The sequence below is a fragment of the Symbiopectobacterium purcellii genome (genome assembly GCF_052050035.1).
Classification (GTDB): domain Bacteria; phylum Pseudomonadota; class Gammaproteobacteria; order Enterobacterales; family Enterobacteriaceae; genus Symbiopectobacterium; species Symbiopectobacterium purcellii_A.
The window spans coordinates 2,987,216-3,098,705 of sequence record NZ_CP189882.1 but is presented as its reverse complement, the minus strand read 5'-3'; the positions used below and the strand labels follow the sequence as shown (position 1 = coordinate 3,098,705).

119 protein-coding genes and 28 pseudogenes (2 of these 147 cut by a window edge) are annotated in these 111,490 nt (G+C 49.0%); 68 read left to right on the top strand and 79 right to left on the bottom strand.

From position 1 onward, the window contains the following. Positions 1-254, bottom strand: partial view of a BRO-N domain-containing protein gene (locus ACQGXV_RS21455; RefSeq protein WP_440863052.1) — the 5' end (the start) only. It extends 367 nt beyond the left edge of the window; only the first 254 of its 621 coding nucleotides appear in the window; the start codon lies at positions 252-254; its stop codon lies off the left edge, out of view. 331 nt (positions 255-585) lie between these two features. Between ACQGXV_RS21455 and ACQGXV_RS21450 the strand changes: the two genes are divergently transcribed. Beyond that, on the top strand, positions 586-960 hold the full coding sequence (locus ACQGXV_RS21450; protein ID WP_440863051.1) for a hypothetical protein: 375 nt from the start codon (positions 586-588) through the stop codon (positions 958-960). A 2-nt stretch (positions 961-962) separates the two neighbouring features. Here the strand turns inward: ACQGXV_RS21450 and ACQGXV_RS21445 are convergent, their stop codons facing one another. From ACQGXV_RS21445 to ACQGXV_RS21435, 3 genes are read right to left on the bottom strand one after another with little or no spacing between them, the layout of a single operon-like run. Next, complete coding sequence (locus tag ACQGXV_RS21445) at positions 963-1,346, bottom strand: antiterminator Q family protein (RefSeq protein ID WP_440863050.1); 384 nt, start codon at positions 1,344-1,346, stop codon at positions 963-965. A gap of 51 nt (positions 1,347-1,397) precedes the next feature. After that, a complete protein-coding gene (locus ACQGXV_RS21440) occupies positions 1,398-1,556 on the bottom strand; it encodes a helix-turn-helix domain-containing protein (protein WP_440863049.1) in 159 nt (52 codons plus the stop codon). Next, positions 1,553-1,810, bottom strand: coding sequence for a hypothetical protein (locus ACQGXV_RS21435; protein ID WP_440863048.1), 258 nt, complete (start codon positions 1,808-1,810; stop codon positions 1,553-1,555). Before ACQGXV_RS21435 ends, ACQGXV_RS21440 begins: the two co-directional genes overlap by 4 nt. 83 nt (positions 1,811-1,893) lie before the next feature. Between ACQGXV_RS21435 and ACQGXV_RS21430 the strand changes: the two genes are divergently transcribed. Both ACQGXV_RS21430 and ACQGXV_RS21425 read left to right on the top strand, forming a co-directional pair. Continuing rightward, positions 1,894-2,259 (top strand): IS630 transposase-related protein, encoded by a 366-nt coding sequence (locus ACQGXV_RS21430; protein WP_440862584.1) that lies wholly within the window; start codon positions 1,894-1,896, stop codon positions 2,257-2,259. Continuing rightward, positions 2,183-2,716, top strand: a complete 534-nt coding sequence (locus ACQGXV_RS21425; protein WP_440862665.1) for an IS630 family transposase — start codon at positions 2,183-2,185, stop codon at positions 2,714-2,716. Before ACQGXV_RS21430 ends, ACQGXV_RS21425 begins: the two co-directional genes overlap by 77 nt. Before the next feature lie 181 nt (positions 2,717-2,897). Here ACQGXV_RS21425 and ACQGXV_RS21420 read toward each other — a convergent pair whose 3' ends face one another. From ACQGXV_RS21420 to ACQGXV_RS21385, 8 genes are all read right to left on the bottom strand, one after another. Continuing rightward, complete coding sequence (locus ACQGXV_RS21420) at positions 2,898-3,413, bottom strand: phage N-6-adenine-methyltransferase (protein ID WP_440863047.1); 516 nt, start codon at positions 3,411-3,413, stop codon at positions 2,898-2,900. Beyond that, a complete protein-coding gene (locus ACQGXV_RS21415; RefSeq protein ID WP_440867544.1) occupies positions 3,410-3,847 on the bottom strand; it encodes a recombination protein NinB in 438 nt (145 codons plus the stop codon). Before ACQGXV_RS21415 ends, ACQGXV_RS21420 begins: the two co-directional genes overlap by 4 nt. 109 nt (positions 3,848-3,956) lie before the next feature. Further along, positions 3,957-5,831, bottom strand: coding sequence for a toprim domain-containing protein (locus ACQGXV_RS21410; protein ID WP_440863046.1), 1,875 nt, complete (start codon positions 5,829-5,831; stop codon positions 3,957-3,959). Positions 5,832-5,931: 100 nt separating this feature from the next. Then, positions 5,932-6,114: a hypothetical protein gene (locus tag ACQGXV_RS21405; protein ID WP_440863045.1), complete on the bottom strand. Its 183-nt coding sequence runs from the start codon at positions 6,112-6,114 to the stop codon at positions 5,932-5,934. Between the two features lie 115 nt (positions 6,115-6,229). Next, entirely contained in the window at positions 6,230-6,748 is a 519-nt protein-coding gene (locus ACQGXV_RS21400) for a hypothetical protein (RefSeq protein WP_440863044.1), read from the bottom strand. Further along, positions 6,745-6,909 carry a hypothetical protein gene (locus tag ACQGXV_RS21395; protein ID WP_440863043.1) on the bottom strand — a complete coding sequence of 55 codons (165 nt, stop codon included), beginning with the start codon at positions 6,907-6,909 and terminating at the stop codon, positions 6,745-6,747. Before ACQGXV_RS21395 ends, ACQGXV_RS21400 begins: the two co-directional genes overlap by 4 nt. Positions 6,910-7,007: 98 nt before the next feature. Beyond that, positions 7,008-7,340, bottom strand: coding sequence for a hypothetical protein (locus tag ACQGXV_RS21390; protein WP_440863042.1), 333 nt, complete (start codon positions 7,338-7,340; stop codon positions 7,008-7,010). Between the two features lie 198 nt (positions 7,341-7,538). Next, positions 7,539-7,769: a transcriptional regulator gene (locus tag ACQGXV_RS21385; protein WP_440863041.1), complete on the bottom strand. Its 231-nt coding sequence runs from the start codon at positions 7,767-7,769 to the stop codon at positions 7,539-7,541. 106 nt (positions 7,770-7,875) lie between these two features. On the opposite strand from ACQGXV_RS21385, the gene ACQGXV_RS21380 reads away from it, so the two are divergent. Then, on the top strand, positions 7,876-8,616 hold the full coding sequence (locus ACQGXV_RS21380) for a S24 family peptidase (protein WP_440863040.1): 741 nt from the start codon (positions 7,876-7,878) through the stop codon (positions 8,614-8,616). A 641-nt stretch (positions 8,617-9,257) separates the two neighbouring features. Here the strand turns inward: ACQGXV_RS21380 and ACQGXV_RS21375 are convergent. Further along, positions 9,258-9,536: a hypothetical protein gene (locus ACQGXV_RS21375; RefSeq protein ID WP_440863039.1), complete on the bottom strand. Its 279-nt coding sequence runs from the start codon at positions 9,534-9,536 to the stop codon at positions 9,258-9,260. Positions 9,537-9,844: 308 nt separating this feature from the next. Between ACQGXV_RS21375 and ACQGXV_RS21370 the strand changes: the two genes are divergently transcribed. Next, positions 9,845-10,207, top strand: a complete 363-nt coding sequence (locus ACQGXV_RS21370) for an antitermination protein (RefSeq protein ID WP_440863038.1) — start codon at positions 9,845-9,847, stop codon at positions 10,205-10,207. A 14-nt stretch (positions 10,208-10,221) separates the two neighbouring features. Here ACQGXV_RS21370 and ACQGXV_RS21365 read toward each other — a convergent pair whose 3' ends face one another. Further along, the gene (locus tag ACQGXV_RS21365) at positions 10,222-10,668 is read right to left on the bottom strand and encodes a hypothetical protein (RefSeq protein WP_440863037.1); all 447 of its coding nucleotides are present in this window, start codon (positions 10,666-10,668) and stop codon (positions 10,222-10,224) included. 268 nt (positions 10,669-10,936) lie between these two features. On the opposite strand from ACQGXV_RS21365, the gene ACQGXV_RS21360 reads away from it, so the two are divergent. The 7 genes from ACQGXV_RS21360 (at position 10,937) to ACQGXV_RS21330 (ending at position 15,567) form a co-directional block, all read left to right on the top strand. Next, a complete protein-coding gene (locus ACQGXV_RS21360) occupies positions 10,937-11,212 on the top strand; it encodes a hypothetical protein (protein WP_440863036.1) in 276 nt (91 codons plus the stop codon). 96 nt (positions 11,213-11,308) lie between these two features. Then, positions 11,309-11,614 carry a hypothetical protein gene (locus tag ACQGXV_RS21355; protein ID WP_440863035.1) on the top strand — a complete coding sequence of 102 codons (306 nt, stop codon included), beginning with the start codon at positions 11,309-11,311 and terminating at the stop codon, positions 11,612-11,614. Between the two features lie 356 nt (positions 11,615-11,970). After that, a complete protein-coding gene (locus tag ACQGXV_RS21350) occupies positions 11,971-12,156 on the top strand; it encodes a hypothetical protein (RefSeq protein WP_440863034.1) in 186 nt (61 codons plus the stop codon). Further along, positions 12,153-12,458, top strand: a complete 306-nt coding sequence (locus ACQGXV_RS21345) for a hypothetical protein (protein ID WP_440863033.1) — start codon at positions 12,153-12,155, stop codon at positions 12,456-12,458. Before ACQGXV_RS21350 ends, ACQGXV_RS21345 begins: the two co-directional genes overlap by 4 nt. After that, on the top strand, positions 12,455-12,970 hold the full coding sequence (locus tag ACQGXV_RS21340; protein ID WP_440863032.1) for a hypothetical protein: 516 nt from the start codon (positions 12,455-12,457) through the stop codon (positions 12,968-12,970). The genes ACQGXV_RS21345 and ACQGXV_RS21340 overlap by 4 nt, the downstream gene beginning before the upstream one ends. After that, entirely contained in the window at positions 12,967-13,596 is a 630-nt protein-coding gene (locus ACQGXV_RS21335) for a lambda exonuclease family protein (protein ID WP_440863031.1), read from the top strand. Before ACQGXV_RS21340 ends, ACQGXV_RS21335 begins: the two co-directional genes overlap by 4 nt. A gap of 255 nt (positions 13,597-13,851) precedes the next feature. Further along, positions 13,852-15,567, top strand: coding sequence for a hypothetical protein (locus ACQGXV_RS21330; RefSeq protein ID WP_440863030.1), 1,716 nt, complete (start codon positions 13,852-13,854; stop codon positions 15,565-15,567). A gap of 459 nt (positions 15,568-16,026) precedes the next feature. Here ACQGXV_RS21330 and ACQGXV_RS21325 read toward each other — a convergent pair. Next, positions 16,027-16,187: pseudogene (locus ACQGXV_RS21325) on the bottom strand (IS5/IS1182 family transposase); the annotation flags it as partial. 279 nt (positions 16,188-16,466) lie between these two features. Between ACQGXV_RS21325 and ACQGXV_RS21320 the strand changes: the two are divergent. The 4 genes from ACQGXV_RS21320 (at position 16,467) to ACQGXV_RS21305 (ending at position 20,133) form a co-directional block, all read left to right on the top strand. Continuing rightward, positions 16,467-17,255, top strand: a complete 789-nt coding sequence (locus ACQGXV_RS21320; RefSeq protein ID WP_440863029.1) for a BRO-N domain-containing protein — start codon at positions 16,467-16,469, stop codon at positions 17,253-17,255. Positions 17,256-17,605: 350 nt separating this feature from the next. After that, positions 17,606-18,373, top strand: coding sequence for an antA/AntB antirepressor family protein (locus ACQGXV_RS21315; protein WP_440863028.1), 768 nt, complete (start codon positions 17,606-17,608; stop codon positions 18,371-18,373). A gap of 122 nt (positions 18,374-18,495) precedes the next feature. Continuing rightward, a complete protein-coding gene (locus tag ACQGXV_RS21310; protein ID WP_440863027.1) occupies positions 18,496-18,849 on the top strand; it encodes a tyrosine-type recombinase/integrase in 354 nt (117 codons plus the stop codon). Positions 18,850-19,164: 315 nt separating this feature from the next. After that, positions 19,165-20,133, top strand: coding sequence for an Rpn family recombination-promoting nuclease/putative transposase (locus tag ACQGXV_RS21305; protein ID WP_440863026.1), 969 nt, complete (start codon positions 19,165-19,167; stop codon positions 20,131-20,133). Here the strand turns inward: ACQGXV_RS21305 and ACQGXV_RS21300 are convergent. The 7 genes and pseudogenes from ACQGXV_RS21300 to ACQGXV_RS21270 all read right to left on the bottom strand — a co-directional run bounded on the left by ACQGXV_RS21300 (position 20,117) and on the right by ACQGXV_RS21270 (position 25,911). Continuing rightward, positions 20,117-20,776, bottom strand: coding sequence for a tail fiber assembly protein (locus ACQGXV_RS21300; protein ID WP_440863025.1), 660 nt, complete (start codon positions 20,774-20,776; stop codon positions 20,117-20,119). The two genes, ACQGXV_RS21305 and ACQGXV_RS21300, sit on opposite strands and share 17 nt — an antisense overlap. Further along, positions 20,776-21,210: pseudogene (locus ACQGXV_RS21295) on the bottom strand (phage tail protein); the annotation flags it as partial. The pseudogene ACQGXV_RS21295 and the gene ACQGXV_RS21300, both read right to left, overlap by 1 nt. A gap of 878 nt (positions 21,211-22,088) precedes the next feature. Then, on the bottom strand, positions 22,089-22,733 hold the full coding sequence (locus tag ACQGXV_RS21290) for a DUF2612 domain-containing protein (protein ID WP_440863024.1): 645 nt from the start codon (positions 22,731-22,733) through the stop codon (positions 22,089-22,091). Continuing rightward, positions 22,730-23,962 (bottom strand): baseplate J/gp47 family protein, encoded by a 1,233-nt coding sequence (locus ACQGXV_RS21285; protein ID WP_440863023.1) that lies wholly within the window; start codon positions 23,960-23,962, stop codon positions 22,730-22,732. Before ACQGXV_RS21285 ends, ACQGXV_RS21290 begins: the two co-directional genes overlap by 4 nt. Then, positions 23,959-24,318, bottom strand: coding sequence for a hypothetical protein (locus ACQGXV_RS21280; protein ID WP_440863022.1), 360 nt, complete (start codon positions 24,316-24,318; stop codon positions 23,959-23,961). The genes ACQGXV_RS21285 and ACQGXV_RS21280 overlap by 4 nt, the downstream gene beginning before the upstream one ends. Then, entirely contained in the window at positions 24,315-25,079 is a 765-nt protein-coding gene (locus ACQGXV_RS21275; RefSeq protein WP_440863021.1) for a phage baseplate protein, read from the bottom strand. The genes ACQGXV_RS21280 and ACQGXV_RS21275 overlap by 4 nt, the downstream gene beginning before the upstream one ends. Positions 25,080-25,638: 559 nt before the next feature. After that, the gene (locus tag ACQGXV_RS21270; RefSeq protein ID WP_440863020.1) at positions 25,639-25,911 is read right to left on the bottom strand and encodes a hypothetical protein; all 273 of its coding nucleotides are present in this window, start codon (positions 25,909-25,911) and stop codon (positions 25,639-25,641) included. A 280-nt stretch (positions 25,912-26,191) separates the two neighbouring features. Here ACQGXV_RS21270 and ACQGXV_RS21265 point away from each other — a divergent pair, with 280 nt between their 5' ends. The 5 genes from ACQGXV_RS21265 to ACQGXV_RS21245 all read left to right on the top strand — a co-directional run bounded on the left by ACQGXV_RS21265 (position 26,192) and on the right by ACQGXV_RS21245 (position 28,110). Next, on the top strand, positions 26,192-26,341 hold the full coding sequence (locus ACQGXV_RS21265) for a hypothetical protein (protein ID WP_440863019.1): 150 nt from the start codon (positions 26,192-26,194) through the stop codon (positions 26,339-26,341). Then, positions 26,302-26,529 carry a hypothetical protein gene (locus ACQGXV_RS21260; protein ID WP_440863018.1) on the top strand — a complete coding sequence of 76 codons (228 nt, stop codon included), beginning with the start codon at positions 26,302-26,304 and terminating at the stop codon, positions 26,527-26,529. The genes ACQGXV_RS21265 and ACQGXV_RS21260 overlap by 40 nt, the downstream gene beginning before the upstream one ends. A gap of 8 nt (positions 26,530-26,537) precedes the next feature. Then, the gene (locus tag ACQGXV_RS21255; protein WP_440863017.1) at positions 26,538-27,248 is read left to right on the top strand and encodes a Rad52/Rad22 family DNA repair protein; all 711 of its coding nucleotides are present in this window, start codon (positions 26,538-26,540) and stop codon (positions 27,246-27,248) included. Then, positions 27,249-27,713 carry a single-stranded DNA-binding protein gene (ssb, locus tag ACQGXV_RS21250; RefSeq protein WP_440863016.1) on the top strand — a complete coding sequence of 155 codons (465 nt, stop codon included), beginning with the start codon at positions 27,249-27,251 and terminating at the stop codon, positions 27,711-27,713. 178 nt (positions 27,714-27,891) lie between these two features. Next, positions 27,892-28,110 carry a hypothetical protein gene (locus ACQGXV_RS21245; protein WP_440863015.1) on the top strand — a complete coding sequence of 73 codons (219 nt, stop codon included), beginning with the start codon at positions 27,892-27,894 and terminating at the stop codon, positions 28,108-28,110. A gap of 101 nt (positions 28,111-28,211) precedes the next feature. Here ACQGXV_RS21245 and ACQGXV_RS21240 read toward each other — a convergent pair whose 3' ends face one another. Next, entirely contained in the window at positions 28,212-28,631 is a 420-nt protein-coding gene (locus ACQGXV_RS21240; RefSeq protein ID WP_440863014.1) for a coiled-coil domain-containing protein, read from the bottom strand. A gap of 115 nt (positions 28,632-28,746) precedes the next feature. Here ACQGXV_RS21240 and ACQGXV_RS21235 point away from each other — a divergent pair, with 115 nt between their 5' ends. The 6 genes and pseudogenes from ACQGXV_RS21235 (at position 28,747) to ACQGXV_RS21210 (ending at position 34,932) form a co-directional block, all read left to right on the top strand. Further along, on the top strand, positions 28,747-29,532 hold the full coding sequence (locus ACQGXV_RS21235; RefSeq protein ID WP_440863013.1) for a KilA-N domain-containing protein: 786 nt from the start codon (positions 28,747-28,749) through the stop codon (positions 29,530-29,532). 288 nt (positions 29,533-29,820) lie between these two features. Next, positions 29,821-30,591 (top strand): BRO-N domain-containing protein, encoded by a 771-nt coding sequence (locus ACQGXV_RS21230; protein ID WP_440863012.1) that lies wholly within the window; start codon positions 29,821-29,823, stop codon positions 30,589-30,591. Between the two features lie 273 nt (positions 30,592-30,864). Beyond that, positions 30,865-31,812, top strand: coding sequence for a P63C domain-containing protein (locus tag ACQGXV_RS21225; RefSeq protein ID WP_440863011.1), 948 nt, complete (start codon positions 30,865-30,867; stop codon positions 31,810-31,812). A gap of 107 nt (positions 31,813-31,919) precedes the next feature. Further along, positions 31,920-32,672: an antA/AntB antirepressor family protein gene (locus ACQGXV_RS21220; RefSeq protein WP_440863010.1), complete on the top strand. Its 753-nt coding sequence runs from the start codon at positions 31,920-31,922 to the stop codon at positions 32,670-32,672. A gap of 195 nt (positions 32,673-32,867) precedes the next feature. Next, positions 32,868-33,635: pseudogene (locus tag ACQGXV_RS21215) on the top strand (IS5 family transposase); the annotation flags it as partial. 85 nt (positions 33,636-33,720) lie between these two features. Further along, positions 33,721-34,932 (top strand): IS256 family transposase, encoded by a 1,212-nt coding sequence (locus ACQGXV_RS21210; RefSeq protein ID WP_440862551.1) that lies wholly within the window; start codon positions 33,721-33,723, stop codon positions 34,930-34,932. 104 nt (positions 34,933-35,036) lie between these two features. Here the strand turns inward: ACQGXV_RS21210 and ACQGXV_RS21205 are convergent, their stop codons facing one another. Then, positions 35,037-35,975, bottom strand: a complete 939-nt coding sequence (locus ACQGXV_RS21205) for a hypothetical protein (RefSeq protein WP_440863009.1) — start codon at positions 35,973-35,975, stop codon at positions 35,037-35,039. A 440-nt stretch (positions 35,976-36,415) separates the two neighbouring features. On the opposite strand from ACQGXV_RS21205, the gene ACQGXV_RS21200 reads away from it, so the two are divergent. The 9 genes and pseudogenes from ACQGXV_RS21200 to ACQGXV_RS21160 all read left to right on the top strand — a co-directional run bounded on the left by ACQGXV_RS21200 (position 36,416) and on the right by ACQGXV_RS21160 (position 41,370). After that, entirely contained in the window at positions 36,416-36,943 is a 528-nt protein-coding gene (locus ACQGXV_RS21200) for a Rha family transcriptional regulator (RefSeq protein ID WP_440863008.1), read from the top strand. Positions 36,944-37,111: 168 nt separating this feature from the next. Beyond that, positions 37,112-37,321, top strand: coding sequence for a ParE family toxin-like protein (locus ACQGXV_RS21195; protein ID WP_440863007.1), 210 nt, complete (start codon positions 37,112-37,114; stop codon positions 37,319-37,321). A gap of 14 nt (positions 37,322-37,335) precedes the next feature. Then, positions 37,336-37,497: a protease FtsH-inhibitory lysogeny factor CIII gene (locus tag ACQGXV_RS21190; protein WP_440863006.1), complete on the top strand. Its 162-nt coding sequence runs from the start codon at positions 37,336-37,338 to the stop codon at positions 37,495-37,497. Positions 37,498-37,612: 115 nt separating this feature from the next. Then, positions 37,613-37,855 carry an excisionase gene (locus ACQGXV_RS21185; RefSeq protein WP_440863005.1) on the top strand — a complete coding sequence of 81 codons (243 nt, stop codon included), beginning with the start codon at positions 37,613-37,615 and terminating at the stop codon, positions 37,853-37,855. Continuing rightward, positions 37,833-38,060: pseudogene (locus tag ACQGXV_RS21180) on the top strand (phage integrase Arm DNA-binding domain-containing protein); the annotation flags it as partial. The gene ACQGXV_RS21185 and the pseudogene ACQGXV_RS21180, both read left to right, overlap by 23 nt. A gap of 36 nt (positions 38,061-38,096) precedes the next feature. Then, positions 38,097-38,462, top strand: coding sequence for an IS630 transposase-related protein (locus tag ACQGXV_RS21175; protein WP_440862584.1), 366 nt, complete (start codon positions 38,097-38,099; stop codon positions 38,460-38,462). Next, positions 38,386-38,919 carry an IS630 family transposase gene (locus ACQGXV_RS21170; protein ID WP_440867543.1) on the top strand — a complete coding sequence of 178 codons (534 nt, stop codon included), beginning with the start codon at positions 38,386-38,388 and terminating at the stop codon, positions 38,917-38,919. The genes ACQGXV_RS21175 and ACQGXV_RS21170 overlap by 77 nt, the downstream gene beginning before the upstream one ends. After that, on the top strand, positions 38,844-39,782 hold the full coding sequence (locus tag ACQGXV_RS21165; protein WP_440863004.1) for a tyrosine-type recombinase/integrase: 939 nt from the start codon (positions 38,844-38,846) through the stop codon (positions 39,780-39,782). The genes ACQGXV_RS21170 and ACQGXV_RS21165 overlap by 76 nt, the downstream gene beginning before the upstream one ends. Positions 39,783-40,064: 282 nt before the next feature. Further along, a pseudogene (locus ACQGXV_RS21160) lies at positions 40,065-41,370 on the top strand (IS256 family transposase). A gap of 36 nt (positions 41,371-41,406) precedes the next feature. Here ACQGXV_RS21160 and ACQGXV_RS21155 read toward each other — a convergent pair. From ACQGXV_RS21155 to ACQGXV_RS21120, 8 genes and pseudogenes are all read right to left on the bottom strand, one after another. Further along, positions 41,407-41,925: pseudogene (locus ACQGXV_RS21155) on the bottom strand (hypothetical protein); the annotation flags it as partial. Positions 41,926-41,958: 33 nt separating this feature from the next. Continuing rightward, positions 41,959-42,699, bottom strand: a complete 741-nt coding sequence (locus ACQGXV_RS21150) for an IS30 family transposase (RefSeq protein ID WP_440863003.1) — start codon at positions 42,697-42,699, stop codon at positions 41,959-41,961. Further along, on the bottom strand, positions 42,660-43,193 hold the full coding sequence (locus ACQGXV_RS21145; RefSeq protein WP_440862665.1) for an IS630 family transposase: 534 nt from the start codon (positions 43,191-43,193) through the stop codon (positions 42,660-42,662). The genes ACQGXV_RS21150 and ACQGXV_RS21145 overlap by 40 nt, the downstream gene beginning before the upstream one ends. Next, the gene (locus ACQGXV_RS21140) at positions 43,117-43,482 is read right to left on the bottom strand and encodes an IS630 transposase-related protein (RefSeq protein WP_440862584.1); all 366 of its coding nucleotides are present in this window, start codon (positions 43,480-43,482) and stop codon (positions 43,117-43,119) included. The genes ACQGXV_RS21145 and ACQGXV_RS21140 overlap by 77 nt, the downstream gene beginning before the upstream one ends. Next, complete coding sequence (locus ACQGXV_RS21135; protein WP_440863002.1) at positions 43,483-43,710, bottom strand: hypothetical protein; 228 nt, start codon at positions 43,708-43,710, stop codon at positions 43,483-43,485. After that, positions 43,649-44,548: a transposase family protein gene (locus ACQGXV_RS21130; RefSeq protein WP_440863001.1), complete on the bottom strand. Its 900-nt coding sequence runs from the start codon at positions 44,546-44,548 to the stop codon at positions 43,649-43,651. The genes ACQGXV_RS21135 and ACQGXV_RS21130 overlap by 62 nt, the downstream gene beginning before the upstream one ends. A 67-nt stretch (positions 44,549-44,615) precedes the next feature. Next, positions 44,616-44,855, bottom strand: coding sequence for a helix-turn-helix domain-containing protein (locus ACQGXV_RS21125; RefSeq protein WP_440863000.1), 240 nt, complete (start codon positions 44,853-44,855; stop codon positions 44,616-44,618). Positions 44,856-44,944: 89 nt separating this feature from the next. Further along, a pseudogene (locus ACQGXV_RS21120) lies at positions 44,945-45,217 on the bottom strand (IS5 family transposase); the annotation flags it as partial. Between the two features lie 260 nt (positions 45,218-45,477). On the opposite strand from ACQGXV_RS21120, the gene bssS reads away from it, so the two are divergent. Continuing rightward, on the top strand, positions 45,478-45,732 hold the full coding sequence (gene bssS / locus ACQGXV_RS21115) for a biofilm formation regulator BssS (RefSeq protein ID WP_264624042.1): 255 nt from the start codon (positions 45,478-45,480) through the stop codon (positions 45,730-45,732). 109 nt (positions 45,733-45,841) lie between these two features. Here the strand turns inward: bssS and trhO are convergent, their stop codons facing one another. Next, positions 45,842-46,912: an oxygen-dependent tRNA uridine(34) hydroxylase TrhO gene (trhO, locus tag ACQGXV_RS21110; protein ID WP_440862999.1), complete on the bottom strand. Its 1,071-nt coding sequence runs from the start codon at positions 46,910-46,912 to the stop codon at positions 45,842-45,844. A 130-nt stretch (positions 46,913-47,042) separates the two neighbouring features. Between trhO and ACQGXV_RS21105 the strand changes: the two genes are divergently transcribed. The 4 genes and pseudogenes from ACQGXV_RS21105 (at position 47,043) to ACQGXV_RS21090 (ending at position 50,696) form a co-directional block, all read left to right on the top strand. Beyond that, positions 47,043-47,408 (top strand): IS630 transposase-related protein, encoded by a 366-nt coding sequence (locus ACQGXV_RS21105; protein ID WP_440862584.1) that lies wholly within the window; start codon positions 47,043-47,045, stop codon positions 47,406-47,408. After that, on the top strand, positions 47,332-47,865 hold the full coding sequence (locus ACQGXV_RS21100) for an IS630 family transposase (protein WP_440862665.1): 534 nt from the start codon (positions 47,332-47,334) through the stop codon (positions 47,863-47,865). Before ACQGXV_RS21105 ends, ACQGXV_RS21100 begins: the two co-directional genes overlap by 77 nt. Before the next feature lie 532 nt (positions 47,866-48,397). Further along, positions 48,398-49,485 (top strand): annotated as a pseudogene (locus tag ACQGXV_RS21095) (NADH:flavin oxidoreductase/NADH oxidase). Between the two features lie 290 nt (positions 49,486-49,775). Beyond that, on the top strand, positions 49,776-50,696 hold the full coding sequence (locus ACQGXV_RS21090) for a Kdo(2)-lipid IV(A) acyltransferase (RefSeq protein ID WP_440862998.1): 921 nt from the start codon (positions 49,776-49,778) through the stop codon (positions 50,694-50,696). Positions 50,697-50,785: 89 nt separating this feature from the next. On the opposite strand, the gene mdoH is transcribed toward ACQGXV_RS21090, so the two are convergent. Both mdoH and ACQGXV_RS21080 read right to left on the bottom strand, forming a co-directional pair. Then, positions 50,786-53,326, bottom strand: coding sequence for a glucans biosynthesis glucosyltransferase MdoH (gene mdoH, locus ACQGXV_RS21085; protein WP_440862997.1), 2,541 nt, complete (start codon positions 53,324-53,326; stop codon positions 50,786-50,788). Continuing rightward, a complete protein-coding gene (locus ACQGXV_RS21080) occupies positions 53,319-54,887 on the bottom strand; it encodes a glucan biosynthesis protein G (RefSeq protein WP_440862996.1) in 1,569 nt (522 codons plus the stop codon). The genes mdoH and ACQGXV_RS21080 overlap by 8 nt, the downstream gene beginning before the upstream one ends. Positions 54,888-55,389: 502 nt before the next feature. On the opposite strand from ACQGXV_RS21080, the gene ACQGXV_RS21075 reads away from it, so the two are divergent. The 3 genes from ACQGXV_RS21075 to ACQGXV_RS21065 all read left to right on the top strand — a co-directional run bounded on the left by ACQGXV_RS21075 (position 55,390) and on the right by ACQGXV_RS21065 (position 57,386). Continuing rightward, positions 55,390-55,764, top strand: a complete 375-nt coding sequence (locus ACQGXV_RS21075; protein ID WP_440862995.1) for a DUF2946 domain-containing protein — start codon at positions 55,390-55,392, stop codon at positions 55,762-55,764. A 238-nt stretch (positions 55,765-56,002) separates the two neighbouring features. Then, on the top strand, positions 56,003-56,668 hold the full coding sequence (locus ACQGXV_RS21070; RefSeq protein WP_440862994.1) for a PepSY-associated TM helix domain-containing protein: 666 nt from the start codon (positions 56,003-56,005) through the stop codon (positions 56,666-56,668). After that, positions 56,652-57,386 carry a PepSY domain-containing protein gene (locus tag ACQGXV_RS21065; RefSeq protein ID WP_440862993.1) on the top strand — a complete coding sequence of 245 codons (735 nt, stop codon included), beginning with the start codon at positions 56,652-56,654 and terminating at the stop codon, positions 57,384-57,386. Before ACQGXV_RS21070 ends, ACQGXV_RS21065 begins: the two co-directional genes overlap by 17 nt. A gap of 253 nt (positions 57,387-57,639) precedes the next feature. Here ACQGXV_RS21065 and ACQGXV_RS21060 read toward each other — a convergent pair. Continuing rightward, positions 57,640-57,891, bottom strand: a pseudogene (locus ACQGXV_RS21060) (methyl-accepting chemotaxis protein); the annotation flags it as partial. 85 nt (positions 57,892-57,976) lie between these two features. Here ACQGXV_RS21060 and ACQGXV_RS21055 point away from each other — a divergent pair. The 3 genes from ACQGXV_RS21055 to ACQGXV_RS21045 are packed head-to-tail and all read left to right on the top strand — an operon-like array spanning position 57,977 to position 60,193. Further along, positions 57,977-58,792 (top strand): transposase family protein, encoded by an 816-nt coding sequence (locus ACQGXV_RS21055; RefSeq protein WP_440862992.1) that lies wholly within the window; start codon positions 57,977-57,979, stop codon positions 58,790-58,792. A 4-nt stretch (positions 58,793-58,796) separates the two neighbouring features. Then, positions 58,797-60,008: an IS256 family transposase gene (locus ACQGXV_RS21050; protein WP_440862991.1), complete on the top strand. Its 1,212-nt coding sequence runs from the start codon at positions 58,797-58,799 to the stop codon at positions 60,006-60,008. Next, on the top strand, positions 59,930-60,193 hold the full coding sequence (locus ACQGXV_RS21045) for a hypothetical protein (protein ID WP_440862990.1): 264 nt from the start codon (positions 59,930-59,932) through the stop codon (positions 60,191-60,193). Before ACQGXV_RS21050 ends, ACQGXV_RS21045 begins: the two co-directional genes overlap by 79 nt. 52 nt (positions 60,194-60,245) lie before the next feature. Here the strand turns inward: ACQGXV_RS21045 and ACQGXV_RS21040 are convergent. From ACQGXV_RS21040 to ACQGXV_RS21015, 6 genes and pseudogenes are all read right to left on the bottom strand, one after another. Further along, a pseudogene (locus tag ACQGXV_RS21040) lies at positions 60,246-60,980 on the bottom strand (methyl-accepting chemotaxis protein); the annotation flags it as partial. Between the two features lie 86 nt (positions 60,981-61,066). Beyond that, positions 61,067-61,600 (bottom strand): IS630 family transposase, encoded by a 534-nt coding sequence (locus ACQGXV_RS21035; RefSeq protein ID WP_440862665.1) that lies wholly within the window; start codon positions 61,598-61,600, stop codon positions 61,067-61,069. Beyond that, positions 61,524-61,889: an IS630 transposase-related protein gene (locus ACQGXV_RS21030; protein ID WP_440862584.1), complete on the bottom strand. Its 366-nt coding sequence runs from the start codon at positions 61,887-61,889 to the stop codon at positions 61,524-61,526. The genes ACQGXV_RS21035 and ACQGXV_RS21030 overlap by 77 nt, the downstream gene beginning before the upstream one ends. Continuing rightward, positions 61,890-62,219: an MCP four helix bundle domain-containing protein gene (locus ACQGXV_RS21025; protein ID WP_440862989.1), complete on the bottom strand. Its 330-nt coding sequence runs from the start codon at positions 62,217-62,219 to the stop codon at positions 61,890-61,892. A gap of 66 nt (positions 62,220-62,285) precedes the next feature. Further along, positions 62,286-63,091 (bottom strand): IS5 family transposase gene (locus tag ACQGXV_RS21020; RefSeq protein WP_440862988.1). Its coding sequence is split into 2 segments (ribosomal slippage): positions 62,286-62,738 and positions 62,741-63,091, totalling 804 coding nucleotides; the frame shifts between segments, so codons are not numbered across the junction. 209 nt (positions 63,092-63,300) lie between these two features. After that, positions 63,301-63,495: pseudogene (locus ACQGXV_RS21015) on the bottom strand (transposase); the annotation flags it as partial. Between the two features lie 50 nt (positions 63,496-63,545). Here ACQGXV_RS21015 and ACQGXV_RS21010 point away from each other — a divergent pair. Beyond that, positions 63,546-63,701 carry a hypothetical protein gene (locus tag ACQGXV_RS21010; RefSeq protein ID WP_440862987.1) on the top strand — a complete coding sequence of 52 codons (156 nt, stop codon included), beginning with the start codon at positions 63,546-63,548 and terminating at the stop codon, positions 63,699-63,701. Here ACQGXV_RS21010 and ACQGXV_RS21005 read toward each other — a convergent pair. The 4 genes and pseudogenes from ACQGXV_RS21005 to ACQGXV_RS20990 all read right to left on the bottom strand — a co-directional run. Beyond that, a pseudogene (locus ACQGXV_RS21005) lies at positions 63,664-64,176 on the bottom strand (IS3 family transposase); the annotation flags it as partial. The gene ACQGXV_RS21010 and the pseudogene ACQGXV_RS21005 sit on opposite strands and share 38 nt — an antisense overlap. Positions 64,177-64,197: 21 nt before the next feature. Then, positions 64,198-64,731: an IS630 family transposase gene (locus ACQGXV_RS21000; RefSeq protein ID WP_440862665.1), complete on the bottom strand. Its 534-nt coding sequence runs from the start codon at positions 64,729-64,731 to the stop codon at positions 64,198-64,200. Further along, positions 64,655-65,020 carry an IS630 transposase-related protein gene (locus ACQGXV_RS20995; RefSeq protein ID WP_440862584.1) on the bottom strand — a complete coding sequence of 122 codons (366 nt, stop codon included), beginning with the start codon at positions 65,018-65,020 and terminating at the stop codon, positions 64,655-64,657. Before ACQGXV_RS20995 ends, ACQGXV_RS21000 begins: the two co-directional genes overlap by 77 nt. Before the next feature lie 34 nt (positions 65,021-65,054). Further along, positions 65,055-65,374 (bottom strand): annotated as a pseudogene (locus tag ACQGXV_RS20990) (transposase); the annotation flags it as partial. 53 nt (positions 65,375-65,427) lie between these two features. Here ACQGXV_RS20990 and ACQGXV_RS20985 point away from each other — a divergent pair. Continuing rightward, positions 65,428-65,637, top strand: a pseudogene (locus tag ACQGXV_RS20985) (transposase); the annotation flags it as partial. A 51-nt stretch (positions 65,638-65,688) separates the two neighbouring features. On the opposite strand, the gene ACQGXV_RS20980 reads toward ACQGXV_RS20985, so the two are convergent. From ACQGXV_RS20980 to ACQGXV_RS20930, 11 genes and pseudogenes are all read right to left on the bottom strand, one after another. Next, positions 65,689-66,153, bottom strand: coding sequence for a transposase family protein (locus ACQGXV_RS20980; RefSeq protein WP_440867542.1), 465 nt, complete (start codon positions 66,151-66,153; stop codon positions 65,689-65,691). A gap of 23 nt (positions 66,154-66,176) precedes the next feature. Next, positions 66,177-66,521: pseudogene (locus ACQGXV_RS20975) on the bottom strand (transposase); the annotation flags it as partial. A gap of 198 nt (positions 66,522-66,719) precedes the next feature. Next, positions 66,720-67,121, bottom strand: a pseudogene (locus ACQGXV_RS20970) (IS5 family transposase); the annotation flags it as partial. A gap of 15 nt (positions 67,122-67,136) precedes the next feature. Beyond that, positions 67,137-67,670 carry an IS630 family transposase gene (locus tag ACQGXV_RS20965; protein ID WP_440867179.1) on the bottom strand — a complete coding sequence of 178 codons (534 nt, stop codon included), beginning with the start codon at positions 67,668-67,670 and terminating at the stop codon, positions 67,137-67,139. Then, positions 67,594-67,959 (bottom strand): IS630 transposase-related protein, encoded by a 366-nt coding sequence (locus ACQGXV_RS20960; protein WP_440862584.1) that lies wholly within the window; start codon positions 67,957-67,959, stop codon positions 67,594-67,596. Before ACQGXV_RS20960 ends, ACQGXV_RS20965 begins: the two co-directional genes overlap by 77 nt. Continuing rightward, positions 67,960-68,136: pseudogene (locus ACQGXV_RS20955) on the bottom strand (Tn3 family transposase); the annotation flags it as partial. Positions 68,137-68,230: 94 nt separating this feature from the next. Further along, positions 68,231-68,398: pseudogene (locus ACQGXV_RS20950) on the bottom strand (transposase); the annotation flags it as partial. Positions 68,399-68,459: 61 nt separating this feature from the next. Next, positions 68,460-68,849 carry a helix-turn-helix domain-containing protein gene (locus tag ACQGXV_RS20945; protein WP_440862986.1) on the bottom strand — a complete coding sequence of 130 codons (390 nt, stop codon included), beginning with the start codon at positions 68,847-68,849 and terminating at the stop codon, positions 68,460-68,462. After that, on the bottom strand, positions 68,827-68,961 hold the full coding sequence (locus ACQGXV_RS20940; RefSeq protein ID WP_440862985.1) for a hypothetical protein: 135 nt from the start codon (positions 68,959-68,961) through the stop codon (positions 68,827-68,829). Before ACQGXV_RS20940 ends, ACQGXV_RS20945 begins: the two co-directional genes overlap by 23 nt. Positions 68,962-69,081: 120 nt before the next feature. After that, positions 69,082-70,330: pseudogene (locus ACQGXV_RS20935) on the bottom strand (IS256 family transposase). A 49-nt stretch (positions 70,331-70,379) separates the two neighbouring features. Beyond that, positions 70,380-70,559: a hypothetical protein gene (locus tag ACQGXV_RS20930; protein ID WP_440862984.1), complete on the bottom strand. Its 180-nt coding sequence runs from the start codon at positions 70,557-70,559 to the stop codon at positions 70,380-70,382. A gap of 284 nt (positions 70,560-70,843) precedes the next feature. Here ACQGXV_RS20930 and ACQGXV_RS20925 point away from each other — a divergent pair. Beyond that, positions 70,844-71,773: pseudogene (locus ACQGXV_RS20925) on the top strand (IS256 family transposase); the annotation flags it as partial. A gap of 36 nt (positions 71,774-71,809) precedes the next feature. On the opposite strand, the pseudogene ACQGXV_RS20920 reads toward ACQGXV_RS20925, so the two are convergent. Then, positions 71,810-72,400, bottom strand: a pseudogene (locus tag ACQGXV_RS20920) (IS5 family transposase); the annotation flags it as partial. Positions 72,401-72,489: 89 nt separating this feature from the next. On the opposite strand from ACQGXV_RS20920, the gene ACQGXV_RS20915 reads away from it, so the two are divergent. The 11 genes and pseudogenes from ACQGXV_RS20915 to ACQGXV_RS20865 all read left to right on the top strand — a co-directional run bounded on the left by ACQGXV_RS20915 (position 72,490) and on the right by ACQGXV_RS20865 (position 83,313). Further along, the gene (locus ACQGXV_RS20915) at positions 72,490-72,822 is read left to right on the top strand and encodes a helix-turn-helix domain-containing protein (protein WP_440862983.1); all 333 of its coding nucleotides are present in this window, start codon (positions 72,490-72,492) and stop codon (positions 72,820-72,822) included. 82 nt (positions 72,823-72,904) lie between these two features. Further along, positions 72,905-73,558 carry an IS30 family transposase gene (locus ACQGXV_RS20910; protein WP_440862982.1) on the top strand — a complete coding sequence of 218 codons (654 nt, stop codon included), beginning with the start codon at positions 72,905-72,907 and terminating at the stop codon, positions 73,556-73,558. 201 nt (positions 73,559-73,759) lie between these two features. Then, the gene (gene mgtS, locus ACQGXV_RS20905; protein ID WP_195312406.1) at positions 73,760-73,855 is read left to right on the top strand and encodes a protein MgtS; all 96 of its coding nucleotides are present in this window, start codon (positions 73,760-73,762) and stop codon (positions 73,853-73,855) included. Positions 73,856-74,391: 536 nt separating this feature from the next. After that, complete coding sequence (locus ACQGXV_RS20900; RefSeq protein WP_440862981.1) at positions 74,392-75,360, top strand: IS110 family transposase; 969 nt, start codon at positions 74,392-74,394, stop codon at positions 75,358-75,360. Between the two features lie 316 nt (positions 75,361-75,676). Beyond that, positions 75,677-76,673, top strand: a pseudogene (locus ACQGXV_RS20895) (IS5 family transposase). 413 nt (positions 76,674-77,086) lie between these two features. Then, positions 77,087-77,931 (top strand): IS5 family transposase gene (locus tag ACQGXV_RS20890; protein WP_440862980.1). Its coding sequence is split into 2 segments (ribosomal slippage): positions 77,087-77,432 and positions 77,432-77,931, totalling 846 coding nucleotides; the frame shifts between segments, so codons are not numbered across the junction. Positions 77,932-78,201: 270 nt separating this feature from the next. Then, complete coding sequence (locus tag ACQGXV_RS20885) at positions 78,202-78,978, top strand: transposase family protein (protein WP_440862979.1); 777 nt, start codon at positions 78,202-78,204, stop codon at positions 78,976-78,978. 45 nt (positions 78,979-79,023) lie between these two features. Further along, positions 79,024-80,235, top strand: coding sequence for an IS256 family transposase (locus tag ACQGXV_RS20880; protein ID WP_440862551.1), 1,212 nt, complete (start codon positions 79,024-79,026; stop codon positions 80,233-80,235). Then, complete coding sequence (locus ACQGXV_RS20875) at positions 80,157-80,417, top strand: hypothetical protein (protein WP_440867830.1); 261 nt, start codon at positions 80,157-80,159, stop codon at positions 80,415-80,417. The genes ACQGXV_RS20880 and ACQGXV_RS20875 overlap by 79 nt, the downstream gene beginning before the upstream one ends. 59 nt (positions 80,418-80,476) lie before the next feature. After that, positions 80,477-81,592 (top strand): annotated as a pseudogene (gene treB, locus ACQGXV_RS20870) (PTS trehalose transporter subunit IIBC); the annotation flags it as partial. 47 nt (positions 81,593-81,639) lie between these two features. After that, a pseudogene (locus ACQGXV_RS20865) lies at positions 81,640-83,313 on the top strand (alpha,alpha-phosphotrehalase). Positions 83,314-83,329: 16 nt separating this feature from the next. Here the strand turns inward: ACQGXV_RS20865 and tssK are convergent. After that, a complete protein-coding gene (gene tssK, locus ACQGXV_RS20860) occupies positions 83,330-84,658 on the bottom strand; it encodes a type VI secretion system baseplate subunit TssK (protein ID WP_440862978.1) in 1,329 nt (442 codons plus the stop codon). Positions 84,659-85,135: 477 nt separating this feature from the next. Next, positions 85,136-85,375 carry a DUF883 family protein gene (locus ACQGXV_RS20855; protein WP_440867541.1) on the bottom strand — a complete coding sequence of 80 codons (240 nt, stop codon included), beginning with the start codon at positions 85,373-85,375 and terminating at the stop codon, positions 85,136-85,138. A gap of 76 nt (positions 85,376-85,451) precedes the next feature. On the opposite strand from ACQGXV_RS20855, the gene ACQGXV_RS20850 reads away from it, so the two are divergent. Continuing rightward, on the top strand, positions 85,452-86,333 hold the full coding sequence (locus tag ACQGXV_RS20850; RefSeq protein WP_440862977.1) for an IS30 family transposase: 882 nt from the start codon (positions 85,452-85,454) through the stop codon (positions 86,331-86,333). Between the two features lie 452 nt (positions 86,334-86,785). On the opposite strand, the gene nuoN is transcribed toward ACQGXV_RS20850, so the two are convergent. The 13 genes from nuoN to ACQGXV_RS20785 form a co-directional block, all read right to left on the bottom strand. Then, positions 86,786-88,243 carry an NADH-quinone oxidoreductase subunit NuoN gene (nuoN, locus tag ACQGXV_RS20845; RefSeq protein WP_440862976.1) on the bottom strand — a complete coding sequence of 486 codons (1,458 nt, stop codon included), beginning with the start codon at positions 88,241-88,243 and terminating at the stop codon, positions 86,786-86,788. 6 nt (positions 88,244-88,249) lie between these two features. Further along, positions 88,250-89,785, bottom strand: coding sequence for an NADH-quinone oxidoreductase subunit M (gene nuoM, locus ACQGXV_RS20840; protein WP_440862975.1), 1,536 nt, complete (start codon positions 89,783-89,785; stop codon positions 88,250-88,252). A gap of 159 nt (positions 89,786-89,944) precedes the next feature. After that, complete coding sequence (gene nuoL, locus ACQGXV_RS20835; protein WP_440862974.1) at positions 89,945-91,795, bottom strand: NADH-quinone oxidoreductase subunit L; 1,851 nt, start codon at positions 91,793-91,795, stop codon at positions 89,945-89,947. After that, on the bottom strand, positions 91,792-92,094 hold the full coding sequence (gene nuoK / locus ACQGXV_RS20830) for an NADH-quinone oxidoreductase subunit NuoK (protein ID WP_440862973.1): 303 nt from the start codon (positions 92,092-92,094) through the stop codon (positions 91,792-91,794). The genes nuoL and nuoK overlap by 4 nt, the downstream gene beginning before the upstream one ends. Then, positions 92,091-92,636 carry an NADH-quinone oxidoreductase subunit J gene (nuoJ, locus tag ACQGXV_RS20825; RefSeq protein ID WP_440862972.1) on the bottom strand — a complete coding sequence of 182 codons (546 nt, stop codon included), beginning with the start codon at positions 92,634-92,636 and terminating at the stop codon, positions 92,091-92,093. Before nuoJ ends, nuoK begins: the two co-directional genes overlap by 4 nt. A 10-nt stretch (positions 92,637-92,646) precedes the next feature. After that, on the bottom strand, positions 92,647-93,189 hold the full coding sequence (gene nuoI, locus ACQGXV_RS20820) for an NADH-quinone oxidoreductase subunit NuoI (RefSeq protein WP_222157554.1): 543 nt from the start codon (positions 93,187-93,189) through the stop codon (positions 92,647-92,649). Positions 93,190-93,202: 13 nt separating this feature from the next. Then, entirely contained in the window at positions 93,203-94,180 is a 978-nt protein-coding gene (gene nuoH, locus ACQGXV_RS20815) for an NADH-quinone oxidoreductase subunit NuoH (protein ID WP_440862971.1), read from the bottom strand. Then, the gene (nuoG, locus tag ACQGXV_RS20810) at positions 94,177-96,912 is read right to left on the bottom strand and encodes an NADH-quinone oxidoreductase subunit NuoG (RefSeq protein ID WP_440862970.1); all 2,736 of its coding nucleotides are present in this window, start codon (positions 96,910-96,912) and stop codon (positions 94,177-94,179) included. Before nuoG ends, nuoH begins: the two co-directional genes overlap by 4 nt. 108 nt (positions 96,913-97,020) lie before the next feature. After that, positions 97,021-98,370: an NADH-quinone oxidoreductase subunit NuoF gene (gene nuoF, locus ACQGXV_RS20805; RefSeq protein WP_440862969.1), complete on the bottom strand. Its 1,350-nt coding sequence runs from the start codon at positions 98,368-98,370 to the stop codon at positions 97,021-97,023. Continuing rightward, positions 98,367-98,900: an NADH-quinone oxidoreductase subunit NuoE gene (gene nuoE / locus ACQGXV_RS20800; RefSeq protein WP_222157558.1), complete on the bottom strand. Its 534-nt coding sequence runs from the start codon at positions 98,898-98,900 to the stop codon at positions 98,367-98,369. The genes nuoF and nuoE overlap by 4 nt, the downstream gene beginning before the upstream one ends. A gap of 2 nt (positions 98,901-98,902) precedes the next feature. Further along, positions 98,903-100,702 (bottom strand): NADH-quinone oxidoreductase subunit C/D, encoded by a 1,800-nt coding sequence (gene nuoC / locus ACQGXV_RS20795; RefSeq protein WP_440862968.1) that lies wholly within the window; start codon positions 100,700-100,702, stop codon positions 98,903-98,905. 112 nt (positions 100,703-100,814) lie between these two features. Beyond that, positions 100,815-101,489 carry a NuoB/complex I 20 kDa subunit family protein gene (locus ACQGXV_RS20790; protein WP_440862967.1) on the bottom strand — a complete coding sequence of 225 codons (675 nt, stop codon included), beginning with the start codon at positions 101,487-101,489 and terminating at the stop codon, positions 100,815-100,817. 17 nt (positions 101,490-101,506) lie between these two features. Further along, positions 101,507-101,950, bottom strand: coding sequence for an NADH-quinone oxidoreductase subunit A (locus ACQGXV_RS20785; protein ID WP_440862966.1), 444 nt, complete (start codon positions 101,948-101,950; stop codon positions 101,507-101,509). An 869-nt stretch (positions 101,951-102,819) separates the two neighbouring features. Here ACQGXV_RS20785 and ACQGXV_RS20780 point away from each other — a divergent pair. Both ACQGXV_RS20780 and ACQGXV_RS20775 read left to right on the top strand, forming a co-directional pair. Continuing rightward, positions 102,820-103,185 (top strand): IS630 transposase-related protein, encoded by a 366-nt coding sequence (locus tag ACQGXV_RS20780; RefSeq protein WP_440862584.1) that lies wholly within the window; start codon positions 102,820-102,822, stop codon positions 103,183-103,185. Then, complete coding sequence (locus ACQGXV_RS20775; RefSeq protein ID WP_440867540.1) at positions 103,109-103,696, top strand: IS630 family transposase; 588 nt, start codon at positions 103,109-103,111, stop codon at positions 103,694-103,696. The genes ACQGXV_RS20780 and ACQGXV_RS20775 overlap by 77 nt, the downstream gene beginning before the upstream one ends. Positions 103,697-103,729: 33 nt before the next feature. Here ACQGXV_RS20775 and ACQGXV_RS20770 read toward each other — a convergent pair whose 3' ends face one another. The 3 genes and pseudogenes from ACQGXV_RS20770 to ACQGXV_RS20760 all read right to left on the bottom strand — a co-directional run bounded on the left by ACQGXV_RS20770 (position 103,730) and on the right by ACQGXV_RS20760 (position 105,643). Beyond that, on the bottom strand, positions 103,730-104,215 hold the full coding sequence (locus tag ACQGXV_RS20770; RefSeq protein ID WP_440867539.1) for an IS630 family transposase: 486 nt from the start codon (positions 104,213-104,215) through the stop codon (positions 103,730-103,732). Further along, complete coding sequence (locus tag ACQGXV_RS20765) at positions 104,139-104,504, bottom strand: IS630 transposase-related protein (protein WP_440862584.1); 366 nt, start codon at positions 104,502-104,504, stop codon at positions 104,139-104,141. Before ACQGXV_RS20765 ends, ACQGXV_RS20770 begins: the two co-directional genes overlap by 77 nt. 72 nt (positions 104,505-104,576) lie before the next feature. Next, a pseudogene (locus ACQGXV_RS20760) lies at positions 104,577-105,643 on the bottom strand (LysR family transcriptional regulator). Between the two features lie 116 nt (positions 105,644-105,759). On the opposite strand from ACQGXV_RS20760, the pseudogene ACQGXV_RS20755 reads away from it, so the two are divergent. The 3 genes and pseudogenes from ACQGXV_RS20755 to ACQGXV_RS20745 form a co-directional block, all read left to right on the top strand. Beyond that, positions 105,760-105,897 (top strand): annotated as a pseudogene (locus ACQGXV_RS20755) (IS66-like element accessory protein TnpA); the annotation flags it as partial. A 167-nt stretch (positions 105,898-106,064) separates the two neighbouring features. After that, positions 106,065-107,203, top strand: a protein-coding gene (locus ACQGXV_RS20750) for an IS3 family transposase (RefSeq protein ID WP_440862965.1) whose coding sequence is annotated in 2 segments (ribosomal slippage) — positions 106,065-106,302 and positions 106,302-107,203 — 1,140 coding nt in all. Because the reading frame shifts where the segments join, the coding sequence is not laid out codon by codon here. Positions 107,204-107,225: 22 nt separating this feature from the next. Further along, positions 107,226-107,369: pseudogene (locus ACQGXV_RS20745) on the top strand (IS5/IS1182 family transposase); the annotation flags it as partial. A 664-nt stretch (positions 107,370-108,033) separates the two neighbouring features. On the opposite strand, the gene ACQGXV_RS20740 reads toward ACQGXV_RS20745, so the two are convergent. From ACQGXV_RS20740 to ACQGXV_RS20730, 3 genes and pseudogenes are all read right to left on the bottom strand, one after another. Next, the gene (locus ACQGXV_RS20740) at positions 108,034-109,245 is read right to left on the bottom strand and encodes an IS256 family transposase (RefSeq protein ID WP_440862964.1); all 1,212 of its coding nucleotides are present in this window, start codon (positions 109,243-109,245) and stop codon (positions 108,034-108,036) included. 180 nt (positions 109,246-109,425) lie between these two features. Continuing rightward, positions 109,426-109,614, bottom strand: a complete 189-nt coding sequence (locus ACQGXV_RS20735; RefSeq protein WP_440867538.1) for a transposase — start codon at positions 109,612-109,614, stop codon at positions 109,426-109,428. A 204-nt stretch (positions 109,615-109,818) separates the two neighbouring features. Further along, positions 109,819-110,261, bottom strand: a pseudogene (locus ACQGXV_RS20730) (IS5 family transposase); the annotation flags it as partial. Positions 110,262-110,360: 99 nt separating this feature from the next. On the opposite strand from ACQGXV_RS20730, the gene istA reads away from it, so the two are divergent. Continuing rightward, positions 110,361-111,490, top strand: partial view of an IS21 family transposase gene (gene istA, locus ACQGXV_RS20725; RefSeq protein WP_440862963.1) — the 5' portion only. It continues 43 nt past the right edge of the window; 1,130 of the gene's 1,173 nt are visible here — the first part of the coding sequence; the start codon lies at positions 110,361-110,363; its stop codon lies off the right edge, out of view.

Here is a 111,490-nt window from a genome sequence, read left to right as displayed (position 1 = left end):
ATCGCTATCAAATGAGCGCCGCGCAGGGAGAAGATGCGAATTTTGCTGCGCAGATTGTCGTAATTGTTTGATTTTCTCGAGACGCCCAAATTGACCGTCTCGGTCATGTCAGCTGAGCATTCATCTTTGTTGCGATTGTATATTTTCGTTACAGCGTCTGTTTCAGAGTACTGCAAAGCTTTTGCAAGCTCAGCAGATGTGAACCAGATCTGCCCGTTGTGGGATATGGTTTCAAGAATGGTATTGCGAAACATTAGGCGGTTCATAGTGATTTCCTTCTTAGTTAAGAATAATCACCACCGTAAGACGCTAATCTAAAGGGTGGTGAGCTGGATAGAGTTAGCGTAACCGGCTAAGAAGGACCCGGCGAGCCTTTCGGCTCCCCCATCCAGCCCACCATTATTCTGATATGGTAGACTGACGCATAAAAAAACACGCTCTTGGCGTGTTATGCGCCTTCTTAGTTAAACCGGAACGCTAATTCCGACACCTGGATTTACAGGTGCGGATTGACTATAGCGCATGGGTTATTCTTCCGTCAACAGGATTACTGAGTTACACTTGGCCTAAACAGGAGGATTTCCCATGGGCCAAGTCGCATTTGATACATTGCAGGCGTCAGAAGAGCTTCAGACAGCCGGGCTTACCAGTCAGCAAGCCAAGGCGATTTCGCTCGTCGTACGCAAGTCTCATGAAGTCGCGGATGTAGCTACTAAGGCCGATATCGTTGAAGTTAAGCATGAAATTGCCGAAGTAAACCGAAATGTCGCCGATGTCCGTAAAGATTTAACATTTCAGATAACTGACGTCCGCAAAGATATGGAAATAGTCCGCAAAGACTTGCAACTTGAGATGGCAGGTATTCGCTCTGAGCAAAAACTCATCCGCTGGATGCTTAGCGCACTTATTGCCGGCATGATTTCGCTAATCATCAAGGCGTTTTTTGTAGCCTCAGTGTAACATCAGGCAGCCCCCAAAATTTCAGCCACGCGACCCGCGATGTAGGCTTCGGCCCTTTCGAGCACCTTGCTCACATAGGTGCGGTGACGGTGTGGTTGCATAGCGTCACCTATCCTCTGGCACGACACCTTGCCCTTGTAATACGCCACCACGATATCGTATCCCAGTGGGTCAAAGACCTTCAGCCGCCCTACCGCACGGTCAACTATCTCCCCGTCCTCATCGGACAACATGGGCCGGATATCGCTGCTGGCCGTGACAATAGGCCATGCTGCCTTGTATAGCCAAGCGACATTATTTTGATAACAGCCAGCTATGCTTCTTTGCCGCATATCAGGGCATAGGATGTAATCATTTTTAAGTCGGTTGGCTATACTCGGTGCCAATGCGTGAGCCGCTCCAATTTCCCCATGCCGTCAACAGGTATCGAATATCTCTCATTTCACCGCCCCCCAGTTTTTGCCGTTCCTGATGCTGTAGATATGCTGCTTGCTGGTCTCGAATTTCCTCGCCACCTCAGCCACCGGCATACCGGAGTCCAGTAGCGCCCGGATAAGCGGGATATCTTGCGCCGTGAGTTGCACACGCTGTCTCATGCCGCTGCCCCCATGCGATAGGTAATGCCCTCCTGATACCAATCCGGTAGGGTGAACTCGATTCGCCAGATGTTGCCGCCAGCCCGTAATTCCCGCAGTCGCTTGAGCTCAGTTTTCATGTGCTGATAAATCTCATTCATCTGCCACGGCTTTAACCGCACCGGCACTGCTGCCAGATGCGCCACGCGGTCAATGACCATCTCCCCATAAGTGATGTTGGCGTGCATCGTGAACTCATACGGGTCTTCACCCAATTTACGGTGGCAGCCAGCGCAGTGTGCGAAGGCATTGAAGGGATGGTATAGCTAAACGACTTAATTTTGATTACATTATTTAAATGAGCTATTCAATTGATTTTAGACGTAAAGTGATATCTACACGGAAAAACGAAGGGTTGAGTATCCGAGAAACAGCGAAGCAATTTCGGATTGGCCCTGCCTCTGTATCGCGTTGGATTAATCAAATAGAGTCAAAAGCATCGACCACGCGTCAGCGAAAGATCGATAAATCCGAGTTGATAAAAGATGTTGAACAATATCCAGATGCTTACCAAAAAGAACGTGCAGAGCGTTTTGGCGTTTGTCAGAAGGCCATTTGGCAAGCGCTTAAAAAGCTGGGATTGACCTATAAAAAAAACTCTACGTCATCCGAAAGCCGACGAAAACGCCCGGCAGGGATTTCAACAAAAAAAACAACAGTATGAAAAAGAAGGTAAACCTATTGTTTTTATTGATGAAAGTGGTTTTTCACACGATGCCCCACGGACTCACGGCTATTCCCCAAAAGGTCAACGGTGTTTTGGCCTGAAGAACTGGGGAGCTAGGGGAAGAACAAATGTTATCGGCGCTTTATTAGGCACAACGCTGTTTGCTATCGGATTATTTGATATCAATATTAACAGCGATGTTTTCTATGCCTGGGTCACACAAGTCCTTATCCCAGTACTCCCTAAAAACAGTGTAATCATGATGGACAATGCCACTTTTCACAAAAAACATAATATTCAACAAGTCATCATCGATGCAGGGTATATGGTGGAGTATTTGCCTACATATTCGCCAGATCTTAACCCAATTGAGCATAAATGGGCACAAGCAAAAAGCAAAAAAAGAGAGATGGGTTGCGATACAGAGAGTTTGTTCTCAGTCCATATGGTGTAATCAAAATTAAGTCGCTTGGCTATAGCGTGTCGCCTTGTGTCGGCGGGACTTGAAGTGGGAGCAATGGAGATTACCGTGGTCATGATGAAAATAGTTACCGCAGTAATCGCAACACCAGTTGGTTCTCTCACGTACAAGCTCAGAAAATACCGCATCATGCTTATCGCGTTTTAGTGCCATATCACCCCCACATCCTGTTAATCAGCGCGTGTTTGCTTACCGTGGTCATCCCTTTTGGGGTTGCACGCCACGGTCGCCAGATGAACAACACGCTGCCCTTGCTGTTACCCGCCTTGCCTTTTTTGCCCGTTTCGGCGCTAATAAACGACAATCGTCCTTCGGTGATGAAACGCACCTCATCAACCGTTTTCCGTGCCTGTGCGAACCATCCCGTCGAGGTATCAGCAGGCAGCAGCATAACGACCGTTTTATTCTGCTTGCGGCTCTGCTCAGCAGCTTTATCAACCCAGGGGAGGATAGTGCTGTACGGGGGATTGCAGAAGATGGCTCCGTTGCTACTCCAATCACAGGAAAGGGCATCATCCTCTTGCGTCAGATACAGACGGCACAGGGTATTGTCGTGGTCAGCGGCGGCATCGAGGTAGAAGCCAAACTCCGCATCCAGCGCCTGGAAGACCTCGGGCGGGGTTCGCCATGTGTCCTTGTGCTCTGGTCTGGTGTGTGATTTTAGTGTCATCGGACTCTCCCAAAATAATCCCCTGAATAACGCACCTTGCGCAGCCTGACGCCGTTGCCGACCGCCCACGACTGGGTATATTCGATTAAACTGTTCATGCGCTTTACGCCCATCTGAGCTGTGCTCTCGCGGAGGCTGCAAAACTCCCCCTCCAGTCCTGTGACTACCTCCGCCGGCCTGCCGGTAGCGATGGCATGTCCCGAGACAAACAGCGCCTTCCAGTCCAGCAGCGGGCGCGGTTTATCGGCCCACACCACCTGACGCGAAACATCGGTGCATAACGCATGGAACAGGTCGTTCTGCGGTAATGTCCGTTTAGCATCGTTGATGGTAATTTCGAGGGGGCGTTGTGAGTCGGTGGGCAGGGAATCAATAAACGCTTTCAGGTTTTTTCGTATTCGTTCATCACGCAGCAGGAAGCATGTTTTTTCCATCACCCACCTCTGAATTTACCCACCCAAACAAAAAGGGCTGCCATTGCCAGCAGCCCCACGATGCATTCTGTTAGATATGCCGTCATTCGTATTTCCCTCGCTGTTTGCGTTAAACCGCCATACGGCGCATTTCAGATATCACCGCACTTTGTGACTCCCCACGGGCGTAGTTGAAAGGAATACTCTTTCTGTCGGCCAGAAACTGATTACTCAGCAAGTTGAACACCAGGGGGATTTTCCCCTGCCAGCCTTCGCCGTTACGCTGCTTGTCGAGCAATAACAGCGTTCCAGGCGCTTCCAGTAGCTTTTGCTCTTTTTCCGATAAAACCTCGTTGCCAAACTTCCTCGCTTTCTCTACCACGGCTTCACGCGCCTTGTTGCGCCAGACGGTGATCAGGTTATCGGTCAAATCCGTGATAGCGCCGCTTCCCTTGACATCCATCTTGCCGACCGGCTTTTCTTCGTTTTCGCCTTTTCGGGGATGAGTTACCAACAGCACATGCACCGGGTAAGTCAGCTTGAACTCGCATAAGGCTTCCATAAACGCCTTCTGGCCGTTGTAATCATCCTCATTGAGTCCGCACATCATCAGCGAGTCCACGACAAACAGTTTCACGCCATAGCGCTTGTGCGCATATTTGAACACGGACAAAATCCGTTCTCCCTTGGCTTTACCCGTCACGTTGAACAACCACATCCGCGCATCGAGCAGGTCCATCATCCGGTCTACATCCTCCGGTGAGGTATCCCCCGTAGATACGGCTTGTCGAATCATCCGTTTCAGCAGGATAGCAGGCCGTAGCTCCATCGAGGCGATGCAGGCAGACACCCCCTGGTACGTCGCCTCAAGCGACAGATGCCCCACAAACTGCGATTTGCCGTGACCGTTAACGCCGTTGACCAAGGTCAGTTCGTGCGTCCTGAATCTGAAATTCTGCTCCAGCGTGGGCCACGGACTGGTGAACAGACCGGGAGCGGGTGAAAAAAAAGCCGCATGGACTTCCTGACGGAATTCGCCCGCCCGTTTGAGTTCTGTGGGGTCGAACGTCTCAGCGTTCATGAAGAGGCGTTGAAACTGCTCCACGGAAATATTATTGACCAGGCATTCGTTAGCGTCCTTGTGGGGTAACTTCACGAAGCTGCAACGATGAATACCCAGCCGGGTAGCAATTTCCTTGGCGGCGGATTGCCCGGCGGCGTCCATGTCCATGCACAGGAATATCTCTCCGAAACGTGATAGATTTTCGTACTCATGCTCAATCCACTGCTGCTTGGCCCCCGTCCCGCCACCGAAGGGAACCGACAGTGCCGGGAGGCCGTACTGGTGGAGGCTCATCGCGTCAATTTCGCCTTCACAAATCACCACCAGATTGCGCTCTTTGGGGTTGATGGCCTGCCAGCCAAACAGACAGGGTTCACAATCAGACTCCACCATGATGATTTTTTTACCGTCATGACGCTCAATCCCCAACCGCTTGATTTGTTTCAACTCACCGTCGCGCAGGTAGGGGAAGGCGATGGCAGGGACTTCCTGCTTGGTCTCGTGGTTGAATATCACCGCGTCGGTCACTTTGAACGCTTGTGCCGTCTCGTGGGAGATCCCCCTTGAGGCCAGATACGCGAAACAGTCGCGGGAGCCTTTGACGCCCTTGCGCTCAGGCTTCTTGAAGATTTTTGGCTGTTTCGGCAGGAACTCATTGCTCTCGTCCTTGACACCCAGAAACACTTTGGCCTCCTGCATGGCCTGATGGAGTTGGATACCGCACACCGCTACCCACAAGTCCAGCAAGTCGCCACCCTGTCCGCCGTTGAACTCACACCAGACCTGCTTGCCGGTGAGATTGACCTTGAGCGATTGCCCCTTGTTGCCGTCCAAATCACCGACAACCCATTCCCCATTGACGCGCCGACCGTTGGGGAGTAAGTGAGCCACCACCTGCTCCACCCGCTGCCACAACAGGCCGGATAATTCCTGGATAGTCATACTGCCTCCAATCGAAAAATCTTAAAGCCCAGCGTCACTGCCGATATCGGCATAACCCCGTGGCAGTAACCGGCAATCAAAACCGGTTTCAGCCATGATTTCATCGCCCCTCCAGAAGTTCATACAGTGCCAGTTCACGCCGCTGCTCTTCGGTCAACCGGGAGGCATCGAACGCGGGCGTGGTATTGGCTGGCTCGGTGATTTTTTCGGGGAACAAGCCCTGCCAACCGCGCTCGATGGACAAACCAATCACCGCATCGGGGTTGACATGGTTCTCCAGCATCGACCTGATGCGCTTGCAGGTGGTCGGGGTGAGTGGGTGACGAATTTCTTTCCGGTGCTCCACCCAATCGGCCCAAACCTCTGCCGACACGTTCGACGGTTTTTCGGTTAGCGGGTCAAATTTGTTTTTCTTGTCGGTAAGGGGTAAGGGGTAAGGGGGTTTTGTTTTTAATCTCTGTAGTAATCTCTGTAGTAGTCTCTGTATCCTTATCTATACATTGGGTCAAACTTACCATTTGCATTTGGTCAATTTGACCTGATGCATTTGGGTCAATTTGACCTGATGCATCGTCCACATTTTTAACCTCCAGAGATTTCAGCGCGTCATAGTTGATGCTGTACCATTTGCTCCGATCGCGCTGGTCTTTGTTATAATTCGCCGTAAGCAGTAGCCCTTGCTTTTCCAGGCTGGTAAGCGCACGTTTAACGGTAGTTTCACTCCAAAATGGAAATTGAGTTTGCCATTCAGCAACGCTGTTATAGACCCACTTACGGCCGTTATGAACGTGACGAGAGTTGCCCAGCCAGTAATGGATTTGTTGCAGTACCATCGCTTCATTCAGGCCAATGGTGCAGGCCAGAGACGGGAGTACCTGCAACGGATTTTCGTGGATAAGTAAACGGCTTGTGCTCATTTGCGTTTCTCCTCGGACTCATGCTGAGCCAGGTAAAGTTGTTGTTGCAGGCGGAAGAGTTCGGCGAATTTCTTCGCCGCATCCTCCGGCATCAGTGTTTGGGGTTCAGGATGAGGTCGACAGGCGCCCTTTTGCTTGAAATTCCGGCGGTTTAGTGCCATAATTTCTCCTGAAATTAATGAGTTATTGCAGTTTTAAGCCGGAAAAGTGTTCGCGCACTGACCGGCTTTTTCTTTTGTGCTTGCATCATATTCTCCTCCTATGCAGCAAGGCATTCGTCGCCTGATACAGATTCAGCCGCTTCCAGTTGATACTTCGCGAACTCCATCGCTGAACGAAGCAGATAGCGGTATTCATCCAGCGGCATCTTCTTCTCGCCCTCGAAGACAAAATCCTGCACACCACTGGCGGCTAAGATATCCATCGTCTCGGTGAGCTTCTCTGAGCGGCGCAGGACGGTTGAATCGGCGACACCCAGCATTTTTGCGATGTTGGTCTGGCGTACCCGGGCAATCGCCTGATATGCTGTTGTAACGAGGTGACGGCTAATGAACTCAACCGCAGAATTTTTGCGTGTTTTTGCACGTTCCATTTGTGATACTTTCCTTGTTGAAAGAATAGGTTATCGGATGCACATGTAGATACACGGCACCTGTGGTGTAATTAGGTAATCAACAGACGTGACGAAGCCGTGAGGCAGTCACAGTGAGTGTGTTACTGTGGGATGTTGAGTTCGCCACGTTGTCGGTGGCTTCCGTAGGACGAGTGTACGTTGTGAAGGTGCTACTGGCTAGGCTGCCTGTTCCGGATGTGGAAACAGCTCAGGGAGGTCAGGGCGAATTTGATAAGCCAAGACCCTGCCTTTTGTTACCTTTTCTATCCGTTTTGCATTAGTTGGAGAAGTTTTTTTCTTACCATGTAACCAAGCCCAAACTGAGGGCTGCTTAACATTACAAGCAGCGGCAAGCTTTAACTGACTCCCTACGATCTTAATAGCTTCATCAATAGCTTCATTGTACATAGTTATACCTTTTTTTGCTTAACGCAATAATAATAGCCAAAGATATCCACCTTGTAAATAGCTTTTGGCTTTTGAGGTTATATATCTGAAGTTATATGCTAATGGTATGAAAGAGATGACATTTTCAGACAGATTAAATCTTGCAATGAAGGAAAGTGGCCATACACAAGCGTCATTAGGTGATGCTGTGGGGATGTCCCAGCCCAGCGTTTGGAAGCTTACTTCAGGAAAATCAAATAGTACACGTAAGTTACTTGAGATTTCTCATGCACTTAAGGTCCGCCCAGAATGGCTTTCTACTGGCCGTGGACCAATGCGCCAAGATGGGATTAATAGTTATGTAGCACCTCTTGAGGAGCTTCCTGATGGCTTTAAATGGGAAAGAGTGGCTGTATGGGACGAACATACACCATTAAAAACTGACGAAGTTGAAGTCCCTCTTCTGAAAGATATTGAATTTGTTCGTGGAGATGCCCAAATTTGTGATGAAGGGCATGACGGTTCTAAATTACGCTTCGCAAAAGAGACCCTACGGAGAGTAGGTGCAAATAATGACGGATCCGGTGTGATTTGTTTTCCCGTATCGGGTAACAGCATGGAGCCAATACTCCCCGATGGCAGCACGGTAGCAATAGATACAAATAATAAACGCATTATTGATGGAAAGATTTACGCCATAGCCCAGGATGGCGGAGGGGATAGTAAACTTAATAGAGTCAGACAGTTGTATAGAAAACCCGGTGGAAAGCTAATTATTCATAGTTTTAATCCCGAGGAACATGAGGAAGATACAGAGTCTGATGTAGAAGTGATCGGACGTGTTTTTTGGTATTCAGCCATACTCTAATACCCAATAAATTTACTGAGAAATCACTTTCATATTCTTACTGAGCCTGCGTTCTGTGGGCTTTTTACCTCTCAGTCATACCCCCCTTCTCATTGATCAGCCAGCCTAGAACGATCTTTTACTAAAAATAAATTCCTTTCCATATCAATAAAATAACCTAGTGACAACCAAAATAAATCCAAAAGCTATTTACAGCTATTATATCTTTGGATATATTTATTGCACCAACCCACCAGACAGCCTCCGGCCAGACGGTGGAACACCAACCCGCAACGGCAATACCCCGGCAGGCAAGACCTCGAGTTACCCGCCGATTGCCTGAGCGTAAGTAGCCAGCCCGAGGCACAGGAACATGACGGCGGTTGGGATAGCTAACGAGAGAGGATGAGAGATGAAAATCATGCAGATTCGAGGGAATAACCAAGATTACTTGAATTGGAAGAACAATGTGATGCGTGATGCTAACAGCTTTACGCCAGGATGCCACCTTATCATGGCAGCCTGTGAGCAAGCAGATGAAACAGGGCACATGATAGAAAAAGCGTTTTTCTCCACATGCCCCAAAACTAAGAAAATAACGCTATACGTATCAGGTGATCCGGACGTGTTTCTTAAAACGATACGAATTATTGAAATGAAATCTACATTTTTACTTCAGTCTGAAACCCCGTTTTTCGCGGAAGAGAAATATTTTTTTTAATCAATGAGATAATTTCTGAGCGTGTATCTTCGATATCGACAGAGGTGAATTTTGTATCTGGAACATGATTACGCACAGAATCGATCATCGCTAAAGCGGGCTGTGTAATGTTATTACTACCATCAATATATGATATTGCAATTAATGGGATATTAATTTGAGCTGCTGCTTTTACCGCAGTTTCCAAAAAATCAACATAAGTATCTTTGTTGGATGCCATAACAATAATTGCTCTTGATTGCCTGTGGAGTCACTAAATTATCAGATTCTCTAGCCTGTGGAAAGGAGGGAACCACTGCCGCCTGAGGTGGAGAAGTAAACCAGGCATTAAACCACAGCAGATTAATGAGTCTGCTCTGTTTTAACCGCTCTTTCAAAACGAGCCTCGTGCTCTACGGAAGCCACCGACAACGTGGCGAACCTTTACCCAGATGTTTTTGGGGTGTGGTGGGCTGAATAAAAATTATAGCCAACACCAGGGCCACCACTGGCTCACCACACCACCAAAACCATCTATTGGAGGGGAGCATGGCTACCATCATTTACCGTAAATCTATTAATCCTGTTAATTGTGTTAGCAAAACAAACGCCGCTATTCGCCTTCATGCCAGACGCAAGGCAGAGGCCATCCGGCGTGAACTGGTGTCATCCCGTATCGATAAAGCTTTAGGTCAGAAGCCAGAAAGACGCAAAGCGCTTAATCGAATTGAATTAGCCTTCAAGCGCAAACGTGCGCCAAGGATTAATTTCAATTTACTGGCTAAGTTCAGAGAGAAAATTAATCGTTTCGCCGAAATGTACGACAGGGTTAAGCGTCTTAACCATCGCATCTGGTACAGCAAGCCGAAAACCGAGTATGGCATTACCGCCAAAGCAAGGCAGACGTATTAACTTGGCAGCACTGATTACCCACAAAGTAACCGTAACAACATTGATAGCCTGGAAAGCTTTTCTTGATTTTCAACAGGCAGATCAATTTTTATTTGCGTTTTCCGCAATGCTATAGGCTTCAGACAGGACCAGATGTTGTTATCGGCACTATCAAGTTCAATAAGTTTTGCTTTCAGGTCTGCATCACTGAACCGGGCTTCATTTGTGAATAATCGAAGATACTCAAAGGATTGTTTCGCGGCTCCTGCGGACTGCTTGCCAAATTGGTAAGTCGATTGCACCGCTGAAATGATCACGATCATCACCCCGAAGAGAAATGGGTTCGCTTTTAGCACTATCGCTGAGCCGAAAATCAACGTTAACACCGAAAAGAGTCGGTCAATCCGTCCCGTCGCGGTGGAGTACAACTGTTCTAGATAATATCCATAAAGGATGTGGTCTTTAATTTCATCTCGGCTCATAGCGATTCCTTATGGTTGTCAGCCTCCGGTTTTCTTCGGTGGCGGTGGCGGCGGAGCCTTAGGTTGTGGCTCGGGTCTTACATTCTTTTCGGGTAAATGGTCATAGGCCAGCCTTTCGGTAGGTGTGACCGTTTGCTTTTTAGACATCTGCTTGTCCTTCTATTGCATTGGGGTAAGCATATTTTAACCGATTCCTTTGCATTGGGGAATGCAGGAACCCTCGCCGCCTGAGAGGGTCACCAAAGCAGGCCTTAACACAGAGGCCACCATGCAAAAGCTCATTGACGAATTCGACCACCTGATAGAGCCAGGGACGATTGTGACTCAAATCATCCTGTCGGGCGTTGTAGACGACTGTGGTTATCTCATACAAGAGAATGATAATCCTGATTTCTTTAGTGTTTACATCCGTGGCGGCGACGGCTTGCTACAGACCATTGGCGACTTCTCCGACCGTGAGCACGCACTCGCTTATGCCGCGAGGATGGTTGAAAAATATCAAACACCGCTGACGGACAATACCCGGAAGTTATTAAATGATTGAGGCGCATTAAATAGATTTATCGCTGCAATCTCCCCCCTATACTCAATAACGCCACCGGACAGTGGTTTTTTTACGCCTGAATCCAAGGAATTTTAAATGAAAAAATTTGAACTCACCGCCGAAGTGAAGAAGTTTTTCGGCATCAAATTATTCCGCATTAAAGCGCTTGTCGCCTTCGGTAATGTTGATGAGGGCGAACTTGGCGGATGGGTAGAGAAAGAATCGAATCTGGCTCAGGACGGCAATGCGTGGGTGTACGGCAATGCGCTGGTGTCCGGCAATGCGGACTGGATCACCATATCCCCCATAGGCTCAGAAAACGGAGTTCTAACCGCATTCAAGCAGAAGGACGAAACGGTAATGGTACGTAGGGGGTGTTTCTCAGGAACGGGGCTTTGTTGAATAATAGGGAATCATGCTGTTTTGACATGCCTGTTTTGGTGGAAGATGCTTGTAACTCTTGCGTGCTCCTTCCAATTCTGACTTTAACCTACTGATTTTACGTTAGGGGAGCCCGACGTCTTTGTAGGTTCGCAGCATAATATCTATTTATTCAACAACGCCCAGGAACGATTGAGAAATTTGAAGCAGCAGTAAATAACCGCCACGGTGATAACAGGCATGGTGAAATTTATCGTCATGTCATTTCGTTGCTGAAATTACGCTTTAACCTGTCATAAAGAAATGAATAGTTAACCCTCGCCGATATTCCTCGGCATCATTAATACATCAATCCCAATAGTTAAACGGAGAACGCCATGCAATATGCCTTTGCAGGGTGGCCTATTGCTGGCCGCTCGGAAACACAATTTGACCCTATTCGGTCAATCGAACATCACCGCTCAAATATCGTCACGGGCCAGAGCTTCAAAAACAAAAGCTGGCTGCAACGGTTATTCGAGCAGCTTATTGCAACGGTTAATCAGAAGGGGAACCCGATATGAAAATCAGTGAATCAGGACAACGTGAAATTAAGGGTATTATCTCGACATTTTCAGATGCGGATTTGGATGTGGTTAACACCTATTACGCGTTTGCTGATAAACGAGTAAAGCAAGATGAAATTTTTACTGCCATTCGCAGAATGACCGGCGTTGACGAAAGCGTGGTTGACATTCTGGCGAATGACCCTGACCAGCAAATAGCCCTTGAAACATTCACGGATAGATTTATTCAGCTGCTTGCAAAATACGAATACGCCACGGAGTTGTGGTTGAGAATGGGAAATGGGGAGGATGCAGCATGAGTGAGCAGGCCAAGACGCACTACAGAAAGGCGTTCGATTCGCCTTATCTCAGCAGTGCTGACATTGTGGAACCAACGGTTTTAACGATAGCAAAAGTAACGCTCGAAACGGACAAAACCAAGAAGACAAAGGACGTCTTCAACACAGCATATTTTGCAGAGAAAGAACTGCGCCCGGGCGAGAAATTGAAGCCGATGATCCTCAATGCGACGAACAGCAAGACCATGAAGGCCTTGACTGGCTCTCCTTACATTGAAGACTGGGCCGGAACACGAGTTACTGTCTATGTCGATACAAAGGTGCGCTTCGGCAATAGCTCAGTGGAAGGGCTACGCATAAGCCCTACCCGCGTCACCAAGCCAGTTTTGACACCGGCATCTATTCAGGCATGGAACAACGCCAAAGCAGCCTATAAACGCGATGGTGACTTGCGCAAGGTGCTAGAACGCATGGATATGTCAGAAGAGCACCGGCAACAGCTTATTAGCGAGTGCGTGGAGGCTGCGGCATGATTTGGCATGACATCCAGCAGAATACTGAGGAATGGGAAGCGCTGCGCGTAGGAAAGGCCACGGCGTCTAATTTCGGGTTAATCATGGCTAACGCCGGGAAAGCGTTTGGCGACCCTGCAAAGCGTTATGCACTACAGATAGCACTGGAACAAATCAAAGGCTCCAAGTCAGAGTTCAGCTTTTCTAACGAGCACATGGAGCGAGGCCATGAACAGGAGCCGATAGCCAGGATGCTGTATGAGGACATGAACTTCATTAGCGTAGATAACGGCGGATTTTTTGACCACGATACGTACGGTGACAGCCCTGACGGATTAGTCGGCAGTGATGGGGTGATAGAGATTAAATCCGTTATCGCCCCGACCCACTACGCCACATTGCAGCGCGGTCATTTCGATCCGTCATATCGCTGGCAATTAGTAGGACACCTTGATTGCACCGAACGCGATTGGGTGGATTTCGTCAGCTATTGCTCAGACTTTCCAGAAGGAAACCAGTTAATTGTATGCCGCCTCAATCGCGATGATTGCAAGGATGAAATAAATGCGCTTAGGGAAAGGAGGCAACAATTTCTAACTCTGGTTATGGAGGTTAAGCAAAATATATTAAATCAGGTTGCAGCATGAGTGCATGCATATCGTCAGGCGGCTACACAATCAGGTTCAGCCTGACGCAAGGGGTATATACTTAACGTACTTCAAGATGCATCCATCTACCCAGCAGAAGGCACGAGTAGTAAGCCCCTCGAGCGCTATTTCCGTGCATTTTGAAGTTTATTGAGTATATGTATACTCAACGTACTTCAAGATGCATCAGCACATTCAGCAAAAGGCAGGTGCAGTAAGCCTATCTGGTTAATTCACAATAGAGGTATAAATATTATGAACGGATTATCAACATGCGATTTCTTTTCAACAAAAAAAGAGAGAATCCCTAAAATAAAAACCGCAAGACTGAAAGAAGAAGATGTTTTTGATGATGACGACGTTGCATATGGACAGTGCACAGGGAAAAATGGTGGAAAAAATTGCTTTAATTTAATACACGTCGAATTAACCAACCCAAGACCATTAAAAGATAATCATATATGTATAGAAGATAATGTTAACTATGAGGAAAATGATGTAGTTAAAATCACTTTCAATAAATTTAACCCTACTGTAATTCTATGTGAAAATGGCTTAATTGAGGGGGGTGAACATTTAGAAAAAAATAAAAAAATGGCAGTCTTAGATAAAGTTAGACCTATTGTTTTTTTGTTATTAAGTTGCATAGGTGCTGAGGCGGCCATAAAAATAGGCAGCGTTATGAGTGTAGATGAGCTGCTTAAGTTTGCAAGATTGGCTTATAAGATAAAAAGCTATAAATTTAATGACAGAGGGGATTATAAAAAAAATTGCAAAGAAGTATTCGACATGTTAGGGTTGAGTGCTAGCCATTATGGTATAGTTCTTGATTTAATAGAGCGAGATACGTTTAACCCAATTCCTAGTGAGTTTTTTTTCTCAAGTGATTACAGAACTTCAGATAATGGGGCGGGGGCTGTTAGTCGTTCTAACTCTGAGCTAATCACACAAGGTGAAAACACTTTTCTAGAAACAAAAATGTTAACTGAAGTGTTAGATGAAATAATTGGAGAAGGAAGCTATATTTATTCTGAGATGAAATCAATAAACCAAAATTCTCTAGAATACATCTTAGATTGCAAGAACGAAATAACCAAACACTTTTCTATAGTCGCTGAAGACATAAATAAGCTTCACATTGCACTTTCCAAAGGGGATGTTGCTTTTCAATCTTATGTAAATAATTATTTCTCTAACGTTTTTTCTCCTGCCAATCTAGGTGATTATGTTTCTTCTTTCAAGGATCTTGTTTGTAAAATGAATAAAGATATTAAAGAAAAAATGGAAAATGAGCTCAGTGGTATTTATATTGCATCTACAAAGCAAATAATAAAAGAAACAAGCGATGGATATTTTTTTTATTCTAAGTTATTAGAGCACATGCAATCATTTGAACATGTTAGTGATATAGAAAAATTCATAGAATTACCCTTTTCCTTTACCAGCAGAATGAGTTATGAAACCAAAAAGGTAATGGTTTTTTTAGCTGATCGTATATTTGACTCAAATCCTTTTTCTGAAAGTTCAAAAGACAAAAAAGCAGCAACTAATATTTATGATACTATAATTCATGAATTCACGCATTATTCTAAGAATGCTATGGATTTTTTTTATCATTCCACACCAAATGGCATTCTTCCTGATTTGGAAATGGCCATGAAGGAATTGTCAGAATTTTCGTCATTCGGAGAAATAGAAAGCGGTAATGAGGGAAGCATTTTTAATTTATCACTCATTGAAAACCACGAATGTCAAACATTGCTTAATTATATAAAATTCTTATGCGAACAAAAGGGCATGGTCCCTAACGCTATTAACTTTAAGTGTATTTCTGAATCTGATGAGTTTAAAGATAAGTTGAGAATGCTTAATGCAGACAGTCTGGCTCTCTACATTAGAGATCTTTCTAAATATGTTGTTGAGAATTTCTCTTCCGATTTTTTCGTGGAGGGATTAATAGTGGCACGCTGATTTTTATCTCCATCAGGCTTTGTTGAATAAATCAGAATGAGTCGACAGGATAGCTCCTGCGGTAAACGGCTTTGTTGAATAATTTAACCGTTTGATTTACATCTTCTTTAGTTAGAATGCATTTACAGAGAATGTATTTTGTTAGAACGACAAATCAAATAGTTAGCACAATAAAAAGCATTCCGAGAGGAAAAATTAGTCGTTGAAATTTTATAATGCTTATATAAATCAGTATCTTAAATTATTCAACAAAGCCGCGGTAAACCTGCTATCCGATCCGGACTTTGGCCGGCATACGGCGTTGTTGAATAAATAGATATTATGCTGCGAACCTACAAAGACGTCGGGCTCCCCTAACGTAAAATCAGTAGGTTAAAGTCAGAATTGGAAGGAGCACGCAAGAGTTACAAGCATCTTCCACCAAAACAGGCATGTCAAAACAGCATGATTCCCTATTATTCAAGAAAGCCCCGGCATACCCAACAGCGTCATCTGGTTCAGCGCTTTAACCATCTCCATCCCTTCACCCACCTGCGCCTCATAGTCCCGCAGGCTCAGGTGGCCACCCACAGCAGAGTTTTGATGCGGAACATCGCTTTTTCTGCCACTGAACGCCGGTTATTGACGCAAGGAGAACCCATGCGCTATAGTCAAGCTGCATCTGCAAATTCAGGTGCCGGGTGTAGGAACCCGCTGGAGTGACCGCGACAAAATGACACGCCGCGAGCGTGTTTTTTTGTGTCGCACATCTAGCCGCATCAAATCAATGGTGGGCTGGGTGGGGCAGCTGAAAAGCTGGCCGGTCGGTTACTCCGGTATTCCTACCCCCATTCAGCTCACCACCCACGAGTGTAGGAACTCTAGGTGGTGATTTACTCAAGTAACCATCGGAGGTCGTTATGACTCATCCAATATCAGCTATTACTCCTTTCTCTTTTGAAGAACATGAAGTACGCGCAGTAATTATTAATGGTGAGCCTTGGTTTGTTGCTGTTGACGTTTGTAAAGCACTGAAACTCACTAATTCAACCGAGGCAATTCGCCGCTTAGATGACGACGAGAAGGATACCCTAAGTTTAACTGAGGGTATTCAAGATGGGGCTGGCAATCCGAATGTTAACATCATCTCCGAATCAGGAATGTTCACCTTGGTACTACGCTGCCGTGACGCTGTGAAGCAAGGCACCCTGCCCCATCGCTTCCGCAAGTGGGTAACAAGTGAGGTACTTCCCTCAATCCGCAAGACCGGCAAGTACGAACATCCACAGTACAAACCCCAAGCCGCTGAACTGTTCAACGATGATGATACGCGTTGCCTGACCCATCTGGTCTGGAGCATGGCAAACGGCTTTCACTTCGACCGGGCATGGAGCAACGCCATTTGGTATGCCCTGCGCCGTGTAACCGGCGTACCCTCCCCTCAGCACTTCGAAATCCGGCAAATCCCCCTGCTGGCCGAAGAGTGCCGTCGTATCTACAGTATTACCAACACGCTCAAGGGTGCCATCTTCGACGCTGAGAAGCAGACGATACGCCGTGTTCTGCGTCACCGTGAAAATGAAGCTATCGTACTGGGCGAGATGCAGCACATGCTCGAAGAGAGCACGCAAGAGCATTACGGTGTCATGACCCACGCACTCGAAAAATGGCAACAGGCGAACGTTAGCCAGTTCCTGCAACGCCACTAACCCAGTCATTTCGCCCCGGTATCGCGCCGGGGTTTTTGTGCCCTATTCCCAGCATTTCGAACTACCTCAAATTCCTGGGTAGTTGCCCAATCGATTTAGGTACCACCAATTTCATCGTAACTCACTGATTATAGAGTGCAAGATCTGCACGCCTCCCGATATGGGTACCACCTGCACATTTTCTCTACTCCTGCATATTTACCATGGTAGATTCTGAGTACTAGGCTCGTAATTCCCTGCTATGCCTCCCGCCCGGCCCCGCGCCGGTTTTTTTTCACCACTAATCATCAATCCCGCCCCGGTATCGTGCCGGGGTTTCATTAATCACATTGACTTGTGAGGACCTTACTATGTCTAAAGAACATCAACTGATTGCCATCGAAACCAATAGCATCAATGGAGAAACCATCCAGACGGTCAATGCCCGTGACCTGCACGAGTTCCTGAAGATCGGCAAAGACTTCTCCAACTGGATTAAAGACCGCATCAAGCAGTACGAATTTGTCGAAAATCAGGACTACGTAATTGTTGATAATTTGAGCTCGCCAAAATCGGCGAGTGCAAAATCTCGCCAACGCCCAATGAAAGATTACTACATCAGCATAGACATGGCGAAAGAGCTTTCGATGGTTGAGCGCAACGAGAAAGGCAAGGAGGCACGTCAGTACTTTATCCAGTGTGAGAAGCGCATCAAGTCCCTGCCTGCCGATCCCGTTCAGATGCTCAATGACCCAGCGGCCATGCGTGGCATCCTGCTTACCTACACCGAAAAGGTTATCGCACTCGAAAGCAAAGTTGAGGAGATGGCCCCAGACGTGAAAGCCCTGCACCGCATCGCCAAATCTGACGGCGGCATGTGCATCACCAACGCCGCCAAGGAGTTACAGGTACGCCCCAAAGATCTGTTCGCTTTCCTCCGTGAGCGTGGCTGGATTTATCGCCGTATCGGCATCAAGAACTGGATAGCCTACCAGAGCAAAATCCAGTCAGGCTACCTCGAGCATAAAATATCACTTATCCCCTGTGACGACGGCACCGACAAAATTCGCGAGCAGGTGCTGGTGACACCGAAGGGACTGGCGAAGCTGTCTCAAGCGTTCTGCCTCGAACCGGCGTAATTATAGCCAAGCGACATTATTTTGATAACAGCCAGCTATGCTTCTTTGCCGCATATCAGGGCATAGGATGTAATCATTTTTAAGTCGGTTGGCTATACATTAAGCAGGCGAAAACAGGCACGATGCTTGCGTTCTCCGAGGCAACCCGCATTGACTGCCTCAATTTATGCCTTGCTGATGTATTGAACCAGTTTAGGGGATTAAACAACGGGGTAGCACATATCGTCGCAGACGCCAAATACAAGCAATTTGCCGCAAAAACGATATCTGCCGCTTTTTTGAAGGCGCGTCGTATATCAGGATTAATATGGGAACGTAACCCTCCCTCATTTCATGAAATCAGAAGCCTGGCGGCAAGACTCTACACCGATGAGAAAGGGGAAGAATATGCACAAAAATTGTTAGGTCACAAAAGCGCTACCATGACAGATAGGTACCGCGATGTCCGGGGGGCTGAATGGAAGCAGATTGAATAATTTCGATCGAATTTCGAGTAATTTCGATCTATACCCTATAACTTATTGAATAATAATCTGGGTATTTTTATGGCGCTATGGCATGCACAGCAGAGCAAAAGAACATAAAAACTATTAATATCAATGCATTGACTGAATTTATCGTTCAAAAAATAGGCAACAAAACACAACAAAGCACGACAATACACAACATTTTTATCAATACGTTACCGTCCATTTCGACTTGCCAACTACGCCAGAATCGCCCAGATTTGACAGACTTGAAGGAGGGGATTTCGATGGCGTAGCCTAACCTGAGCAAGGTATACTGCGCCAATGACAACATCCTCACTCTCACAACACGATTCGCTGTTCAAAAAGTTTCTCGGCGATATCGCTGTGGCACGAGACTTTTTGGAAATCCATCTGCCGCCCCACCTGCGTGAACGCTGCGACTTCAGTACGTTGGCAATGGAGTCGGGCAGCTTTATCGAAGACGACCTGCGCACCCAGTGTTCGGATATGCTCTATTCCGTGCAGACGAATGCGGGGAAAGGCTACATTTATACACTCATCGAGCACCAGAGCAGGCCAGAAAAGCTCATGGCATTCAGGCTGCTACGGTACAGTGTGGCAGCCATGCAGCGGCACCTTGAGCAAGGTAACGAGACCTTACCCGTGGTCATCCCGCTCATGTTCTACCACGGCACCACGTCGCCCTACCCCTACAGCACCCAATGGCTCGATTGCTTTGCTGACCCTGAACTGGCAGAATCAGTCTATACGCAGGCATTCCCGCTCGTTGATATCACCGCTGTGCCGGATGATGAAATCCTGACGCATAGGCGGGTGGCGTTGCTAGAGTTAGTACAGAAGCACATCAAAACGCGCGATATGCTGGAACTGGCAGCCGATATCGCCCGCCTACTCAATCTATGGGCGATACCTAAAGAGCAGTTTCGTAGCCTGATGTACTATATTGTAGGTCGAGGTGAAACCTCAGACACCAGACAGTTTTTGCACACCATCGCGGTACAGACACAAGATTATCAGGAGGATGTCATGACGATTGCAGAACAGCTACGGCAGGAAGGGCGCCAAGAAGGCATCCACCTCGGTCGCCAAGAAGGTCGCCAAGAAGGTCGCCAAGAAGGTCGCCAAGAAGGTCGCCAAGAAGGCGAGCATAGCGCCTCGCTCAAAATTGCAAGGCAACTTCTTGCTGATGGTGTAGGAAAATCAGCCATCAAGCGCTATACCGGCCTGTCCGATGATGAACTGGCTTCCCTGTTCAACCACGGGCATTAATCCCCGCCTTTTCCGCGTCCGGCGGCTCAGGCCAGTTTATAGCCGCCGCTTTGCTTATATCCAGCCGATTAAGCAGCACGCGGTATTTCTTCCACGCAACAAGTTGCGCCCTTTCTGTCTCCGTGGCCATATCGAGGTCTACCGCATCCTGAAGTGGCTGAATACGCGTATTCGCCACGGTAAGACGTGAGGTTAACGCCTGTTGTGCCTCCTGCTGCGCAGCTCGTGATTCAGCCGCTTGCTGGGCTTGCGTGTCTGTCACCCATTTTTTCCCGTTCCACACATCAAATTCGGTTTGTGGTTTCAGTAACGTGACATTATCCGGCAGTTCGCCGAATTGAGTAACCGTCTGCTCCTGTCGCGTTTCCGTGCTGTAAACCGTTTGTCCGCGATAATCTGGCAAGAACTCCCACGACTTGCCATCCACCGTGCGACGTAGAGCTTGCCCAGCAGGCGGTAACTCTGGCTTATCGGGGTAACTGTGTGCGGGAAGGCCTACACCGAGCATGAGGTATTCCATGCTCGCGCTTTGGTATTCACCAGTGTATTGATTGACATGATAGACAGTGATCCAGCCAGCTTTTTTGCTGAGTCCGTTTTCGCCTAATTCGGCAGTCTCAATATCAGTGGAATAGTTGCTCATTATGCTGCTCTCACAATGTAGTTAAAGGCAATATTGCGTAGGCGATTTTCTGCTGCCGTAGGGACAACCTTTGATGCGTCAAAAGTCAGGCTACCCCATTGGCAAAAACCGGATCCCTTAGCGAGTTGGGCTTCATGTTTAAATACTGTTGAGAATGCCCCCATGTCTTCGCCGTCGGACCATTCCGCAACGCCGTTCCTGGTGGCTGTGATGTTTCTAATCGCATCGCCCTGAGATGACAGCAACGCTCGTCCGGTATCAACCTTGCGCCCATCATCCCAGCCACGAATAAATTCGCCGCGCAGGTCAGGTAAATGACCGGATGGGTAGAGCTCCGCGAGAATCGGATAGGTTGTTTTATCAAACGCCTGTCCGTTGCATTTCAGAAAACCCGATGGAGCAACAGCCCCAGGGAACGGGAGCGGAATACCTGCAAACTCCGATGCTGATATAGGGTTTGGTAGGTTTTGGTTTGTCCACAATTCATAAGATTGAGTTTCCGAACCGCTGTTATTCCCGCTCGATATTCTTACGCCGTTTACATCAGGACCGCCCGCGATAGCTCCTACAGAAATTAGGGACCATGTATCACCAGCCCTCATAAAAACGCCTGAGCCGTATCGTTTGCTGTATGGTGTAGCCGTGTCGTTGCGAAAAACCCTACCGCCATTTGCCGCATTTCTCGCCCATGTGAGAAATGTTTCAGCGGTCCACGCTTGATTGTAGCCTGAACCTCCCCACCCCCACGCAGTATTAAGTGCAATGGAACCGGCAGTGGCGTCGAATTGGTTCGTTTGCTTAACCAATCCAACATTCTTGCGAAACAACGGTTTATCGGGTATGTCTGCGCCGTTCTGCTCTTTCGCCAGCTTCCCGTCTATATCTTGTTGTACCGATTCAGAAACACCGATAAAATCTGCCGCGTTTTTCCACGATCCGGTATTTGTTGAATTGGGGTTGTCAGTGTTATTGTCTATGACGCTAATAAATATCTTGTCGCCAGCATCGCTTAATACGAGAGCCCCGCTTGGGTATCCACTAATTGCTGATGAAAATGCTGGGTCGAATGCGTTTATCGCACCTGTGCTCGCCCAGCGCATTAAATCAGAAAGCTCAAAGAGTATCTGGTTCATGTCCTGCCCCTTCGGGGGAAGGCCTCCTGCGGCTTTCAGAATCATTGTTACGGGAGGGAACCCCTTTGAATAAGAGGCTGTGTTGTCACCTGCTGGGGTATCCTCCAGAAGGTTCTCCCTCTGACCATTCGTTCCGAATGGGAGTGGCTGTTTTTTGGGTGGAGAGCTTCTATGCATTATTAACCTTTAAAAAATGCTCCATCGTTGAACGGGTATGCGTCATCAGCAAAGCCAAAATAGGGCGGCACAAGCTGAGTGGTCGTCAATAAAACCCCTTGAGGGGTTGGTAATACGTCGTATTTATTCAAAATCACCTTTTCGTAAGGCGCTAAATAAAACTCACAAATAATCCCCATTCTCATTTCACCATAATCAACACAGAATACCTTTCCTCTCCCTTTAAAGAGTATGGTTAAAAACCTGTTCATTTCTCTTATTGTCGCCATGCTGATATTGGAAAATGCTTTAGCTAAAATAAGTGTCCTGTATGCATCATCAGTAAGTCTAACGGTTTCAGTCTCTTGAATTCCGGCATAAAAAGGCACTTCGTTGAATGGCGAGGGGTGATCATTAATATTGCCATCGTCCGCTTCTGAAAATCCGAAACTGTTGCTGCTAATATCAGATTGAATATGTCTTGATACGTTTGCTATTTTACCCCAAATATCTAGCCCGTAGGTTCCATTTGTTGTTACATCCCAAACTTCATCTATAAATTTATCGGTAAAATCATCAAGATTCATGGCCTGATTAAATGTTTCGATGATTGCCAGTAATCTTGGGCTTGCGGAGTATTGAGTCAGTATAGTTTCTTTCCAGCTCACACTGTGATCACCTCCACGTCAGCTTCCTGTATGGTGGGTACTTGATCTATTCCTGCCGTTACCGACTGAGCATAATTAACCCCATCCACAGAAAGGGTTAAGGATAGAATATTCATGTATTCAGGAGAAAGGCTTATCACGGGTGCGTAATACGTACCACCGCTAATCCTTGAACCAATTCTTGCCTTTGTTATTCCTTCGTGGTTACCGTTGAAAACGCTGGAAACCATTTTTTTAATCTGGGCTGTTACATCGGACGGAAGATTGATTATGTCGTTTTGTATCTGAACGCGAAAGTATATCCTCAATGGGTCTGCTTTCTTCCATTTTATTATATATTCAGGATAGGGTGGGCTGTAATTTTCTTTGTCCTGAATAATAAATGTAGCGTTTCCGTTCAGGTTTACGCCGGGTTTTTTTGTTGCGTATATCGCTTCCGCAACATCTGCGTCAGTCCCTCCATAGGCACACACATAGAGGGAGTGGCGAGCTACCGGGAATGATGTTTCACCCTTATTCACCGTCACGTCCTCTCTATTGGACCATACATAAGCGTCAAGTACACCATCGGTAGCAAGAAGCGCCGCCAATGTTGACGCGTCTGTGTTTCTTCCTGTGCGTGCTACAGATTGTCGGCGTCTCGTCTCGAATGCAATGCGCGACTCTACATCAATACCCACGACTCCAGCGGCATGATTAATTAGGGCATCCCACCCTGAAACTGGAGATACAATCTGGTTTAGTTCACCAACACCGCAAGCGATAGGGCCGGTCGTCTGATTTTGGAACTCGACATCGACCACACCGTCAGGGCCAATCGTGGCTGCGCTTATGGACGCATAGAGGTATCCAGATTTATCCTGTGCGGTGCTTCCTTCTGGGATTGTCCTACCGGCTGCTCCCGTACAAGTTGCGGTGACTATAGTCCCTCGTGCAGCGATGCGCTCCATGAAGTTGATGCGGCCTATCCCATCCTGCCAGCGCCCCGTCGCGTAGTCTGGGTTCATCTGGTTGAACAGGCAGAGCAGCGCGTCGTAGTTTGTGGCAATAATCTCGGTATCAGACTGTGCAATCTGCCCCTGGGGTGATGACAGGGATTTACTCGCCCCGCCCTCCATTGCTGTATCCATGTCAGTAAGGCGACCGGAAAGCACATCGGCAATGTCTGGCACCCTTAACCCATTTTCGGTTATCGTCACTCCGGGGACTGCCGTTTTTAATTTTGTCATAGGGTGACCTGCGATTCGTTTCCGTCGTTGTCAGTTATGCGGATAACACCGCGAGTCTGGCGGGTGTTTTTGTCGAAGAGCACGGAAGCTAGCGCCTGATTGACGACGGGTAGCTTTCTGGCCTCTGCCTCCATTTTCCCGGCAATGTATCCCGGTGAAGGACGATGACCAAGAACCTCTTCTTTCCACGGGATGCCCAACGTGTTGTCGTAATAACACTCGCCAGCAAACACCAGGCAGGCGCTGGCAACATCCTGAGCTACTGCATAACCTGAATCTGCAATAGCCATATTCCCGCTTCCATCCAACGTCAAATCCCACACTTGCATCGAAAGTTTTAGCGTTCGGTAGGTCATGATGGTTTATCCGTAGCATTGGAAATGACGCTGGAAGAGCCTGGCTGAACACCCCTCACTGGGTGTTTGTGGTCATTGTAGTTGTCACGCAGCATTTTTAGTGATGAAGCCTGTGTTCCAGCATTATCAGTGATGTTGCCGTCTGCCGTTACGTCCCCGGTGAAATGCGCGGAAGGGGTATCTATCGTTACGCCTTGAGGGGCTGCTACCGTCGCTTTTGAACAGGTGATATTTACCGGGTTCGGTGAAGTGATATTCAGTGCTCCATCTGCAAACTCCATAAACTGCGTCGGCGGCCTATTGAGTAGGCCGCCCATATAGATGGCATCTGATTTACTGTGCGCCCGACGACTTCCCGGCACAGACGCTTTCCGATTTGCACGGGCTACAGAATTATCACGGTCGCAAACGGCAATCCACCCAATATCGCCCGGAACGGGGTTCATGATGATCGCACTATTTCCACGCTGCGCACGGTAAACGGGTATGTTGTACACTACAGCGTTTTGTATCATCTGATTATTCTGGTCAAGGCGAGCAACTAGCGGGAGAACATCGACAGTCAGATTTGGTGCTTCGCCTTTAATCGCCTTCACTTCAACAATTTCAATGAAGCAATAACCGGACAACATCTGCTTGAAAATATAATCAAGCGATTCCGCATCGTTAGTTTGTGGCCCGGTTGGTGTAAGTAATTTATCTGACACGTCACACTCCGTCTCTCTGTTTGTTGGCCATGCATATTGAGTGCCACGGGCCATCAGGTATCATTGAGGAAAGCTCATGCGTCACGCTGGTGAGTTGATAAGTTCCCTTTGCGTGAGGTAGTGAAGTGTCAAGGTTTATATTCCTCCCTGCCGTCAGCAGGGTTGAAAACTGAGTCTGAAACATCACCCCGCCGTTTGAAAATATGGGATAACCGATCAACCCATGACGGTGAGAAACCAGGGGAATAACGTCATCCCTTTTACTTTCCGAGGGCCAGAAGGATATTTTTGGCTGCATGACAGACATTGCTATCGCGAAGTCATGACATACCCCTGAAAGCTGTTCAAAAACGCTACCTGAGTAGTGTGGATTTGTCGCCACCGGGTTTTTCAGCCCGGTAATTAACGGCTCATAGCCTACTGGTTTGCATATTGCCGTGGCTTTGTTGAATAATTTAACCGTTTGATTTACATCTTCTTTAGTTAGAATGCATTTACAGAGAATGTATTTTGTTAGAACGACAAATCAAATAGTTAGCACAATAAAAAGCATTCCGAGAGGAAAAATTAGTCGTTGAAATTTTATAATGCTTATATAAATCAGTATCTTAAATTATTCAACAAAGCCTATTGCCGTCAAAATATCTGTTACCGGAATTGGGCCGCCGAAAGAAAAAGGGGGCATAACCTTATTCTGTAGCTCATAACTTGCTGTTGCGTTTATTATGAGCGCCGCATTGGGAACCCTGTTCATGTTGGCAATGGATGAATTCATGAACCCTGAGAAAATCTTATTCTCTTCAACGAAAATATCCAGCGACACGCTTTCGGTTCCCGTGCCGTAATTCCCCATCGCCCTTGCTGATAAGGCAGCAAGTAATTCCATGTTTAACCCGTAAAGGTTGGCGCTAACCTGTGTCCCGAATAAATTTCCTGATGACTGGAGGGATAGGCTGGATCGAACGTTATCTATCGATATTTTGTTGTTGCCCTTCATTCCCTCAAACGGTTCAAGGTGATTCGTGAATTCAAATCGGAGAGATCGCTTTTTATACAAGTTCGCTCTCCTCTATGTAGTACAGGGAATACCTCCGGCCCAATCCATCCCACTGAGGATCGCTTTCACCTGAGTTATCAATGAAAACCATATCCCCACGGAAACCCAGGTGACGGTAGCGCACCATCTTGTTATAGCCAACCGACTTAAAAATGATTACATCCTATGCCCTGATATGCGGCAAAGAAGCATAGCTGGCTGTTATCAAAATAATGTCGCTTGGCTATATCTGCCGCTGCAAACAGGCGGGCTGGCGTGATGGATAAGGCTGCGAACATGCTTATCTGCGCCAGAGACTACCGAACGTCATTGCGGCGTGACGCCGACCTTCCAGCGGGAGTGCTGGCTATCTTTCTCAGGGAAGAGAAAACAAGCGAATCCGAATGTTCAGAAATTCACAGCGATGAGCCTATTTCATGGGATGAATTCGCTGGCAATCACATGTGAGGTGAGCAATGGACTTATCACAATTAGACGCGCCGTTCCCGGTAGATGATATCGAATGGCGTGTGCAGCGGTGTGGAATAGCGAAAAACAACCCGTGGGCCATGGTTCTGGCCTACGTGACTAACCGCGCCATCATGAAGCGCTTGGATGACGTATGCGGGAAAGAGAACTGGAAGAATGAATTCACCCCGGGGCCGGATGGTGGCGTGATGTGTGGCATATACATTCGGATCAGAGACGAATGGGTGGCTAAGTGGGACGGTGCAGATAAAACTCAGGTTGAAGCCGTTAAGGGCGGCATGTCTGGTTCAATGAAGCGGGCCGCTGTTCAGTGGGGTATTGGTCGTTACCTCTACTCACTGGAAGAGAATTTTGCCATCTGCTCGATTGAGAAAAAAAATGGCTGGAACAAGGCTTCATTCAAGGATACAGACAACCAATACAAGAACATCTGGTGGCAAACTCCGCCATTACCTGAATGGGCTATGCCAACGCCTCCTGATGCGGCACAGGGCGAATCCGACGATGCCAATGCCGATGAATCCAACAAGGACGAGCTGCTTAAATCATTCACTGAATCCGCAACGTCAGCAAAGAATGTTGATCAGCTAAAAGCTGCGTTTGAGGAAGCGTGGCGAGCTTTGCGCGGAACGCCGCAGCAGGCCGACGCGAAAGGCGTGTATGACATTCGTAAGTCAGAACTGGAAGAGGCGGCATAAATGGGACAGAGAGGCGTCAACAAAGTCATTCTTGTAGGTCATTTGGGGCAAGGCCCCGAAGTGCGCTACATGCCGAACGGTGGCGCGGTAGCAAACCTGACCGTAGCCACATCGGATACGTGGCGAGATAAGCAATCAGGCGAGCAGAAGGAGCGCACCGAATGGCACCGCGTCACGCTGTACGGCAAGTTGGCAGAGGTGGCTGGCGAGTATCTCCGCAAAGGCTCACAGGTCTATATCGAGGGCCAGTTACGCACACGGAAGTGGCAAGACCAGTCAGGGCAAGACCGATACACAACGGAGGTTGTTGTCGATATTGGCGGATCAATGCAGATGATCGGCGGCAAGCAGGATGGCGGGCAGCAAAACAATCAGCGCCAGCAATCAAGCGGCAATGGTCGGCAGCAACAACAGGCACCCAACAATGAGCCGCCGATGAATTTCGACGAAGAGCCGCCATTCTGATTTAACCCAACCATCACCGCAGCGCTATATCCAACATGGAAGGATTTGTGCTGCCTAAATTTCAGGTGACGTTATGACCTACGAAGAATTAACGCCCGACGAAAGGAAATGTTACGACCGGCTAGACCCGTGGAGAAAGGAGCGATACCTAAAGACTATTCCTATAGTCAGAGGCGCAATGGAAGCGGTAGACGCTGGCGAAAAAGGATTGTCTCACCCACGGTTAATTAATTGGGAAGAAAAGCGGCTGGCATGGGAAAATCGCGTGATATTAGCCGAAGAGAAGCGGATCGCAGCCCAAGCAAATAGAGTTTATGCCAAAGTAGAAATTGACCCCTCTAAAGACGAACGCTTTAAGAATGACATAGGGCGTTACGGTGCTGTCAGAAGCGACTAATCCCCAATATTGTGGGTTGTGCAGGATTTGAACATGCGACCGATGGATTAAGAGTCCACAGCTGTACCAACTGAGCTAACAATCCGTAGTGGCATAATTAATTAGAGGGCCGTGACGAGAAAAGCTTTCACAACCAGAGAGAAAATACCTAAAACTCCAGCGCTCAGCATCCAGCGAATTAACTTCTGCTCAGATCGGATACCCGCCATCTCAAGCTGTAAGTCTTTGCGGACTAATTGCATATCCTTACGGACATCGGCTATCTGAGCTTCAGTTTTCTCGAAGCGAGCCTGCATCTGAGCTTCGTTCTTCTCGAAGCGAGCGTCAATATCCTTACGCACATCGGCTATCTGAACAGTTAAATCTTTGCGCACGTCTTCAAGGTCACGCTTGGTAGCAAGGTCTGCAACCTCATGGGACTGACGCACGACAAGGGTTATAGCCTTTGCCTGCTCTCTATTAAGACCAGAGCTTTCCAGCTTCTCGACGAACTCTTGAGTATCAAATGCAACCTGTCCCATAGGGATCCTCCTGTGTTAAGCCAAGTGTAAGCGATCTGACCGCCAATCTGCAAAATTTTACAAGTGAGTCTGCTAATACCTTTAACCACATCCGTTTAACTATGGAGAAATTGTTATGTCTAAATTAGTTGTCATTGAAAATACCGTCGTCCGTCAGGATGCTTTCGGACGTTACTGCCTGAATGACCTGCACCGCGCTGCTGGTGATATTAAAAAAGACAGTCCTGCGTACTGGCTTGCAAATAAACAGACCCAAGAACTGATTGCTCAATTTTTGATCGAGGACGGAATTCCGGTATCGGTTATCCGTGGTGGCCCCGAACAGGGAACCTATGTTGCCAAAGAACTGGTTTTCGCCTACGCCATGTGGATCAGCGCCGCTTTCAATCTCAAGGTCATCCGCACGTTTGATAAAGCGACCTCTGCGCCCGAGCAACCATTGACAGACCAGCTTCAGGCAGGATTGGCACTGCTCGGTTTCGCTAAGCAGGAATTCCGCCTTGCGCCGTCTGCTGTTCTGGGTTCGCTGCAACAACTGCAAACATCCTGTGGACTACCGAATATGCTACCAGCCTACGCCGTAGATGCCCCAGAGGGCAGCACCACCGGCTCAAGTGAAGTAACGCATTCCTTGACTGAACTGCTAATGCTGCACGGAAAGCCCTACACCGCACAGTCAGGTTTCAAGCGCCTGCAATTGCTCGGACTCGCTGAGCGCAAGTCACGCCCCAGCAGCAAGCATCCCGACAAAGAGAAATTGTTCTGGTCGCTAACAGAAAAAGGCTTGCAGTTTGGCAAGAATCTCACTGACCCAGCTAATCCTCGCCAGACGCAGCCACATTTCTACGACAGCCTGTTCCCACGGCTCTTAGGCGTCATGATGAACGGTGTAGCAGCATAAACCATCCCATTGACGCAAGGAGAGCCCATGCGCTATAGTCATTCTGCATCTGCAAATTCAGGTGCCTGGATTCGCGTCCTGACGGATACAACCGCGACAAAATGACACGCCGCGAGCGTGTTTTTTTTATGTCGCAGTCTAGCCTCATCTCAATGGTGGGCTGGACGGTGGAGTCTAAAGGCTCACCGGTTGGTTGTATCCGGTACGCGAACTCCGTCCAGCTCGCCACCCTTATAGATTCGCGTCTTGCGGTGGTGGGTAGTTTAAATACAACCACTGGAGGTCACTATGACCGCGCTATCTACAACTCCATTCACTTTTGAAAATCACATCGTTCGCACTATCATCATTAATGATGAACCTTGGTTTGTTGCCAAGGATGTTTGTGATGCTCTGGAGCTAACGAATTCTCGCATGTCTCTACAAGCATTGGACGATGACGAGAAGGATGTAAGTTCAATTTACACCCTTGGAGGACGGCAGGACTTAGCTATCATCTCCGAGTCCGGCATGTTCACCTTGGTACTACGTTGCCGCGATGCAGTGAAGCAAGGCACCCTGCCCCATCGCTTCCGCAAATGGGTGACGAATGAAGTACTTCCCTCAATCCGCAAGACCGGCAAGTACGAACATCCACAGTACAAACCCCAAGCCGCTGAACTGTTCAACGATGATGATACTCGTTCCCTGACCCATCTGGTCTGGAGCATGGCGAACGGCTTTCATTTTGACCGAGCCTGGACACAGGCCATCTGGTATGCCCTGCGCCGTGTAACGGGCGTACCCTCCCCTCAGCACTTCGAAATCCGGCAAATCCCCCTGCTGGCCGAAGAGTGCCGTCGTATCTACAGTATTACCAACACGCTCAAGGGTGCCATCTTCGACGCTGAGAAGCAGACGATACGCCGTGTTCTGCGTCACCGTGAAAATGAAGCTATCGTACTGGGCGAGATGCAGCACATGCTCGAAGAGAGCACACAGCAGCATTACGGCGTGATGACCCACGCGCTCGAAAAATGGCAACAGGCGAACGTTAGCCAGTTCCTGCAACGCCACTAACCCAGTCATTTCGCCCCGGGATCGCGCCTATGAAAGGTCGCAGAGATGCGGCCTTTTTATGGGAAAGATTTAAACATTAGTATATTATCTCTCGTGCCGATAAAAATAGCTTATCGAAGATTTTGCTTAATTCTGTATGGATAATTAACCTAACAATATCAGTAACATATCAAAGAAGATCCAGTTATTAGCTTTTTTTAAATTTAGCTAACCATTGCAGCTTATTAAAGTATTAGCTAGCATGTGTTCGTACCCTAACCGAAAGGATAAGATATGGACAATAAAGAGCGATCAAAAAAAGCAGCAGCCATCTCTGCTGTAGTTAGAGCTGCACCAAAGCCGACTCATACAGGTTTGATGTCAACAGGGGTTTCCTGTGCTGTTCTACCAGATGGAAGGCGTGTCGTTTCAATGCAGGGTAATAACGGGCTTGCAGAAACATTTGGCGTGTCTGTAGGATCAAAAATGCCAAGGTGGGTTCCTGGTGGGGAATCTGGACAACTTCCATATGTATTGCAGGCAACGGAATTACAGCCATACATTTCTGATGAGCTACGAGATGCGATTTCTGAGCCAATTGTCTTCAAGAACACATCTGGTGTTGGTGCTGCATATGGTCTGGATGCGACTCTGCTTCCAGAGTTGTGTGAGGTCTGGTTAGCAGCAGAAAAAGACGGAGCATTAAAACAAAGGCACCACCTCAACACAGCAAGAAAGGCAGAGGCGCTATATAAAGCTTTGGCTCGTGTTGGTGCTGTTGCCCTTGTCGATGAAGCAACGGGCTACCAGAAAGAGCGTGAGCGGGATGAACTTGCTAAGCTGTTGGAACAATTCATCGCCAAAGAAATGCGTCCTTGGGTAAGGGTATACCCACCAGAGTTTTTCGAAGAGTTATGCCGACTGCGCGGAGTTCCATTTAAGGCGAACATGAGAAAACCTCAGTATTTTGGTCATCTGGTTAATAACATTACCTATGACCGAATGGCTCCAGATCTCAAGGCCATACTGAAAGAAGAGCGTGCAAAAGCTAACAAGCAAGGAGCAAAAATGCATCAGTTTCTTTCTGAGGGGGTCGGCAACGAAATGCTTCAAAAGAGGTTTGCTGGCATAGTTACATTAATGAAAGTTTGCGATAGCTACGATGATTTCATTGAGCTTCTTGAGCGGGTCCATCCAGTTCTTAAGGCGGCAGATCTTGATGCGATAGATATTGTCGAATAACCCCCCACCCGGCCCCGCGCCGATTTTTTTTCACCACTAATCACCTAATCCCGCCCCGGTATCGTGCCGGGGTTCCATTAATCACATTAACTTGTGAGGACCTTACTATGTCTAAAGAACATGAACTGATCACTATCGAAACTAATAGCATCAATGGCGAAACCATCAAGACGGTGAATGCCCGTGACCTGCATGAGTTCCTGAAGGTCGGCAAAGACTTCTCCAACTGGATTAAAGACCGCATCAAGCAGTACGGATTTGTCGAAAATATCGACTATGTAGTTTTCGCCAATTCTGGCGAAAACCCCAACGGTGGCCGCCCTTCCATGAAATACGCCATCAGCATCGACATGGCGAAAGAGCTTTCGATGGTTGAGCGCAACGAGAAAGGCAAGGAGGCACGTCAGTACTTTATCCAGTGTGAGAAGCGCATCAAGTCCCTGCCTGCCGATCCCGTTCAGATGCTCAATGACCCAGCGGCCATGCGTGGCATCCTGCTTACCTACACCGAAAAGGTTATCGCACTCGAAAGCAAAGTTGAGGAGATGGCCCCAGACGTGAAAGCCCTGCACCGCATCGCCAAATCTGACGGCGGCATGTGCATCACCAACGCCGCCAAGGAGTTACAGGTACGCCCCAAAGATCTGTTCGCTTTCCTCCGTGAGCGTGGCTGGATTTATCGCCGTATCGGCATCAAGAACTGGATAGCCTACCAGAGCAAAATCCAGTCAGGCTACCTCGAGCATAAAATATCACTTATCCCCTGTGACGACGGCACCGACAAAATTCGCGAGCAGGTGCTGGTGACACCGAAGGGACTGGCGAAGCTGTCTCAAGCGTTCTGCCTCGAACCGGCGTAATTAAATGTCCTTTCACCGCCCCGGTAATACACCGGGGTTACATTTTCTTCATCGTTTTTACTAACGAGGACTTTACGCATGCAAAATTTGACCATTGCACAAACATTAACCATGTCCAGGGCTTTGTTGAATAAATCGAACTTTCAGGGGATCGCCGGATCAAAGCACTATCATCGCTCCCGATAGCAGCTCCCCATGGCAAAGCAAAAGTTTAAAATCACCAACTGGCCCACCTACAACAAAGCACTCAGACAACGCGGCTCCCTGACGGTCTGGCTTGATGAGTCGGCCATCGCTGCATGGACTGACAGTTCTTCGCATGAAGGTCGTGGTCGGCCGCTTTACTACACCGATATGGCTGTTACCACGGTTTTGATGATAAAGCGCGTGTTTAACCTGTCGCTCCGGGCATTACAGGGCTTTGTCGACTCGGTTTTTACACTGATGAGCCTGCCACTGCGCTGCCCGGACTACTCTCTGGTCAGTCGGCGGGCAAAAACCGTCAGTATCAGCATAAAAACGCCAACGCGTGGTGAAATCTCGCATCTGGTCATCGACAGTACCGGTCTGAAGGTCTTTGGCGAAGGTGAATGGAAAGTCAGGCAGCATGGGGCTGACAGACGAAGAGTGTGGCGCAAGCTTCATCTGGCAGCAGACAGTGCGACGCATGAGATTATCTGTGCCGACTTATCGCTCAGCGGAACGACAGATGCGCAGGCACTGCCGGGCCTGATTAACCAAACCCACCGAAAAATCAGGGAAGTGTCAGCAGACGGTGCTTATGACGGCCGTTACTGCCACGATGCGTTGCTAAGAAAGAAAATCAGGCCCCTTATCCCGCCGCGAAGCGGAGCCAAATACTGGCCGGACAAGTACCATGAACGTAACCATGCGGTGGCGAATCAGCGTCTGAGCGGCAGCAATGACGAGTGGAAGAAGAAAGTGGGCTATCCCGGCCAGAGTCCGGATTACATAAAACAGGTTTTCCGAGACTGTAAAATAATCTGTGTAAATGGCATTTTGAGGAAAACCTTCAAAGGATAACAAAATGCCTATCAGCAACGAACTTATTGACCAACTGCTTCAAGATTGTCACTCCCCTCAGGATCTGCTGGGTGAATCAGGCCTACTCAAGGTGCTGACTAAAAGACTGGCGGAACGGGTTCTTGAAGCTGAGATGGAGATGCACCTTGGGTATGCTAAGCATGACCCGGCTGGTAATCATTCAGGCAACTCACGCAATGGCAAGACATCCAAGAGCGTACGTAGCCAAAATGGGGAGATCGAGCTCGATATTCCGCGCGACCGCAACAGTACCTTCGAGCCGACACTGATCGGTAAGCACGAAAAACAGCTTAACGGCTTCGATGACCGCATTATTTCTCTCTATTCCAGAGGGTTATCAACCCGTGATATTCAGGCACACTTTAAAGAAGTCTACGGGGTCGATGTTTCCGCTGGCTTCATTTCTCAAGTGACCAATGCTGTGATGGATGAAGTTAAGCGCTGGCAGCAACGGCCGCTGGATGCGCTTTATCCCATTGTTTACCTTGACTGTATTGTTGTCAAAAGCCAGGACGGCGGAGCCGTGGCCAACAAGTCTGTTTATCTGGCCCTCGGCGTCAACGGCCAGGGCGAAAAAGAGCTGCTGGGGCTATGGATAGCCAAAACTGAGGGGGCCAAGTTCTGGTTATCTGTGATGACAGAACTGAAAAATCGTGGGCTAAAGGACATCTTCGTCGCCTGCTGCGATGGCCTGAAAGGCTTTCCTGATGCCATTGAAGCTGTTTACCCGCATACGCGGGTACAGCTCTGCATTGTGCATCAGGTGCGGAACTCGCTGCGCTACGTCGGCTGGAAAGAGCGTAAGGCCGTTGCTGCTGACCTGCGCACCATCTATAGTTCCGCAACGCTAGAGGGCGCTGAAGAGGCCCTGGATGCCTTCGCGGCCAAATGGGATGAACAGTTCCCGACGATCAGCCCGTCGTGGAGAAATAATTGGGAACGTCTCATCGTCATTTTTGACTTTCCGCCGGAGATCCGCAAGGTTATCTACACCACCAACGCGATAGAGTCGTTAAATGCTTCATTGCGCAAGATAACGAAAACGCGACGAATATTTCCAACGGATGACTCGGTGATAAAATTACTCTATCTAGCCTTGCATAATATCTCTGCTAAATGGACCTTGCCAATCAGAGACTGGAAACCTGCTATGAGCCAATTCATGTTGATGTATGGAGAACGAATCTCCGGTTAAGCAATGGAGCCATTTACACAAAATTCTTTACAGACTCGGTTTTCCAGCGGGAACCATCCTGTCCGCTAATTCTGATTTATTCAACAAAGCCGATATAGGTTAATTTAATCAATTCCTGGGTGAGATATTTTTATTTCACGAATATAATAATTTCCTTTATTATCAATGTCTACATTTGCTTTCATGCTCAAGCAGGGATATTTAGCGTCCGGAAGACTTTGCTTATAGGCATCAAATCTTTCATTTAAATGATTCTGCATTAAATTCAGTTCAACTTTAACCAAATCATCTTTTTTTGTTGATATAGAGATACTTTGTAATTCTGGTGTTCCCACGAAGGACATTCCGTAACCAAGTTCGTGAATCCCATTTTTTATTGCTATAACTCCAGTTTGAGAAGCTATCACATCCAGTGATTTTTTTTGCGCTTCTGGCATATTAACAGTAACTTTTCCAAGTTCTAATTCAGTTAAAGATCCATGCTTGTAAAGCTCGGAATTTAATGTATAAGTAAATCTACTGGCATCTTTCTTTAATTGTTCTAAATTGAAATCCCCATGACTCATGACACCGTCAAGACTATGGCTAACAGCTGTTGTTATATCAATGCTTTTGCCTGTAGTTCGCAAATTTTCTATTGATAAAATATCGGCAATTAATAAATTAACCGTAAATAAATTGTCATTAACTTCTGTTGTCTTATAAGTGAATTTGTCTTTATAAGCTGGTAATACCATATCTCTTAATTGATTAAAAAATTCTATTTTTTTGTTTGGATTATCATTATGAATGATATCAAACAATGCTTTCTTGGCTTCTTCTTTTCGTGTTCCACAAAACCAATCTGTAATTTTACCCCAAAAACTTTCTACGTCACTTTTGCTTGTAGCGCTTTTAATTTTCATGATATCATAATCATTGATAACTTTATTAAATAGAAATCCTTCAAACCTTATGTCTGTAGCCATATAATTTTCTCCTATACTCATACTTACCGTACTTACCGTACTTAAAGATGCATCTGCTTGTCCAGCAAGAGGCACGGGCAGTAAGTCTCTCGCGTGGCCTAGGCGTGCATTTTGAAGTTTGTTGAGTATATGTAGCATATACCTTGAAGTGTAATAGCTTATTCACCGTATTTTGATTGCTTTAAATGCCAATTTTTATGTGTATTCTCATGCTAATCAGCATTGCGCTTTAACCATTGACGGAAGATCAACCCATGCGCTATAGTCGCTCTGCATCTGCAAATTCAGGTGCCGGGATTCGAAACCCCGAAGGAATCACCGCGACAGAGTGACACGCCGCGAGCGTGTTTTTTTATGTCGCAATCTAGCCACACATCAATGGTGGACTGGATAGGGCAGCCGCAAAGCTGGCCGGATGGTGATCCCGGTAGTTTCGAACCCTGTTCAGTTCACCACCAAATGAGATTCGAAACCTCGTGGTGGTGATTACATCAAGATCACTATCGGAGGCTATTATGGCCCTTCAACAATCTCTTACTGCACCTAAAGTTAGCGTTCACAACGGTAAGGCTGTTACGACATCCAAGGATGTTGCAGATTACTTTGGCAAACGTCACGACAACGTGCTGCGCGCTATCGACTCTCTTGATTGTTCTGCTAATTTTCATGTCCTCAATTTTGAGGAGATGTTCTCAAGCATAGAAATTGGTAATGGCGCAACCCGTGATTCCAAAATCTTCACCATGACCAAAGACGGCTTCATCTTCCTCGTCATGGGCTTCACGGGAAAAAAGGCAGCAGCGTTCAAGGAAGCTTACATTGCGGAGTTTAACCGCATGGAAGAGCAGCTTAATGGTGCAGTTGCCGTCAGTGGTGTAACCAACGAAATCCTGCTTACCCTTCAAGATAATAAAATCATCAGCTCCCGGCCCATCGCTGACAACGAGTATGTTGCCAGTCTCGATACATTGTTCGAGATTGCGCGCCGAGCTGACTATCTCGTCATACACAAAGACGATCTGATTAAAAAGCTCGCTAGCTAATCACCAATCCCGCCCCGGTATCGTGCCGGGGTTTCATTAATCACATTAACTTGTGAGAGGTTTACTCATGCAAAATTTAACCATTGCACAAACATTAACCATGTCCAGCCGTGAGATTGCTGAACTGACAGAAAAGCGCCATCCAGATGTAAGAGGAGCAACGAACGAATGAAACCTAAAATACCTAACAGGATAAGAGAGCGGGAGAAGTTATTTAAGCGCTTATACCGTGAAGGACTTATCCATGCAAGACGCATACGACGAACCGGTTATTTATCAATACGGCTCTCCCTCTACTGGCGCATGTTATCCAAAGATAACGGCCTGAGTTGGAAGACCATGAGCCATGCAAAATACGACACCCAAATAACACTATAAAAACAGGAACTCCCATGAATTATGCATTCGCGGGTCATGCTGCCCTCATGGGGAGCTATCACCCGGAAGAAACCCAATTGGATAAAATTGTAAAATGGCTGAGAAACGGATACCGAAAGCTTATCGATATCCTCGAGCAGCAAGGCAAGCCTCTACGACCTGCATCAGTACGTTAACCAAGGCTGTTACAGCCTGAAATCACCTGCATCACCGCATTTCTTAGATTGGTCATTCCCCCACCCGCTCGCCGTCATGACGAACGGCGCAGCGGCTTAATTTTAGCAGAGGTCAATGATGGCATACATCACCTTATCCGAGTGGAATCGGCGGCAAGCCCGTCCGCGCTGTATGGAAACCGTCAGGCGATTGGTCAGGAACGGAATGATTTTTCCCGCACCGATACGCGATGGGCGCGAGTATCTGGTTGAGGAAAACGCCTGCAAGCTCACGAGAAACAATACGTTCCACCCATCTCCCCCCCTTCACCCCACCCTGTTATCGAGGATAAGACATGGCACGCCGGAGAAGCCATAAGAACCGCGACTTGCCGCCAAACCTGCAACCGCGCAATGGCGGCTATTTTTGCTACCGTGATCCGCGCACCGGAAAAGAGTATGGCCTGGGCCGCCATCGACAGGAGGCCATTACACAAGCCATAGCTGCCAATATGGCAATTTATGGCTCATCAAAACCCTCACCGCTCGTTGACCGCATCAACGGCACACAGGCGACCACAGTTATAGCTAAACGACTTAATTTTGATTACATTATTTAAATGAGCTATTCAATTGATTTTAGACGTAAAGTGATATCCACACGGAAAAACGAAGGGTTGAGTATCCGAGAAACAGCGAAGCAATTTCGGATTGGCCCTGCCTCTGTATCGCGTTGGATTAATCAAATAGAGTCAAAAGCATCGACCACGCGTCAGCGAAAGATCGATAAATCCGAGTTGATAAAAGATGTTGAACAATATCCAGATGCTTACCAAAAAGAACGTGCAGAGCGTTTTGGCGTTTGTCAGAAGGCCATTTGGCAAGCGCTTAAAAAGCTGGGATTGACCTATAAAAAAAACTCTACGTCATCCGAAAGCCGACGAAAACGCCCGGCAGGGATTTCAACAAAAAAAACAACAGTATGAAAAAGAAGGTAAACCTATTGTTTTTATTGATGAAAGTGGTTTTTCACACGATGCCCCACGGACTCACGGCTATTCCCCAAAAGGTCAACGGTGTTTTGGCCTGAAGAACTGGGGAGCTAGGGGAAGAACAAATGTTATCGGCGCTTTATTAGGCACAACGCTGTTTGCTATCGGATTATTTGATATCAATATTAACAGCGATGTTTTCTATGCCTGGGTCACACAAGTCCTTATCCCAGTACTCCCTAAAAACAGTGTAATCATGATGGACAATGCCACTTTTCACAAAAAACATAATATTCAACAAGTCATCATCGATGCAGGGTATATGGTGGAGTATTTGCCTACATATTCGCCAGATCTTAACCCAATTGAGCATAAATGGGCACAAGCAAAAAGCAAAAAAAGAGAGATGGGTCGCTATACAGAGAGTTTGTTCTCAGTCCATATGGTGTAATCAAAATTAAGTCGCTTGGCTATAGCGAATGGACTGAACGCTATCTGACGATACTCGAAGGACGGAAACTCAAGCCGAAAACGATGAGCGAGTACCATAAATACCTGAAAGCCGTTAACGCCCATTTAGGCGAATTTGCTCTTCAGCAAGTAGAAACCAAAGACATTGCCTCGTTCCTTAATCAGTGGGTAAAGGCGGGGAAAGTAACCATGGCAAACCGCATCAGAGCATTGCTGCTTGACCTGTTTCGTGAAGCGATTGCTGAGGGGCTGCTCAAAAGCAATCCAGCCGAAGTTACGCGTAATCAGCGGGTGGACATTCAGAGGGAACGTATAACTCTGGATGAGTGGAGGCTTATACGCAAGGCAGCGGATACATTGCCCGCATGGGTTGGGCCCTGCCTTGACCTTGCTTTAGTCACCGGTCAACGTTTAGGGGATATACAGGCACTACGCTGGGAGGATTTCAAAGACGGGCGCCTTTACATTAAGCAGGCGAAAACAGGCACGATGCTTGCGTTCTCCGAGGCAACCCGCATCGACTGCCTCAATTTATGCCTTGCTGATGTATTAAACCAGTTTAGTGCATTAAACAACGGTGGAGCGCATATTGTCGCAGACGCTAAACACAAGCAATTTGCCGCAAAAACGATATCTGCCGCTTTTTTGAAGGCGCGTCGTATATCAGGATTAATATGGGAACGCAAACCTCCCTCATTTCATGAAATCAGAAGTTTGTCAGCGCGTCTCTACACCGATGAGAAAGGGAAAGAATATGCACAAAAATTGTTAGGTCACAAAAGCTCTGCCATGACAGATAGGTACCGCGATGACCGGGGGGCTGAATGGAAGCAGATTGAATAATTTCGATCGAATTTCGAGTAATTTCGATCGATTACTTGTAACTCTATGAATCTAAATGCCGTAATTTTCATCCCGCTGTTTGGCGACTAGCAGCACAAGATTGATGCGTTGGAACTGGCGTTTTCCTCCCTGGCATTCGCACTGGATGAAAGAACGGCACAGCTGTTGCTATATAATTTGAAACTGGAATCACACAACGAACATCGCGCAGAGCAGACCAAAAGAGAGTGTAAAAAGATCTGTGTAAATGGCATTTTGAGAAAAACCTTCAGAGGACAAAAAATGCCTATCAGCAACGCACTTATTGACCAACTGCTTCAGGATTGCCACTCCCCTCAGGAGCTTCTGGGTGAATCAGGCCTACTCAAGGAGCTGACTAAAAGACTGGCAGAACGGGTTCTTCAAGCTGAGATGGAGATACACCTTGGGTATGCTAAGCATGACCCGGCTGGTAATCATTCAGGCAACTCCCGCAATGGCAAGACATCCAAGAGCGTACGTAGCCAAAATGGGGAGATCGAGCTCGATATTCCGCGCGACCGCAACAGTACCTTCGAGCCGACACTGATCGGTAAGCACGAAAAGCAGCTTAACGGCTTCGATGACCGCATTATTTCTCTCTATTCCAGAGGGCTATCAACCCGTGATATTCAGGCTCACTTTAAAGAAGTCTACGGGGTCGATGTTTCCGCTGGCTTCATTTCTCAAGTGACCAATGCCGTGATGGATGACGTTAAGCGCTGGCAGCAACGGCCGCTGGATGCGTTTTATCCCATTGTTTACCTTGACTGTATTGTGGTCAAAAGCCAGGACGGCGGAGCCGTGACCAACAAGTCTGTTTACTTGGCTCTAGGCATCAACGGCCAGGGAGAAAAAGAGCTGCTGGGGCTATGGATAGCCAAAACCGAGGGGGCCAAGTTCTGGTTATCTGTAATGACAGAACTGAAAAATCGTGGGCTACAGGACATCTTCATCGCCTGCTGCGATGGCCTGAAGGGCTTTCCTGATGCCATTGAAGCTGTTTACCCGCATACGCGGGTACAGCTCTGCATCGTGCATCAGGTGCGGAACTCGCTGCGCTACGTCGGCTGGAAAGAGCGTAAAGCCGTTGCTGCTGACCTCCGCACTATCTATAGTTCCGCAACGCTAGAGGGCGCTGAAGAGGCCCTGGATGCCTTCGCGGCCAAATGGGATGAGCAGTTCCCGACGATCAGCCCATCGTGGAGAAATAATTGGGAACGTCTCATCGTCATTTTTGATTTTCCGCCGGAGATTCGCAAGGTTATCTACACCACCAACGCGATAGAGTCGTTAAATGCGTCATTGCGCAAGATAACGAAAACGCGACGAATATTTCCAACGGATGACTCGGTGCTAAAATTATTCTATAGCCAAGCGACATTATTTTGATAACAGCCAGCTATGCTTCTTTGCCGCATATCAGGGCATAGGATGTAATCATTTTTAAGTCGGTTGGCTATATCTAGCCTTGCATAATATCTCGGCTAAATGGACCCTACCAATCAGAGACTGGAAACCGGCTATGAGCCAATTCATGTTGATGTATGGAGATCGGATTTCCGGTTAAGCGATGGAGCCATTTACACGAAATTCTTTACAGACTCCGATAAAGTTGTGAGCGTCCATCTGAAGCCAGTTTTTCATTTGATTTTCGGGTAATAACCGTTTTTATCCCTTTTCTTTTCAACTTGTTACGGAGTGCATTGCCAGAGTAGGCATTGTCAGCCAGTACCGCATGACCACGACGCTTCATGCTACCGTTCTGCCGTTGAACGCCAATGCTGTCCAGGAGTCGTAACGCGAACAGGCTTTCGTGAGCCTGCCCAGCACTCAGTACGATATTTAGCGGGATGCCGCTTCCGTCAGTCGCCATGTGGATTTTGGTGCCATAACCACCTCGTGAGCGATCCAGGCTGTTATCGTTGGTATAGCCAAGCGACATTATTTTGATAACAGCCAGCTATGCTTCTTTGCCGCATATCAGGGCATAGGATGTAATCATTTTTAAGTCGGTTGGCTATAATATCGGGATGTTTTTTTGAGCGCCAGCCGCACATTTGAGCGCACGGATATTGCTGCCATCCATCGCAATGGCTGACCAGTCAACAAGTCCATGGCCCCATTCCCACTCGAAACGCAACAAAACGGTAGAGGCTTATGCCACCAGTAAGTGCGTTAAAAATACCTCATTGGGGGAACGATAGCCCAGCGATTTTCTGCCCCTTGTATTGAGTATGTGTTCGAGTTCGGCAATCTTACGATGACTGACCTGACTGAAGTCTGTTCCCTTTGGGTAAAAACGTCGTATCAGCCCGTTGGTGTGCTCATTCAAGCCCCTCTCCCAGGAGAGATAAGGATGGGCAAAGTAGACCTGCGCCCCTGTGATTTGAGTAATTTGCTCGTGCAGAGCGAATTCAGGGCCGTTATCAGCTGTTAGGGTCTTAAACTTGCAAAAGGTATTAGCTTCAATGTCCCTGAAAGCAGCAACCACAGTCTCCGCACGCTTATTAGGCAGTTTGCGAATGATGACGGTTTTCAATGCTTTATCTACGATGGTTAACAAGAATGACTTCTGGTCTTTGCCAAAAATAGTGTCAATTTCGAAGTGGCCAGGCTCCTGTTTAAGCTCGGCTTGAGCTGGGCGATACTCAATACCAACACGGTTGGGAATAGGGCCTGATTTGAGGTTTTCGGCATTGTACCTGTAACGTTTTCCCCGATGAGGAAGTTGCTGATATAGCTCCCCGCCAGCCTGTCTCTCCTGCAGGATATAGCGATATAGCGTATTCTTGTTGACAGATATACCGAATTCCAGGTGCAAACGGCCACTGATATAGCCAAGCGACTTAATTTTGATTACACCATATGGACTGAGAACAAACTCTCTGTATCGCAACCCATCTCTCTTTTTTTGCTTTTTGCTTGTGCCCATTTATGCTCAATTGGGTTAAGATCTGGCGAATATGTAGGCAAATACTCCACCATATACCCTGCATCGATGATGACTTGTTGAATATTATGTTTTTTGTGAAAAGTGGCATTGTCCATCATGATTACACTGTTTTTAGGGAGTACTGGGATAAGGACTTGTGTGACCCAGGCATAGAAAACATCGCTGTTAATATTGATATCAAATAATCCGATAGCAAACAGCGTTGTGCCTAATAAAGCGCCGATAACATTTGTTCTTCCCCTAGCTCCCCAGTTCTTCAGGCCAAAACACCGTTGACCTTTTGGGGAATAGCCGTGAGTCCGTGGGGCATCGTGTGAAAAACCACTTTCATCAATAAAAACAATAGGTTTACCTTCTTTTTCATACTGTTGTTTTTTTTGTTGAAATCCCTGCCGGGCGTTTTCGTCGGCTTTCGGATGACGTAGAGTTTTTTTTATAGGTCAATCCCAGCTTTTTAAGCGCTTGCCAAATGGCCTTCTGACAAACGCCAAAACGCTCTGCACGTTCTTTTTGGTAAGCATCTGGATATTGTTCAACATCTTTTATCAACTCGGATTTATCGATCTTTCGCTGACGCGTGGTCGATGCTTTTGACTCTATTTGATTAATCCAACGCGATACAGAGGCAGGGCCAATCCGAAATTGCTTCGCTGTTTCTCGGATACTCAACCCTTCGTTTTTCCGTGTAGATATCACTTTACGTCTAAAATCAATTGAATAGCTCATTTAAATAATGTAATCAAAATTAAGTCGTTTAGCTATAATTTCAGGTGAAGAGTGAGTGGAAAGCGCCTGCCTGATGAAGTTCTGAATGTGTGGCTCCAACGGGTAAAAAGCATTAAGCGTGTTGCTTAATAGTGAAATAAGGGTGTTTCGGTGATTGAAGTAAATTTTATGCTGTTCTGAGATGGAAATTCCAAAGACCGGCGCTAAGGAGTAAGAAGGTATCATCAATAAAGGGTCTACGATTCCGTAAAATTTGGGTCATGCAACCGAGGCGCTTGATACCCGCGATGGCGTGTTCAACTGTAATACGGATGCCCGAGATTATTTTATTTTCTTGTTTTTGTTCAGGCGATAAAGGTCTTTTTCGAGTTCCTTTTTTTGGGATTTGTGTATTAGGATGCTGTTTATCTATACATTGAAAACCGGTATCTGCCCAGATGGTTACCTCAGGAGGAATATGGCGAATTATATCGACTTTATCGAGTAAGCGTTTATCGTGACGGCGCCCATTTTTGCTCATGGGGATAAATCCAATTTGCCTTGTTTCGTCAGTCATAATAAGCCCTTTTCGAGTGGTCTGTCTTTTCTTTCCCGAATACATTTTTTTTCGCCGACGCAGATTCTTAGGCTTTTGGACAGGTCGCTCTGTCCCATCAATAAAGACGTCTTTAACTCCAGGAAAGGCGCGAAAAAATTCCTCAGCAGAGCGAATTTGACGAGCGGGCAAAACACATTCTCGCCCCAAGGTCATCTCTAAAACCGGCAATAATATTTTTACCCAGCGACATACCCGTGTTCTATCTAAACCAAAAAGAAGTCCTTGCAAATCATAGGTCGGATAACATTTTAAATACAATAAAATAAAAAGCAGTTTATCTAATGGGGTTGGGATAAATCCTTTCTGCCCTGCACCCATCTGCCGCTCGTGATCTTTTCGATTCTTTTTCCGATAAATCAAATAACAAGCTGAAAATTCAGCGGCTAAATTTTTCAATTCTTCGACTGATAATCCAATGATTGCTTTACATAAACGATTATCTCGTAACAACCGCTCTTTGTTGATCATTTCAAACCTTTATTCTCTAAGTTAAACCTCTTTTTATTCTCAATAGCCTGACAAAAAATGCAAGTCTCTATTCAGCAACTAGTTTATTGTTTGGCAGAGGCTTATGACGGCGTTCCCGGGCCAGAGTGTCCGCCCTTCTACAGCAGTAGACACCATTGAAAGTAGGGTCGGTATTGCGTCTGAGTTCCCTGCTGATGGTCGAGCGAGGCAGAGCAAGCTCTCTGGCGATGGTAGCTTGGTTGACACCTTCACCACGCCGCTTTTCGATGTAGAACCGTTCTTTCTGAGTCAGATGTTTTCCCTGCATGCAACAGGCTCTCCAGTATGGCCAGAACGGTGATTTTATCCGACTCTGGCAAGTGGGTCACTTTGTTGCGTTTCGAGTGGGAATGGGGCATGAGCATCAAGAAATGAAAGTAACCTATTAAAAATAATGTTAATAACTCCAGACTTTGACCATCTATTGAAACGGTTATAAACGGTTTTCCATGGGCCGTAACGTTCAGGTAAATCACGCCATGGGGCACCTGAACACAGTATCCAGAACATGCCGTTGACGATTTTGCGATGTTCTGCCCATGGCCGGCATGCCTGCGGAGATGTCAAAACGGTTGGTAACAAGGGCTCAATGATTGCCCATGCTTCATCAGAAAGATCGTAGCGAGCCATAATCCAAAGTGTCTTAGAAACAGATGGATACTATAGCTCAAGCAATTAAGGGACACAGCCTAATCTGTTTTGCGCTCGCTTGATTGATATCCCTTTGAAATCTGGGAATATCATATCCAGAAATTTTTCTTTGCAAAAAGAGTTAAAATAACTCACCTGCTGTACAAAAGTCACAGTATACTTAAGTTGCTCTTGTCAATAAGGAGCCGCCCAAGCCTCGTTAGTCACTCATGTTAGTAACTAGTAAATAAGGGGTATATATGGACAGAAAAAATGAAGTTATTCAGACACATCCTCTTGTAGGATGGGATATCAGCACCGTTGACAGTTATGACGCCATGATGATCCGCTTGCATTATTTAACCACCCCAGACCAGGCTCCCGCAGATGCAAACGTAGGCCGAACCTTATGGCTTACTACCGATGTAGCAAGGCAACTTATTTATATTCTTGAAGCCGGTATCGCTAAAATTGAGTCGACAGATTTTCAGCCACAAGATCTACTTAAACACTAGTCCCACGATTTCACAGTAATCGATTATCCCTTGACGAAACCGCCTGATGGCGGTTTCGTGATATTCAGCGGGCTTAAGTTTCCCGATTAGTTGCGCCAAGAATACGCTGTCACTGTTCACTACTGCCGTTTTCATCAGGAGCCGGGATACGCAACGCTCCTCTGAGCCGATCGCGTGATTTATTAAAAATCTTCATGCTGGTTTCCCGTCCGCGACGCCGCTCACGCTGCTCTTCCAGCGGCAACGCCAGTTCGCGCTGACAGTCGTCACTACAACAGCCCTGATAGGCAGCCTGACAGCGGGAGCACTGAATGAACAATAAGTGACACCCTGGATTGCGGCAGTTGGTATGGGTATCGCACGGTTCACCACATTGATGGCAGTGGGCGATAACATCCTCGGTGATACGTTCTCCCATGCGCTCATCGAAGACAAAGTTTTTACCGATGAATTTTACCGGTAAGCCCTGGGCCTTGGCCTGACGGGTATATTCAATAATGCCGCCTTCCACATGGTAAACGTTTTTGAACCCCTGATGGCGCATATAGGCACTGGCCTTTTCACAGCGAATGCCGCCGGTGCAATACATCACGATATTTTTGTCCCGCGCATCAGCCAACATTTCTGCGGCCATAGGCAATTGCTCACGGAAAGTATCGGAAGGTACTTCAAGGGCATTTTCAAAATGCCCCACTTCATATTCGTAATGATTGCGCATATCGACAAACAGCGTGTCGGGATCGTCCGCCATGGCGTTAACCGCCTGGGCTTTCAGATAGGTGCCAACATCACTGGGGTTAAAGGTTGGATCATCGATGCCATCCGCGACAATGCGATCGCGCACTTTCATGCGCAGCAACCAAAAGGATTTCCCGTCATCATCCAGTGCCACATTCAGCCGGATACGATCCAGCGCCGGATGCGCGCCGAACAACGCCGCCTTAAAGTCGTCGAAGCGACTGGCAGGCACACTCACCTGCGCATTGATACCTTCAGCCGCCACATAGACACGGCCAAACACCTGACATTGAAGAAATTTCACGTAAAGGTTATCGCGAAACGCTTGTGCATCATCAAGCACGAAATATTGATAAAAGGAAACTGTGGTGCGCGGCTCGGTTTCCGCAAGCATACGCGCTTTCAGTTCCTCATTGTAAACACGGTTGTGTAACACTGGCATGGTGTACGTTCCTGTCTTCAGCGAGGGTTAACCAGATTATAACGTTACGGCGACATGTGCGTAACGCGCGGGATTATAGCCGATCGCGGCAATTATAGCTAAACGACTTAATTTTGATTACATTATTTAAATGAGCTATTCAATTGATTTTAGACGTAAAGTGATATCTACACGGAAAAACGAAGGGTTGAGTATCCGAGAAACAGCGAAGCAATTTCGGATTGGCCCTGCCTCTGTATCGCGTTGGATTAATCAAATAGAGTCAAAAGCATCGACCACGCGTCAGCGAAAGATCGATAAATCCGAGTTGATAAAAGATGTTGAACAATATCCAGATGCTTACCAAAAAGAACGTGCAGAGCGTTTTGGCGTTTGTCAGAAGGCCATTTGGCAAGCGCTTAAAAAGCTGGGATTGACCTATAAAAAAAACTCTACGTCATCCGAAAGCCGACGAAAACGCCCGGCAGGGATTTCAACAAAAAAAACAACAGTATGAAAAAGAAGGTAAACCTATTGTTTTTATTGATGAAAGTGGTTTTTCACACGATGCCCCACGGACTCACGGCTATTCCCCAAAAGGTCAACGGTGTTTTGGCCTGAAGAACTGGGGAGCTAGGGGAAGAACAAATGTTATCGGCGCTTTATTAGGCACAACGCTGTTTGCTATCGGATTATTTGATATCAATATTAACAGCGATGTTTTCTATGCCTGGGTCACACAAGTCCTTATCCCAGTACTCCCTAAAAACAGTGTAATCATGATGGACAATGCCACTTTTCACAAAAAACATAATATTCAACAAGTCATCATCGATGCAGGGTATATGGTGGAGTATTTGCCTACATATTCGCCAGATCTTAACCCAATTGAGCATAAATGGGCACAAGCAAAAAGCAAAAAAAGAGAGATGGGTTGCGATACAGAGAGTTTGTTCTCAGTCCATATGGTGTAATCAAAATTAAGTCGCTTGGCTATATAACGGTGGGTTAACACCAAATGAATCAGAACGGCTGTTCCATCAACAGTCAGGTAGGGTGGCCAAATTTAGTTGACCACTACAACAGGTAAGACCGTGACTCACTAAACGGCTTTGTTGAATAATTTAAGATACTGATTTATATAAGCATTATAAAATTTCAACGACTAATTTTTCCTCTCGGAATGCTTTTTATTGTGCTAACTATTTGATTTGTCGTTCTAACAAAATACATTCTCTGTAAATACATTCTCTGTAAATACATTCTCTGTAAATGCATTCTAACTAAAGAAGATGTAAATCAAACGGTTAAATTATTCAACAAAGCCTCACTAAACCTGAATGGTGTGTTGAGCTTAAAGCTCGCCAGGAGAATGAGGTGTGAGTCAGCGAATCTCATCGAGGCCCGCAGCAGCGGCTGCAACAAGGCCGAATATAGAGCTGCAACCTACCGTCAATGTCAACACCACGAATGCTTTGCAAACGGGATGCGTTCATATAAACCACCATGAGTCGGCTATTTACCCCACTCGCGCTAGGCCCCGTTACAACCGCATTATCATTGCCCCCATGTGTCAGTATGCGGCCCAGAACGGTTTGGCTACGCCCTGGCATACCATGCATTTAGGTAACCTGTCCCATTCTGGTGCCGGATTGCTGATCATTGAAGCAACTGCGGTTGTGCCTGAAGGCCGTATATCCCCTCAGGACCTGGGCCTGTGGAATGATGAAACCGAGCAGGCGCTCGCCACGGCAGTCAACGCCGTTAAGGCCTACTCCGCTATGCCGCTTGGTATCCAGTTGGGCCACGCCGGACGCAAAGCATCCGCCGCAGTGCCGTGGCAAGGCCGGGCCCGCGTGAGTGAACAGCAAGGGGGCTGGCAACCTGTTGCCCCTTCAGCCCTGCCTTACGATGACAATGACGCGCCACCCACAGCCATGACGACGCAGCAGATCGCGGATGTCGTCACGGCATTTGCCACTGCCGCGCAGCGCGCCGATCACATTGGTTTTGATGTGTTCGAAATTCATGCCGCACACGGCTATTTGCTGCATCAATTTCTGTCACCGTTGTCGAATGCGCGTGACGATAGCTACGGCGGGGATTTGAATAGCCGTATGCGTCTGGTACTTGAGGTGTTCCGCGCGGTACGTGAGGTTGTCCCCGCACACAAAGCCGTTGGCGTGCGCATTTCGGCTACCGATGGTGTGGAAGGCGGATGGGATCTCGAGCAGTCTGTTGCGCTCAGCCACGCGCTGCATGCTGCTGGCTGCGATTTTATGCATGTCTCAAGCGGTGGTCTCTCTCCGGCACAGCGTATTCAGCCGGGCCCCAATTATCAGGTCTCTTATGCTGAGCGCATCAAGCGCGAGGTGGGGATCACCACCATCGCGGTTGGGCTCATCACTGAAGCCGAGCAGGCTGAAGGAATTGTGGCAACGGGTCAGGCAGATGCCATCGGCATTGCGCGTGCCGTGCTCTATAACCCGCGTTGGCCATGGCACGCCGCCGCTCGTTTGGGCGCACAAGTATCAACGCCACCGCAATTCTGGCGTAGTGAACCACATCACATAAAAAATCTGTTCCAGCATTGAGCAATCTCCCCTTCCCGCCGTAAACGGGAGGGGGTCTCTTCGCACGGGTATCCCACCAAAGGTTAAACATCATTATTCGTCGATGCTAAGATAAAAGACGGATATTGATTTTTAGCGTATTCCACATAGCCTTACGCAGGGTTAGTCTTCCTGCTTTGGAACGCTTTACTGCATCATCATTACGATAGTTGATGCACCGCACTACATTAAACACTATCACCTTGGTGTGACTGATTTCTTTTAACGACAAGCGCGGATGACTGCGCCTGCATTTTTTGATACTGGAACTCATGACACAACTCCCATCATTCACCCGTTCATTATTGCACCCTCGTTACTGGCTGACCTGGCTGGGGATCGCCATACTCTATCTTGTCGTGCTACAGCCTTACCCGGTTATCTATCGTCTCGGCACCGTGCTAGGCCGTATCGCCATGCACGTAATGAAGCACCGTGTGCACATTGCCGAGCGCAATCTGGCACTCTGTTTTCCCGAGATGACAGAACAAGCACGCGCCGCGTTGGTGCGTAAAAACTTCGAATCCGTAGGCATGGGACTATTAGAAACCGGCATGGCCTGGTTTTGGCCCGACTGGCGTATCGCTCGCTGGTTTACCGTCACAGGCCTTGAGCATCTGCAACCGCTACGTGCCGAAAAACGTGGCGTACTGTTGATTGGCTTGCATTTTCTTACTCTGGAACTGGGGGCTCGCATTTTTGGCATGCATAACCCGGGGATCGGCGTTTATCGGCCTAATGACAATAAACTGATTGATTGGTTGCAAACCTGGGGCCGTATGCGCTCCAACAAAACCATGCTGGACCGCAAAGATCTCAAGGGCATGATTCGGGCGCTCAAACAGGGGGAAATTATTTGGTATGCCCCCGACCATGACTATGGCCCACGCAGCAGCGTGTTTGTTCCTTTCTTTGCTATGGAAAATGCAGCAACCACCAGCGGGAGCTATTTGTTGGCAAAAGTGGCCAAACCCGCCATTGTGCCGTTTGTCGCTCGCCGGCGTGAGGGAGGGAAAGGCTATGAATTGATCATCCAACCTGCCGAACTCAGCGTACCGCTAGACGACGAAGCCACAACGGCTACCTGGATGAACGCGCTGGTGGAACAGAATGTGCTACTGGCGCCCGATCAATATATGTGGTTACATCGACGCTTTAAAACGCGTCCGGAAGGCGAACCTGCTCTGTACTAAATCGTCATTCGTGACCGACAGTGCCATAAAAAAACAGCGGCAAAGCCGCTGTTTTTTTATGGATGAAGCACACTGTTACGGTATAACCGTCAGGACTCCAACGCGCGATAACGCTGATGCCAACTGGCAAACTGCTGCGGATCGTGCCACACCGCATAATGCAAACGGGAAATCGTAACGGGGTCGCTTAACAGCACCAGACGCTGATTGTCACTGAGTGCCTCCAGATCCTGTTTCAGCGCATCCGTCACGCGCTGAACCCGGCCCTGTTCTACCGCACGGCTGAAACCATGACGCGCCGTTGCCATTGCACTCGCCAACGCATTGAGCGAAGGATCGAACACGGCCTGCACGAAACCATTTTCCAATTTGCGGGCACGGTTGGCGCGGAAATAGGTGTCCGTCGCCACCAGCTCGCGCGGAGGATCGTACTCTTCCGGAATCAACAGGAGATTGGCACGTTTGCAGGCCAACCCGATCGACGCGCGGCTTGACATCACCGACACAAAAGGCGAGAGGATCAGCGAGAAAACGATCGGCGACAGCCACCACAGAAAGCGCAAATCCAACCAGGCCATACCAATCGCCCAGACCAGCCCCAACACCAGTTGAGAGCCGTGACGAGTAAAGGCCTCGCTCCACGGCGTGGCGTCATCATCACGCTGCGGTGATTTCCACTGCACGGACCATCCCAGGAAGGCACTGACCACGAAAACGGTATGGAACAGCATACGCACCGGGGCCAGCAATACCGAAAACAGCATCTCCAGCAATAGTGACAGGAAAACGCGTACTGCGCCTCCGTAAGGCTTCGCCCCCTTTGCCCATACCAGAATCACACTCAGCAATTTTGGCAGGAACAACAGCACCAACGTGGTCGAGAACAAGGCTATCGCCAATTCAGGACGCCACTGCGGCCACACGGGGAAAAGCTGACGCGGTTGAAGGAAGTATTGCGGCTCCATCAGCGTATGCACCACTTGCAGTGCGGTTGACAGTGCCAGGAACATAAACCACAGCGGCGCGGAAAGGTAAGACATCACCCCAGTCAGGAACACGGCACGGTGAACCGGGTGCATCCCTTTCACCAGGAACAATCTGAAGTTCATCAGGTTACCGTGGCACCAGCGACGATCGCGTTTAAGCTCATCGAGCAAGTTAGGTGGCAGTTCCTCATAGGAACCGGGCAGATCGTAGGCGATCCACACCCCCCAGCCCGCACGGCGCATCAGCGCAGCTTCAACAAAGTCGTGGGACAAAATCGCGCCCGCAAAAGAACCTTCACCCGGCAACGGTGCCAGCGCACAGTGCTCGATAAACGGCTTCACGCGGATGATGGCGTTATGGCCCCAATAGTGCGACTCACCCAGTTGCCAGAAGTGCAGACCTGCGGTGAACAACGGCCCATACACGCGTGTGGCAAACTGCTGACAGCGCGCATACAGGGTATCCATGCCCGACGCTTTGGGAGAGGACTGGATAATCCCCGCATTGGGATTGGCTTCCATCAGACGCACCAATTGCGTCAGACATTCACCACTCATCACGCTGTCGGCATCCAATATCACCATGTAGCTATATTGGCTGCCCCAACGGCGGCAGAAATCATCGATGTTACCGCTCTTGCGTTTCACGCGACGGCGGCGGCGGCGATAGAAGATACGGCCAAACCCGTCCACTTCACGGCACAGATCCATCCAGGCTTTCTGCTCTGCGACACATTTGTCCGGGTCGTTACTGTCACTCAATACATACAGATCGAAGTGATCGAGCTGCCCGGTAGCCGCTACAGATTCGTAGGTCGCCCGTAACCCGGCAAACACGCGCTCAACGTCTTCGTTACAGATAGGCATGATCAACGCCGTTCTGTGCGCGGGATTGAGAGGCTCATCCCCTACCGTCGTTGACGAGATACTGTATTTGTCCTTGCCGATCAGCAGTTGTAAAAAGCCCATCAGCGCAGTCCAAAAACCGGCAGAGACCCAACAGAACAGCACGGCAAACAACACCAGAATGCCACTTTGCAGGACATAAGGCAGAACCTGCATAAAGGAACGCAGTAAAGGCTGATTCACCATTGCGAACGGATCGATCAGCGCCCATCCCTGATAAGGCAAAATGGTCTTCATGTACCAGGTGGCGATGGCTGTTTGGAACAGTGTCAAGATAAGCAGGGTGTAACGGCGCAGCGTCCCCACCATTCTCCAACGGTTCTCGGCAATCTTCTCTTCCGGACTGGCATGAGGACGACTCGGTGCCGGGGAGCGCCCAAGCATACTTTCCCACCAGCGTACCAGCGGGTTAGTGAGCCACATATCAGGAAACATCGACGCACGTTTGATGGTGGGCATAGCCTGTAATGCGGCTCGCCCTTCTTTGTCAACATCTACCGGTTTAACCGCCGTTGCCGTGTCGGGCCAGGCGGCATCCAGACGCGCCTTAACGGATTGCAGCGGTGAATCCTCTTCCGTCAACAGCGTCGCAGGGGACTCACCCTGCGACAGCGCCCGATGTATGGCCGAGATACTTTCACGCTCAGCCTGAGGCAACGCATGCTGCAACGCCTCCGCCGCTTGCGCGGACAGAGGCAATTTCCCGATATAATCAGGGCTCGAGATTAGCTTATTCATTGGCAGGTAGCTGATAGCTCCAGGTTTCCGATAACAGCGTTTCGCCGTTCACCAACGCTGCACGCAGCTCGGTTGGCTGTTTAGGATCTTTCACACGCAGACGCAGAGTTAAACGCCAGCCGCGCGTTACCGGATTATAGCGAACATTGTTCTCAACGATTTCACCGTTGTCGCCGATGCTAACCTGAGAGGTCAAAGGCGTCGCCTCTTCCATCTCTTTCATCATCGGGCCGGCAAAATCGACCAGGAACGCAACGGTGCCATCCGGTTGGCGAATCAGGTTAGACTGTTTCACATCCCCAGTGGAACGCATGGTGCGCTGAACGTAGGCCAATTCAGGTGAATGCAATTGTTCTTCGTCAAGTGTAAAGTGCAAACGGTAACCCACTTCCAGCGGCTGACCGATTTCAGGCAGTGCTTCCGGCGTCCAGAACGCAACGATGTTGTCGTTGGTTTCATCGGCGGTCGGAATTTCAACCAGTTCAACTTTCCCTTTGCCCCACTCGCCCTTGGTTTCAACCCAGCCGCTTGGGCGCAGATCGTAACGGTCATCCAGATCTTCGTAGTTGGAGAAGTCACGCCCGCGTTGCAGCAAACCGAAGCCTTTCGGATTTTCAATCGAATAGGTGCTGACCGACAGGTGTTTCGGGTTATTCAGCGGACGCCAGATCCACTCACCGTTGCCCGCATGGATAGATAAGCCGTTAGAGTCATGCAGCGCCCCACGGTAGTTCAAGGTTGGAGAAGGCTGGTTCGGCCCAAACAGGAACATACTGGTTAACGGTGCCAGCCCCAGTTTACCAACGCGAGCGCGCAGGAATACTTTGGCCTGAACATCAACCACGCTGTCGCGACCTGGATAAATGACGAAACGGTATGCGCCCGTAGCACGCGGTGAATCGAGCAGCGCATAGACCAAAAGGTGCTTGTCATTGGGTTTTGGACGTTCGATCCAAAACTCGCGGAAGCGTGGGAACTCTTCCCCAGAGGGCAATGCCGTGTCAATAGCCAAACCGCGCGCAGAAAGACCGTAAGTCTGCCCTTTACCGATCACACGGAAATAGCTGGCACCCAGCATGCTGACAATTTCGTCATCCTTGCCAAGCTTGTTTATGGGATACAGGATTTTGAAACCTGCAAAACCGAGATTTTTCACGGTCTCTGCATCGTGATTCACCGTACCGAAATTAAAATATTCCGGCGAATAGGCGATCTCGTTAACCTCAGTGGCCGTCACTTCATTGATTCTCACCGGGGTGTCGAAATACATGCCCTGGTGATAGAACTGAATGCGAAACGGCGTTTGGAGGTTATTCCAGTATGACTTCTCCTGATTAAACCGAATCTGCTGATAATCAGCAAATTTCATATCACGGAACTGGGCGGGAAGATTGCTCTTCGGCGCTTCATAGCCTTTCGCTGCTAGTTTTTCAGCTTGCGCCGCCACATCATCCAGCGAGAATGCCCAGGCAGGCAACGCAGTGAAAGACAACACAATCGCTGCGGACAACCAGCGCAGATTCGCTACTCGACGTTCAACCCCAAAATTATTAACCAGCACAGCTCCCCCTGTTCGTGTGCTTAAATCAACTAAAATCCATATTAATGGATAAGTTAACCTTCCGACAACTTGATAAAAGCCCAGTTCATCATGATAGGTCAGCGTTTAAACAACGCAAACTGTAACCCCGATAAATTTCTGTAAAAAATCGAAAATTAGCGAGGATATTCCGTCACCGGTCAACCGTTGGAAACCCCTTAGGGTTATTTATGCCAGCGGTGTACTGCTTATCGACAATTCTACCTGTTGCACTGTTAGCAAAACACCCTATTTATTCTGTAATTGCAGAGAATACCTGGTTCTTTTGTTAACACGGCGGCCACGACGTTTACGCGCATGCAACTTTCAAGAATAATCCGAACCGTTGCACGCTTCTGCATTAAAAAACTCGGGCGCAACACGAATAACACCGATTGGTAACAAAATTGCGTTAAATCAGGTACAGTAGGATGACATATTCAAGCCTGTCCACCTAATTGCATCGACACTTACTGATTCTCACATGAACGCATTGCGCCATAACAAAATTGCCACCACGCTAAGCCTCTTCGCGTTGCTGATGATTTTCATCGCGCCCATCGTTTCACAGGCGTTAATGCGGCATGATTATACTCCGCCCACTCATACTAAGCACCATCATTCTCACGGTAAACCGGCAACACCGTTACCACTGTCACCCGGCGTAACAATGGGCCACGACGCCTGTGGTTACTGTGGGCTTTTATTCCATCACCCTGCGCTGTTTCCTGATAACTCGTCGCCTCTCGATCCGCGATTTGTCACGCAGTCCAAGGTGAATGAACCACGTCCACGGCACAAAATTGTCACCGCGTGTTATCGCATCCAATCACCTCGCGCACCGCCGACAGTCATATAACACACCCCTAAGCACAAAAATTTGATATTGGATAACGTCCCGTCACAAGACGATGTCGTCTTTTCCTTTATTTTCTTCTTGTTACGATGACAAGGGCTCCCATGCTATGGATACCGTAAACGCCGACAAAAAGTCCCTCTCTGCGGCGGTAATGGCGCTGATATTACGCTTGCATTTCTACATTGGTCTGTTCATTGGGTAGTTTATCTTTGTTGCTGCGCTCACCGGTACGCTGTACGTGCTGACACCGCAGATTGAAGAACGTCTTTATACGCAACAGTTGCATGTTGATATGCCCGGCGCAGCACAGTCGCTCGCCGCACAGATAGCCGCCGCTCAGGCCGTACTGGATGATCACCCCTCAGCCCAATGGCTGGCCATACGTCCTGCGCCCACACCGCGCGACACCAGTCGTGTGCTATTTCGATTCCCTGGCGCCTCCCCTTCTGAATACCTCGCCGTGTTTGTTAATCCAAGTACACTGGCCATACAGGGCCAGCTCACGGTGTATGGCACATCAGGAATATTGCCTTTGCGAACCTGGCTCGATCGTTTGCATCAGGGGCTATTCCTCGGTTCCATTGGCCGTCTCTATAGTGAACTGGCGGCATCCTGGCTGTGGATCGCCGCACTCGGCGGCGTTTATCTGTGGTGGAGAACGCGTAAGCCTGCACGAACCGCTCCCCGCCGTAAATTGCCGCCCACTGCCCGCTTGCGCGCCATACACAGCACGTTGGGGCTAACGTTACTCATCGGGATGCTATTTTTCTCCGCCACCGGGCTGACCTGGTCACAATGGGCAGGCAATATAGCCAACCGACTTAAAAATGATTACATCCTATGCCCTGATATGCGGCAAAGAAGCATAGCTGGCTGTTATCAAAATAATGTCGCTTGGCTATAATATTGGCGTATGGCGCAACGCATTAGGTTGGCAAACGCCAACCCTGAACACTGCGCTCGGACCCCATTCAGCCACCGCAGTACAGGATGCACATGCCAAACACCACGGTGCGGCCATGGCTCATCACGCCTCGCCCCCCTTGGTGTTAGATAATGTCGATAGCGTATTGGCGATAGCACGACGCGCGGGGATCAGCGCCAATAAACTGGAGATCCGGCCGGCAAAAAGCGCACATAATGCCTGGACCGTGACGGAAATTGAGCGAAGGTGGCCGACCCAGGCTGATATTGTCGCCATCAATCCTGACAGCGGTGCTGTGGTCGATTACGTCAGATTTGCAGATTATCCTGTTGCAGCAAAACTGACGCGCTGGGGCGTAGATGCCCATATGGGTGTCTTGTTCGGGTTGCCCAATCAACTGATTCTGGCCGCGTTCGGATTGGGGCTTTGCGCCCTGATAGTATGGGGATATCGTCTGTGGTGGCTACGTCGACAGCGCCCTGGCGGCCAACCTCATCCGGCTAACACGCTTTTCGCCGCCTTCACCACGTTGCCGCTCGCGGTACGCCTACTTGTCGGCTGCCTCGCACTGTTACTGGGCGGGAGTTTGCCCGTCATGGGCGTTAGCTTGCTGATGTTCTTGCTGATAGATATCGTGCGGTGGCGACGCCATCAAGCGCTACAAAACGCCGACGCGCTGCCACACGCACCACAGTGACGGTTCGCTGAGGGGGGCATTGCGGCGCTGACAGAGGTACAGAGCCGCAATGTTCTTATGCACCGGGCAACATGCGTAGGGCTTTGTTGAATAATTTAACCGTTTGATTTACATCTTCTTTAGTTAGAATGCATTTACAGAGAATGTATTTTGTTAGAACGACAAATCAAATAGTTAGCACAATAAAAAGCATTCCGAGAGGAAAAATTAGTCGTTGAAATTTTATAATGCTTATATAAATCAGTATCTTAAATTATTCAACAAAGCCCATGCGTAGCGTCTCTTGATGCGCTACAGGGCCTTCGTGATAGCTGCCCAGTTTAAAAATGCTGACCGTACTGGTCAGCGCCTGGGCTTGCTCTTGTAACGACAATGCCGCCGCCGCTGATTCTTCTACCAGCGCTGCATTTTGCTGGGTCGTGGTGTCTATCTGCCCCACAGCCAGGTTGACCTGATTAACCCCATCGCTCTGCTCACGGCTTGCCTGAGCAATCTCCGTGACAATAAACTAGTTGCTGAATAGAGACTTGCATTTTTTGTCAGGCTATTGAGAATAAAAAGAGGTTTAACTTAGAGAATAAAGGTTTGAAATGATCAACAAAGAGCGGTTGTTACGAGATAATCGTTTATGTAAAGCAATCATTGGATTATCAGTCGAAGAATTGAAAAATTTAGCCGCTGAATTTTCAGCTTGTTATTTGATTTATCGGAAAAAGAATCGAAAAGATCACGAGCGGCAGATGGGTGCAGGGCAGAAAGGATTTATCCCAACCCCATTAGATAAACTGCTTTTTATTTTATTGTATTTAAAATGTTATCCGACCTATGATTTGCAAGGACTTCTTTTTGGTTTAGATAGAACACGGGTATGTCGCTGGGTAAAAATATTATTGCCGGTTTTAGAGATGACCTTGGGGCGAGAATGTGTTTTGCCCGCTCGTCAAATTCGCTCTGCTGAGGAATTTTTTCGCGCCTTTCCTGGAGTTAAAGACGTCTTTATTGATGGGACAGAGCGACCTGTCCAAAAGCCTAAGAATCTGCGTCGGCGAAAAAAAATGTATTCGGGAAAGAAAAGACAGACCACTCGAAAAGGGCTTATTATGACTGACGAAACAAGGCAAATTGGATTTATCCCCATGAGCAAAAATGGGCGCCGTCACGATAAACGCTTACTCGATAAAGTCGATATAATTCGCCATATTCCTCCTGGGGTAACCATCTGGGCAGATACCGGTTTTCAAGGTATAGATAAACAGCATCCTAATACACAAATCCCAAAAAAAGGAACTCGAAAAAGACCTTTATCGCCTGAACAAAAACAAGAAAATAAAATAATCTCGGGCATCCGTAGAGACTGTAAAATAATCTGTGTAAATGGCATTTTGAGGAAAACCTTCAAAGGATAACAAAATGCCTATCAGCAACGAACTTATTGACCAACTGCTTCAAGATTGTCACTCCCCTCAGGATCTGCTGGGTGAATCAGGCCTACTCAAGGTGCTGACTAAAAGACTGGCGGAACGGGTTCTTGAAGCTGAGATGGAGATGCACCTTGGGTATGCTAAGCATGACCCGGCTGGTAATCATTCAGGCAACTCACGCAATGGCAAGACATCCAAGAGCGTACGTAGCCAAAATGGGGAGATCGAGCTCGATATTCCGCGCGACCGCAACAGTACCTTCGAGCCGACACTGATCGGTAAGCACGAAAAACAGCTTAACGGCTTCGATGACCGCATTATTTCTCTCTATTCCAGAGGGTTATCAACCCGTGATATTCAGGCACACTTTAAAGAAGTCTACGGGGTCGATGTTTCCGCTGGCTTCATTTCTCAAGTGACCAATGCTGTGATGGATGAAGTTAAGCGCTGGCAGCAACGGCCGCTGGATGCGCTTTATCCCATTGTTTACCTTGACTGTATTGTTGTCAAAAGCCAGGACGGCGGAGCCGTGGCCAACAAGTCTGTTTATCTGGCCCTCGGCGTCAACGGCCAGCGCGAAAAAGAGCTGCTGGGGCTATGGATAGCCAAAACTGAGGGGGCCAAGTTCTGGTTATCTGTGATGACAGAACTGAAAAATCGTGGGCTAAAGGACATCTTCGTCGCCTGCTGCGATGGCCTGAAAGGCTTTCCTGATGCCATTGAAGCTGTTTACCCGCATACGCGGGTACAGCTCTGCATTGTGCATCAGGTGCGGAACTCGCTGCGCTACGTCGGCTGGAAAGAGCGTAAGGCCGTTGCTGCTGACCTGCGCACCATCTATAGTTCCGCAACGCTAGAGGGCGCTGAAGAGGCCCTGGATGCCTTCGCGGCCAAATGGGATGAACAGTTCCCGACGATCAGCCCGTCGTGGAGAAATAATTGGGAACGTCTCATCGTCATTTTTGACTTTCCGCCGGAGATCCGCAAGGTTATCTACACCACCAACGCGATAGAGTCGTTAAATGCTTCATTGCGCAAGATAAGGAAAACGCGACGAATATTTCCAACGGATGACTCGGTGATAAAATTACTCTATCTAGCCTTGCATAATATCTCTGCTAAATGGACCTTGCCAATCAGAGACTGGAAACCTGCTATGAGCCAATTCATGTTGATGTATGGAGAACGAATCTCCGGTTAAGCAATGGAGCCATTTACACAAAATTCTTTACAGACTCCATCCGTATTACAGTTGAACACGCCATCGCGGGTATCAAGCGCCTCGGTTGCATGACCCAAATTTTACGGAATCGTAGACCCTTTATTGATGATACCTTCTTACTCCTTAGCGCCGGTCTTTGGAATTTCCATCTCAGAACAGCGTAAAATTTACTTCAATCACCGAAACACCCTTATTTCACTATTAAGCAACACGCTTAATGCCGTTAACTCCCTCAACGTTAGTCACCAGCGTCTGCATGGAAACGGCGGTTTTCTCCACCAGTACCATACCCTGGAGCACCTTTTCAACAGAGCCATCAATCAGCTCTTTAATTTCTTTCGCCGCCGTCGCGCTACGCTGTGCCAACGCGCGGACCTCGCTTGCTACCACGGCAAAACCGCGCCCCTGCTCACCGGCACGCGCCGCTTCAACGGCCGCATTCAGCGCGAGAATATTGGTTTGAAAAGCAATGCTGTCGATCACGCCGATAATTTCCGCCATCCGCTGAGAGGATTCACGAATGCCACGCATTTCGGTGGTGACGTCATTCATCAACTCACCGCTCTCGCGTACCGTTTGTGACCCCTGCGCGGCAAGCTGTGTCGCTTCCGTCGTATTATCTGCGGTGTTTTTAATGGTTGCCGTTAATTGCTCCATCGAGGATGCCGTCTGCTCCAGCGAGCTCGCCTGCTTTTCGGTACGGGCTGACAAATCCTGATTGCCTGCGGCGATCTGGCCTGCGGCACTGGATATGCTTTCCGCACCATCACGCACCTGGCTGACAATATGGCGCAGGCTGTCATTCATATTCCTTAACGCCTGTAGCAATAAACCGGTTTCATCCTTGCGCGTGACAAGAATATCCGAGGTGAGATCCCCGGTCGAAACACGCTAGGCAATAGAGAATGCATCATTAAGTGGATGCGTGACACTGCGAGTGATAGCGGCAGCTACGATCACGCTGACCAGAATGGCTGCAAGGATCATCCCCACCAGCAACAGTCGGGTGTTGGTATAGCCAAGCGACTTAATTTTGATTACACCATATGGACTGAGAACAAACTCTCTGTATCGCAACCCATCTCTCTTTTTTTGCTTTTTGCTTGTGCCCATTTATGCTCAATTGGGTTAAGATCTGGCGAATATGTAGGCAAATACTCCACCATATACCCTGCATCGATGATGACTTGTTGAATATTATGTTTTTTGTGAAAAGTGGCATTGTCCATCATGATTACACTGTTTTTAGGGAGTACTGGGATAAGGACTTGTGTGACCCAGGCATAGAAAACATCGCTGTTAATATTGATATCAAATAATCCGATAGCAAACAGCGTTGTGCCTAATAAAGCGCCGATAACATTTGTTCTTCCCCTAGCTCCCCAGTTCTTCAGGCCAAAACACCGTTGACCTTTTGGGGAATAGCCGTGAGTCCGTGGGGCATCGTGTGAAAAACCACTTTCATCAATAAAAACAATAGGTTTACCTTCTTTTTCATACTGTTGTTTTTTTTGTTGAAATCCCTGCCGGGCGTTTTCGTCGGCTTTCGGATGACGTAGAGTTTTTTTTATAGGTCAATCCCAGCTTTTTAAGCGCTTGCCAAATGGCCTTCTGACAAACGCCAAAACGCTCTGCACGTTCTTTTTGGTAAGCATCTGGATATTGTTCAACATCTTTTATCAACTCGGATTTATCGATCTTTCGCTGACGCGTGGTCGATGCTTTTGACTCTATTTGATTAATCCAACGCGATACAGAGGCAGGGCCAATCCGAAATTGCTTCGCTGTTTCTCGGATACTCAACCCTTCGTTTTTCCGTGTAGATATCACTTTACGTCTAAAATCAATTGAATAGCTCATTTAAATAATGTAATCAAAATTAAGTCGTTTAGCTATATAGCTTTGCGCCACCTGCTGCTGCGAGACCGACATCTGGTCATCACGGTGGTCAATAAACGCGCTAATGGCGGCTTTGTAAGCCTGAATACTTTTCTCGGTTGCCGTCATAAACTCATTGAGCGCGGCAGCGGTATCACCGGCATTGATATATCCAGCGAACTTGGTGCTAGAGGTATGAAAATCCCCACGCGCCTGATTAATGTCTTGTAATATCGCTTGTGAGCGCGTGTCATTGGCGGATTTACGTAATTCTTCCATCAACGCGGAAACAGTGACAGTGCGCTGTTTCATCGACTCCATCTCTTTTTTGATATTCTATTCTGATGTCGTCAACAATACGCGCTGTTGGCTAAGAAGCTATCCCAATAGGATTTTATTCCAGACAATGATGCCGCAGGTAAAATGCAGCATCGCCTCATAATTTTCGACTTTCTTCTCCCAGCGAGTCAGAACCCGACGAAAGCGATTCATCCAGCTGTGCGTTCTCTCCACTACCCAGCGGTGAGCTTTAAAATCCGTGTTTTTGATGGCTTCCGACTCCTCTTTCCTTGACTGGATATGAGGTTCGTAACGACGACTTTTCAGACAGGCCTCCAGCCATCCGGCTTCATAGCCTTTGTCCAGACAGAGGCGGAGCTTTCTGCCGCGTCTGCCCGTCTGAAGGGCGTCGAGAGTATCAGCAACCAGCTTTATGTCGTGGGTATTTGCCCCTGAGACAACCAGAGAGAGGGGAAGCCCGTTCGCATCGGTCATCAGGCTACGCTTTACACCCTGTTTCCCCCGGTCTGTGGGATTCCGTCCTGTTTTTTTGAGCCTGCCAGCGGTGACTTCGTCATACAACCATCCATCGACAGCCATGACCAGTCGATAGCATCCAGCTGCTCGCAGGCCAGCAACCCGTTCTGCCAGAACCGTTCAAAAACTCCTGCATCCCGCCACTCCTGGAAGCGGCGGTGAGCGGAGCTTGACGAGCATATCCCGGTGGCATTCAGGGCATTCCACTGGCAACCCGTTCTGAGCACAAAGAGAATGGCGTTCATTGCGGCACGATTATCAACCCGCCTGCGATGCGTACCCAGCGGATGGTGGGTTTTGTGTTCCGGGAGCAACGGAACCATTTCCCCCCAGAGTTCATCGCTGATCTGCGACTTATTGCTTGCCATACTTCCCTCAGAAATTGCCATTACTTATTAACTGACAATTCCTTTTGGGATAGGCTCTAAGTGCATAACCATTAAGTTCACCAATCAGTTGGTTTCCCTTTACCGTGAGCGGATAGCCACTGGACACAATCCGGTCTATCTGAGTGTTGAAATCGGCCAGTCGTCCCAATGACATCACGCCGACGATCAATAGCATTAGGCTGTGTCCCTTAATTACGTAACCGGGCGTAAAACAAGCGGATGCAGCCCAGTTTCACCATTGCTAGATAGTTTCTTGCCGTTTTTTCATAACGTGTGGCAATCCGTCTATATTCCTTTAAACGGCCAAAACATCTTTCTACAACGTTGCGACGGCGATAAGCATCACGATAAAGTTGTGAGCGTCCATCTGAAGCGAGAGTGTAAAAAGATCTGTGTAAATGGCATTTTGAGGAAAACCTTCAGAGGACAAAAAATGCCTATCAGCAAAGAACTTATTGACCAACTGCTTCAGGATTGCCACTCCCCTCAGGAGCTTCTGGGTGAATCAGGCCTACTCAAGGTGATCTGGCCCAGACTTGGTGGACACGCCCTTAAGAGAGGACTTGTCGTTCAAATACCATCGGGCTGACATAGCCCAGCGTGCTATGCCGCCGTTTCTGATTGTAATCCACCTCAATGTAGTTAAACACCTCAGATTTCATGGTTTCCCGGTCAGGAAAGTGTTCGCCGTGGATCAGCTCCACCTTCAAACTGTGAAAAAAACTTTCAGCACACGCGTTATCATAACAGTTGCCTTTTCCACTCATGCTACATGTTAATTTACTGATTTTAATTAACTTCTGATAATCATCAGAACAGTACTGACTGCCACGATCCGAGTGGACGATGACGCCCTCTGGGGAACCCCGTCGGCTCAGGGCCATCTGCAGGGCATCGCAGACCAGGCCCGACTTCATCCTTACCGACATTGACCATCCCACAACGGCTCGTGAAAATAAATCAATTATTACAGCCAGATAAACCCAACCCGCTTCCGTCCATAAGTAAGTGATGTCACCGACCCATTTCTGGTTCGGGGCTGATGCTGTGAAATCCTGCTGTATAGCCAAGCGACTTAATTTTGATTACACCATATGGACTGAGAACAAACTCTCTGTATCGCAACCCATCTCTCTTTTTTTGCTTTTTGCTTGTGCCCATTTATGCTCAATTGGGTTAAGATCTGGCGAATATGTAGGCAAATACTCCACCATATACCCTGCATCGATGATGACTTGTTGAATATTATGTTTTTTGTGAAAAGTGGCATTGTCCATCATGATTACACTGTTTTTAGGGAGTACTGGGATAAGGACTTGTGTGACCCAGGCATAGAAAACATCGCTGTTAATATTGATATCAAATAATCCGATAGCAAACAGCGTTGTGCCTAATAAAGCGCCGATAACATTTGTTCTTCCCCTAGCTCCCCAGTTCTTCAGGCCAAAACACCGTTGACCTTTTGGGGAATAGCCGTGAGTCCGTGGGGCATCGTGTGAAAAACCACTTTCATCAATAAAAACAATAGGTTTACCTTCTTTTTCATACTGTTGTTTTTTTTGTTGAAATCCCTGCCGGGCGTTTTCGTCGGCTTTCGGATGACGTAGAGTTTTTTTTATAGGTCAATCCCAGCTTTTTAAGCGCTTGCCAAATGGCCTTCTGACAAACGCCAAAACGCTCTGCACGTTCTTTTTGGTAAGCATCTGGATATTGTTCAACATCTTTTATCAACTCGGATTTATCGATCTTTCGCTGACGCGTGGTCGATGCTTTTGACTCTATTTGATTAATCCAACGCGATACAGAGGCAGGGCCAATCCGAAATTGCTTCGCTGTTTCTCGGATACTCAACCCTTCGTTTTTCCGTGTAGATATCACTTTACGTCTAAAATCAATTGAATAGCTCATTTAAATAATGTAATCAAAATTAAGTCGTTTAGCTATATTGTTGCATAAAGACGTACCTCACTTCAGGCGTCTGGCGAAGTACGTCGCGGCCTTTTGGAGGATGGCTAACTCCTCAGCCTGATCAGCCAGTTGACGTTTAAGCCTTACAATTTCAACAGATTGCTGCTGTTCACGTTCGGAGCAGGATAGCGCCATTTGCTGTTTTTTACGCCAGGCATAAAGCTGCGATTCGTGAAGATTCAACTCACTGGCTGCTTTGGCTACGCCAATCCGCTGAGCAAGTAGCAGAGCATTCTCCCGAAACTCGTCCGGATAGCGATTGTTGCTCATTTTACGACCGTTCGATTGAGTCATTTTCCACCTCTGTCAGCAATTTTACTCACTTAACAGCGTGTCCACGATCTCTGGGCCGGATCAAGGAGCTGACTAAAAGACTGGCGGAACGGGTTCTTCAAGCTGAGATGGAGATACACCTTGGGTATGCTAAGCATGACCCGGCTGTTAATAATTCAGGCAACTCCCGCAATGGCAAGACATCCAAGAGCGTACGTAGCCAAAATGGGGCGCTCGAGCTCGATATTCCGCGCGACCGCGACAGTACCTTCGAGCCTACACTAAGCGTGTTGCTTAATAGTGAAATAAGGGTGTTTCGGTGATTGAAGTAAATTTTACGCTGTTCTGAGATGGAAATTCCAAAGACCGGCGCTAAGGAGTAAGAAGGTATCATCAATAAAGGGTCTACGATTCCGTAAAATTTGGGTCATGCAACCGAGGCGTTTGATACCCGCGATGGCGTGTTCAACTGTAATACGGATGCCCGAGATTATTTTATTTTCTTGTTTTTGTTCAGGCGATAAAGGTCTTTTTCGAGTTCCTTTTTTTGGGATTTGTGTATTAGGATGCTGTTTATCTATACATTGAAAACCGGTATCTGCCCAGATGGTTACCTCAGGAGGAATATGGCGAATTATATCGACTTTATCGAGTAAGCGTTTATCGTGACGGCGCCCATTTTTGCTCATGGGGATAAATCCAATTTGCCTTGTTTCGTCAGTCATAATAAGCCCTTTTCGAGTGGTCTGTCTTTTCTTTCCCGAATAGGCTTTGTTGAATAAATCAGAATTAGCCGACAGGATGACTCCCTCTGCTACACCTGTTATCCTATCCTGACGCTGTGTGGCATACCCAACAACGTCATACGGTTCAGCGCTTTGACCATCGCTATGGCTTCACCTACTTGAGCCTCATAGTCACGCAGGCTCAGATGGCCACCCAGCAAAGTTTTTATGCGGAACATCGCTGTTTCTGCCACTGAACGCCGGTGATAACCCACTTTCTTTTTCCACATATCATTACTCCCGCTCAGACGCTGATTCGCCACCGCATGGTTACGTTCATGGTACTTGTCCGGCCAGTATTTGGCTCCGCTTCGCGGCGGGATAAGGGGCCTGATTTTCTTTCTTAGCAACGCATCGTGGCAGTAACGGGCGTCATAAGCACCGTGGCTTTGTTGAATAATTTAACGTTTTGATTTACAACTTCTTTAGGTGGGATGCATGTACAGAAAATGTATTTTGTTAGAGCGATAAATCAAATAGTTAGCACAATAAAAAGCATTACGGTAGTAAAATTTAGTCGTTAAAATTTTATAATACCCATTTAAATCAGTATGTTAAATTATTCAACAAAGCCAAGCACCGTCTGCTGACACTTCCCTGATTTTTCGGTGGGTTTGGTTAATCAGGCCCGGCAGTGCCTGCGCATCTGTCGTTCCGCTGAGCGATAAGTCGGCACAGATAATCTCATGCGTCGCACTGTCTGCTGCCAGATGAAGCTTGCGCCACACTCTTCGTCTGTCAGCCCCATGCTGCCTGACTTTCCATTCACCTTCGCCAAAGACCTTCAGACCGGTACTGTCGATGACCAGATGCGAGATTTCACCACGCGTTGGCGTTTTTATGCTGATACTGACGGTTTTTGCCCGCCGACTGACCAGAGAGTAGTCCGGGCAGCGCAGTGGCAGGCTCATCAGTGTAAAAACCGAGTCGACAAAGCCCTGTAATGCCCGGAGCGACAGGTTAAACACGCGCTTTATAGCCAAGCGACTTAATTTTGATTACACCATATGGACTGAGAACAAACTCTCTGTATCGCAACCCATCTCTCTTTTTTTGCTTTTTGCTTGTGCCCATTTATGCTCAATTGGGTTAAGATCTGGCGAATATGTAGGCAAATACTCCACCATATACCCTGCATCGATGATGACTTGTTGAATATTATGTTTTTTGTGAAAAGTGGCATTGTCCATCATGATTACACTGTTTTTAGGGAGTACTGGGATAAGGACTTGTGTGACCCAGGCATAGAAAACATCGCTGTTAATATTGATATCAAATAATCCGATAGCAAACAGCGTTGTGCCTAATAAAGCGCCGATAACATTTGTTCTTCCCCTAGCTCCCCAGTTCTTCAGGCCAAAACACCGTTGACCTTTTGGGGAATAGCCGTGAGTCCGTGGGGTATCGTGTGAAAAACCACTTTCATCAATAAAAACAATAGGTTTACCTTCTTTTTCATACTGTTGTTTTTTTTGTTGAAATCCCTGCCGGGCGTTTTCGTCGGCTTTCGGATGACGTAGAGTTTTTTTTATAGGTCAATCCCAGCTTTTTAAGCGCTTGCCAAATGGCCTTCTGACAAACGCCAAAACGCTCTGCACGTTCTTTTTGGTAAGCATCTGGATATTGTTCAACATCTTTTATCAACTCGGATTTATCGATCTTTCGCTGACGCGTGGTCGATGCTTTTGACTCTATTTGATTAATCCAACGCGATACAGAGGCAGGGCCAATCCGAAATTGCTTCGCTGTTTCTCGGATACTCAACCCTTCGTTTTTCCGTGTAGATATCACTTTACGTCTAAAATCAATTGAATAGCTCATTTAAATAATGTAATCAAAATTAAGTCGTTTAGCTATACAGTACAGTTCCTGCAACTGCCGGTTCAGATCCGTGAAATGAGGTTCAAAGCGCAGGCCAAACCAGTGCAGGATCGCAAAGTTGGCTTTGTTGATGCTGTGCATGTCGCCGGTGATGGCCGTAGGTTTCACCTCTGAGGTATAGCCAACCGACTTAAAAATGATTACATCCTATGCCCTGATATGCGGCAAAGAAGCATAGCTGGCTGTTATCAAAATAATGTCGCTTGGCTATAACAGCCATATCGGTGTAGTAAAGCGGCCGACCACGACCTTCAGGCGAAGAACTGTCAGTCCATGCAGCGATGGCCGACTCATCAAGCCAGACCGTCAGGGAGCCGCGTTGTCTGAGTGCTTTGTTGTAGGTGGGCCAGTTGGTGATTTTAAACTTTTGCTTTGCCATGGGGAGCTGCTATCGGGAGCGATGATAGTGCTTTGATCCGGCGATCCCCTGAAAGTTCGATTTATTCAACAAAGCCTCCCGAATACATTTTTTTTCGCCGACGCAGATTCTTAGGCTTTTGGACAGGTCGCTCTGTCCCATCAATAAAGACGTCTTTAACTCCAGGAAAGGCGCGAAAAAATTCCTCAGCAGAGCGAATTTGACGAGCGGGCAAAACACATTCTCGCCCCAAGGTCATCTCTAAAACCGGCAATAATATTTTTACCCAGCGACATACCCGTGTTCTATCTAAACCAAAAAGAAGTCCTTGCAAATCATAGGTCGGATAACATTTTAAATACAATAAAATAAAAAGCAGTTTATCTAATGGGGTTGGGATAAATCCTTTCTGGAGTCTGTAAAGAATTTCGTGTAAATGGCTCCATCGCTTAACCGGAAATCCGATCTCCATACATCAACATGAATTGGCCCATAGCCGGTTTCCAGTCTCTGATTGGTAGGGTCCATTTGGCTTTGTTGAATAATTTAAGATACTGATTTATATAAGCATTATAAAATTTCAACGACTAATTTTTCCTCTCGGAATGCTTTTTATTGTGCTAACTATTTGATTTGTCGTTCTAACAAAATACATTCTCTGTAAATGCATTCTAACTAAAGAAGATGTAAATCAAACGGTTAAATTATTCAACAAAGCCGGTCCATTTAGCCGAGATATTATGCAAGGCTAGATAGAATAATTTTAGCACCGAGTCATCCGTTGGAAATATTCGTCGCGTTTTCGTTATCTTGCGCAATGAAGCATTTAACGACTCTATCGCGTTGGTGGTGTAGATAACCTTGCGGATCTCCGGCGGAAAATCAAAAATGACGATGAGACGTTCCCAATTATTTCTCCACGATGGGCTGATCGTCGGGAACTGTTCATCCCATTTGGCCGCGAAGGCATCCAGGGCCTCTTCAGCGCCCTCTAGCGTTGCGGAACTATAGATAGTGCGGAGGTCAGCAGCAACGGCTTTACGCTCTTTCCAGCCGACGTAGCGCAGCGAGTTCCGCACCTGATGCACGATGCAGAGCTGTACCCGCGTATGCGGGTAAACAGCTTCAATGGCATCAGGAAAGCCCTTCAGGCCATCGCAGCAGGCGATAAAGATGCCCTGTAGCCCACGATTTTTCAGTTCTGTCATTACAGATAACCAGAACTTGGCCCCCTCGGTTTTGGCTATCCATAGCCCCAGCAGCTCTTTTTCGCCCTGGCCGTTGATGCCTAGAGCCAAGTAAACAGACTTGTTGGTCACGGCTCCGCCGTCCTGGCTTTTGACCACAATACAGTCAAGGTAAACAATGGGATAAAACGCATCCAGCGGCCGTTGCTGCCAGCGCTTAACGTCATCCATCACGGCATTGGTCACTTGAGAAATGAAGCCAGCGGAAACATCGACCCCGTAGACTTCTTTAAAGTGAGCCTGAATATCACGGGTTGATAGCCCTCTGGAATAGAGAGAGATAATGCGGTCATCGAAGCCGTTAAGCTGCTTTTCGTGCTTACCGATCAGTGTCGGCTCGAAGGTATAGCCAAGCGACATTATTTTGATAACAGCCAGCTATGCTTCTTTGCCGCATATCAGGGCATAGGATGTAATCATTTTTAAGTCGGTTGGCTATACTGTTGCGGTCGCGCGGAATATCGAGCTCGAGCGCCCCATTTTGGCTACGTACGCTCTTGGATGTCTTGCCATTGCGGGAGTTGCCTGAATTATTACCAGCCGGGTCATGCTTAGCATACCCAAGGTGTATCTCCATCTCAGCTTGAAGAACCCGTTCCGCCAGTCTTTTAGTCAGCTCCTTGAGTAGGCCTGATTCACCCAGAAGCTCCTGAGGGGAGTGGCAATCCTGAAGCAGTTGGTCAATAAGTTCTTTGCTGATAGGCATTTTTTGTCCTCTGAAGGTTTTCCTCAAAATGCCATTTACACAGATCTTTTTACACTCTCCCTTTCTGCCCTGCACCCATCTGCCGCTCCTGATCTTTTCGATTCTTTTTCCGATAAATCAAATAACAAGCTGAAAATTCAGCGGCTAAATTTTTCAATTCTTCGACTGATAATCCAATGATTGCTTTACATAAACGATTATCTCGTAACAACCGCTCTTTGTTGATCATTTCAAACCTTTATTCTCTAAGGGCTTTGTTGAATAATTTAACCGTTTGATTTACATCTTCTTTAGTTAGAATGCATTTACAGAGAATGTATTTTGTTAGAACGACAAATCAAATAGTTAGCACAATAAAAAGCATTCCGAGAGGAAAAATTAGTCGTTGAGATTTTATAATGCTTATATAAATCAGTATCTTAAATTATTCAACAAAGCCTTCTCTAAGTTAAACCTCTTTTTATTCTCAATAGCCTGACAAAAAATGCAAGTCTCTATTCAGCAACTAGTTTACTGATCGGTAAGCACGAAAAGCAGCTTAACGGCTTCGATGACCGCATTATTTCTCTCTATTCCAGAGGGCTATCAACCCGTGATATTCAGGCTCACTTTAAAGAAGTCTACGGGGTCGATGTTTCCGCTGGCTTCATTTCTCAAGTGACCAATGCCGTGATGGATGACGTTAAGCGCTGGCAGCAACGGCCGCTGGATGCGTTTTATCCCATTGTTTACCTTGACTGTATTGTGGTCAAAAGCCAGGACGGCGGAGCCGTGACCAACAAGTCTGTTTACTTGGCTCTAGGCATCAACGGCCAGGGAGAAAAAGAGCTGCTGGGGCTATGGATAGCCAAAACCGAGGGGGCCAAGTTCTGGTTATCTGTAATGACAGAACTGAAAAATCGTGGGCTACAGGACATCTTCATCGCCTGCTGCGATGGCCTGAAGGGCTTTCCTGATGCCATTGAAGCTGTTTACCCGCATACGCGGGTACAGCTCTGCATCGTGCATCAGGTGCGGAACTCGCTGCGCTACGTCGGCTGGAAAGAGCGTAAAGCCGTTGCTGCTGACCTCCGCACTATCTATAGTTCCTCAACGCCAGAGGGCGCTGAAGAGGCCCTGGATGCCTTCGCGGCCAAATGGGATGAGCAGTTCCCGACGATCAGCCCATCGTGGAGAAATAATTGGGAACGTCTCATCGTCATTTTTGATTTTCCGCCGGAGATCCGCAAGGTTATCTACACCACCAACGCGATAGAGTCGTTAAATGCGTCATTGCGCAAGATAACGAAAACGCGACGAATATTTCCAACGGATGACTCGGTGCTAAAATTATTCTATCTAGCCTTGCATAATATCTCGGCTAAATGGACCCTACCAATCAGAGACTGGAAACCGGCTATGAGCCAATTCATGTTGATGTATGGAGATCGGATTTCCGGTTAAGCGATGGAGCCATTTACACGAAATTCTTTACAGACTCTCTGAAGCCAGTTTTTCATTTGATTTTCGGGGAATAACCGTTTTTATCCCTCTTCTTTTCAACTTGTTACGGAGTGCATTGCCAGAGTAGGCTTTGTCAGCCAGTACCGCATGACCACGACGCTTCATGCTACCGTTCTGCCGTTGCACGCCAATGCCGTCCAGGAGTCGTAACGCGAACAGGCTTTCGTGAGCCTGCCCAGCACTCAGTACGATATTTAGCGGGATGCCGCTTCCTTCAGTCGCCATGTGGATTTTGGTGCCATAACCACCTCGTGAGCGACCCAGGCTGTTATAGCCAAGCGACATTATTTTGATAACAGCCAGCTATGCTTCTTTGCCGCATATCAGGGCATAGGATGTAATCATTTTTAAGTCGGTTGGCTATATCGTTGGTAATATCGGGATGTTTTTTTGAGCGCCAGCCGCACATTTGAGCGCACGGATATTGCTGCCATCCAGCGCAGTGGCTGACCAGTCAACAAGTCCATGAGCATCAAGAAATGAAAGTAACCTATTAAAAATAATGTTAATAACTCCAGACTTTGACAATCTATTGAAACGGTTATAAACGGTTTTCCATGGGCCGTAGCCCCATTCCCACTCGAAACGCAACAAAGTGACCCACTTGCCAGAGTCGGATAAAATCACCGTTCTGGCCATACTGGAGAGCCTGTTGCATGCAGGGAAAACATCTGACTCAGAAAGAACGGTTCTACATCGAAAAGCGGCGTGGTGAAGGTGTCAACCAAGCTAACATCGCCAGAGAGCTTGCTCTGCCTCGCTCGACCATCAGCAGGGAACTCAGACGCAATACCGACCCTACTTTCAATGGTGTCTACTGCTGTAGAAGGGCGGACACTCTGGCCCGGGAACGCCGTCATAAGCCTCTGCTAAACAATGCTTTTTACCAGTTGGAGCCACACATTCAGAACTTCATCAGGCAGGCGCTTTACACTCACTCTTCACCTGAAATTATCAGTGGCCGTTTGCACCTGGAATTCGGTATATAGCCAACCGACTTAAAAATGATTACATCCTATGCCCTGATATGCTGCAAAGAAGCATAGCTGGCTGTTATCAAAATAATGTCGCTTGGCTATATCTGTCAGCAAGAATACGCTATATCGCTATATCCTGCAGGAGAGACAGGCTGGCGGGGAGCTATATCAGCAACTTCCTCATCGGGGAAAACGTTACAGGTACAATGCCGAAAACCTCAAATCAGGCCCTATTCCCAACCGTGTTGGTATTGAGTATCGCCCAGCTCAAGCCGAGCTTAAACAGGAGCCTGGCCACTTCGAAATTGACACTATTTTTGGCAAAGACCAGAAGTCATTCTTGTTAACCATCGTAGATAACGCATTGAAAACCGTCATCATTCGCAAACTGCCTAATAAGCGTGCGGAGACTGTGGTTGCTGCTTTCAGGGACATTGAAGCTAATACCTTTTGCAAGTTTAAGACCCTAACAGCTGATAACGGCCCTGAATTCGCTCTGCACGAGCAAATTACTCAAATCACAGGGGCGCAGGTCTACTTTGCCCATCCTTATCATTCCTGGGAGAGGGGCTTGAATGAGCACACCAACGGGCTGATACGACGTTTTTACCCAAAGGGAACAGACTTCAGTCAGGTCAGTCATCGTAAGATTGCCGAACTCGAACACATACTCAATACAAGGGGCAGAAAATCGCTGTGCTATCGTTCCCCCAATGAGGTATTTTTAACGCACTTACTGGTGGCATAAGCCTCTACCGTTTTGTTGCGTTTCGAGTGGGAATGGGGCCACTATGTTCAATTTCGCCCTTTTTCCAACAACACGGCCAAAAGTAGCGATTATTTAAAGCCCGTTTAGGGTGTATGCCTTAGAATTATCATTGACATTTAGCCAGGCTGTTTTTACCGCAGAGGATTATCTATCGAATTACTTAACCCAAGGAGTTTTATTATGTTGGCAAACGAAAATGTATTTATCAGCGTACTCGCTGTTATCGTAGCGGTAGGTTTTATTATCGCTTTCTTTAGCCCTAAATGGGATGACTGATGAACACTGATCCCCCCAATAGATGACTCCTCTCGTGCCATCATAACAGAGAGGAGGCAATTTGCATCCTAACTATACGTTCTACTCATTATCTTCAGCTTAACCATCTCACCGTTAACCTTACGTCACCAATACTTCGTGCCTATCCGGTAATTTAGCCATAATTAGCGCGGTTACCCTCCGAATGGAATCGCTGAAAAAGTAGCATTATCGTATTTCCCCTTGTATCTTAAAAGTTGGTTAAAATAACTACGATTAGATTTGGCACAGCGTATGCAGCCCGATTTCCCCTTGTATCTTAAAAGTTGGTTAAAATAACTACGATTAGATTTGGCACAGCGTATGCAGCCCGATTTCCCCTTGTATCTTAAAAGTTGGTTAAAATAACTACGATTAGATTTGGCACAGCGTATGCAGCCCGATTTCCCCTTGGGTTAAAAGCCCGTTACTGAGCGACTGGCGCATACGTTGAGCCACTCATCTGAAACCCGAACAGTTGTCCGTACTCCATAACGCATTTGCAAGGATGGGTAATAATGAGTCTGCCAAGTCCACTCTGTGTAGGTATCGATGTTTCGAAAGCAACGCTGGACATTGCCGCCAGCAGCACGATTGCGCAATTTTCTGTTGCCAATGATGCTGACGGCTTTGATTCCATTATTGCTGAGCTGAAGAAGCACGACGTTGCGCTTGTGCTGATGGAAGCCACCGGAGGGCTTGAAGCTGCCGTAGCTTGTGCGCTTCAGGCCGAAGGTTTTGAGCTCGCTGTGGTCAACCCCAGGCAGGCTCGTGACTTTGCCCGTGCTATGGGGTATCTGGCGAAGACTGACCGTATTGATGCGAGAGCACTTGCGCAGATGACCGAGGTTATTAATCGCCATCCGGAACGAGGCCGCTTTATTCGGGCTTTGCCGGATACTGAACGTCAGGTTCTCAATTCCATGGTAGTTCGCAGACGGCAGTTGATTGCAATGCTGGTTGCTGAACGAAACAGGTTGTATCTGGCTCATCAGCAAAGCAGAAAAAGCATTAATATCATCATCAAAGCGCTGGAAGATGAACTTGCGCGGATCGATAAGGACATGAACACCCACATCAGCAACCACTTCAAAGAGCTTTCTGAGCGGTTGAGTAGCATTAAGGGCGTCGGCACTATGACCGTGGCGGCATTGTTGGCAGAGGTTCCTGAGTTGGGTCGGCTCTCGAGACGAGAAATTAGCGTTCTCGTGGGAGTAGCCCCAGTCAATCGGGACTCTGGCACCATGAGAGGCCGACGAACCATCTTTGGTGGTCGGTCGGGAGTGCGGAGCGCGCTTTATATGGCTGCACTCGTAGCAACCCGCTTCAATCCAGTGATAAAAGCGTTTTACATGCGGCTGGTTACAGCAGGAAAACCCAAAAAAGTGGCGCTGGTTGCCTGTATGCGCAAGCTGCTGACCATCCTGAATGCGATGCTCAGAAAAAACGAAGAATGGGATGAGTCGTACCATCATGTAGCTCCATAATTTTATCGTTCAAGACAGTTGCTCTTTACTCAGGAATATACGAATGTCCATCACTGAAACATTGGCTACGCGTACCGCGTTGACATCATCAGCATCACGCCTGATTGCTTCGCAAGGAAATGCTTTCGATATTGAGTTAAAAAAAGCGGTAGCGAATGTAGTGGTCAACTAAATTTGGCCACCCTACCTGCCTGTTGATGGAACAGCCGTTCTGATTCATTTGGTGTTAACCCACCGTTAGGCTTTGTGGAATAAATCGAACTTTCAGGGGATCGCCGGATCAAAGCACTATCATCGCTCCCGATAGCAGCTCCCCATGGCAAAGCAAAAGTTTAAAATCACCAACTGGCCCACCTACAACAAAGCACTCAGACAACGCGGCTCCCTGACGGTCTGGCTTGATGAGTCGGCCATCGCTGCATGGACTGACAGTGCTTCGCCTGAAGGTCGTGGTCGGCCGCTTTACTACACCGATATGGCTGTTACCACGGTTTTGATGATAAAGCGCGTGTTTAACCTGTCGCTCCGGGCATTACAGGGCTTTGTCGACTCGGTTTTTACACTGATGAGCCTGCCACTGCGCTGCCCGGACTACTTTCTGGTCAGTCGGCGGGCAAAAACCGTCAGTATCAACATAAAAACGCCAACGCGTGGTGAAATCTCGCATCTGGTCATCGACAGTACCGGTCTGAAGGTCTTTGGCGAAGGTGAATGGAAAGTCAGGCAGCATGGGGCTGACAGACGAAGAGTGTGGCGCAAGCTTCATCTGGCAGCAGACAGTGCGACGCATGAGATTATCTGTGCCGACTTATCGCTCAGCGGAACGACAGATGCGCAGGCACTGCCGGGCCTGATTAACCAAACCCACCGAAAAATCAGGGAAGTGTCAGCAGACGGTGCTTATGACGCCCGTTATAGCCAAGCGACATTATTTTGATAACAGCCAGCTATGCTTCTTTGCCGCATATCAGGGCATAGGATGTAATCATTTTTAAGTCGGTTGGCTATACTGCCACGATGCGTTGCTAAGAAAGAAAATCAGGCCCCTTATCCCGCCGCGAAGCGGAGCCAAATACTGGCCGAACAAGTACCATGAACGTAACCATGCGGTGGCGAATCAGCGTCTGAGCGGGAGTAATGATATGTGGAAAAAGAAAGTGGGTTATCACCGGCGTTCAGTGGCAGAAACAGCGATGTTCCGCATAAAAACTTTGCTGGGTGGCCATCTGAGCCTGCGTGACTATGAGGCTCAAGTAGGTGAAGCCATAGCGATGGTCAAAGCGCTGAACCGTATGACGGGCTTTGTTGAATAATTTAACCGTTTGATTTACATCTTCTTTAGGTAGAATGCATTTACAGAGAATGTATTTTGTTAGAACGACAAATCAAATAGTTAGCACAATAAAAAGCATTCCGAGAGGAAAAATTAGTCGTTGAAATTTTATAATGCTTATATAAATCAGTATCTTAAATTATTCAACAAAGCCCGTGTGACGTTGTTGGGTATGCCACACAGCGTCAGGATAGGATAACAGGTGTAGCAGAGGGAGTCATCCTGTCGGCTAATTCTGATTTATTCAACAAAGCCCCACCGTTATACCAGTGAGGTCTGACATCTCTATAATAATGGGTTATGTAGCGAATAATGGATGATTGAGCAGTACTAGGCTGTGTCCCTTAATTGCTTGAGCTATAGTATCCATCTGTTTCTAAGACACTTTGGATTATGGCTCGCTACGATCTTTCTGATGAAGCATGGGCAATCATTGAGCCCTTGTTACCAACCGTTTTGACATCTCCGCAGGCAGGCCGGCCATGGGCAGAACATCGCAAAATCCTCAACGGCATGTTCTGGATACTGTGTTCAGGTGCCCCATGGCGTGATTTACCTGAACGTTACGGCCCATGGAAAACCGTTTATAACCGTTTCAATAGATGGTCAAAGTCTGGAGTTATTAACATTATTTTTAATAAGTTACTTTCATTTCTTGATGCTCATGGACTTGTTGACTGGTCAGCCACTGCGCTGGATGGCAGCAATATCCGTGCGCTCAAATGTGCGGCTGGCGCTCAAAAAAACATCCCGATATTACCAACGATAACAGCCTGGGTCGCTCACGAGGTGGTTATGGCACCAAAATCCACATGGCGACTGACGGAAGCGGCATCCCGCTAAATATCGTACTGAGTGCTGGGCAGGCTCACGAAAGCCTGTTCGCGTTACGACTCCTGGACGGCATTGGCGTGCAACGGCAGAACGGTAGCATGAAGCGTCGTGGTCATGCGGTACTGGCTGACAAAGCCTACTCTGGCAATGCACTCCGTAACGAGTTGAAAATAAAAGGGATAATAGCGGTTATTCCCCGAAAATCAAATGAAAAACTGGCTTCAGATGGACGCTCACAACTTTATCGTGATGCTTATCGCCGTCGCAACGTTGTAGAAAGATGTTTTGGCCGTTTAAAGGAATATAGACGGATTGCCACACGTTATGAAAAAACGGCAAGAAACTATCTAGCAATGGTGAAACTGGGCTGCATCCGCTTGTTTTACGCCCGGTTACGTAATTAAGGGACACAGCCTAATATCGACAGCATCAAAGCGCTTTCCGTAGTCAAAGGGGGTTTTACCCATGGCGGCCAATGCCAAATCGTCATCGGTACTGACGTTGAAGCCTATTACCAGGCATTACAGGCCGCCATCGGTAAAGCCCGTGAAAATCAAGACGCAGCTCGGCACGCCATGCGCCATACAATAAACTAGTTGCTGAATAGAGACTTGCATTTTTTGTCAGGCTATTGAGAATAAAAAGAGGTTTAACTTAGAGAATAAAGGTTTGAAATGATCAACAAAGAGCGGTTGTTACGAGATAATCGTTTATGTAAAGCAATCATTGGATTATCAGTCGAAGAATTGAAAAATTTAGCCGCTGAATTTTCAGCTTGTTATTTGATTTATCGGAAAAAGAATCGAAAAGATCACGAGCGGCAGATGGGTGCAGGGCAGAAAGGATTTATCCCAACCCCATTAGATAAACTGCTTTTTATTTTATTGTATTTAAAATGTTATCCGACCTATGATTTGCAAGGACTTCTTTTTGGTTTAGATAGAACACGGGTATGTCGCTGGGTAAAAATATTATTGCCGGTTTTAGAGATGACCTTGGGGCGAGAATGTGTTTTGCCCGCTCGTCAAATTCGCTCTGCTGAGGAATTTTTTCGCGCCTTTCCTGGAGTTAAAGACGTCTTTATTGATGGGACAGAGCGACCTGTCCAAAAGCCTAAGAATCTGCGTCGGCGAAAAAAAATGTATTCGGGAAAGAAAAGACAGACCACTCGAAAAGGGCTTATTATGACCGACGAAACAAGGCAAATTGGATTTATCCCCATGAGCAAAAATGGGCGCCGTCACGATAAACGCTTACTCGATAAAGTCGATATAATTCGCCATATTCCTCCTGAGGTAACCATCTGGGCAGATACCGGTTTTCAAGGTATAGATAAACAGCATCCTAATACACAAATCCCAAAAAAAGGAACTCGAAAAAGACCTTTATCGCCTGAACAAAAACAAGAAAATAAAATAATCTCGGGCATCCGTATTGAGACTGTAAAATAATCTGTGTAAATGGCATTTTGAGGAAAACCTTCAAAGGATAACAAAATGCCTATCAGCAACGAACTTATTGACCAACTGCTTCAAGATTGTCACTCCCCTCAGGATCTGCTGGGTGAATCAGGCCTACTCAAGGTGCTGACTAAAAGACTGGCGGAACGGGTTCTTGAAGCTGAGATGGAGATGCACCTTGGGTATGCTAAGCATGACCCGGCTGGTAATCATTCAGGCAACTCACGCAATGGCAAGACATCCAAGAGCGTACGTAGCCAAAATGGGGAGATCGAGCTCGATATTCCGCGCGACCGCAACAGTACCTTCGAGCCGACACTGATCGGTAAGCACGAAAAACAGCTTAACGGCTTCGATGACCGCATTATTTCTCTCTATTCCAGAGGGTTATCAACCCGTGATATTCAGGCACACTTTAAAGAAGTCTACGGGGTCGATGTTTCCGCTGGCTTCATTTCTCAAGTGACCAATGCTGTGATGGATGAAGTTAAGCGCTGGCAGCAACGGCCGCTGGATGCGCTTTATCCCATTGTTTACCTTGACTGTATTGTTGTCAAAAGCCAGGACGGCGGAGCCGTGGCCAACAAGTCTGTTTATCTGGCCCTCGGCGTCAACGGCCAGGGCGAAAAAGAGCTGCTGGGGCTATGGATAGCCAAAACTGAGGGGGCCAAGTTCTGGTTATCTGTGATGACAGAACTGAAAAATCGTGGGCTAAAGGACATCTTCGTCGCCTGCTGCGATGGCCTGAAAGGCTTTCCTGATGCCATTGAAGCTGTTTACCCGCATACGCGGGTACAGCTCTGCATTGTGCATCAGGTGCGGAACTCGCTGCGCTACGTCGGCTGGAAAGAGCGTAAGGCCGTTGCTGCTGACCTGCGCACCATCTATAGTTCCGCAACGCTAGAGGGCGCTGAAGAGGCCCTGGATGCCTTCGCGGCCAAATGGGATGAACAGTTCCCGACGATCAGCCCGTCGTGGAGAAATAATTGGGAACGTCTCATCGTCATTTTTGACTTTCCGCCGGAGATCCGCAAGGTTATCTACACCACCAACGCGATAGAGTCGTTAAATGCTTCATTGCGCAAGATAACGAAAACGCGACGAATATTTCCAACGGATGACTCGGTGATAAAATTACTCTATCTAGCCTTGCATAATATCTCTGCTAAATGGACCTTGCCAATCAGAGACTGGAAACCTGCTATGAGCCAATTCATGTTGATGTATGGAGAACGAATCTCCGGTTAAGCAATGGAGCCATTTACACAAAATTCTTTACAGACTCTCCGTATACAGTTGAACACACCATCGCGGGTATCAAGCGCCTCGGTTGCATGACCCAAATTTTACGGAATCGTAGACCCTTTATTGATGATACCTTCTTACTCCTTAGCGCCGGTCTTTGGAATTTCCATCTCAGAACAGCGTAAAATTTACTTCAATCACCGAAACACCCTTATTTCACTATTAAGCAACACGCTTAATGTCACTGTGGGAACAGGCTATTTCACATTTCTCGGAGATCTTTTACCCGCTGTTGCCAGCCTTGATCAGTGGCGGTTTGATCCTCGGCGTCCGCAACGTTATCGGGGACATTCCGCTGGTTGAAGGTCAGCCGCTGATCGAGCGCAGCCCAATATGCCGCACGATCTATGATTTCCTCTGGCTGCTGGGTGAAGCCATCTTCTACTATCTGCCCGTGGCAATTTGCTGGTCAGCGGTGAAAAAAATGGGTGGCACACCGGTGCTGGGCATCATTCTCGGTATCACGCTCGTTTCCCCCCAGTTGATGAATGCCTATTCTATCGGTCAGCAAATACCGGCGGTGTGGGACTTTGGCGGGTTTACGGTAGAGCGTATCGGCTACCAGGCACAGGTCATCCCTTCCCTGCTGGCCGGTATTATGCTGGCAATGATTGAACGGCGTCTTAAAAAATGGATACCGTCTTCACTGCATCTGGTGAATGTCCCAGTGCTGTCGCTGCTGCTGGCGGTATTTCTGGCGCACACGGTCATCGGCCCGATTGGGCGCAGCATTGGAGATGGTATCGCCTGGGCAATCACAAACGTGATGACCGGCAGTTTTGCGCCTATCGGCGCGGCGCTGTTTGGCTTTCTCTATGCGCTACTGGTGATTACCGGCGTACACCAAACGACGTTGGCTATCGATTTGCAAATGATTCAAAGTATGCGACACACCCCGGTTTGGCCACTGATTGCACTGTCAAAAATTGCTCAGGGCTCTGCGGTGATTGGCATTATGCTGATCAGTCGCAAGGTGAATGAATGAGAGACCTCCGTGCCAGCGGCAATTTCCGATATGTTGGGCGTGGCAGAACCCGCCATGTACGGTATCAACCTCAAATACGGCTTTCCCATGTTGTGTGCCATGATTGGCTCCGCGCTGACGGCACTCCTGTGCGGCATGAGCGGCGTGATGGCCAATGGCATTGGCGTCGGTGGCTTACCCGGCATACTGTCCATCAAGCCCTCATTTTGGAGCGTCTATCTGGTCGCTATGGCGATCGCAGTCGTGATACCCGTGATACTGACCACCACGGTGTACCGGCGTAAACAACGACTGGGCGCATTGCCCAATGGGTAATTGCGTCCTATAACTAGCGTACAGGTAAAGCGCAAATGGGTAATGGTATGACAGCACCGCTTCCTTGGTGGCGCAATGGCGTCATCTATCAAATCTATCCCAAGAGTTTTCAGGACAGCACCGGTTCTGGCACTGGCGATCTGCAAGGCATTATTTCGCGTCTGGAGTATCTGCAACAGTTAGGTGCCGATGCGCTGTGGCTTACACCGGTGTATCCCTCGCCGCAGATGGATAATAGTTACGACGTTGCCGACTACTGCGACATCGATCCCGTCTATGGCACGATGCACGATATGGAAACGTTGATCGCGCAAGCCCACGGGCGCGGGATGCGTATCATTATGGATATGGTGTTTAACCATACGTCTGCCCAGCACCCTTGGTTTATAGAGGCACAAACGCCTGATAGCGACTATCGCGCGTTTTACTACTGGCGCGCCGGAACAGAAACGTCGCCCCCAACAACTGGCGTTCAAAATTCGGCGGCAGCGCCTGGCAGTGGCATGCCGCCAGTCAGCAACATTACCTGCATTTGTTCGCACCACAACAGGCCGATTTGAACTGGGAGCACGCGCCGGTTCGTGAGGCGTTGCAAGCGGTCTGTCACTTTTGGGCGGATAAAGGGGTGGATGGCCTGCGTCTGGATGTGATCAATCTGGTGTCGAAACAGCAGGATTTCCCCTCGGATAGCGAAGGTGACGGTCGCCGCTTTTATACCGATGGGCCACGTATGGTGGAGTTTCTTCACGAATGCAACCGCACCGTATTCTCTCCGCGCAAACTCGTGACCGTCGGTGAAATGTCTTCGACCACCTTAGAGAACTGCCAACATTATGCCCCACTGACGGGCAATGCATTGTCAATGACGTTTAACTTCCATCATCTAAAAGTGGATTATCCGGGCGGAGAGAAGTGGACGCTGGCAGCACCGGATTTCATTGCGTTGAAAGCGTTGTTCAATACCTGGCAACGCGGTATGCATAATAAAGCCTGGAGTGCACTATTCTGGTGTAATCACGATCAGCCACGCATCGTTTCTCGCTTTGGCGATGAGGGCGACTATCGCACGCCGTCAGCCAAAATGTTGGCGATGGTGCTGCACGGCATGCAGGGTACCCCCTATATTTATCAAGGGGAAGAGATCGGTATGACCAACTCCGGCTATTACACCCTTGAGCACTATCGCGATATAGAAAGCCTGAATGTCTACGCGGAACATCTCGCCAAGGGTGAAACACCCGCGCAGGTGCTGCGTATTCTCGCCCACAAATCACGCGATAATGGGCGCAGCCCGATGCAATGGTCAGCTGCGCCGTCGGCGGGCTTTACGTCAGGTACGCCCTGGATATCCCCCGGAACAGGTTACGCGGAGATTAACGTATCGCAGGCACTTGCCGATCCGCACTCGGTGTTTTACACCTACCAACGGTTGATCGCCCTGCGTAAAGCGCTGCCACTGCTGACCTATGGCGACTACCACGACCTGTCCCCTGAGCATCCAACCCTCTGGTTCTATCGCCGCCGCTGGCAGGGACAACAGTTGCTGGTGCTCGCCAATCTGAGTCGGAAAATACAGTATTACGCGCTGCCTAACTAACCAGCCGTTCCCTCAGCGCTGGCGCCTGCTGCTAAGCAACTATGATGATCCTCCCGTGCACCCGGTTTCACTGACGTTGCGCCCTTATGAGGCGATTTATTGGCTGTCTGATACCGAACTCTGAGGGGGAAAACCACGGTTTACTCCTTCAGCACTGCGAAAAGTCTCAGCGATAAATCACCACAGTGATCGGGCACCGAGATAGCGCAGTGTCCGGAAGCCAGCGCATCCTGTACGCCGGAATGCTCAAGGTCGACGCTAAAGCAGAGGTTTTCCCAATTCAGAGGAATAACCGCAGGGATGTCATTAACCGGTTGCAACGGTTTATCCTGACTCGCTGCGTCTTGGCGCATACGGACGGCATGTCGTGTGCCAACCGCACACTGCGTCATGATATGCGCGCGCAACCGCTGCGAAGACCAGGATGAGTGCGCCAAAAGATAAATCTCAGAGACAGAATCCAGATTATGCGGCTGTAACTGGCCGACCCACAGATGATCTTTTTCACGCCTTAGCGCGATCCCCACGGTTCTGGCGGGCATACAGGTTTCAAGTAACGCATTGAGTAGTGAAAAGAGAGACGAAAACACCTCTGCGAGGCGAGTGTGGTCATAGCGGGGAATATCCGCCGCGCTCCACCCTTGCGTATAGGGCAACAGCGGACCGGCTAACTTAACCAGCTCACGATAGACCAATTCCGGATGCAACGCCGTTGCCTGGCTAATTTCACTCAGCACGGACTCGTAGCGATTTAACACGTTCAACAACCAAAACAGCGGCATATCTGGCTGCCCATGCTTTCTGGGTTGTTCATGGCGCAGCGCCAGCAGACGGCGACGTTTGCAGCGAGAACGCGACAACAATTGCTTCGACTGCGCCACCAGCATCGGTGAGGCGGAAAACGTTAGCAACGGTGGAATGAACGAAGTATCGATTTCCCAACGTCCTTGCCCATTGCGGTTAAGTCGCGCAATAGGATACGTGTGATAATCACGGTTTTCATCAACGCTAAAGCGTACACAAATTGCGGAGCTCGCGGCCATATCGTTCTCTCGGGGTGCTTTCTCCGGCGCGTTCACGCCATAGGCTAATGCAGGCGGCTCCTGAACACGAGAAGGGTGAGGTAACGCATCGCGCTGATGCTCGTTGGAAGGAAGCGCCAACAGCACATCCACCTGTTGCAGCTGTGGTGCCAAATGGCGATCCAACGGGACTGCACAACACAGCCCAGACAATCTGGCGGCGTCAATCCACGTACCGTCGGGTAAACACAGGCGCAGTTGCTTTAGCGTTAAAGAGTGATGCTGCATCGCCTCTTCATCAAGTTGTAACGCTTCAACCCCCCATGCATTTGACAATGATTGAGGTAAGACGTGTTTGCGGCTCAGTCTGTTCTGCTCCGAAGTAAGCAGAGATGGCCGGGAAGAAAGCAAGGTGCCTCTGTTCCATCGAGGCCTTGGCGTCTTCATGCTTGATGGTTCTCCTCAATATCTTCATGCATTCTGGCAATGCCGGTTTATACAGCAGAGTGTCTCAACCGACGTGTATGATGATAATACCTGCATCAGCCTCGTATCCAGGCAGTAATGCACTTATCCGTTAGTGATATTATTTACAGGTAAGAGTAACGTTCATGACGGCCACACAGTAGCAGATATGGAAGCCAGGAAGAAACAAAATTATCCTTGAAAAAAACAAATGAGAATCTTCGCTTATAAAAAAGATATTTAGCATCGATAAATAAGTGGCGCATTTATTCCGTAATACACCATAATATAATACCCTAAGATAATATTTTCTTTAATATAGTCAGCGAATCAAGAAAAGCAAATAAACAGCACGGCAATAATCATATTATCACCGTACCCTATTGAAAAATCACGTTAATGGCGCGCCAATAGCAGACCAAGTACAATCCCTAACGATGCGCCTACGCCTACACTGTGTCACGGTTTTTTATGCACATAACCGTCCGCACGATTGGCGACTTGTTTCGCCTTAGCATAATAACTGTCGGAAATACCTAATCTCGATTTAACTTCCAATAGGGCATTCTCCGCATTTTTCTTCAAGGTAATATAAGCTTCATCAGCACTATCACCAGAATAACGCAATATATCATCTAATGTATCGGCTAATAATTTCGCATCATCTTCAATACGAATATCTTCTGGCCCAATTCCCAGTCGAAATGCAACAAAGTGACCCACTGGCCAGACCCGGATAAAATCACCGTTCTGGCCCTACTGGAGATCCCGTTGCATGCAGGGAAAACATCTGACTCACAAAGAGCGGTTCTACATCGAAAAACGGCGTGGTGATGGGGTTAACCAGGCCACCATCGCCCGGGAACTGGAGCTTCCTCGTTCTACCATCAGCAGGGAACTCAGACGCAATACCGACGCCGCTTTCAACGGGGTCTATTCCTGCAGAAGGGCCGAAACGTTGGCCAGAGGGCGGCGGCAGAAAACACGGCCGGACAGCGTGATTAACCAGCTTGAACCGCACATTCAGGACTTTATCAGAACGGCGCTGTCTACCCACACCTCACCTGAGGTCATCAGTGGGCGCCTGGTCCTGGAATTTGGCCTGTCCGTCAGCAAGAACTCGCTCTATCGCTATATCCAGCAGGAGCGCCGGGCCGGCGGTGAGCTGTATCAGCAGCTCCCTCATCGGGGTAAACGGTATAACTATCAGACCGATGAGAACAAACGCGGTCCTATTCCCAACCGTGTTGGCATTGAGCAGCGGCCGGCCGTTGCTGACCTCAAGCAGGAACCCGGGCATTTCGAGATTGACACCATCTTTGGCAAAGATCAGAAATCATTCCTGCTGACGGTGGTCGATAAAGCCGTCAAGCTGGTCATCATTCGCAAACTGCCCAACAAGCGAGCAGAGACAGTGGTAGCGGCCTTCAGGGACATCGTTGCCAATACCTTCTGCGAGTTTAAAACCCTGACTGCTGACAACGGTTCTGAATTTTCCCAGCACGGGGAAATTACAAAAGTCACGGGGGCACCGGTCTACTTTGCCCGGCCATATCATTCCTGGGAACGCGGGTTGAATGAGCATACCAACGGCCTGATACGGCGTTTTTACCCGAAGGGAACGGACTTCAATTATAGCCAAGCGACATTATTTTGATAACAGCCAGCTATGCTTCTTTGCCGCATATCAGGGCATAGGATGTAATCATTTTTAAGTCGGTTGGCTATATGTCACCCATCGCAAGGTTGCAGCACTCGAACACCTGCTCAATACGCGAGGCCGAAAATCGCTGGGTTATCGTTCTCCAAATGAGGTATTTTTAACGCACTTACAGGCGGCATAATGCCCTACCGTTTTGTTGCGTTTCGACTGGGAATGGGGCCTGTGGGTTGTTTTTTTCAGCCATAATCGACTCCATGTTATTTCACTCAACGGTAGATTAACTATAGTCAAGTTCTCGACACATTAGGGCCTTGATCACCACAGACCATTCCGAAAATAGAAACCAGGATAAACAACAGACCAACATAACCGCCTGACGCGCAAAAAAAAAAGCGGCCGCAACCGGGTAACGGCTGCGGCCGCTTTTATAATGCAATTCCGATGTATTACATCAACGGCTGCGCCATCTGCACCAGTGAAATCAGCGGCTGCGGATACAACCCCAGCAGCAGCACAGCGATGGCAGAAATCAACACCACCACGCCGCCTGCGGTTAGCGCCCAGTTATTGGGCGTATCACGCTGACGTTCTTGCGGTGCCGTCAGATATAGGCTGACCATGACACGCAGATAGTAGTAGAGGCCAATGGCACTCCCCACCACCACCGCACCCGTCAGCCACCACAGCTTGGCGTCAACGCCTACGGCCAATACATAGAATTTGCCGAAAAAGCCCAGCGTCATCGGGATACCAGCCAGAGAAAGCATCATCACCGTCATGACCGCAGACAGAATCGGTTTATGCCAGAACAGCCCACGATAAGAGAACAGAGAATCCGCATCCGGGCCACGGTACGGGCTGGACATCAGGCTGACAACCCCAAAGGCTCCCAGGCTGCTGAACAGGTAGCCCGCCAGATAGACCCCCACGGTTTCTAATGCCAACTGGTGAGTTTGTACGGCAATCAGCGCCACAAGCAAGTAGCCGAGGTGAGCGATGGAAGAGTAACCGAGCAGACGTTTGATGTTGCTTTGCGCAACTGCCATCAGGTTACCAAACAGGATGGAGGCAAACGCGATCACACCCAGCGCCGTTCTGACCGAATCACTGTCAACCATAGGCGCATAGAGGAACAGACGCATCACAGCACCAAAAATGGCGATCTTGCTGGCAGTCGCCAGGAAAGTCGACACCGGTGCCGGGGCACCTTGATACACATCCGGCGTCCAGAGGTGGAACGGCACCAGCGAGAGTTTGAACCCCAAACCGACAATCATCATGCCGAGACCGGCCAACAGCAGCGGCTCGTACAGTGTACGATCCGCCATCCGCGCACCCAGACTGGCAAAGCTCAAGCTACCCGAATCAGCATAGACCAGCGCCATCCCAAACAGCAGGAAGGACGAGGCAGCAGCAGAAAGCAGCATATATTTGATGCCAGCTTCCAGCGAGCGACGCTGGCGAAACGCATAGCTCACCAGACCGAACAGCGGCAGTGAGATAAGTTCAATACCGATGAACAGCGACGCCAAATGGTTAGCGCTGGCCAGCATAACACCGCCCAACGCAGCAATTGCCACCAGCAGATAAAACTCGTCGCGGTTATCCGAATAGCCTTCCAGCCACGGGTAAGCGAACGTGCAGGTCGCCAGACTGGCAAGCAGCACCAGCGCGGTGTAGAACATGGAGAAACCGTCTACCCGCAGCAGCGGCGTCACGTCCATCGGACCCGCGTTACCCACCAGAATCAGCGAGAACAACGCAATGTTAAGACCGATCACCGTGACAGTGGCATTGAAGAAATGGTTGCGTCGCCACGCAATGCACAGCATCACAACCACGGCGGTCAAACCGACGATTAACAGCGGCAGAAGCGCGACCAGGTGTTGAAGAGTTATTGTCATGGCGAATTACGGCCTTGTCGTTGAAAGTGTTGAATCAGCCGCTGATGACATAAACCAATGCTGGATATTAGCCATTGCCGCATCAGACGTATTCAGGATGGTCTGCGGGAACAACCCGAGCAGCACCAGCAATACCACCAGCAACATCACCATAGACAATTCACGGGTGGACAGCCCCGGCAGTTTTTCATCGGATTTGGGCGTGCCGTAGTAAGCGCGTTGCATCATCACCAGCGAGTAGACGGAGGCAAACACCAGACCAAACGTCGAAATCACAGTGATCACCGGCACCACAGGGTAGCTACCGAACAGAATCATAAACTCGCCGACGAAGTTGCCGGTGCCCGGAATCCCCAGCGTCGCCACCGCAAAGAACAACGACAGTGAGGGCAAGAAACGAATGCGCGCCCACAGGCCGCCCATCTGACGCAAATCGCGCGTATGCAGACGCTCGTAAAGCTGGCCGCACAGAATAAACAGACCGGCCGCAGAAAGCCCATGCGCAATCATCTGAATGACCGCCCCCTGATACGCCAGGTGGCTGCCGGAGTAGATGGCAATCATCACAAAGCCCATGTGAGACACCGACGTGTAGGCAATCAGGCGTTTGATATCGGTCTGCATAAACGCCATCCAGGCGCCGTAGAAGATACCGATAACGCCCAGCCACATCGCGATAGGCGCAAATTCATGGGACGCATTGGGGAACAGCGGCAGGCTGAAACGCAGCAGACCGTAGGCCGCTGTTTTCAGCAAGATACCCGCCAGGTCGACAGAACCCGCCGTCGGCGCCTGACTGTGCGCATCCTGCAACCAGCCGTGCAGAGGCACAACCGGCATTTTCACCGCAAAGGCGATAAAGAAGCCCAGCATCAGCAGGTATTCCACGCCGCGCGACATCGGCGTGTGCAGCAGATCGGTGTAACTAAAGGTCCACACCCCAGTGGCATCGTGATGCACAAACACCAGCGCCAGAATGGCAATCAGCATGATCAAGCCGCTGGACTGGGTGTAGATAAAGAACTTGGTGGCCGCGGTAATACGCGTTTTCCCATCGGAACCTTTGTGTCCCCACAGTGCGATGAGGAAATACATCGGCACCAGCATCATCTCCCAGAAGAAGAAGAACAGGAACATGTCAATCGCCAGGAACACGCCAATCACGCCGCCCAGGATCCACAACAGGTTCAGGTGGAAGAAGCCCTGGTAACGTTGGATTTCATTCCACGAACACAGGATTGCCAACACCCCCAGCAGACCGGTCAGCACCACCATCAGCAGCGACAACCCATCCAGCGCCAGGTGAATACCGATACCGAAGCGCGGAATCCACGGCACGTTGTATTCAGACTGCCAGAACGGCACATCAGACTGCGCCGTTAAAGAGTACCCGCCCTGCAACCAAAGCAGCAGCGACAGCACCAGCGTTAACCCCATCGATATCAGTGCGATCCAGCGCGGCACGCGGGTGCCGAAGCGCTCGAGCTGCCAGCACAGCAGGCCGCCGATAAAGGGGAGAAGTATTAGCCAAGGTAGTAGCATGGCGTTTTGCGTCCCTAATTTTAAGAAATCTGAAAACTTGCTGTGGCGGTAGCCATTCGTATTGGCTTCCCGCCCCTGCGCATCATTACTGCGTGTTTTTCATCGCGTTTACCTCACGGCACGGTGTCACCTGATAATGGGTCATCAGATAACAGGCCATCAGATAAACTGTAACAATGCCAGCACCACAACCGCCCCTATGCCCATTGACGCAACATACCAGCGCAGTTGGCCATTCTGACTGACGGCCAACCCTTTGTTGCCCCAACGCACCACCACGGCAGGCAAGCCCATCATCGCGTTCAACGGATCGCGCTGTAGCAGTTTGGCAATCGCCAGATACGGTTGTACGAAGACTTTGTCATACAGCCAGTCAAATCCCCAGGCGTGGAACCACCAGGTAGAGAAGAAGCGACCCGGAGCACTCTGCGCTACGCTGGTCACAAACTGGCGTTTACCCAGCCACAGCACCGCGGCCAGCAGAATACCGGCAATCGCCACCACGCCAGACGCAATTTCTAACGTCAGAGTTCGGTCGTGACCGAGTTCCGTGGTCTGCGGCAGCACACCGTGCAACGGCGGCACAATCAACGCACCGATGAACGTGGAGAGCACCATCAGCACCAGTAACGGAATGTGGTGAGACAGCCCTTTGCCTGCGTGCGCTTTGGTTTTCGCTTCGCCATGGAACACGATGAAAATCATGCGGAAGGTGTACAGCGAGGTCATAAACGCCCCGGCCAGCCCCGCCATCATCAAATCCATATGGCCGTTAGCCCAGGCACCCGCCAGAATTTCATCTTTACTGAAGAAGCCGGCGGTGACCAACGGCAGTGCCGCCAGCGCCGAGCCGCCAATAAGGAAACTGACGTACACCAGCGGAATGGTTTTACGCAGTCCGCCCATCTTGAAGATGTTCTGTTCGTGATGGCAGGCAAGAATCACCGAGCCGGAGGCCAGGAACAACAACGCTTTAAAGAAGGCATGCGTCATCAGGTGGAAAATCGCCGCATCCCACGCCTGCACGCCCAGCGCCAGAAACATGTAACCAATCTGGCTCATGGTGGAGTAGGCCAACACGCGCTTGATGTCGCTCTGTACCAGCGCGGCAAATCCCGCCAGCACCAGCGTCACGGCACCAACGATACCCACCAGATGCAGCACATCCGGCGCCATCAGGAACAAACCGTTGGTCCGGGCAATCAGGTAAACCCCAGCTGTTACCATGGTCGCGGCGTGGATCAGCGCGGAAACCGGCGTCGGACCAGCCATCGCATCTGCCAACCAGGTTTGCAGCGGTAACTGGGCAGATTTACCCACCGCGCCACCCAGCAACATCAGCGTTGCCCAGGTAATCGCCGGAGATCCTTCTGCCAGTTTCTGCGGTGCCAACACCATCAGTTCGCGGAAATTGAGCGTGCCCAACTCTTTGAACAGGATAAACAGCGCAAACGCCAGGAACACGTCACCAACGCGCGTCACGACGAAGGCTTTCATCGCCGCCGCACCGTTCTTCGGATTGGTGTAGTAGAAACCGATCAGCAGATAACTGCACAGCCCTACCCCTTCCCAGCCGAGGTACATCAGCAGCAGGTTATCCGCCAACACCAGGATCACCATGCTGGCAATAAACAGGTTGGTGTAAGCGAAGAAGCGAGAGTAGCCCTCTTCACCGCGCATGTACCAGGAGGCGAACAGATGAATAAAGAAACCAACGCCCGTCACCACCGACAGCATGGTAAGAGACAAGCCATCCAGCGCCAGACGGAAGGCAATGTTAAAATTGCCGACTGCCATCCAGGTCCACAGAGGTTGCGTGAAAAAGGTCACACCGCCATCATGGTGCTGCGCAAAGAAATCAATCGCGACCCAGCAGGTGGTCAAGGCGGCCAACCCGATAGAACCCACACCCACGGTAGCCGCGGTGTTTTCCGACCAGCGACCGCGCGAAAATGCCAACAGCAAAAAGCCGAGCAGCGGGAATAATGTTGTTAAGTAGAGTAAGTTCATCCGCGCATCTCACTGACAGTATCGATATTCAGGGTATGACGACGGCGATACATCTGGAGCAACAGCGCCAGACCGATGCTGGCTTCCGCTGCCGCCAGCGTGATCGCCAGAACATACATCACCTGCCCATCCGCGTGCCCCCAATAGCTGCCGGCAACCACAAACGCCAGCGCGGCGGCATTGATCATCACTTCCAGACTAATCAGCATAAACAAGAGGTTACGCCGAATAATCAGGCCCATCAGGCCGAGAGAAAATAAAATGGCAGCCAAAGCTAACCCATGTTGTAACGGGATCATGCACGCTCCTCCGCCAGTTTCTTCTCGGTCTCTTCTTTAGCCTGGCTATCGACCATCTTGTCCTCACGGCCCACGTGGAACGCCACTACCAGCCCAGCCAGCAACAGCATAGAGGACAATTCCACCGCCAACACATAAGGTCCAAACAGCGTGATGCCAACGGCTTTGGCATCAATCATGTTCCCTGTGATTTCCGCGCTGCTAATACTGAAAACGGCGCGAACCACTACGAGCAGCAGAACCAGCGCCAGCACCGCCGGACCAATCCACACGCTCGGTTTCAACCAGGCGCTTTCCTGTTGGTCTACGCTATTCAAGTTCAGCATCATCACCACAAACACGAACAGCACCATGATGGCACCGGCATAAACGATGATTTCTACCGCCCCGGCGAAATACGCCCCCAGCGAGAAAAATACGCCGGAGATAGCCAGCAGCGAGACGATTAAATACAACAATGCATGTACAGGGTTAGTGTGAGTAATCACACGTAGGGTCGCCAGAATGGCGATTAACCCCGATGCATAAAACGCGAATTCCATGCTCGGCTCCTTAGGGCAACAGGCCTTTGACATCAATGGGTTTGGCTTCGTTTTCGGCGTCGCCCTTCTCTTTCCCATCGATAGCCATACCCGCCATCCGGTAGAAGTTGTATTCCGGGTATTTACCGGGCCCTGAGATCAACAGATCTTGTTTCTCGTACACCAGATCCTGGCGCTTATACTCGCCCATTTCAAAATCCGGCGTCAGCTGAATCGCGGTGGTCGGGCACGCTTCTTCACAGAAGCCGCAAAAAATGCAGCGCGAGAAGTTGATGCGGAAAAATTCGGGATACCAACGGCCATCCTTCATTTCCGCTTTCTGCAACGAGATACAGCCGACCGGACAGGCCACGGCGCACAGGTTACAAGCAACGCAACGCTCCTCACCATCCGGATCGCGCGTCAGCACAATACGACCACGATAGCGTGGGGGTGGGTTGACCGGCTCTTCCGGATACATTTTGGTTTCACGCTTTTTGAAGGCGTTGGACCCGACCATACAGATACTGCGTACCTGGGTACCGAAACCAACCACAATGTCTTTTATCTTCATGGTTCAGTTCCCTTTACTGTGCGTTGTACAAAATCACGGCCGCCGTCGCCAGCAGATTAAGCAGCGTTAACGGCAGGCAGACGGTCCACCCGAAGGTCATCACCTGGTCATAGCGCGGACGCGGCAACGAAGCACGGATCAGGATGAACATCATCATGAAGAAGCCGGTTTTCAGCGCAAACCAAACGAAAGGCGGTAACAATGGCCCATGCCAGCCGCCGAAGAACAGCGTTACCATCAGCGCCGATACGGTCACGATGCCGATGTATTCCCCGACGAAGAACAGACCGAATTTCATACCGGAATATTCGATGTGGTAACCATCCGCCAGTTCTTGCTCCGCTTCCGGTTGGTCGAAAGGATGGCGGTGGCACACCGCTACACCCGCGATGGCAAAGGTCAAAAAACCAAAGAACTGCGGAATGACGTTCCACAAGTGCGCTTGAGATTCGACGATATCGCCCATGTTGAAAGAACCCGCCTGTGCGACCACGCCCATCAGCGACAGACCGAGAAACACTTCGTAGCTCAGCGTTTGTGCTGATGCACGCACCGCCCCCAGCAGCGAGTATTTGTTACCGCTCGCCCAACCGGCGAACAGCACGGCGTACACCGCCAGCCCCGCCATCATCAGGAAGAACAGCAGGCCGATGTTTAAATCGGCTACGCCCCAGGTCGGAGTGACCGGCACAATCGCAAACGAGAGCAACAGCGAGGTAAAGGCAATGACCGGTGCCAGCGTGAAAATCACGTGGTCGGTAAAGCGCGGTACCCAGTCCTCTTTAAAGAACATCTTGATCATGTCAGCAACCAGCTGCAATGATCCGCCCCACCCCAGGCGGTTTGGTCCGTAACGCCCTTGGAACAGCCCCAGAAGGCGACGTTCACCCATACTCATGAATGCGCCGCAGGTGACGACCACCAGCAGGATCACCATGGCTTTGCCGACGGCGATCAAGGTATACATAACCTCCGGTGTTAACCAGCTCATTGTGCAGCCTCCCTCAGACTTTCAATGGTTGCCCCTGCCAGCGACGGCGCAATACCCGGGAAACCTAACGGCAATCCAACCTGTCCCTGACGCAGAGCGTCGCTCAGTCGTAGCGGCAGGCGCAGGGTCTGGCCCTGACAGCGCAGCTCAAGCAGCGCGCCAGCGTTAACCCCCAGCAGCGCGGCATCAGCAAGACTGACCATCACGTAAGCATCATCCATACGTTGTTGGATAACCGTAGCACGCTGTGTCATCTCTTCACTGCCGAACAAATGGTAATAAGGTGCGACGCGCCACTGTCCCGGCTGTGTGTTAAACGCTGCCGGAATGGCGTCGAAGTAACCCAGTTCGCCTTCGCCCGCTTCGATCAAACGCACACCCGGATCCCCGTGGCGCAGGTGACCGCCCACTTCGTCTTGGAATTTGTTCCACGCCTGCGGGGAGTTCCAACCGGGAGACCAGGCAAACGGAATCTGCTGGCGCGCGGCTGTCGGACTGTTGTTCCCTTCCATCGAGAAGGCAAACATCGTGTCTTTGTCTTGTGGCTGACGCGGTTCATGCACGCTGATATTGGCGCGCATTGAGGTACGGCCGCTGGAGCGATTAGGCGAACGCGCCAGTTTCTGCCCGTTGATACGGAAATTGGCATCTGGCGCAGCGTCTTTGATACCTGCTAACTGCGGCAACGCGCTCACACAGGCATCAATCACGTGATCCAGTTGTGTCCAATCGACCTTACGGCTCTGATAGGTGGTCGCCAGCGAATGCAGCCAACGCCAGCTTTCCAGCATCACCACGCTGTTGTCATAGTAGGCCGGATCGTACACCTGGAAGAAACGCTGAGCGCGGCCTTCCTGATTTATCAGCGTACCATCACTTTCAGCAAAGCTGGCGGCAGAGAGGATTAACGACGCGTTGTCCATGATCGCTGTGCGCTGGTGATCCAGCACGATCAGATTGGTGGCTTTAGCCAGCGCCGCATCCACGCGCGCCTGCGGGGCGTGACGATAGAGATCGTTTTCCAGCACCACCACGCTATCGGCGGCACCACTCTCCAACTGAGCCAGCGCATCGTCCAGCGAACCGCCGCCCATCATCGACAGGCCAATGCTGTTCGCGGCGGAGGCGACAAAGGTCACACCGACATCTGAACCGCGTTGTTTAAGCGCTTTCGCCACGTTGGCAGCCGCTTCGATAACTGCTTCGCTACCAGAATGGGTACCAGAGATAATCAGCGGTTTCTTCGCACCAGCCAGTGCCTGCACGATAACGTCAACTTTCGGTGCCAGAGCAGCATCCAAATCGGTGACTGCCGGGGCATTTTCATCCAACGCATGAGCGATGGCGAAGCCAAGGCGCGCCTGATCCTCTACCGGTGCACGGTAGTTCCAGGCGGCAATATCATCCAGACGGGTTTTATCTACCGATGTCATAAACAGCGGATGCTTGGCGTGTTGGCCGATGTTGAGAATGGCCGCAATCTGCCAGTCTGCCACTTTTTGTGCAGCTGCCATTTCACGCGCTTTCCCCTTCACCGCCTGACGAACCGCCAGCGCAATACGCGCGCCGGTTTGGGTCAAATCTTCGCCCAGCACCAGCACGGCATCATAGCTTTCGATATCACGCAGCATCGGGGTGCGTACACCGCTGTCGCGCAACACGTTGAGGATCAGCTGTAAACGCGCCTGCTCAGCGTGGGCAATACCAGTGTAGAAGCGTTCCGCCCCCACCAGTTCGCGCAACGCAAAGTTGCTTTCTACGCTGGCGCGCGGAGAGCCAATGCCGATGACGCATTTTGACTGACGCAGCACATCCGCCGCCCCTTGCAACGCCTGATCGGCATTCAGGGCAATCCAGTCATCGCCACGACGCTGCAACGGCTGACGCGGACGATCTTTCGCGTTGACGTAGCCATAACCAAAACGGCCACGGTCACACAGGAAATAGTGGTTCACGCTACCGTTATAGCGGTTTTCGATACGACGCAGCTCGCCATAACGTTCACCGGGGCTGGTGTTACACCCGACGCTGCACTGCTGGCAGACGCTGGGCGCAAACTGCATATCCCATTTGCGGTTGTAGCGCGTAGAGTGGGTTTTATCAGTGAACACCCCGGTCGGACACACTTCGACCAGGTTGCCGGAAAATTCACTTTCCAACACGCCATCTTCAGGACGACCAAAGTAGACGTTGTCATGGGCACCATACACGCCCAAATCGGTGCCACCGGCGTAGTCTTTGTAGTAACGCACACAGCGATAGCAGGCGATGCAGCGGTTCATCTCATGAGAGATAAACGGCCCCAGATCCTGATTGCGGTGAGTACGTTTGGTAAAGCGATAGCGGCGGAAGTTGTGTCCCGTCATCACCGTCATATCCTGCAAATGACAGTTGCCACCCTCTTCGCAGACCGGGCAGTCGTGCGGGTGGTTAGCCATCAGGAATTCGACGATGGTTTTACGGAACAGTTTGGCTTCCTCATCGTCGATGGCGATAAACGCGCCATCTGTTGCGGGGGTCATGCAGGACATGACCAGACGGCCACGCGTGTCCTCCGCATTCTGGTACTGCTTCACCGCGCAGAGGCGGCAGGAACCGACGCTACCCAGCGCGGGATGCCAGCAAAAGTAAGGAATATCAAGCCCCAGCGTCAGACAAGCCTCTAGCAGGTTGTCCGAGCCGTTCACCTCATACTCTTTGCCGTCTACATGAATCGTAGCCATAGTCAGCATGCTTCCATAATGGCCCGTGTTGCCACAGGCGCTAATCAAAAATTCTGTAATAAGAGCAGGCTATCCGCCAGCGGAGACGTGTTTCGTCTCCTGTTATTGTCGGCTTGATTACCAACGCTCTTTCAGCAGGTTCGGCTGAATACCGCCAATTGCTTTGGTATTTCCCAGATATTGCGGCGCAATACCCGCTTCAAATTCTTCACGGAAATACTTGATAGCACTTTGCAGCGGCTCAACGGCACCTGGCGCATGGGCGCAGAAGGTGTTGCCCGGCCCGAGGAAGCGGCACAGTTGCTCCAGCGTTTCAATATCGCCGGGTTGCCCTTCGCCTCGCTCCAGCGCACGCAGGATCTTCACGCTCCACGGTAACCCGTCGCGGCACGGCGTACACCAGCCACAGGATTCACGGGCAAAGAACTCTTCGAGATTGCGGGTCAGCCCCACCATGTTGATCTCGTGATCGACCGCCATGGCCAACGCCGTGCCGAGACGGCTGCCTGCCTTGGCGATATGCTCGAAATCCATCGGCAGATCGAGGTGCGCTTCGGTGAGGAAATCGGTCCCCGCGCCGCCCGGCTGCCAGGCTTTGAATTTAAACCCATCGCGCATACCACCCGCGTAGTCTTCCAAAATCTCGCGCGCCGTGGTGCCAAACGGCAGTTCCCACAAACCAGGGTTTTTCACCCGGCCAGAGAACCCCATCAGTTTGGTCCCTGCATCCTTACTCTTGCCAGCAGACAGCCCCTGATACCATTCGGCACCGTGTGCGATAATCGCAGGCACATTACACAGGGTTTCTACGTTGTTCACGCAGGTCGGTTTGCCCCACGCACCGGCAGAAGCTGGGAACGGTGGCTTGGAACGCGGATTCGCGCGCCGGCCTTCCAGTGAGTTGATCAGCGCGGTTTCTTCACCACAGATGTAGCGACCAGCGCCGGTGTGCACGAACAGTTCGAAATCGAATCCGCTGCCGAGAATATTTTTGCCGAGCAGGCCCGCCTGTTTGGCTTCTTCGATGGCGCGACGCAGGTTCACGGCTGCCTCTACGTATTCGCCACGCAGGAAGATATAGCCGCAATAGGCTTTAAGGGCGAACGCGCTGATCAGCATGCCTTCCACCAGCAGGTGCGGCAGTTGCTCCATCAGCAGACGGTCTTTGTAGGTGCCCGGCTCCATCTCATCCGCGTTACACAGCAGATAGCGGATGTTCATGCTTTCGTCTTTCGGCATCAGGCTCCATTTCAGCCCCGTGGAGAAGCCCGCACCGCCGCGCCCTTTCAGGCCCGCGTCTTTTACCAGGCTAACCACTTCGTCCTGAGCCATGCCACTGAGCGCTTTCTGCGCCGCCACATACCCATTCTTTGCGCGGTATTCGTCAAGCCATACCGGCTGCTTGTCATCGCGTAGACGCCAGGTCAGCGGATGCTGTTCGGGCGTCAAAATCCTGTTCATACTCATTGATACGGCTCCAATAGCGAATCGATATCGTCAGGCTTGACATGACTGTGCGTGTCCTCGTCGATCATCATCGACGGGCCTTTGTCACAGTTGCCCAGGCAGCAGGTCGGCAGCAGGGTGAAACGGCCGTCAAAGGTAGTTTGACCGGGTTTAATCTTCAGTTTTCGTTCCAACGCCGCTTGTACGCCCTGAAAACCGTTGATGTAGCACACCACGCTGTCGCAATAGCGAATCACGTGCCGTCCAACCGGTTGACGGAAAATCTGGCTGTAAAACGTCGCCACGCCTTCCACATCGCTGGCCGGAATTCCCAGAATGTCGGCAATGGCATGGATAGCGCCATCCGGCACCCAGCCACGATGTTTCTGAACAATTTTCAGCGCTTCGATGGACGCCGCACGCGCATCTTCGTAATGATGTTTCTCATGCTCGATGGCATCGCGCTCAGCGTCGCTCAATACAAAAACAGACTCGTTCGGCGCGGCATCGGCTGCGGCGTTAATAGGTTGTTGAGTGTCTTGATCATGCATAATTAGCGATCCACATCTGACATAACGAAATCAATACTCCCGAGATACACGATCAGGTCAGACACCAGACAACCGCGAATCACGGAAGGTATCTGCTGCAAATGCGCGTAGCTTGGGGTGCGAATACGGGTGCGGTAGCTCATGGTGCCGCCGTCGCTGGTCAGGTAATAACTGTTGATGCCTTTCGTCGCTTCGATCATCTGGAACGATTCATTTTCTGGCATCACCGGCCCCCAGGAAACCTGAAGGAAGTGGTTGATCAGCGTTTCAATGTGCTGCAACGTGCGCTCTTTCGGCGGCGGCGTGGTCAGCGGGTGATCGGCCTTAAACGGGCCTTCCGGCATGTTGTTCAGGCATTGATCCAGAATCCGCAAGCTCTGGCGCAGCTCTTCCACTTTCAGCATGACACGGGCATAGCAGTCACTGATGCCATCGCCAACCGGGACTTCAAAGTCAAAGTTTTCATAGCCGGAATACGGACGCCATTTACGCACGTCGAACGCCACGCCGGTGGCGCGCAGTCCAGCCCCGGTGACGCCCCACTCCAGCGCTTCTTTAGCGTTGTACGCCGCCACGCCTTGAGTACGGCCTTTGAGGATGGTGTTTTTCAGCGCAGCGGTAACATAAGTATCCAGACGCTTGGGCATCCAGTCCAAAAACTCACGCAGCAGACGTTCCCAGCCGCGCGGCAGGTCGTGTGCCACGCCGCCAATGCGGAACCAGGCCGGGTGCATACGGAAACCGGTGATGGCTTCCACCAAATCATAAATTTTCTGGCGATCGGTAAAGGCAAAAAAGACCGGCGTCATGGCGCCAACGTCTTGAATAAAGGTACTGATGTAGAGCAGGTGGCTGTTTATTCTGAACAGCTCTGAGAGCATGACGCGGATAACGTTCACACGTTTCGGCACCACGATCCCTGCCAGTTTCTCTACGGCTAATACATAGGGCATTTCATTGACACAGCCGCCCAGGTATTCGATACGGTCGGTATACGGGATATAGCTGTGCCAGGACTGGCGCTCGCCCATCTTCTCCGCACCGCGGTGGTGATAGCCCACATCAGGAATACAATCGACAACCTCTTCACCATCCAGTTGCAGAATGATGCGAAACGCCCCGTGTGATGAGGGGTGGTTCGGACCGAGGTTAAGGAACATGAAATCTTCGTTTTCCGTCCCGCGCTTCATGCCCCAGTCTTCAGGTTTGAAGGTCAGGGATTCCATATCCAGATCCTCTTTCTGCTTGGTCAGCACAAAGGGATCGAATTCGGTGGCGCGCGCCGGGTAGTCTTTGCGCAACGGGTGCCCTTCCCATGTCTGCGGCATCATAATGCGCGTCAGGTGCGGGTGCCCGTCGAACGTGATACCGAACATGTCCCACACTTCACGCTCATACCAGTTGGCGTTAGGGAACAGTTTCACCATGGTCGGCAGGCGCAGGTCATTTTCAGACAATGGCACCTTGATCATGATGTCGCGATTACGTTCAATGGAGATGAAATGATAGAAGACGGAGTAGTCTGCAGCAGGCAAGCCTTCACGGTGAGTGCGCAGGCGCTCATCCACCCCGTGCAGATCGAACAGCATCACATAGGGTTTATGCAGTTTTTTCAGGAACGCGACAACGTCCAGTAATTGCTCACGCTTTACCCAAACAACGGGCATCCCGGTACGGGTTGCCTGCACGGTAAAGGCTTCGGGTCCAAAACGGTTACACAGCTCGCCAACGACGGGATCATCCCGGTGATCGCGGGTAGCCCAGGCCGGCTGCGCGAGGTCGTGCGTCGTAAAATCTGTCATAAATAGGTCACCACGGTAATTTTGCCATTCTGTTAATGGTGCGGCTGCCGTTTATTATCTTGCTACCCTGTGAGAGTAGTATTAAGCAGCCAATCTGCTTGCCATTAACAGATTAAATCTCGTCAGGCGAACGCAGGCTCGTCACCGCAATACGCTCTTCACGTTTGCGTTCGCGCTCAGATTGCATGTTGGCGCGATACACGCCCTGCTCTCCCACCACCCATGACAGAGGGCGGCGCTCTTGACCAATAGACTCTTTGAGCAGCAGCAACGCTTGCATATAGGCTTCAGGACGCGGCGGGCAGCCCGGAATATAGACATCTACCGGCAGGAACTTATCAACACCCTGCACGACAGAGTAGATGTCGTACATGCCGCCGGAGTTGGCGCACGCGCCCATGGAAATCACCCATTTCGGCTCCAGCATCTGTTCATACAGGCGTTGAATGACCGGGGCCATTTTGGTGAAACAGGTTCCGGCCACCACCATGAAGTCAGCCTGACGCGGCGAAGCACGTAACACTTCAGAACCAAAACGCGCCACATCATGCACGGCAGTGAACGAGGTCACCATTTCCACATAGCAGCAGGAAAGACCGAAGTTGTAGGGCCACAGTGAATTCTTGCGGCCCCAGTTAACCGTGTCGTGTAAGGCATGCTCCAGGTTTCCCATGAAGACACTGCGGTGAACATGCTGTTCCAGAGGATCGGTGACGATCTCCTGGAGTTGCAGGGGATAACGGTCATTCTCACCGTCCGGCTCTATGCGGGTGAGCGTATAGTTCATCTTAAAGTGCCTCGCTGTTACTGCGGATGAGTGTTGGTAGTGTTAACCGGAAAGTCAGACTTGATAACCTGCCGTTTTGAACGCGTCGGCGTCCAGTCGAGCGCGCCGATACGGACCAGGTAGACCAACCCCGCCAACAATACCAAAATGAAAATGGCAGCTTCGATGAAGCCCAGCCAGCCGCTTTCCCGAATGGAAACGGCCCAGGCATAGACATACAGGGCTTCAACGTCGAAAATAACGAAAAACATGGCAACCAGATAGAACTTGGCGGACAGGCGCATACGCGCAGAGCCAACCGCGTCAATCCCGGATTCATAGGGAACGTTCTTTGCCCTTGCCCTTGCTCTCCCGCCTAGCAGGAAGCCGCACAGCAGCATGAAGCCGCACAGGCCGACGGCGATGATAACGAATAGCGCAAATGCCCAGTGATGGGCGAGGATTTCAGTCGTTGTTGACATTCTCTTGCTTACTCATCAAAAGTGACGTTGAACACCTGCTCTACTGGCAGTTAAGGCGTCACATCGATTAAAAGGAAGGATAATCACCCTGCAAATAGTGCGTAAAACATCTACGTTAAGTGCTTTTTGAAGTGGTTGCGTCCTTTATTTTGTAACCTTTTTTCAACCTTACTAAAAATAACAGCACATAACTTAACATGCACGCTGTTTTGTTAACATTTCACTTTTCAGGCTTCAGCTAAATCGAGTCAGTCTGGCTCTTCCAGGTACAATTGTTAACAACCTGCTAGCTAAAGGATAGCTGATAATGCACAAGCACTATACCATTTTCGTGCGGAAAACCCGGTCCCCCTTAGCGTTAATAGGGTTATTTTTTGATCCAACACACAATTTTGTCAATTTAGTTAGTAAAAAAACCCAATTGTCAGCGCCAATGTTATAGCCAAGCGACATTATTTTGATAACAGCCAGCTATGCTTCTTTGCCGCATATCAGGGCATAGGATGTAATCATTTTTAAGTCGGTTGGCTATAACAGCTGAAAGTTTGCAACACTCATTTGAAAAATAAGAAACGGTTTTTCACAAAACACAAAACCTTAGAAAGCGGGTGGAATAACGATATAGCCAAGCGACTTAATTTTGATTACACCATATGGACTGAGAACAAACTCTCTGTATCGCAACCCATCTCTCTTTTTTTGCGTTTTGCTTGGCTTTGTTGAATAATTTAAGATACTGATTTATATAAGCATTATAAAATTTCAACGACTAATTTTTCCTCTCGGAATGCTTTTTATTGTGCTAACTATTTGATTTGTCGTTCTAACAAAATATAGCTAAACGACTTAATTTTGATTACATTATTTAAATGAGCTATTCAATTGATTTTAGACGTAAAGTGATATCTACACGGAAAAACGAAGGGTTGAGTATCCGAGAAACAGCGAAGCAATTTCGGATTGGCCCTGCCTCTGTATCGCGTTGGATTAATCAAATAGAGTCAAAAGCATCGACCACGCGTCAGCGAAAGATCGATAAATCCGAGTTGATAAAAGATGTTGAACAATATCCAGATGCTTACCAAAAAGAACGTGCAGAGCGTTTTGGCGTTTGTCAGAAGGCCATTTGGCAAGCGCTTAAAAAGCTGGGATTGACCTATAAAAAAAACTCTACGTCATCCGAAAGCCGACGAAAACGCCCGGCAGGGATTTCAACAAAAAAAACAACAGTATGAAAAAGAAGGTAAACCTATTGTTTTTATTGATGAAAGTGGTTTTTCACACGATGCCCCACGGACTCACGGCTATTCCCCAAAAGGTCAACGGTGTTTTGGCCTGAAGAACTGGGGAGCTAGGGGAAGAACAAATGTTATCGGCGCTTTATTAGGCACAACGCTGTTTGCTATCGGATTATTTGATATCAATATTAACAGCGATGTTTTCTATGCCTGGGTCACACAAGTCCTTATCCCAGTACTCCCTAAAAACAGTGTAATCATGATGGACAATGCCACTTTTCACAAAAAACATAATATTCAACAAGTCATCATCGATGCAGGGTATATGGTGGAGTATTTGCCTACATATTCGCCAGATCTTAACCCAATTGAGCATAAATGGGCACAAGCAAAAAGCAAAAAGCAAAAAAAGAGAGATGGGTTGCGATACAGAGAGTTTGTTCTCAGTCCATATGGTGTAATCAAAATTAAGTCGCTTGGCTATACATTCTCTGTAAATGCATTCTAACTAAAGAAGATGTAAATCAAACGGTTAAATTATTCAACAAAGCCTTTTTGCTTGTGCCCATTTATGCTCAATTGGGTTAAGATCTGGCGAATATGTAGGCAAATACTCCACCATATACCCTGCATCGATGATGACTTGTTGAATATTATGTTTTTTGTGAAAAGTGGCATTGTCCATCATGATTACACTGTTTTTAGGGAGTACTGGGATAAGGACTTGTGTGACCCAGGCATAGAAAACATCGCTGTTAATATTGATATCAAATAATCCGATAGCAAACAGCGTTGTGCCTAATAAAGCGCCGATAACATTTGTTCTTCCCCTAGCTCCCCAGTTCTTCAGGCCAAAACACCGTTGACCTTTTGGGGAATAGCCGTGAGTCCGTGGGGCATCGTGTGAAAAACCACTTTCATCAATAAAAACAATAGGTTTGCCTTCTTTTTCATACTGTTGTTTTTTTTGTTGAAATCCCTGCCGGGCGTTTTCGTCGGCTTTCGGATGACGTAGAGTTTTTTTTATAGGTCAATCCCAGCTTTTTAAGCGCTTGCCAAATGGCCTTCTGACAAACGCCAAAACGCTCTGCACGTTCTTTTTGGTAAGCATCTGGATATTGTTCAACATCTTTTATCAACTCGGATTTATCGATCTTTCGCTGACGCGTGGTCGATGCTTTTGACTCTATTTGATTAATCCAACGCGATACAGAGGCAGGGCCAATCCGAAATTGCTTCGCTGTTTCTCGGATACTCAACCCTTCGTTTTTCCGTGTAGATATCACTTTACGTCTAAAATCAATTGAATAGCTCATTTAAATAATGTAATCAAAATTAAGTCGTTTAGCTATACGCCATACCCGTATGAACGTGTGCAAAGTTCTGATTTACATAAACAGGGCGTTTTTCAGCGCCGCATCCCCCTCACTGGTGTTGTTATCGTCACTGGCTGAGGCACCAGAGAGCAACGCGCCACGATAGTAGTGGCCGGACGCTACCACATTGAAAATGGCATCGGCCAACGTGTTGCTTTCTTGCAGGCGTTTGCACAAAAAATATTGCGTATCGGGGAGCACAGGTAAACCGTCTGCCGTTCCCAATACCCTCAGTTCCGGGTTCATCATCTCAACCTGTTCGCACCGTCACGCCCAGGCCAGCCTTCACCGCAGCACGCACTGCCGGAAGCGTTGACGCGACATAGGCAATACGCCAGGGAATGGGGCAGGGGATGCCCGCCTCATTGAGCAAGGTGATCGCCAATGCGCGGAAATTGCTGGGTTCATCCAGTATAGCCAAGCGACATTATTTTGATAACAGCCAGCTATGCTTCTTTGCCGCATATCAGGGCATAGGATGTAATCATTTTTAAGTCGGTTGGCTATAACACCAGCGACACGGGTTCGTCCTGACGAAAGCGATAATCCGCTGCGCAATACCACATGGTCGGTGAGGTGCGCAGCAAAATTTGCTCAGCGCTATCGCTCGACATGGTGGTAATAGCCAAATCAATCGCTTTTTTTTCCAGCATACTGTGCAGTTCTGGGCTAGGCTTTACGCTAACGTCAATGGTCAGTTTGGGAAACAGCGTGGTCACGCGATGCAAAAGCGTAGGCAAAATGTTATCTGCCGTATCTTCACACGCGCCGATCGCCAGCGTGCCAAGCATGTCGCTGTACATCAGCGAGGTGCAGGCTTCATCGTTAAATTGCAGGATCTTGCGGGCATAACCCAGAAACTGCACGCCGTGTTCCGTCAGCAATTTGTTTCGACCGTGGCGGGCGAACAGCTCTTTCCCCACCAGTTGCTCCAGTCGTTGCATTTGTTGGCTCACCGCAGATTGCGTGCGGCAAACCGCCACGGCGGCGGCAGCGAAAGTGTTCAAATCCGCTACCGCTTCAAACGTTCTGAGTAGATCGAGATCAATATTGAGTACCGATCGATTTGCATTGGCCATACGATTTTCACTTATCTATTTTAGTATTTAACGTAAGCGTCTCATCTGAACCGTCTGTCCTGTGACCGTCCGTTCCGGGAAAATAGTGTCCATCATTTTTTAATGGACACTATCCTATGAAACACCGGACATGGATCCTTGAAGCACTCCGCCTCCATTTTGATGAAAAGCTGCCGCGTATTGAGGCAGGCAGACGGCTCGGCATTCCCAAAACCAACGTATGTGAGCTGTTCGCTCGCTTCAGTAAGGCCGGCCAGGATCAGCGCCCGGAGTCTGGAGAAGCGTCTTTACCGGCCGGCATCACGTAAAGCCGCCGTTCTGCCCGCAGCACCGGAGCCGGCTGAGACACCCGCACCCCGCAGGCGGCTGTAGTGGTTGAATAATCAGGACACTAAACTTACATCCAAAACGGAGGTGTTTAGTGAACCATAAACGACAATTTACCCCTGAGTTTAAAAAGGAAGCCGTTGCCCTGGTAACAGAGCAGGGCTATACGATAGCCAGGGCAGTAGCATCGCTGGGCATAAGCAACAAAACCCTGCATACATGGGTCTCGCTGGCACGCGAGCAGAGCAACGGCGTACTCAGCGATGATGAATGTGCAGAGTTAAAACGGTTACAAAAGGAAAACAAAGAGTTACGTACAGAGAAGGAGATACTAAAAAAGGCGAGTGCCTTCTTCGCGAAACATATGTCGTGAGAGACCGGTTCATTCTCGACAATGCCACTGACTTCAGCGTTCGTACACTCTGTCGGGTCATGCGTGTGACGGCCTCTGCCTGGTATGCATGGCGAAAAAAGCCCGCCGAACCGCTGCAAAAAGACGTGGAGGTCCGGGTCAGGTTAAAGGCGCTGTTCGCCGCCAGCAGGCAGGGAGCAGGAAGCCGGACGCTGGTCAAAAGGCTTCGTGGAGAAGGCATCATAATCAGCCGCTGGCGGGTGAGGAAACTCATGCAGGAAGAGGGGCTGGTCTGCCGACAGCGCCGGACTTATAAGGTCACGACAAAACCCCACCCGGTTGCAGAGGTGGCCCCAAACCTGCTGAACCAGAATTTTAACCCGCCGGGGCCAAATCAGGTGTGGGCGAGTGACATCACGTATCTGAAGACCGGTGAAGGCTGGCTGTATCTGGCGGCTATTATGGATTTGTACTCCCGGCTGATAGTGGGCTGGCAGGTGGACAGACGGATGACCTCATCGCTGGTCTGCGGGGCCCTGATGAAGGCATATAACCTGCGAACTCCCCCGCCGGGCCTGGTGGTGCATACGGACAGGGGGGCGCAGTACACGGGACAACGCTTTCAGGCGCTGCTGAGCAGCTACAGGCTGAGGAGCAGTATGGGAGACGTGGGTGCCTGCTGGGATAATGCGGTGATGGAGCGCTTCTGGGGCAGTCTGAAACATGAATGGTTGCTGCTGGTACCCCAGCCAACACGGGCTTACATGGAGCATGATGTGGCGACGTATATCCGCTACTACAACCTAGACAGGCATCATGCCGCTAACGGGGATCTGTCTCCGGTGCGTTATGAACAAATGGCTGAGAAAAAAGTGTCCTGATTTACTTGACCAGTGCACTCATCGCTGGGTAGTGGAGAGAACGCACAGCTGGATGAATCGCTTTCGTCGGGTTCTGACTCGCTGGGAGAAGAAAGTCGAAAATTATGAGGCGATGCTGCATTTTACCTGCGGCATCATTGTCTGGAATAAAATCCTATTGGGATAAGCTCTTACTCATACGATCGATGCCTCCGGAACAGTCATTGGGTAATAAAAACTATTCTACAGGGTAATTATTACTGCCCAGGAAGCTAAGAAAATAGTTGAATCTAAAATATCTGCTTCTCGCTCAGAGCGGAACCTCACCAGAACCAACGTCGCTTGGATTCTTGCCATGATCCCTGCCAGAGGTCAAAACGCTTTAGTTGTTCAAGTTTGTGTAGAACGACATCTTCCCCCCCGGATAAGAGACTTCGCTACGGAATTGAAATCCCAAAAAGGCCTTCTGCAACCGTAAAAATCTCACATTCTGACGCCAGTGACCCCAAAACTTTTTCTATCTTTTTACGATCTGCTTTTATAATTAACTGGATTCCCATCAGCGTTTAAACTCCACAATGGCTACCTGCTCAAGCGCTTTGTTGACCTGGGTCAGCACTGCGTCAGGGATTGATTGCCCTCTGGTGTCATAGACGACCCTACAGGTTCGAATATGCGGTGGAAGTTGGGATTTCCCGTAGGATATTCTGGCAATATTATAGGCAATACTGAATTGTATAGACTCCGCAGATGCTAGGCTGTGGTTGGATATAAGGAGAAACTCTCCGCGTTCTTCATTTATAAATTCCGGGGTGAGTCTGTAAAGAATTTCGTGTAAATGGCTCCATCGCTTAACCGGAAATCCGATCTCCATACATCAACATGAATTGGCTCATAGCCGGTTTCCAGTCTCTGATTGGTAGGGTCCATTTAGCCGAGATATTATGCAAGGCTAGATAGAATAATTTTAGCACCGAGTCATCCGTTGGAAATATTCGTCGCGTTTTCGTTATCTTGCGCAATGAAGCATTTAACGACTCTATCGCGTTGGTGGTGTAGATAACCTTGCGAATCTCCGGCGGAAAATCAAAAATGACGATGAGACGTTCCCAATTATTTCTCCACGATGGGCTGATCGTCGGGAACTGCTCATCCCATTTGGCCGCGAAGGCATCAAGGGCCTCTTCAGCGCCCTCTAGCGTTGCGGAACTATAGATAGTGCGGAGGTCAGCAGCAACGGCTTTACGCTCTTTCCAGCCGACGTAGCGCAGCGAGTTCCGCACCTGATGCACGATGCAGAGCTGTACCCGCGTATGCGGGTAAACAGCTTCAATGGCATCAGGAAAGCCCTTCAGGCCATCGCAGCAGGCGATGAAGATGTCCTGTAGCCCACGATTTTTCAGTTCTGTCATTACAGATAACCAGAACTTGGCCCCCTCGGTTTTGGCTATCCATAGCCCCAGCAGCTCTTTTTCGCCCTGGCCGTTGATGCCTAGAGCCAAGTAAACAGACTTGTTGGTCACGGCTCCGCCGTCCTGGCTTTTGACCACAATACAGTCAAGGTAAACAATGGGATAAAACGCATCCAGCGGCCGTTGCTGCCAGCGCTTAACGTCATCCATCACGGCATTGGTCACTTGAGAAATGAAGCCAGCGGAAACATCGACCCCGTAGACTTCTTTAAAGTGAGCCTGAATATCACGGGTTGATAGCCCTCTGGAATAGAGAGAAATAATGCGGTCATCGAAGCCGTTAAGCTGCTTTTCGTGCTTACCGATCAGTGTCGGCTCGAAGGTACTGTTGCGGTCGCGCGGAATATCGAGCTCGAGCGCCCCATTTTGGCTACGTACGCTCTTGGATGTCTTGCCATTGCGGGAGTTGCCTGAATTATTACCAGCCGGGTCATGCTTAGCATACCCAAGGTGTATCTCCATCTCAGCTTGAAGAACCCGTTCCGCCAGTCTTTTAGTCAGCTCCTTGAGTAGGCCTGATTCACCCAGAAGCTCCTGAGGGGAGTGGCAATCCTGAAGCAGTTGGTCAATAAGTTCGTTGCTGATAGGCATTTTTTGTCCTCTGAAGTTTTTCCTCAAAATGCCATTTACACAGATCTTTTTACACTCTCTCCGGGGTAAACATCACGCCTCCCTTTTATTGCCTTCGTCAATTTCTATTTCTTGAACACTCATATCGAGGTGTGTGCCCTATGCTAATCGAGAAAAGATACATAAACTAGGCTGTGTCCCTTAATTACGTAACCGGGCGTAAAACAAGCGGATGCAGCCCAGTTTCACCATTGCTAGATAGTTTCTTGCCGTTTTTTCATAACGTGTGGCAATCCGTCTATATTCCTTTAAACGGCCAAAACATCTTTCTACAACGTTGCGACGGCGATAAGCATCACGATAAAGTTGTGAGCGTCCATCTGAAGCCAGTTTTTCATTTGATTTTCGGGGAATAACCGGCTTTGTTGAATAATTTAACCGTTTGATTTACATCTTCTTTAGTTAGAATGCATTTACAGAGAATGTATTTTGTTAGAACGACAAATCAAATAGTTAGCACAATAAAAAGCATTCCGAGAGGAAAAATTAGTCGTTGAAATTTTATAATGCTTATATAAATCAGTATCTTAAATTATTCAACAAAGCCGGAATAACCGTTTTTATCCCTCTTCTTTTCAACTTGTTACGGAGTGCATTGCCAGAGTAGGCTTTGTCAGCCAGTACCGCATGACCACGACGCTTCATGCTACCGTTCTGCCGTTGCACGCCAATGCCGTCCAGGAGTCGTAACGCGAACAGGCTTTCGTGAGCCTGCCCAGCACTCAGTACGATATTTAGCGGGATGCCGCTTCCGTCAGTCGCCATGTGGATTTTGGTGCCATAACCACCTCGTGAGCGACCCAGGCTGTTATCGTTGGTAATATCGGGATGTTTTTTTGAGCGCCAGCCGCACATTTGAGCGCACGGATATTGCTGCCATCCAGCGCAATGGCTGACCAGTCAACAAGTCCATGAGCATCAAGAAATGAAAGTAACCTATTAAAAATAATGTTAATAACTCCAGACTTTGACCATTGTCAGCGCCAGTGATATAAGTCCCTAATTCACCATTTGATTTGTCCGTTCCACCCAACATGTTGTTTCCTGATGGTTCCTACACCGAAAAGGATATCAACATGCTGAGCAGAGAGGACTTTTTCATGATAAAGCAAATGCGCCATCAGGGGGCTTACATTGTCGATATTGCCACCCAAATCGGTTGTTCCGAGCGCACCTTCAGCCGGTATCTGCGTTATCCATCTCCGCCGGCGCGTAAGGCCCGGCTGCGAATGGAAAAACTCCGCCCTTTCATGGAGTACATCGATATGCGTCTGACCGAAAACGTCTGGAACGCCGAAGTGATATTCCATGAAATCAGAAAGATGGGCTATCCCGGCGGACGCTCCACGCTTCGGGCTTACATCCAGCCCAAACGTAAAATGCGGCCGGGTAAAAAGACCGTGCGCTTCGAAACCCAGCCAGGTTACCAGTTACAGCATGACTGGGGAGAAATCGAGGCGGAGGTGTCTGGTGAACGCTGCAAAATCAACTTCGCCGTGAACACGCTGGGTTACTCGCGTCGCCTCCACGTCTTTGCGGCACCGAGCCAGGATGCGGAGCACACCTATGAGTCCCTGGTGCGGGCCTTCCGTTACTTCGGTGGCGGCGTGAAAACCTTGCTGGTCGATAATCAGAAAGCGGCCGTGCTGAAAAATCACAACGGCAATGTGGTGTTCAACGCAGGCTTCCTGCAACTGGCGCAGCACTATGACTTCCAGCCCCGGGCGTGTCGCCCCCGTCGCGCGCGAACCAAGGGCAAGGTTGAACGCATGGTCGACTACCTCAAATACAACTTCTTTGTCCGTTACACGCAGTTCGACAGCTTCGCGCACGTTAACCAGTTGCTGGAGCAGTGGCTTGCCGAGGTCGCGGACCAGCGCGAGCTGCGCCAGTTCCGGCAAACGCCGGCGACCCGCTTCGAGGAAGAAAAAGGGCACCTGCAGGCGTTGCCGGCAACGGACTTCGATACCAGCTACTTCGACATCCGTCATGTGGCCTGGGACGGCTATATCGAGGTGCGGGGTAATCGTTACTCCGTGCCGGAGGCCTGGTGTGGCCGCCCGGTCTCAATCCGGATCACGCTGGATGATGAGCTGAGGATCTACGGCAATGAGCAGCTTGTGGCCACCCATCGCCTGAACAACCGCGGTACCGGGTGGCAGACCGTTCCGGAGCACCATGCACCGCTGTGGCAACAGGTGAGCAT

Coding starts and splice junctions, on each gene's coding strand:
- ACQGXV_RS21450 (WP_440863051.1), top strand. CDS start 586: ATGGGCCAAGTCGCATTTGATACATTGCAGGCGTCAGAAGAGCTTCAG.
- ACQGXV_RS21440 (WP_440863049.1), bottom strand. CDS start 1,556: ATGAGACAGCGTGTGCAACTCACGGCGCAAGATATCCCGCTTATCCGG.
- ACQGXV_RS21430 (WP_440862584.1), top strand. CDS start 1,894: ATGAGCTATTCAATTGATTTTAGACGTAAAGTGATATCTACACGGAAA.
- ACQGXV_RS21420 (WP_440863047.1), bottom strand. CDS start 3,413: ATGACACTAAAATCACACACCAGACCAGAGCACAAGGACACATGGCGA.
- ACQGXV_RS21415 (WP_440867544.1), bottom strand. CDS start 3,847: ATGGAAAAAACATGCTTCCTGCTGCGTGATGAACGAATACGAAAAAAC.
- ACQGXV_RS21410 (WP_440863046.1), bottom strand. CDS start 5,831: ATGACTATCCAGGAATTATCCGGCCTGTTGTGGCAGCGGGTGGAGCAG.
- ACQGXV_RS21405 (WP_440863045.1), bottom strand. CDS start 6,114: ATGCTGGAGAACCATGTCAACCCCGATGCGGTGATTGGTTTGTCCATC.
- ACQGXV_RS21400 (WP_440863044.1), bottom strand. CDS start 6,748: ATGAGCACAAGCCGTTTACTTATCCACGAAAATCCGTTGCAGGTACTC.
- ACQGXV_RS21395 (WP_440863043.1), bottom strand. CDS start 6,909: ATGGCACTAAACCGCCGGAATTTCAAGCAAAAGGGCGCCTGTCGACCT.
- ACQGXV_RS21390 (WP_440863042.1), bottom strand. CDS start 7,340: ATGGAACGTGCAAAAACACGCAAAAATTCTGCGGTTGAGTTCATTAGC.
- ACQGXV_RS21385 (WP_440863041.1), bottom strand. CDS start 7,769: ATGTACAATGAAGCTATTGATGAAGCTATTAAGATCGTAGGGAGTCAG.
- ACQGXV_RS21380 (WP_440863040.1), top strand. CDS start 7,876: ATGAAAGAGATGACATTTTCAGACAGATTAAATCTTGCAATGAAGGAA.
- ACQGXV_RS21375 (WP_440863039.1), bottom strand. CDS start 9,536: ATGGCATCCAACAAAGATACTTATGTTGATTTTTTGGAAACTGCGGTA.
- ACQGXV_RS21370 (WP_440863038.1), top strand. CDS start 9,845: ATGGCTACCATCATTTACCGTAAATCTATTAATCCTGTTAATTGTGTT.
- ACQGXV_RS21365 (WP_440863037.1), bottom strand. CDS start 10,668: ATGAGCCGAGATGAAATTAAAGACCACATCCTTTATGGATATTATCTA.
- ACQGXV_RS21360 (WP_440863036.1), top strand. CDS start 10,937: ATGCAAAAGCTCATTGACGAATTCGACCACCTGATAGAGCCAGGGACG.
- ACQGXV_RS21355 (WP_440863035.1), top strand. CDS start 11,309: ATGAAAAAATTTGAACTCACCGCCGAAGTGAAGAAGTTTTTCGGCATC.
- ACQGXV_RS21350 (WP_440863034.1), top strand. CDS start 11,971: ATGCAATATGCCTTTGCAGGGTGGCCTATTGCTGGCCGCTCGGAAACA.
- ACQGXV_RS21345 (WP_440863033.1), top strand. CDS start 12,153: ATGAAAATCAGTGAATCAGGACAACGTGAAATTAAGGGTATTATCTCG.
- ACQGXV_RS21340 (WP_440863032.1), top strand. CDS start 12,455: ATGAGTGAGCAGGCCAAGACGCACTACAGAAAGGCGTTCGATTCGCCT.
- ACQGXV_RS21335 (WP_440863031.1), top strand. CDS start 12,967: ATGATTTGGCATGACATCCAGCAGAATACTGAGGAATGGGAAGCGCTG.
- ACQGXV_RS21330 (WP_440863030.1), top strand. CDS start 13,852: ATGAACGGATTATCAACATGCGATTTCTTTTCAACAAAAAAAGAGAGA.
- ACQGXV_RS21320 (WP_440863029.1), top strand. CDS start 16,467: ATGACTCATCCAATATCAGCTATTACTCCTTTCTCTTTTGAAGAACAT.
- ACQGXV_RS21315 (WP_440863028.1), top strand. CDS start 17,606: ATGTCTAAAGAACATCAACTGATTGCCATCGAAACCAATAGCATCAAT.
- ACQGXV_RS21310 (WP_440863027.1), top strand. CDS start 18,496: ATGCTTGCGTTCTCCGAGGCAACCCGCATTGACTGCCTCAATTTATGC.
- ACQGXV_RS21305 (WP_440863026.1), top strand. CDS start 19,165: ATGACAACATCCTCACTCTCACAACACGATTCGCTGTTCAAAAAGTTT.
- ACQGXV_RS21300 (WP_440863025.1), bottom strand. CDS start 20,776: ATGAGCAACTATTCCACTGATATTGAGACTGCCGAATTAGGCGAAAAC.
- ACQGXV_RS21285 (WP_440863023.1), bottom strand. CDS start 23,962: ATGACAAAATTAAAAACGGCAGTCCCCGGAGTGACGATAACCGAAAAT.
- ACQGXV_RS21280 (WP_440863022.1), bottom strand. CDS start 24,318: ATGACCTACCGAACGCTAAAACTTTCGATGCAAGTGTGGGATTTGACG.
- ACQGXV_RS21275 (WP_440863021.1), bottom strand. CDS start 25,079: ATGGCCCGTGGCACTCAATATGCATGGCCAACAAACAGAGAGACGGAG.
- ACQGXV_RS21270 (WP_440863020.1), bottom strand. CDS start 25,911: ATGGAATTACTTGCTGCCTTATCAGCAAGGGCGATGGGGAATTACGGC.
- ACQGXV_RS21255 (WP_440863017.1), top strand. CDS start 26,538: ATGGACTTATCACAATTAGACGCGCCGTTCCCGGTAGATGATATCGAA.
- ssb (WP_440863016.1), top strand. CDS start 27,249: ATGGGACAGAGAGGCGTCAACAAAGTCATTCTTGTAGGTCATTTGGGG.
- ACQGXV_RS21245 (WP_440863015.1), top strand. CDS start 27,892: ATGGAAGCGGTAGACGCTGGCGAAAAAGGATTGTCTCACCCACGGTTA.
- ACQGXV_RS21240 (WP_440863014.1), bottom strand. CDS start 28,631: ATGGGACAGGTTGCATTTGATACTCAAGAGTTCGTCGAGAAGCTGGAA.
- ACQGXV_RS21235 (WP_440863013.1), top strand. CDS start 28,747: ATGTCTAAATTAGTTGTCATTGAAAATACCGTCGTCCGTCAGGATGCT.
- ACQGXV_RS21230 (WP_440863012.1), top strand. CDS start 29,821: ATGACCGCGCTATCTACAACTCCATTCACTTTTGAAAATCACATCGTT.
- ACQGXV_RS21225 (WP_440863011.1), top strand. CDS start 30,865: ATGGACAATAAAGAGCGATCAAAAAAAGCAGCAGCCATCTCTGCTGTA.
- ACQGXV_RS21220 (WP_440863010.1), top strand. CDS start 31,920: ATGTCTAAAGAACATGAACTGATCACTATCGAAACTAATAGCATCAAT.
- ACQGXV_RS21210 (WP_440862551.1), top strand. CDS start 33,721: ATGCCTATCAGCAACGAACTTATTGACCAACTGCTTCAAGATTGTCAC.
- ACQGXV_RS21200 (WP_440863008.1), top strand. CDS start 36,416: ATGGCCCTTCAACAATCTCTTACTGCACCTAAAGTTAGCGTTCACAAC.
- ACQGXV_RS21195 (WP_440863007.1), top strand. CDS start 37,112: ATGAAACCTAAAATACCTAACAGGATAAGAGAGCGGGAGAAGTTATTT.
- ACQGXV_RS21190 (WP_440863006.1), top strand. CDS start 37,336: ATGAATTATGCATTCGCGGGTCATGCTGCCCTCATGGGGAGCTATCAC.
- ACQGXV_RS21185 (WP_440863005.1), top strand. CDS start 37,613: ATGATGGCATACATCACCTTATCCGAGTGGAATCGGCGGCAAGCCCGT.
- ACQGXV_RS21175 (WP_440862584.1), top strand. CDS start 38,097: ATGAGCTATTCAATTGATTTTAGACGTAAAGTGATATCCACACGGAAA.
- ACQGXV_RS21165 (WP_440863004.1), top strand. CDS start 38,844: ATGGGCACAAGCAAAAAGCAAAAAAAGAGAGATGGGTCGCTATACAGA.
- ACQGXV_RS21140 (WP_440862584.1), bottom strand. CDS start 43,482: ATGAGCTATTCAATTGATTTTAGACGTAAAGTGATATCTACACGGAAA.
- ACQGXV_RS21130 (WP_440863001.1), bottom strand. CDS start 44,548: ATGATCAACAAAGAGCGGTTGTTACGAGATAATCGTTTATGTAAAGCA.
- ACQGXV_RS21125 (WP_440863000.1), bottom strand. CDS start 44,855: ATGCAGGGAAAACATCTGACTCAGAAAGAACGGTTCTACATCGAAAAG.
- bssS (WP_264624042.1), top strand. CDS start 45,478: ATGGACAGAAAAAATGAAGTTATTCAGACACATCCTCTTGTAGGATGG.
- trhO (WP_440862999.1), bottom strand. CDS start 46,912: ATGCCAGTGTTACACAACCGTGTTTACAATGAGGAACTGAAAGCGCGT.
- ACQGXV_RS21105 (WP_440862584.1), top strand. CDS start 47,043: ATGAGCTATTCAATTGATTTTAGACGTAAAGTGATATCTACACGGAAA.
- ACQGXV_RS21090 (WP_440862998.1), top strand. CDS start 49,776: ATGACACAACTCCCATCATTCACCCGTTCATTATTGCACCCTCGTTAC.
- mdoH (WP_440862997.1), bottom strand. CDS start 53,326: ATGAATAAGCTAATCTCGAGCCCTGATTATATCGGGAAATTGCCTCTG.
- ACQGXV_RS21075 (WP_440862995.1), top strand. CDS start 55,390: ATGAACGCATTGCGCCATAACAAAATTGCCACCACGCTAAGCCTCTTC.
- ACQGXV_RS21065 (WP_440862993.1), top strand. CDS start 56,652: ATGTCGCTTGGCTATAATATTGGCGTATGGCGCAACGCATTAGGTTGG.
- ACQGXV_RS21055 (WP_440862992.1), top strand. CDS start 57,977: ATGATCAACAAAGAGCGGTTGTTACGAGATAATCGTTTATGTAAAGCA.
- ACQGXV_RS21050 (WP_440862991.1), top strand. CDS start 58,797: ATGCCTATCAGCAACGAACTTATTGACCAACTGCTTCAAGATTGTCAC.
- ACQGXV_RS21045 (WP_440862990.1), top strand. CDS start 59,930: ATGGACCTTGCCAATCAGAGACTGGAAACCTGCTATGAGCCAATTCAT.
- ACQGXV_RS21030 (WP_440862584.1), bottom strand. CDS start 61,889: ATGAGCTATTCAATTGATTTTAGACGTAAAGTGATATCTACACGGAAA.
- ACQGXV_RS21025 (WP_440862989.1), bottom strand. CDS start 62,219: ATGAAACAGCGCACTGTCACTGTTTCCGCGTTGATGGAAGAATTACGT.
- ACQGXV_RS21010 (WP_440862987.1), top strand. CDS start 63,546: ATGCCTATCAGCAAAGAACTTATTGACCAACTGCTTCAGGATTGCCAC.
- ACQGXV_RS20995 (WP_440862584.1), bottom strand. CDS start 65,020: ATGAGCTATTCAATTGATTTTAGACGTAAAGTGATATCTACACGGAAA.
- ACQGXV_RS20960 (WP_440862584.1), bottom strand. CDS start 67,959: ATGAGCTATTCAATTGATTTTAGACGTAAAGTGATATCTACACGGAAA.
- ACQGXV_RS20945 (WP_440862986.1), bottom strand. CDS start 68,849: ATGGAGATCGGATTTCCGGTTAAGCGATGGAGCCATTTACACGAAATT.
- ACQGXV_RS20930 (WP_440862984.1), bottom strand. CDS start 70,559: ATGATCAACAAAGAGCGGTTGTTACGAGATAATCGTTTATGTAAAGCA.
- ACQGXV_RS20915 (WP_440862983.1), top strand. CDS start 72,490: ATGCAGGGAAAACATCTGACTCAGAAAGAACGGTTCTACATCGAAAAG.
- mgtS (WP_195312406.1), top strand. CDS start 73,760: ATGTTGGCAAACGAAAATGTATTTATCAGCGTACTCGCTGTTATCGTA.
- ACQGXV_RS20900 (WP_440862981.1), top strand. CDS start 74,392: ATGAGTCTGCCAAGTCCACTCTGTGTAGGTATCGATGTTTCGAAAGCA.
- ACQGXV_RS20885 (WP_440862979.1), top strand. CDS start 78,202: ATGATCAACAAAGAGCGGTTGTTACGAGATAATCGTTTATGTAAAGCA.
- ACQGXV_RS20880 (WP_440862551.1), top strand. CDS start 79,024: ATGCCTATCAGCAACGAACTTATTGACCAACTGCTTCAAGATTGTCAC.
- ACQGXV_RS20875 (WP_440867830.1), top strand. CDS start 80,157: ATGGACCTTGCCAATCAGAGACTGGAAACCTGCTATGAGCCAATTCAT.
- tssK (WP_440862978.1), bottom strand. CDS start 84,658: ATGAAGACGCCAAGGCCTCGATGGAACAGAGGCACCTTGCTTTCTTCC.
- ACQGXV_RS20850 (WP_440862977.1), top strand. CDS start 85,452: ATGCAGGGAAAACATCTGACTCACAAAGAGCGGTTCTACATCGAAAAA.
- nuoN (WP_440862976.1), bottom strand. CDS start 88,243: ATGACAATAACTCTTCAACACCTGGTCGCGCTTCTGCCGCTGTTAATC.
- nuoM (WP_440862975.1), bottom strand. CDS start 89,785: ATGCTACTACCTTGGCTAATACTTCTCCCCTTTATCGGCGGCCTGCTG.
- nuoL (WP_440862974.1), bottom strand. CDS start 91,795: ATGAACTTACTCTACTTAACAACATTATTCCCGCTGCTCGGCTTTTTG.
- nuoK (WP_440862973.1), bottom strand. CDS start 92,094: ATGATCCCGTTACAACATGGGTTAGCTTTGGCTGCCATTTTATTTTCT.
- nuoJ (WP_440862972.1), bottom strand. CDS start 92,636: ATGGAATTCGCGTTTTATGCATCGGGGTTAATCGCCATTCTGGCGACC.
- nuoI (WP_222157554.1), bottom strand. CDS start 93,189: ATGAAGATAAAAGACATTGTGGTTGGTTTCGGTACCCAGGTACGCAGT.
- nuoH (WP_440862971.1), bottom strand. CDS start 94,180: ATGAGCTGGTTAACACCGGAGGTTATGTATACCTTGATCGCCGTCGGC.
- nuoG (WP_440862970.1), bottom strand. CDS start 96,912: ATGCTGACTATGGCTACGATTCATGTAGACGGCAAAGAGTATGAGGTG.
- nuoF (WP_440862969.1), bottom strand. CDS start 98,370: ATGAGTATGAACAGGATTTTGACGCCCGAACAGCATCCGCTGACCTGG.
- nuoE (WP_222157558.1), bottom strand. CDS start 98,900: ATGCATGATCAAGACACTCAACAACCTATTAACGCCGCAGCCGATGCC.
- nuoC (WP_440862968.1), bottom strand. CDS start 100,702: ATGACAGATTTTACGACGCACGACCTCGCGCAGCCGGCCTGGGCTACC.
- ACQGXV_RS20790 (WP_440862967.1), bottom strand. CDS start 101,489: ATGAACTATACGCTCACCCGCATAGAGCCGGACGGTGAGAATGACCGT.
- ACQGXV_RS20785 (WP_440862966.1), bottom strand. CDS start 101,950: ATGTCAACAACGACTGAAATCCTCGCCCATCACTGGGCATTTGCGCTA.
- ACQGXV_RS20780 (WP_440862584.1), top strand. CDS start 102,820: ATGAGCTATTCAATTGATTTTAGACGTAAAGTGATATCTACACGGAAA.
- ACQGXV_RS20765 (WP_440862584.1), bottom strand. CDS start 104,504: ATGAGCTATTCAATTGATTTTAGACGTAAAGTGATATCTACACGGAAA.
- ACQGXV_RS20740 (WP_440862964.1), bottom strand. CDS start 109,245: ATGCCTATCAGCAACGAACTTATTGACCAACTGCTTCAGGATTGCCAC.